Genomic DNA, 110,913 nt, shown 5'->3' on the forward strand with positions numbered 1-110,913 from the left:
GAGCTTGTGCGTCCTGGCCTACAATCTGAAGCGTATGATCTCGATCATGGGCGTGCGTCCACTCGTGGCGGCGATCCGCGCGTGAATCGTGCGTCATTTACGGCCTCGCGCCCCAAAGCGTTTTCACACAGCCACTCCCAAGAAGAGACGCTCCGTCTGGGCCGGCCGATAGCGGACAATCCAGCATGGCCCGCTCGGCGATTCGGGCCGCGGTGCGAATCGCGTATCCTTAGTTCATGTCAACAGAGAAAATGCCTTCAAATCTGATCCTCCTCCACCAGGGTGAGGAAGAACTCCGCGGAAAGTCGATTGAACTGGTGGAAACCAGCCCTAAGCTGCTGCTGCATTTCCAGATCACCGAGCGGGCCATGGATGCGCTCGACGTGTTCCGTCAGTACCGCACCGCCGATGAAGACTTCAAAGTCGTGCAGATGCTCAGCTTGCGCGTGTTCAATGCGCTGGCGGCCGCCACCAAGCTCATGCTGTCCGGCTACTACCTTTTCAGCGCGCAGATTTTGCGCGACATCCTGGAAACCGTGTTCTTGCTCGATTTCTTCCGCACGAACAGCGCGGCCATCACCACATGGCGAAACGCAACGCGGGAGGAAAGGCTGCGGGACTTCAAACCGGTGAAAGTTCGTGAAGAGCTTGATGCCCGCGACGGATACACCACGAAGAAGCGCGCCCTTCTCTATCAGCAGTTCTCCGAACTCGCGGGGCACGCCAGCATGGTCTCAGTCGCCATGCTGAGACCCAAGGGTCTTGAGGCGACCAACACGCCGTTCGTGGACCCGAATGCACTCGAAGCGGTCAGTTCAGAAATGGGACGGCTCGCCGTCCAAGCCGGCGAGATCATCGTCGCCATGGTGAGGACGGATGACAAAGCGTTCGTGATCAAATTCGCAGATGTCGCGAGTGCTTTCGTCGATATGAAGACCAAATGGATCGAGACGTTCTACGGAAAGACCCCGGACGCAGCGTGAAAACCGCCCACTCCGTCGGATATGGCGCGGCCTTTGCCCGCCGTGCGGATGCCCGGCATGGCTAGTCCAACGCCGATCAAGCGGCGCCTGTCCCTCATAAAGGCTCCGGGCGAGCGAACCCAATCCAGCGACATCGAGGACTTTCTCAAACACAAAGCCGTGGTCATCCTTGCCGAGCCCGGGATGGGCAAGACCGTCCTGCTTCGGTCGTTGGAGGCATCCGGCCGTCGTTACTTCCGCGCTAGGCGCTTTCTCGCACAGGAGGTGAATCCAAACGCGGCAACAATCCTCATCGATGGGTTGGACGAAGCCCGCGCCGGGGACCGGCACGGCTCCACGTTGGAGCGCATCCTCGGCAAACTTGAAGCTTTCGGGCTCCCGAACTTCGCCATGACCTGCCGCTCGGGCGATTGGTTCGGCGAAATCGACAAGACCCGCATTGTTGAGAATGTGGGCTATGACGACCTCGCCATCGTGCAGCTGCTGCCATTGTCCCGTGAGGACGCTATCGCAGTCGCTTCGGCCTTCACATCCAAGCCTGAGGAGCTGATCGCCGAGGCCGAACGCCGCGGTCTGCAAGAACTGTTGCTCAATCCCGAGCTTGTCCGGCTCCTCGCCGACGCCGTCAAATCCGGGTGGCCCGCGACAAAGTCCGATCTCTTTCGGCAGGCGATCGCGGTACAGGCGGCTGAGTCCAACGACGTTCACGCACAGGCCGCCGAAGACATCACCGTTACGGAAGTCTCCGAGGCGGCCAGCGCAATTTGCGCGACTTATCTGATCTCCGATTGCCTGGGCATAGCGCGCACGGAGACCCCAGACGAGGACGTCCTGGACGCGCGCGCCGTGCCGGCGGCGCCGAAGGCGGCCAATGCTGCGCTCGGAAGACGCCTCTTCGCCACTCTCGACCAGGATGTGTTCGCGCCTAACCACCGCACCACGGCAGAATATCTGGCTGGGCGCTGGATCGCCGAGCGCGTCGGCAACGGAATTCCAAGCCGGCGCGCTCTTTCGTTGATCACCGGCCACGATGGCGGCACGCTCGCTTCGCTGCGGGGACTCTTCTCATGGGTGTGCTCACTCGCAGACGAGCAAACGGCGGCGGCGCTCGTCGCAACCGACCCCGTCGCTGTTGTGATGCAGGGCGATCCCACGCTCTTCTCCGATGTTGTTCTGGGCGCGCTCATCGATGCGCTGGGCGAGCGCGCGCGCCATAGAGATCCCTGGATTCTCGCCGAATACCGTTCCGACGAACCATGGGGCGCAATATCGCGTCCGAGCATGTGGGCGAGGTTTCGGACGGAGCTCTCCGATCCAACCGCGCCGGCGCATTTCAAGGCGGCGCTTCTAAATGCGCTAACCTACGGCAAGGAGACGCCGTCGGGTTTCACTGAGGTCCTGACCGCCTTAGCGCTCAACGCCGCAGAACCGAATCTCGTGCGCACCGACGCGGTTGACGCCTTGGCGCGCTGCGGCGACGTGGACGACGCAATCGGCGCGGAATTGTTTTCCCAGGTCAATGCAGCCGGCAACGATCACGACCTGCAGGTTCGATTGGCGATCCTGCAATCGCGCTTCTCAGCAGCGATCGACGTGTCCGAGTTGGCGAACCTGGTTTTGGCCGCCGTTCGGCGCGACAGCGCCGATGTCGGCATCATGGCCGGTGGTCAAATTGGTCGGCTAACCCCCATCGATCGGCTGGAGGAGTTTCTTGACGCACTGGCGGCGACCAATCCGCCCGAGCACCACGGCGCCGACGAACTCTCACACGCGGCCTTCGCCACGCTGCGCCGTTTGCTCGCCGCTCGCCCGCAAGCGATCACACCGGTCCGCCTCCATCGATGGCTGCCGGCGCTTGGTCATTCATTGTTCGATGAGGAGCGTGAAGTCGCGTCCGCGCTGCGAAAGCACATTGTAAGCACAGAAGGCTTCCAACTCGACTATTTGCGCCTCTTCGTGGATGGCACGCCGATGAACCGGCTTTGGCATCGCCTGAGCGACGCTGTTCATGACGCCCCGATCGGAATGGACCTCACCGTCCAACTCGTTCGCGACATAGCCTCGCTTGCCGAAGATGATCCCGAGCGTGGCCCAGAAGTGCTTTGGTTCGTCGCCCGTCTCGCGCGATCGGTCATGCCGTTGCCCGAGCCGGACTTCGCCGCGCTACTCGCACTCACAAGCCGCGCCGGCGACTACAACAAAGCCCGCAATTTCCTTACACAATCCTCGCTCGGACACCTAGAAAAGCAACGCGCCCATGAAACAGACCGCAAGCGCCGCGAGCTTCGTCAAAAGGCCGATCGTATCGCGTACATCCGCGAGAACCTCACTGGGATCGGCTCTGGCGCTGCGCCTCATCCCCTCCACCTTCTGTCGGGACTCCTGTTTGCTCGAAGCAACGGCAACAAGGAGCCCAAGCCGCTCATAGAGCGCCTCCAAGAGGCGCTCGGAGATGAACTCGCCGCCGAGGCCGCGATAGCGCTTCAACGCTTTCTGTTTAAAGGCGCTCTTCCCACGCCAGAGGAAACAGCGGAGCACGCCGCAAACAATCAGACTCTCTATCTCACAACGGCGGTCGCCGCGGCCGTGGAATTATTTTGGCGCAGCCCGGAGATCAACCATAGCGCCGACAAGCTCGTCGCTGCATTTCCGCGAGAACGCCTGGCGAGCATCTTCATTGGCCACATGCACGGCGGCAGCATTACCGACGACCTGGAAAAGGACGACGAACGCGAATCCCTGGACGAAAGCGTCGCCCGCGCCGCGCCAGACGCCGTTGCCGACGCGCTGACGCGCTACATGACCCCGCTGCTCGAAGCGGGCGCCAATCACATTCAAGGTTCCTACGCACTTGCAAACTATGCCGGGTACAGCCGCGTCGCCGCCTTGATTGCGCCGCGCTTGCTGCGGGCCAAGCTCAATCCGCCCCTTCAGATCTTGACCGATTTGGTTTTGGCGGCGTTCCATGGCGGCGCAGGCGGCGATCTCATGCCGCTAGTGGAACTCGCCCTGGACATTCCCGATCTTGAGCCGGCTCAACGAACGACCTGGATCACTGTCGGCTATCTGCTGAATCCGGACGTCTACACGGCTCATCTCGAAACGCAATTGCGCGACCCCGAGCATGGAGCCAACAACGCGCGATCATCGATCTCAGTGATATTTCCTGATCGGCGGCGGAAGACGCCGACCTCGTCGTTGGACTTGGCGTCATTAGAACGCGCCGTTCGGCTGTTCGGTCACATTTTCCCAAATCCCCGCAATTCAAGTCTTTCGCGGCGAGGACGGACCGGCTCCGAGGTCGATGATTTTGTGAAGGGCTGCGTATCCCGCATAGCGTCGGACTATAGCGATGACGCCGCTGCGGCGCTGAGCCGACTGATCAATGATCCAGACCTTTCGACCTATCGGGATGACATGCTCCATGCCGCCGAGGGGCGCAGCAAGATTGTTCGCGAACGCGGCTTTAAGCATTCCTCACCCGCCGCGGTCGCTGCCGCTCTGCGCAATGGCCCGCCAGCGAACATTGACGATCTCGCGGCGCTGACGATCGGCCACCTCGAAGAACTTTCAGGGGAATATCAGGGCGGCGATACGGATGGCTGGCGCAAGTTCTGGAACACAGACAGCCATGGCCGCGCAACCATGGGCGGTCACAAGGGCGAAGAAGAATGTCGAGATCGACTGCTCGACGATCTACGCGCTCGGCTGAAATCCTTTGGCGTCCGGCTCCTGCCCGAGCTCCATCTCGCCGACGACAAGGAAGTCGATATCGCCGCACTGTCCGACGCAATGAAGCTTCCAATCGAGATCAAACTCGAAACGCACCCAAAGCTTTGGAGCGCTCCGAGTGCGCAGCTTGAGCGCCTGTATTCAATAGACCCGGAGGCCCAAGGTCGTGGACTCTACGTCGTACTTTGGCTTGGCGGTCAAACCATGAGCCGATCGATTCCGACAGCGCCCGACGGGCTTCCCAAGCCGATGTCCGCAGCTGAGCTGCTCGTTGCGCTGCAGAGCCTCCACGCAAACGCCGGCTTGCTTCAATTTGTCGTGCTGGACGCAACACCCAAGAAGATCGCGACGGTCAGCTAACTCCAAATCATTGGAAAACTGATACCAAGCAATACGAAGCGCATCGAGCCGTGCTGGGCGTGCGATCAAACAAATTCGGAAGCAGATGAGGCGGAGCCAAATTCGAAAACGACGTAATAGACATCCTCGCCTGATTTCGCGACTTCAGTCTTTCCCGGGGCGCGCTCGACCGATGTCCGCTTCGCCGCGCGTACGCTAAGCTGCTGGCGACCGCTTCTGCCCCGCAGCCGACCTCGGAGCCCTGCCGATCACTCCCATCGGACAGGGCCAGCCTGAGGCAGCCGCGCCTTCCACGCTTCGATATCTTTGAGCCGCCAAGCGACCGCACGCCGGCCAATTCGTACAGGCGGCGGAAAGCGGCCTTCGCTGATTGCGGCGTAGATTGAGGAGCGACACAGCGCCGTTTCTTGCATCACCTTTGGCAAGCGCAAAAGCATGGTGGCCTCGTGACCACACGATAATCAGCGCACGCGACGGTCGTCATCCCGCACCGCTATGCCTCAAGCTTCCGCATCATTCCGCCACGTCCCAGTGACTGCTCTCTGGACGTTCAATTTGCCCAACTGCGCGCTACCTATTGGCGACACATTGACGGACCCGTGCTCCTTCAAATAGAAAAGTTGCTTGGAATATCTGGATGTTAGCGGTCCCGTTCGATTCCGGCCCCAGCACCATTTTTTCCCGGCGACGCATCGGCTATCCGAGGACTGGTCAAAGCGCCGCCATGCTGGCCGCCACGGCGGACGCGCGAGGTCCGATCAAAACGTGCAGAATATGCTGCTCGGGCCGAACCAGCCCGCGCAGCTTCAGAGCCTCGAGCGCGCTCATGCTAATGCGCTCCGCGTTCAGCACGTCCAAACGGATGCGCGTGGAGCAGGTCTGCACGGTGCGGACATTGGCGGCGCCCCCGAGCGCGGCGACGATCGCCGAGGCCAATTGCGCGTCTTCCAAGACCGGCGCTCCGGCCTCCGCCGAATTTGACATCGCGCCCGCTGTCATGGCGGCGCGAATCTCGCTTGCGACCTGGTCCGCGATCGGGCCGAGCACGACTTGCAACGTCGCCGAATCCGGCCGCACCAGACCGCGCGCGCCGAGCGCCTTCAACGCAGCTTCATCGACGCGTTGCTGCTCGGCGAGGCGCAGCCGCAAGCGCGTGGTGCAGGCGTCGACCAGCTGCAAATTCGCTGAGCCGCCCAGCGCCCTGACGAAAGCCTCGCCGCGCGCGCCTGCGCCAACGGGCGCAATTGCAGCGCGCGGCTCGGCCTCCCGCCCTGGCGTCGGCAGATTGAAAGCGACGATGACGACGCGGAAAAGCCCATAATATAACGCGAAGAACACGGCGCCGACCGGGAGCAGCATCCAGGGCCGCGTGCCGAGATTGTAACTGAGCACATAATCGATGGCGCCGGCGGAAAAGGTGAAGCCGAGCTTCACGCCCAGGAGGTCCATGAGCACCATGGCCACGCCGGTCAACACCGCGTGGACCACATAAAGCAAGGGCGCCAAGAACATGAAGGTGAACTCGATTGGCTCGGTGACGCCGGTGAGAAACGACGTCAGCGCCATCGACAATAAGAGGCCGGCGACCGCCTTGCGGCGCTCCGGTGCGGCCGCGTGATACATGGCAAGGCACGCGGCCGGCAGCCCGAACATCATCACGGGGAAGAACCCGGTCATGAATGCGCCCGCATGCGGATCGCCGGCGAAGAAGCGGTTGAGATCGCCGGTGGCGCCGCCGTAGTCGCCGATCAAGAACCAGGCGATGTTGTTGAGGATGTGATGAAGGCCGGTGACGATGAGCACGCGGTTGAGCGCGCCATAGAAGAAAAGCCCGGCCTCACCCGACGCCACAACCGCGCGGCTGGCCTCGTCCATGCCGCGTTCGAGCGCCGGCCAGCCAAGCCCGAACACCCCGGCGAGAATGACGCCCGCGAGCCCGGCGACAATCGGCACGAAACGCCTTCCCGCGAAAAAGGCGAGATAGTCGGGCAGCTTGATGTCGTGAAAGCGATTGTAGAGCGCGCCCGCGATCAAGCCCGAGAGAATGCCGACCGGCATGCCGAACTTGTTCGCCGCCGCCTGGCGATACGCGGCGATCGCGAGATCGTGCGCCTGCTGCGGCAGCTGCGCCGTGACTTCGGCAGGCGCCTGGATCAGCGCCTTGGCCCCTTCTGTGGTCACGAGATAGGCCACCAGCGCGGCAAGTCCTGCGGCGCCGTGGTTCTCCCGCGCAAGGCCGATAGCGATGCCCACCGCGAACACCACGCCGATGCTGCCGAACACCGCGGCCCCGCTCGCGGCGATGAACGGAATGTCGAGCAAGTCCGGTTGACCGAGGCGCAACAGCAGCCCCGCCACCGGCAGCACTGCGATCGGCAGCATCAAGGCGCGGCCGAGCCGCTGCAGAGCCGGAAGAAACGTCATGGCGCACGTCCCAGTGACGCGGCAAGCCGGCGCACAGCTTGCGCATCACCCAGTGCAAGCGCCCCCTCGCCGGCGCGCCTGCAATCCGCATGGCGGATTTCGCGCAGCCGCGCCTTCACAGCCGGGATCGCGCTCGGCGCCGCAGATAGTGTGTCGATCCCAAGGCCCACCAGCAACGGCGCCGCAAGCGGATCGGACGCCGCCGCCCCGCACACGCTGATCGAGCGTCCGTGCTTCCGCGCCGCTTCCGCAGCGTGCGCGATCAGCCGCAACACCGCCGGATGCAGCGGATCGATCAAACCGGCGAGCTCCGCGTTGCACCGATCCATCGCCAGCACGTATTGGGCGAGATCGTTGGTCCCGATCGACAAGAACTGCGCCTCCGCGGCCAATTGATCGGCCAGCATCGCCGCTGCCGGCGTTTCGACCATGACGCCCAGTTCGATCTCGTGGCCAGAATCGAGCTCCGCCAGCATCGCCCGCACACGCCGCAGCTCAGCGATATCGGTGACCATCGGCAACAGTATTTTCGGCAGCGGCCGCACCCGCAAAATTGCGCGCAGCTGCGCGCGCAACAGCTCCGGATACTTCAGGCTTGCGCGCACGCCACGTAGACCCAGCGCCGGGTTCTCTTCGTCGGCCAAGGCCAGATACGGCATCGGCTTGTCGCCGCCCGCGTCGAGCGTGCGGACCACGAGCGGCCGTCCCGCCAGGGCGTCGGCTATGGCCTGATACTGCGCATGCTGCTCCTGTTCGCTCGGCGGGGTATCGCGGTCGAGAAAGAGGAACTCCGTCCGCAGCAAGCCGCAGCCTTCGGCGCCGCGCTCGATCGCGCCCGTCGCCTCGTTCGCCGCAGCGAGATTGGCGAGCACGAGAATGCGCGTCCCATCCGAGGTGCGGGCCTCATCGCCTGCCCCGCCTTGCGCCGCAGCGGCGCGGGCCCGCTGCGTCAAGATTAGCGCTTGCGCCTCGCGTAGCTCCTTGGCGCTCGGCGCCAGCTGTAGCGCGCCCGCCTCGGCATCTAGGATGACCGTGGCTCCTTCCACGACCTCCATGACGCGCGCGCCTGCCGCCGCAAGCGCGGGGACCCCCGCCGCCTGCGCCAACAGCGCCACATGGGACGTCGGCCCGCCGCCCGCCATGCAGAGCCCGGCCAGGCGCGTCTTGTCCAACGCCGCGAACTCAGACGGCAGTAATTCATCGGCGGTGACGATGGCACGCTCCGGCAGCTTCGAAAGATCGCTGTGGGACGCCACGCCCAGCGCGGTGAGCACCTGCATCTCGACGTCTTTCAGGTCGGCCGTCCGCTCCGCCATGTAACCGTCGCCAAGCTTGGAAAAAGTCTCGATTTGCGTTGCGATAGCGGCGCGCCATGCGAAGGCCGCGCTCTTGCCGTCTGCGATCAGCCGATCCGCCGCGGATGCGAGCTCGGCGTCATCGATCAGCGCCGCGTGGGCCGTCAAAACCGCGCGTTGGCTCGCTTGCCCACTCTGAGCGGCCTGCTCGATCTTGTTCTTTGCTCTATCGCGGGCGCGCGCGAGCGCGGCGCGTTCGAACTCGAGCCCGCGGCCCTTTTCAGCCACGGACGCCTCGCTTCGAACGATTTTCACGATGACGCCGACGGCAAGCCCCGGTGAGGCGCAAAGGCCGCGCAGTTCGTCGGCTTTCGGCGGCTGCTCCGGGGCAATGGGGGCGAGCGCGGGCGCTGGCGTTACGCGCGCTTCGCGCTGGGCGGCGGCCTCCGCGACGGCCCTGGCCGCCGCGGCTGCATCCGCGCCGACGGCTTCGATCGCCAGAACGTCACCCTTGCGCGCGCCCAAAGTCATCAAGCTCACCGCGCTCTTTGCGTTCGCGCGTTTGTCATTGGCGAAAACGGCGATCTCGGCTGCGAAGCGCTGCGCGGCACGCGCGATGGTCGCCGCCGGACGCGCATGGAGGCCGTGTTCGAACTGCAGCACGATCTCGCGCCTCGCTTCGCCGCCGCCGGCCGCTCCCGCTTCGGACGCTGCACGGAGCCGCAGCTCCATAAGCGCCTCGCCGACCTCGATCCGCCTCCCTTCGATGCGCCGCACGATCTCGAAGCGCTCGCCATTGGTGAGGATGACCGGCGTGACGAGGCTCTTGGCGCGCTGGGCCAAGTGGTCGAGGTCGAAGCTGAGCAGCCGGTCGCCCACGCGCACGCGCTGACCTTCGCAGACGTGCGCGATGAAGCCGTCGCCCGCCAACGCCACGGTCTCGAGCCCCACATGAATCAGCATCTCGACGCCCGCATCGGAGCGCACGCCCAGCGCATGGCCCGTCTGCGGCAGAGAAATCACCTCGCCGTCGAATGGCGCATAGAGCACCGCGCCGACGGGATCGATGGCGACGCCGTCCCCCATCATCCGCTCGGCGAACACCGCATCCGGCACTTCGCTCAAGGGCGCGGCCCAACCTTCCAGCGGCGAGGAAATGACGAGTGTGCTCATGGCGCGCCGCTCACAGGATCGAGCGCGATCCAGTCGATGGCGTACATCGGATCGACGCCCCGCTGGGTGAACGTGAAGCAAAGGTCTGCAACGCCTTCGCTCTGCGCCAGTTGAACCGGCGCCAAAGCGGCGACGCCCGGCGCGCGCGCCGCCGGCGCGAGGGGCAGGACGGCGATCCGCTCGCCCTCGCAGCCAAGCCGCACTTCGAGTTCGCCAGCCCGAGTGGCGGGGCGACGAAAGCGGATTGCGTTCACCTCCTCCCCGATCTGAAAGTTGAACGGGACTTGGCCCACGCCGGCGCGCAACGTCTCGACCTGCGAGAGATCAACGCCGCGCCAAAGCCAGCACGGCTGCATGATGTCGATGAGAAACACCGCGCGCTCACCGCGCACCGGTGCGTCGTCTTCGAGCGAGAGGACCAGCTTGTCGGCGCATGTTTCCAACTCCTGGCTGCGCCGCACGTTCGCCGCTGGCGCAGAGAGCGGCGGCGGTTCGGGCAGACCGAGCATGTCGTAACGCGCCATCTGCGCCGGCAGCCGGCGCGAGAAGTCCGCCCAACCAATGCGCTCCGCCGGCGACCAGCCAAGTTCGGCGATCGCCGCCGCGCGCGGGAGCGCCATGCGCCACATGCGCGGCTCGGTCCGAATGTGCTCGCTCCACAGATTGCCCTGCAGGCCCAATATGTGCGCCTGCTCGGCAGGCGTGAGCGAATCCGGCGCCGGATCGAAGGCATATACGCTCTCGACGCTGACGATGCGGCCGCGGCCAGGCGGTTCGTTGACGGAGGCGCTCTGGCGATTGTCGAAATAGAGCGTCGGCCAAGCCGCCAGCACAGCATCGTGTCCGGCGCGCGCGGCGGTCACCGCTCCGTCGACGCCGCGCCAGGACATCACCGTCGCGTTCGGCGCCAATCCGCCCTCGAGAATTTCGTCCCATCCAATCAGACGCCGCCCGTGTCCGGCGAGGAAGCGCTCCATCCGCTGGATGAAATAGCTCTGCAGCGCATGCTCGTCCGCCACGCCCAACGCGCGCATGCGCGCCTGCACGCGGGGCGAACGCTCCCATTGCGTCTTCACCGCCTCATCGCCGCCCACATGGATGTACTGGCCAGGAAACAGCTCCATCACTTCGACGAGCACGTTTTCGAGAAACTGGAACGTCGGCTCCTCGACGTTGTAAAGGTTGGGGTAGACGCCCCAGTCGGCCGGCGTCTCGCGCGGAGGATCGTCGAGCACGCCTAACTCGGGATAAGCCGCTATCGCCGCCGACGCATGACCCGGCATCTCGATCTCAGGAACGATCGTCACGTTGCGCGCGGCTGCGTAGGCGACAATCTCGCGGACTTCGTCTTGCGAGTAATAGCCGCCATAGAGCCGCGGCCGGCCGGTCGCCGGATCGATGTCGTTGCGGCCCGCGCCGGCCGGCACGCGCCAAGCGCCGATTTCCGTCAACCGCGGATAGCGTCTGATCTCTAAGCGCCAAGCCTGATCGTCGGTCAAATGCCAGTGCAGCACGTTGAGCTTGTGCAGCGCCATCACGTCGATGAAGGCGCGGATGAACTGCGGCGACTGATAGTGACGCGCCGAGTCCAACATCATGCCGCGCCAGCGGAAACGGGGGCGATCCTCGATCCGCAACGCCGGAATGAGCGCCGGCCCTTCGGCAGTGGCCGTCATCAGCTGCCACAGCGTCGCTACGCCATAATAGAGCCCGGCCCGCTCGCGCGCCTCGATCACCACGCCGTGCGGCGTGACATTGAGCCGGTACGCTTCCGCGGCGAGGCTTTGATCGTCGACGAGGCGGATGACGATGCCACGGCCTGAGCCACGCACCGGCAAGGTGAGCCCCCGTGTCCGCGCCGTCAGGTCGGACAAATATTCGCCTATCCAGCGCGCGTCCGGATCCGACGGCGCCGCGACGATCGGCGTGCCGGCGCGAACCACGAAACCGCCGGCGCCCTGCGTCAACTCAGCCGGCGCCGGGATCAACGAAGACGGCGGTCCAGGCTCGGGCGCAGCGGCGCACGCCGCCAGCGCCATCGCGGCGAGGATGGTGCGCCGGATCGGTCGTGCTGCGCGTGCCTGTCCCATGATCGTCCTGATGCGGAAGAAGCTGCGGAGCGGTCTGGGCCGCTCCGCCAGTGTGCCGGAGGATCTTTGTCGACGAAAGCGGCCGGGACTTGAAGGGCGCGCGTTCGCCCGCCCTTCAATGGCCTCAATAACGCACCCGGGCGCCGAGATAGAGCTGGCGACCATTGTCGTAGATGCCGCGCGGACGCACCCCGCTGCCCGAGTACTGCTCGATCACTTCGTCGGTCAGATTGATGGCGTCGAGCGTTAGGGCGACGTTCGGCGTGACATTGAGGCTGATTGAAGTGTCGAGGGACGAGAGCTCGGTCTGGTTGAGCGGCGAGGCCCGGTCGAAGGCGACAAAGAACTCGGACCGGTACGTGTATGAGAGGCGCGCACTCAAGCGATCAGTCTCGTAAAAGCCGGTGAGATTGAACGTGTGCTCCGAATTGCCCGGCAGCGGATCGCCCTCGTCGGTCTCGCCGTCGGAATAGGTGTAATTGGTCAGCAGGCCGAAATCGCCCCAGAGCGGCGTCTGGATGTTCACCTCGAAGCCCTGCACGCGGCCGCCGCTGCCGTTGGCGCGTTGATCGATGTCGAACACGCAATCGTAGAGGTTGGGGTTGGGACCACCCGACGGCGTGCAGCGCGTCAAGTTCGGCGTCAGCGTTTCGACACCGAACGTGCCTTGCACGATGTCGCTCGTGATGAAGGACTGGATATCCTTGTAGAACAGCCCCAACGCGAACACCGAATCCCGTGTCGGGTAGTATTCGAACGAAAGATCGAACTGGTTGGCGCGATACGGGTCCAAATCGGGATTTCCGCCGGTCCCCGTCAGCGAGCCGGGATTGAGCGAAACCCGCGGCACGATGTCGGTGAAGTCGGGCCGGCCCATCGTGCGGGCGGCCGCCATGCGCAGCACGAAATCGTCTGTGAGATCGAACGCAAAATTCGCGCTCGGCAGCACGTCCGTGTACGAGCGCTGGAACGTGACCGGCAGGAAGTTGCCGAAGGCGTTGGAGATCACGCCAGGACCGGCTGCGCCGGAGACGGCGCCGCTCGAGGTCTGATCGGTGGTGATGACGCGAACGCCGATATTGCCGCGCCAATCGTCGCCTTCGAACCGGCCGAGCACATAGCCGCCGTAAGCGATCTCTTCGATCGAGAAATTCTCCGGCGGATTGGGGATGCGGCCCGCCTCGACGCCCGGCCAGTTGAGCAGATAATCCCGCAACAGCCCACGATCGACTTGCCAGTACGACGTCAGCGTGCCGGGCGAGGCGATGTCGTCGAGGAAATCCGACGGTGTGAGGCCGCCGAAGAAGCTCCCGGGGGTGCAGGGTCCGCCGCAACCGGCGGCCGCGAACGGCAGGAAGAAGCCGCCGAACGTAGTCGCCATGAACGTCGTCTCACGCTCATGGTCGGAATATTTGAGCCCGCCCTGGATCGCCGTCAGCGCGCCCAGGTCGACGTCGCGCGTGATGTCGACATAGGTGTAGAATTCGCTGTCGTCGTTGGTGATCTGATGCATCGACGCGAAATCGAAGATCATGTCGTCCGGATCGGTCGGATCGAGGCTGAAATCGACCTCGGGCGCGCCGTTACGGAGATCGTAGTCGAAAGCGCCGGGAGCGCCGAACTCGACGAAAGGCTGCGCTTCGGTGTCGCCCTGCGCATCGGTGTAGCCGATCTGAAAATGCAGCCGCCAAAGATCGTTCGGCTGATAGACCGTGTCGAGATTGATGTTGCGCGTTTCGGCGAAAGCGGAGCGGTCGATCGCATCAAATACAGCGGCGCGCCCGGTCGTGCCGCCGCCCGAGGACGTGATCGTGCCGGCGACGACAGTGCCGTCGACAATCGTCGCGTTCGTAAGCGCGCCGCCGCCGCCCAGCGCGTTGCTGCCCCAGGCGAGATAGTTCTGATTGTAGTTGTCAGCGTCGAAGTGCGAGTAGAGGCCGGTGAGATTGATGTCCCAGGCGCTGTTCGGGCGGTACTGTATCGCGAAATTGCCGCCGGCGCGCACACGCTCTTGCTGGAACAGGGCCGAGCCGATCAGCGATGGCACGAGAACGTCAGCGGTGCCCGCATTGGCGTCGTGGTCGTACCCGAAATAGCCGAGCACTTCGACGCCGTCGCGGCGGATGTTGCGCTCCTGATAGACGCCCGCCACGAGAATGCCGAGCGTGCCGGCCTGGTTGCTCCAGCTGAGTAGCCCCGACACCTGCGGATCGGTGGAATCCGACATTTCCGTGTAAGCGCCCTGCGCGGAGCCGGTGAACGTAAGCGACTCGAGGTCGAGCGGATTGCGGGTGATGACGTTTACGGTACCGCCGACGCCGCCTTCGTCGAGATCAGCGGTCGGGCTTTTGAACACTTGCACTTGGCCGATGATGTCGGCCGGCAGCATCAGGTAGTTGAAGCTGCGTGTGGCGGCGAGCTGCTCTAGGATGAACCAATCAGCGGTCGCCAGAGCGTGGCCGTTGAGCAGAGTGCGCGTGAGGTTGGGCGCAAGGCCGCGCACGCTGACGCGTTCGCCTTCGCCGAATTCACGATTGATCTGCACACCGGGCACGCGCTGCAACGCTTCAGCGACGTTGCGGTCCGGGAACTTGCCGACGTCCTCGGCCGTGATCGCGTCGACCACGGCGTCGCTCTCGCGCTTCACGTCGATCGATTCGGCGACCGACGCGCGGAATCCTGTGACGACGATCTCTTCGTCATCCTGCGCCGCGTCTTGCGCCATCGCGGGCATGGCCAAACCCCAAACCGCCAAGGCGCTTGCGGTGGCGATCAGAACCGATTTCTGGGACCCCATGTTTCCCCTCCTCCCTGTTGAGACTGGCCGCCTCTGATTGTTTGAACTGGGCGAACTCCGGCCTTGATAGGACCACTATAAGTCCACTTAATAACCATTCACTCGTCCAAATCCCTCTGTCAAGCGAGAATCTTTCGATGTATTCAGCTATTGACGGGAACACAGGGTTCATTGGTATTAGAGTGGCTATGTCCACCCACGAGAGGTCCCATGAGGCCGTGGAGCGCGCGATTTGACCCCGCTATCGAAGCTGATCGGCCCATTGGACGGAGAGGACCGCCAGCCGCTCTATCAGCAGCTGCAGCGCGCCCTGCGTGCGGCGATCGACAAGAACATCCTGGCCCCGGATGACGCGCTGCCCGCCGAACGCGACCTCGCCGAGGACTTCGAGGTCTCGCGCATCACCGTGCGCAAGGCGCTCGACGGGCTCGTCGGCGAAGGGCTGCTCACCCGCCGCCATGGCGCCGGCACCTTCGTCGCAGGACGGGTCGAGAAGAACTTCTCCATGCTGACCTCCTTCTCCGAGGACATGACCGCGCGCGGGCGCACGCCGCACAGCGAATGGCTGCGCCGCGCCGAAGGCGCCGTGACGCCGGAGGAATCGCTGACGCTGGGCCTTAGCCCAGGCACTCGCGTCTACCGGTTTCACCGCATCCGCTTCGCCGACGGTGCGCCAATGTCGCTCGAATATGCGACCGTTCCCGCCTTTGCGTTGCCCGGCGTCAGCGCGGTCGAAGATTCGCTCTACGCCGCGCTCGAGCGCAGCGGCCATCGTCCCAAGCGCGCGCTGCAACGCTTGCGCGCCGTGCTCTTCACCAAGCAGCAGGCCGAACTGCTGCAAGCGCAGGAGAAGGACGCCGGGCTCCTCGTCGAGCGGCGCGGCTTTCTCGCCGACGGCCGCCCCGTCGAGTTTTCCCAATCCTTCTATCGCGGCGACACCTATGATTTCGTCGCCGAACTCGGCGAGTCGAACTGATGCAGGCGCCCGCCGCTCGCCCGGGCGCGTTGATGTTCGCCGAAGCGGCGGCGGCGCCAGAGGCCGTGACGGCGCAATTGGCAGCCGGCGGCTTCTCTGCTCTCGGCGAACGCCTGCGCCGGCTTGCGCCGCGCCTAGTCGCCACCTGCGCGCGCGGCAGCTCCGATCATGCCGCAACGTTCGCCAAATACCTGATTGAAACGCGGGTGGGCGTGATGACTGCATCGCTCGCGCCTTCCGTCGCCTCGCTCTACCGCGCTGACACGATGTTGCGTGATGCCGTCGTGCTGCTGATCTCGCAATCAGGCGCAAGCCCCGACCTCATTGCCACGGCGGAAAACGCCAAATGCGCCGGCGCATTCGTGCTGGCGTTGGTCAACACCGAAGGCTCTCCACTGGCGCAGGTCGCCGACGAGACCTTTTCGCTCGCCGCGGGTCCCGAACGCAGCGTGGCGGCGACCAAATCCTACATCGCCTCGCTCTCGGCGCTGATCGGCATCGTCTCGCACTGGAGCGGAGACACGACGCTACAGCGGGCGCACCGCGAGGCGCCGGCAGTGCTGCGTGAAGCGTGGATCCAAGACTGGAGCGGCGCGGCGCCCGTGCTCGCAGAGGCGGCGAGCCTCTATGTCATCGCTCGCGGCCTCGGCCTCGGCGCAGCCGGCGAAGCGGCGCTCAAACTCAAGGAGAGTTGCGGCCTGCACGCCGAGGCGATCAGCGCCGCCGAAGCGCGCCATGGGCCGATGGCATTGGTGCGCCCCGGTTTTCCGGTGCTGTGCTTGGCGCAGCACGATGAAGCCAGCTCCAGCGTCGCCGACTTCGCCCGTGATGCCGCCGCCCGCGGGGCGAATGTTTTCATCGCCGGCGCCAACGCGCCAGGCGCGACGCGCTTGCCTACGCTCGAGGCGCATCCGGCGCTCCAGCCGATGCTGCTCATTCAGAGCTTCTACCGCTTGGCGCACGATGTCGCCGTCCAGCGCGGCCGCGACGCCGACAAGCCGCCGCACCTCAGCAAAGTTACCAAGACGCTATGAGCACGGCGCTCATCAACGCCCGGGTGCTGACGCCGGCGGGATTGAAGGACGATCTCGCCGTCGTACTCGAGGCCGGCCGGATCGCCGACGTGCGCGCCGCCGAGGCGCTGCCGGCGCGGGCGCGCATCGAAGATTTGGGCGGCGGCGTTCTCGCGCCCGGCTTCGTCGACGTGCAAGTGAACGGCGGCGGCGGCGTCCTTTTCAACGACGATCCGAGTGTCGAAGCGATCGAGGCCATCGGCGCCGCGCATCGTCGCTTCGGCACGACCGGGTTCATGCCGACGCTGATCAGCGACGAACTCGACATCATAGCGCGCGCGATCGACGCCACCCGGCAAGCGATGGAACGCAAGATTCCCGGCGTCCTCGGGGTGCACATCGAAGGCCCGTTCCTCAGCGCAGCCCGCAAAGGCGCGCACGATCCACGCAAATTCCGCCAGCTCGACGATGACGCGCTGAACCTGCTGACGTCGCTCGGCGCCGGCCGCACGCTGATCACCTTGGCGCCCGAAGAGACGACGCCCGACATGATCCGGCGCCTCGTCGAAGCCGGCGCCATTGTCTCTGCCGGCCACACCAACGCCACCTACGAGGAGATGCAAGCCGCGATCGGCGCCGGGCTTTCAGGCTTCACTCACATCTTCAATGCGATGTCCCCGCTCAGCAGCCGCGCGCCCGGCGCAGTCGGCGCGGCGCTCGAAGATCAAACCACATGGTGCGGCATGATCGTCGACGGCCGCCACGTCGATCCGGTCGTGCTGCGGATCGCGCTCCGCTGTAAACCCCTCGACAGGTTCATGCTGGTGACCGACGCCATGCCGACGGTCGGCGACGCCAAGCCTTCGTTCCAATTGCAGGGCCGGACCATCGAGGTGCGCGACGGCGTCTGCGTCGCGCCGGACGGGGCGCTCGCGGGCTCCAATCTCGACATGGCGCAAGCCTTCCGCAACAGCATGACCATGCTCGGTCTCAACCTCGAACAGGCCTCGACGCTCGCCTCGTCGAACGCCGCACGCTTCCTTCGGCTGACCGACCTCGGCGCCATCCGTGCCGGCGCCCGCGCCTCGCTTGTACTGTTGGATGAGGCGCTCCAAGTGAAGCGGGTTTGGATCGACGGAGCGTAGGCCCGCCGGTCTCTGGGGGACGCCGCTCGACCCGCCGCCCCACGTTTGTCATACTCGATCGTCAAAGGAGCGGGCATGATCATTGATCGGCGGGGCCTTCTGGTCGGCGCGGCGGCGCTCGCGGCAAGCCCGGCGCATGCCCAGTCCGCCCCGGCGGAGATGACCATCGGCGCGGCCCAAGCCCCGCTCCATCTCGTCGAGTACGCCTCATCCACCTGCGGTCACTGCGCGCATTTCCACGAGACCAACTGGGCGCGCCTCAAGTCCGGCTACATCGACGCCGGACGCGTGCGCTTCACCATGCGCGAGATGGCGACGCCGCCGCCGCAGGTGGCCTTCGGCATGTTCCAGCTGGCGCGCTGCGGCAACGCTGCTTCCGACGAGTACTTCCGCCGCTTGGGCGTTCTTTTTCAGCGCCAGCGGACGATCCTGCAGTCCGGCTCTATGGCGGCGGTCCGCGATGCGCTCGTCGCCATTGGCGCCGAATGGGGTCTTTCGGCCGCGCAGGTGATCGCCAGTTTGCAGGATGGCGACGGCGCCGCGCGACTAAGTCGCTCGATCGACGAGGCGAACCGGCGCGGCGTCCACAGCACGCCCACCTTTTTCTTGAACGGCGCGGCGGTCGATCCGAGCTTCCAGTCGCTCGCCGGGATGACCGCCATTCTCGACGCCGCTGTCTAATCTCCGCTCCGCGCCGCTTCCACCGCGCGCACACGGCCCAAGATTTCGCGTTGCGCCCGATCGCGGATGTCGCTCGCGTACTCGAACCGGCCGAACGGCCCGCGCACCGAGAACGGCACCACGACGCCCCCGCGCGGCGAGCGCGGCGCAAGGCGCATATCCAGCCGCCTGTTCGGCACGTCGATCAGGCCGATGCCAGGAATGCGCAGGTCCGTGGTGTTGAAACTCAGGTCATCCGTCGCCAGCACGCCGTTCGAGATGGCGAACGTCGCAGAGAAGCCCTGGAACGGCGTGCGCGCTTCGGGCGCGATCAGCTCGCCGCGCAGCGCGTTGCGGATCGTCGTCGACACGCCGCCGAGATCGACGCCGTGCAGCGTGCCGCTGACGACCTCGACATGCGTGCGCCCATCGAGCGCCTCGATGAAATCGCTCTGCGTGCGGCCGACCGTGCGGATGTTGAGGCTGAGTTCTGCGCGGCCTTCGATGTTGCCGTAGTTCACCGTATCGGTCAGGAAGCGCCGCGCATCGAGGCCGCTGAACGCCATGTCCTGGACGATCCGGGTTTGCTCTTCTCGCGCGTCGATCTCGAAGCGGCCGCGGCCGGAACCGCCGTAAAGCGCGATATTGTGCAGTGTGGCCGCGAGATAGCCGTTGTTCAGCACCAGATTCGCGTGCGCGGAATCGATTTGCGTGCGCTGCACCAGCACAGCGTGAGTAGCGAGTTCCAGATCGGCGTCGAAGGCCTTCAGGCCCGAGAAGTCGATCGGCGTATCGCTCGCCGCTACGCGCACGTCGACAGCGCGTGGCGCTTCGGGCGCTGTCGCGGCCTCGGCGGTCAACGTGCGCTCGCCTGGCGCCTCCGCCGCAGCCGCTATCTGTGCGGCAGGCGCCTGCGCGGGCGCGACGCCGGTGAGGTAGGGGTTGAGATCGAAGTCGAACAACTCGAGCCGGCCGCTCAGATATGGCCTGTTTTGCCGCTCGGACAGGACAAAGTCGCCGCGCCCGCGCACGAGGTCGAGCACAAAGCCGGCATTGCTGAACGTGTAGGCGCCTCCGCCGATCTGCAACCGGCCGGACACGGCAAACTGTTCGAACCCGACGCCGCCTTGGATCGGCGATCCCATCCATGCGGCGAGCTGACGCAAGCTCGGTCCGCTTGCGCGCACGTTGCCGGCGATCTCGCCCGAGCCGGCGATGGTCTGACCCTGGAATTCGGCCTCGAGCAGCTCCGTCTCGATCGAGAGCGAAAGTGGGGTGAGTTCACCCCGCATCGCCGCGCCGGGCCGCCCCAGCGTTAGATCGAGCCGAATGGGCTTGTCGGCGTAACGCAAGCCGCCCTGGACCCGCATCGGCTGATCTAGGCCGTCGAAGCCGGTGCGCAGATCGACATCGCCGATCACCCAGCCCGAGGCCGTGCGCGCGTCGAAAAAGCTGACTTCGCCATTGCTGATGCGCACTTCGCGCAGACGCGTGCGCGCCACGTCGACGGCCGGCTCGGACGGCTGCGGCGCGGGCTGGCCTTCGGGGCGGCGCGCCTGCAGCGCCCAGTTCGGACGGCCCTGCTGGTCCACTTCGAGCGCGATCTGCGGACGCTGGAGCACCAGGCGCCGCACCACCACGCGCCGGTCGAACAGCGGCCGGATCTCGACGCCAATATCGATCTCGCCAGCGGTAATGAAGGACGCCGCGCGCCCGCCCGGCACGTTGGCGAGCGTCACATCGTGCGCACGCAGGCCGAGCACCGGCCAGTAGCTCACGCCCACATCGCCAGAAATAACGGCGTCCCGGCCGGTGCCGGCTTCCACAGCGCGCTCGACCTCGCCGCGCACGTCGAGCCGAAGTACGAGCCAAGCCAGCACCCCGGCGCCAATCAGCGCCGCCGCCAGCAGAGCGCCTCCGACCAGCAGCACCCAGCGCAACCACGGCTTCATACCGTACTCCCCGCCTGTTCCCGTCACCCTAGCCGCTAGCGCCGTGGCCCGGAATAGCTATCTAGGAGCCCATGACCGAACCCGTACCCGTAACCGTGCTCACAGGCTTCCTGGGCGCGGGCAAGACCACGCTGCTCAACCGCATCCTCACCGAACAACACGGCAAGAAGTACGCTGTCATCGTCAACGAATTTGGCGAGATCGGGATCGACAACGATCTGATTGTCGACGCTGACGAAGAAGTGTTCGAAATGAACAATGGCTGCGTCTGCTGCACCGTGCGCGGCGACCTCATCCGCATCATCGAAGGACTGATGAAGCGGCAGAGCCAATCCGGCAAAGGTCGCTTCGACGCAATCCTGGTGGAGACCACCGGCCTCGCCAAACCCGCTCCGGTGGCGCAAACATTCTTCGTGGACGCCGACGTGCGCGCGAAGACCAAGCTCGACGCCATCGTCACGGTGGTCGACGCCAAGCATGTGCTTCAACAGCTGGAGACATCGGAGGAAGCGGCTGAACAGATCGCCTTCGCTGACGTGATCCTGCTGAACAAGACCGATCTCGTCTCGAAGGATGAACTCGCAGCGATAGAGCGCAAGATTCGCGAAGTGAACGCCACCGCGCGCCTCCACCGCATGACTCGCGGCGACATCCCGCTCGACGCCATCATGGGGCTGCACGCCTTCGATCTCGATCGCGTCACCGAGATCGATGCGCACTTCCTGCCTGATCACGACTGCGACGACGCGTGCGCCCACCATCACGACCACGATTATCACAGCCACGATCACCATGATCACGCCCACGATCACGTCGGCGCCGCCGGTATCTCCAGCGTGGCGCTCTCCACGGAGAAGCTGATCGATCCGCAGAAGCTCCTGCCATGGCTCAACGATCTCACCCAAGCGCGCGGGCCGGATATTCTGCGCCTCAAGGGCATCTTCGCCTTCCCGGACGAGCCGAAACGTTTCGTCGTGCAAGGCGTCCACATGATCGTGGAAGGGGACACCCAGCGCGACTGGCGTGAAGAGGAGAAGCGCGTCTCGCGCCTCGTCTTCATCGGCCGCAATCTCGACCGCGCCGAGCTGGAATCCGCATTCGCGGCGTGCGCGGCGTGAACGCGCAAGTCTATGAGAACGGCCGCCGTCTGGCCCTCGGCGCCAGCGCCACATCGGTCCATTGGATCGGCGAAAACGGGCTGTTCACACTGGGCGACGGCCAAGTGCTCGTCGCTCAGCGCGAGGGCGAAACCCGCCGCATCGAAGCGCACGACGGCGCGATCCTCAGCGCAGCTTTGCACCCGGACGGCAAGCGCATCGTCACCGGCGGCGATGACGGCCGTCTGAAAGTCGTCGCGCCCGACGGTGACGTCTCCACGCTCGCCGAGCTGCGCAAGTGGATCGTTCACGTCGTCGCCAGTCCGGTTTCCGGCGTTATCGTCGCCGGCGTCGGCAAGGAGGCGGTCGTTTTAAAGGGCGACAAGGAAGCGCATCGCTTCACGCACGCTTCCAGCATTGGCGGCCTTGCGCTCGACGGCAAAGGCCGCCGGCTTGCGGCGACGCACTATGGCGGCGCCACTCTGCGCTACGTGCTGACCGCCGAGGACAAGGGCGTTGCGCTGAACTGGGCCGGCTCGCACCTGGCCTGCACGATCTCGCCCGACGGCGATTACGTCATAAGCGGCATGCAGGAAAACGCGCTGCATGGCTGGCGGCTGCCGGAAAAAACCGATCTTCGCATGGACGGTTATCCGGCCAAGACCAAAAGCTTCTCCTGGGACAAGCGAGGCCGCTGGCTCGCCACCTCCGGCGCCAACGCCGCCATCGTCTGGCCGTTCGCCGGCAAGCTCGGCCCGCAGGGCAAAGCGCCGCTGCAGCCGGGTGAACGCCAAGCGCTCGTCACCGCGGTCGCGTTTCATCCCACCGATGAAGTGCTAGCGATCGGTTATTCCGACGGCGCCGCAATCGTCGTGCGGTTCGCCGACAGCCTGGGCATCGAACTGGACGAGCCGAGCGAAGGCGCGGTCACCGCGCTGGCGTGGAGCGCCGACGGCAAACGCATCGCCATCGGCGACGACGCCGGCCGCGGCGCGATCGTCGACGTCAGCTGATCATTCCGCCGCCACGCGGTGAGAGGCGACGCCGGCGTGATCGGTGGCCGTGATGTAGTCGCGCGTCAGTGGCACGACGGCGCGATCCTTGGCCATCTGCAGCTGAAACACGACGAGCTGTCCCTCGCGGAATCCAGCCTCTGCGCCGGCCAGATAGAATTCCCACATACGGCAGAAGCGCTCGTCATAGAGCCGCTTCGCTTCCTCGCGATGCGCCGCGAAACGCTTGCTCCACTCGCGCAACGTGTCGGCATAGTGCAGGCGCAACACTTCGACGTCGGTAAGAATGAGCCCGGCCTGCTCGATCGCCGCGGCCATCTGCGACAACGACGGAAGCACGCCGCCCGGGAAAATGTATTTCTCGATCCAGGCATTGCCGCGCCGCGGCCCGTCGGTTCGGCCGATGGTGTGCAGGACGGCGACGCCGTCAGCGGCCAGCCGCGCCGCGATCATCTCGAAGAACTTGCGATAATCGCGGGGCCCGACATGCTCGAACATGCCAACCGAGACGATGCGGTCGAAAACGCCGCCGACTTCGCGGTAGTCGCGCAGTTCGTACCGGGCGCGCCGCTCCAGCCCGACCCGCTCGGCGCGGGCGCGCGCCTCAGCGAGTTGCTCGGTCGATAGCGTCACGCCCAGCACCTGCGCGCCGTGCTCGCGCGCCAAGGTCAGCGCCAAGCCGCCCCAGCCTGAGCCGATATCGAGCACGCGATGACCCGGGCGCAGGAGCAGCTTGGCGGCAAGGTGCCGCTTCTTCGCCGCCTGCGCTTCTTCAAGGCTCATGTCGGGGCGGGCGAAGTAGGCGCACGAATACTGCAGGTCTTCATCCAGGAAGAGGCGAAACAGCTCGCGAGAGAGATCGTAGTGATGAGCCACGTTGCGCCGCGCTCGCGGTTTCGGATTGCCGTGCTTTGCGCTGCGCACTATCCAGCGCCGCTTCTGCGCAGCTATGTGCTGCAAGTTGCGCGTGGCGACGGCGAGAAAATCATAGAGCGTGCCCCGTTCGATGGTGAGTCGCCCGTCCATGTACGCCTCGCCCGCTTCCAGTCCGGGATTGCGGGCGAGCCGCCAGAGCGTCGCGCGATCGTGGATGCGGACGATGAGGGGAGAGTCCGCCTCGCTGACGCCGCCGACCGCGTGCGTCCGGTCGTCCGGCCCACGCACGACTAGAGCGCCATCGAGGATGAATGAGCGCAGCAAAGTATCGAGCATTGCAGGAGCCTCCACAGGCCCCGCCCGCTACCTCCATTTAGGCGCCCGGTTCCCGCTCGGCCAGAGCCGAGATCAGGCTTGGCGCAGCGCCTGCATCCCGTCTTCCACCGAGATCACCGGCGCATAGCCCAGCTCCCGCCGCGCCTTGTCGTCCTTCAGCACGCTGTCGCGGCTCATGATCATCGCGCCGAAGCGCGTCAGCGGCGGCTCGCCCTTCAGCGCCAGCGTGCGCCAGGCGGCTTCACACACTGCGCCGAGCGCATCGGCCGCCCAGCCCGGCACGGATTTTTCCGGCAGGGTGATCCCGCGCGCCGCGGCAATGCCGGCGATCATCTCGCGCATGGGCCGAACGCCATCGTCGAGGACGAAGTACGCCTCGCCGCCGCGGCCGTTCGTCAGCGCAAGCTCGATCGCGCGGACGAGATTGGCGATGTGCGTCGTCGAGGTCATCGCCCGGCCGCTGTCGACCCACGCGAATTTGCCCGCCCGCGCCATCGCCTCGATCGTCGGCGCCAGCGTCGTGTCGCCCGGCCCCCAGATGAAACGCGGGCGAAGGATGATTGTCTCGAGGCCCGGCGCGTTCGCCTCCCGCACCAGCATTTCCGCCTGCGCCTTCGTCGCCGCGTATGGATAGGGCGAGCGCGGCGCGAGCGGATAGGTCTCGTCCGCGCCGCGCAAATGCTTCCCGCGCCAGAGCACGCTTTCGGTGCTGATATGGATGAAGCGCTTTGCCCCCGCTTCGCGCGCGGCTTTGAGCATCCGCGCCGTACCGTCGACATTGAAGCGCTTCCAGGCGTCCGGCGGACCCCACTGCTCGACGAAAGCGGCGCAATGCAAAACCGCCTCCGCGTTGCCGATGTGCTCGGCCGTCACGTTCTCCAGATCGCAGCGCACCGGCGTCGCGCCACGCGCTGCGATCATCGGATCGCTCGCCGGCGCGCGCGACATCGCCCGCACCTCATGGCCAGCTAGACCGAACGCCTCCGTCGCCGCACCGCCGACGAAGCCTGACCCGCCGGTGACGAAAATGCGCATCAGGCGCCCCTGATCTGCTCGAGCGCGTGCTTGAGCTTCGCTGCGGAGGCGCTGGCATCCTCGCGCCGCTCACGCAACTCTTCGACCACTTCTTCCGGCGCCTTGGCGATGAAATCGCGGTTGTTGAGCTTCGCGTCCATCTTGGCGATTTCGCCGTCGAGTTTGCCGATCTCTTTCGCAAGCCGCGCGGCCTCGGCGGGCAGATCGACCACGCCCTGCAGCGGCAGCGCTACTGTAGCGCCGGCGAGCACGAACGTCACCGACCCCGCCGGCGCGTCGGCGGCGCTGGTGGAGTATTCGAGGCGCGCCATGCGGTCGATCAGATCCTGATAGCGTTCGAGCCGTGCTTCGGTCGCCGCATCGGCGCCGATCAGCAGCAGCGGAATCTTCGCCCCGGCCGGCACGTTGAGCTCCGAGCGGGTCGAGCGGGTTTCGGCGATGAGATCGATCATCCACTGGATCTCCGCTTCGGCCTCGGCGTCGATCAGATCGTCGCTCAAATCGGGCCACGCTTCGACGATCAGCATGCCGTCGCGCCTGTGGCCATACTCGCCCATGCGGGTCCAGATTTCCTCGGTGATGAAAGGCATGAACGGGTGCAGCAGAATGAGGATCTGATCCAGCACCCATGCGGCGGTGCGGCGAGTCTCCTGCTTGGCGGCTTCGTCGTCGCCGTTGAGCAGCGGCTTGATGAATTCGAGATACCAGTCGCAATAAACGTTCCAGACGAACCGATAGGCCGCGCCCGCCGCTTCGTTGAAGCGCCGCGCTTCCAGCTCGCGCGTCACCGCGGCCGCCGCTTTGGCAGCTTCGCCCACGATCCATTTGTTGACCGTCTGCTCCGGCGAGCGCGGATCGTACTCGTCCCACACCGCGCATTCGTTCATCTGCGCGAAACGGGCGGCGTTCCAGAGCTTAGTGCCGAAATTGCGATAACCTTCGATGCGCTGTTCGCTGAGCTTGATGTCGCGGCCCTGCGCCGCCATCGCCGCCAGCGTGAAGCGCAGCGCATCGGCGCCGTATTTGTCGATTAGGCCCAGCGGATCCATCGTGTTGCCCTTGGACTTCGACATCTTCTGACCTTTGGCGTCGCGAACCAAGGCGTGGATGTAAACCTCGTGAAAGGGCACTTCCTTCATGAAGTGCGTGCCCATCATCATCATCCGCGCGACCCAGAAGAAAATGATGTCGTGCGCGGTGACGAGCGTGGAGGTTGGATAGAATTTCTTCAGCTCCGGCGTCTTCTCCGGCCAGCCGAGCGTCGAGAACGGCCACAGCGCCGAGCTGAACCAGGTGTCGAGCACGTCCTCGTCCTGGTGCAGCGCCGTCTCCTTGCCGTAGTGCTTGCGCGCCGCGACCTTCGCGAGATCGACGTTCTCTTCGACGAACACATGCCCATCCGGCCCGTACCAAGCCGGAATGCGGTGGCCCCACCAGAGCTGGCGCGAGACGCACCACGGCTCGATGTTGCGCATCCATTGGAAGTAGGTCTTGGTCCAGGATTCCGGAACGAACTTGGTCTTGCCGGTCTCGACCGCTGCGACCGCCTTCTTCGCCAGTTCGCCGGCATTGACGTACCATTGGTCGGTCAGCATCGGTTCGATGACGACGTTCGATCGATCGCCGAACGGCTGCATGATCTTCTTGTCTTCGACGCGCTCGAGTAGGCCCTGCGCTTCGATGTCGGCCACCACCTGCTTTCGCGCTTCGAAGCGATCGAGCCCGCGATACTTCGCCGGCACGTGCTCGACATCGGCCATACGGCCCTTCGAATCCATCAGAACGTAGAGCGGAATGTCGTGGGCGCGAGCGACCTTATAATCATTGAAATCGTGCGCGCCGGTGATCTTCACCGCGCCTGAGCCGAAATCCGGATCCGGATACTCGTCGGTGATGATCGGAATGTAGCGATTGGCGAGCGGCAACAGCACCTTCTTGCCGACGATCGGCGCGTAACGCTTGTCGCTCGGATGCACGGCGACGGCGCCGTCGCCCAGCATCGTCTCCGGACGTGTGGTCGCAATCGAGATGTAGTCGCGCGTTTCCCAGTCGGCCGGATTGCCGTCGGCGTCGTACGCGATCGGGAATTGATAGGTCTCGCCGTTTTCGAGCGGATACTTGAAGTGCCAGAAGTGTCCGGCGATTTCGCGGTTCTCCACCTCGAGGTCCGAGATCGCCGTCTCGAAATGCGGGTCCCAGTTCACCAGTCGCTTGTCTTTGTAGATCAGCCCTTCCTTGTAGAGCTGAACGAACACTTTCAGCACGGCAGCCGAGTGGCCTTCGTCCATGGTGAAGCGCTCTCGCGACCAATCGCACGAGGCGCCGAGGCGGCGAAGCTGATTGAAGATCATCCCGCCGGACTCTTCCTTCCAAGCCCAGACGCGCTTGACGAATTCTTCGCGCCCCAGCGAGCGGCGGTCTTCGTTGTCGCCGCCCTGCGCGAGTTGGCGCTCGACCACCATCTGCGTGGCGATGCCGGCGTGATCCATGCCCGGCTGCCACAGCACGCTTTTGCCGCGCAGCCGTTCGAACCGGACCAGCACATCCTGCAGCGTGTTGTTGAGCGCATGCCCGATGTGGAGCGAACCGGTGACGTTGGGCGGCGGGATGACAATGCAGAAGGGGTCCGCCTTGGGGTCCGCCTTCGGCTTGAACACGCCGGACTCCTCCCACGCCTTCGACCAGCGGGGCTCAACTTCCTTCGGATTGAACGTCGTCTCGATCATGCTGACGCCTATAGCAGGCCGTTTCGCACGTGCGAACCGTCGCCCAAACGAAAACGCCCCGGCCGCAGCCGGGGCGTTGGTGTTTATCGGCGATCCAGCGCTTACCGCGCCAGGCGCGAAATCCGTTCCAACTCGGCCTCGACCCGCGCATCGACGATCGCCGGCAAGTTCTTGTCGAGCCATTCCTTCAGCATCGGCTTCAATAGTTCGCGCACGACACCTTCGATCGTCTGGTTCGGCGTGTCGGCGATGCGCAGCGTGCCGGAAAGGCGCGCGAGCGCACTCGCGGCCGCGCTAGCCGACGGCGGCGAGACGATGCCGTCGCCCAGGGCGCCGGACTCGATCTGCGGCGCAGGAGTGGCCGGCTGCGGCGCAGGCGACGCCTGTTGGGTGACGACCTGCTCGACCGCTTCGAACACGATGTCGTCCTCGGCGGCGGTCTGCTGCGGCTGCGGCGCTGGCGCCGCGGCGACCGGTTCATCCGTTTGCGTCAGATCGAGCACGGGCTCCGGTGCCTGCTCTTCCTCGGAGATGATCCGGCGGATCGACGCCAGAATCTCTTCCATGGAAGGTTCGGCTTGCGGGTCTTGCAGCGCCATCTTGAGCCTCACGAATTCCGATGCGAGTCGCTTCGACTCGAAGGTTATTGATCACGGCGATTCCCGTCCACTTCCGCTGTGCATCGCACACGACGTGACTCGCCCTCTTCCGCTCATGCTCGGCGGCATCGGATAAAGGAACGTTAATAAAGACGAATGGCGCATCGTTCCGTATGCGCAATGCCGCTTCAGAACGAGAATCCGCGCGGCTTCGCCAGGCCGGGCGCCAGCGGCGGGAACGCGTCGAACGCAATCCGGAACGCGATCGTGTCTTCCGATCGCGTATAGATGCGGGCCGCGCCCACCGGACCTTGGCGAAGGATGACGCCGAGACGTCCGCCCGGCGCGAGCTGCTTCAGCCAAGCGTCCGGCACAAACTCCGCCGAGCCGTTCAGCAGGATGACATCGTAAGGGGCCTCGTCTTTCCAACCGTCGACGACGGCCGTTGACACGGTTTTCACATTGACGACGCCGGCGGACTCGAGCGCCGCGTGCGCGGCGAACGAGAGGTCGCCGTCCGGCTCCTGCGAAATCACTTCCCTGCAGCAGGCCGCGAGCACCGCCGCGCCGTAGCCAGTTGCGCCCGCAATCTCCAAGCCGCGCTCGCCCGGTTGCGGCCCGATCGCTTGGATCAGCTTGGCCAGATCGCGCGGCCGCATAAGGAAGCGGCCGTCGCCGACTTCGATCTCAAGATCGGCGTAGGCGATCGCCCGCTTTTGCGCCGGCGCGAAACGCTCGCGCGGCAGGTGGCGCATGGCGCGCAGGATGCGGGTGTCGGTCACGTCCGCGGTGCGGACTTGGCTCTCCACCATGATTTCGCGCGATTGAGCCAGATCCATGCCTCGGCGCTCCCAACTTTCCGCGCTCCGGTTAAGCCGCCCCGCCGCCCGCTGCAAGCGGGCCGCTTTGACGCGGCGCGGCAAGCGCTTGACCGTGAGCTGCGCTCACGCTTAGGACAACGGCCCCGGCGCACCCATATGCGGCGGCTAAGGCCTCGTGGCGGAGTGGTGACGCAGCGGACTGCAAATCCGTGCACCCCGGTTCGATTCCGGGCGAGGCCTCCACACTTCCGAAATTTCACTCCCTGCTACCGTAGCCGCCCTGGAACGGCGTCTTAACCCTCGCGTTCCGCTCAGAGAGGCGGGAGGTCTTTTCGCGAGGAGATGAACGATGGCGGAACGATATTCCGGGCAAGAATCCTATGGTCGCAACGGCGGACGGCAGGGGCGCGGCCGCTGGCGCGACATCGATATGGGCGAACGCGGGCGCGGCGGCATGGCCCGCGGGCGTGAAGACTACGATGAAGACGACTATCGCTTCTCGCGTGACGAAGACGAGCGTCGCGGCTTCGGCGGGTATGGCGGCGGCTACGGCCAAGGCATGAGCGGCCAAACCTATGGCGGCGGCTATCGCGATCGCGACGAATGGGAGCGTGACTTCGGCCGCGGCGGACGCGATCAGATGCGCTACGGCCAAGGCGGCCAAGGCTTCGAGCAAGGCGGCGCGTCCTACGGTCAGGGCAGCTACGGCCGCGAGCAGTTCGGCGGCGGCTACGGCGGCACGACCGGCGGGCAATATGGTCAGGGCGGCTATGGCCAGAGCGGTTACGGTCAAGGCGGTTACGGCCAAACCGGCGGCTACGGCTCGACCAGCCAGTACGATCAGAATCGCGGTCAGTACGGCAGCCAGTACGGCGGCCAAGGCGGCCAGTACGGACAGTCCGGCAGCCAATACGGCTTGAGTGGCCAGTATGGCCAATCGGGCGGCCAGTTCGGCCAGTCCGGCAGCGGCCAATCATACGGTTCGTCCGATGAGTGGGGCCAGCGCTACGGCCAAGGCGGCGGTCAAGGCTGGGGCGCGCAGGGCGGCCAGAACTACGGTCGCAGCAGCCAGTCGCCGACAGGCACGGGCGGCCAGTGGGGCTCGGGCCAATACGGCCAAGGCGGCTACGGCCAATCGAGCTTCAGCGGCGGCCAGTACGGCCAAGGCTACGGCCAGACCGGCCAAGGCTATGGCCAAGGCGGCTTGAGCTCGTCGGGTCAGTCCGGCATGACCGGCTCGTACAGCCAGGGCGGCATGTCCGGTCAGTATGGCCAAGGCGGCTACGGCCAGTCGGCGTTCGGCCAAGGCAGCCTGCAGGGCCGCTTCCGCGGCCGCGGCCCGAAAAACTACACCCGCTCCGATGACCGCATCCGCGACGACATCAACGATCGGCTGACGGATGACAACGAACTCGACGCGAGCGAGATCGAAGTGAAGGTCGCAAATGGCGAAGTGACCCTCACCGGCGCCGTCGACTCACGCGACGAAAAGCGCCGCGCCGAAGATCTGGTCGAATCCTGCTCCGGTGTGAAGCACGTGCAGAACAATCTGCGTGTGCAGTCGAGCGAAGAGACCACCCGCACCGGCGGCGGCAAGCAAGGCAAAGGCGGCCAAAGCGGCGCGGAGAAAATGCAATAGCGCTAGATTTCAAGGGTTTGGCAACTTCGGTGAAGCCAATCTTGCGCGTTAACCCGGCATTTACCGGTTAGTGCGATCTTCACCTTGTCTTCCCTTGGAGACACCCCACCATACCCAACGCCTTCGAGGGCCCCGCAAGGGGCCCTCGTTTTCGTTGGGGCGCCGCACACATCGCCCCACACTTGAACAACATCCAGGGCTTTTCCCCTGGCGCCGAACTTGATAGGAAGCCCGCCGCTGGCGCTTCGGTGTCCGCGAATTGTTCCTCGGTAGCTCAGTGGTAGAGCAACCGGCTGTTAACCGGTTGGTCGTAGGTTCGAATCCTACCCGAGGAGCCATTCTCTTTCGCGCTAAGTGCGTGTGATCGCTTGCCTTTTCTTGGCGCAACACCTACCGAAATTCGCCACTCCTACCGTTGCACATACCAACGGCGTGTCACCCTGCCCGAGACTGGTATACCCGGGGTCACACCTCGGCTCTATGTGCGAGCACCGTGTCAGCTCGCCGAGCCGGCGCACAGCTGCAGTGCTTCCACACTCAATGCGGGCGCCGCTGCGCCGAGCGCGAATAGCGCCACTGAAAGTGTGTAGAAGCCATATGCCGCAAGCGCGTATGGGCGTGCGCCGGCGAGCTTCGACTGAAGCTCGCCGGCCTTCCGCATCGCGTCGTCGATGCCGGTCTGAAGTACATTGCCTTCGGGCTGGGGACCCATGCGAGCCTCCAGCGACACAAGATTGATCTCGTTCATCTCAGCAAGGCTCAAAAGGTTCGCAGTCTGGCCTAAGAGCCCGCTGATGTGCATGCTCGTGAGGAACGCGACAACAGCCCCCACAAATCCTGCTGCGAGTCCACCCCCGAAGTAACGCAGTGCCTGCATTAGATCTCCTGCATCGCACTGCGTCCCCGCAAGAATCGCGTTGAACGCCGCCAGCAGCGCCAATCCGTTGCCGACAACAACCCAGCCGCCTAACTGCGTGCCGGTTGCCGCGAGCTGCGGGATTGTCGCCAAATACAGGTCGCGCGTGAACCGGACGAGGCCTGAGCTTGCCACACTGGACATGACATCAGGCTAGGCCGAGTCGGTTGAAATTCCCCCGGCCATCACGCGCCATATCTCGTTCTGTTTAGAGCCCCGCCCGCAGCAGAACGTTGAGCTGAGCCGCCGGCCCTCGCGCCGCCGCCTTCTCCATCTGCGGGGCGATAGCCAGGTCCGCCCGCGCCACCGCTGCAGCGTGCGCATCCGCCAGCCGATCGAACGTCGCGCGCTTCATGTATGGCGGGCGCCTCGTAATCGGCCCGCGCCAGTGAGCGCAGCCGAGCCGGCGCGCCAACGTCTCAGCCTTGATGATCGCCCGCTCTATCTTGCCGCCTCTCCGCGGCGCCGTAGTGATCGAACCACAGCGCGCACAGCGAACGCCCTGCTCTAGAAAAGCCAGCTTGCGCGTGCGCCGGCCGCAGCATGGCGCGCGAAAGCAAACACGCTCGCCGCCATAGCGGCAGGGATCGCGCTCGAGCTTGATCGCCTCGCGCAGCACGCGCTCGCCGTCGCAGGTGTAGAACACCCGCAGCGCATCGCTCGCCTTGTCGTGCTCCAGATCAGCCTTGCGCGGGTTGAGCCCTTCGAACGCCACCGGGCCGCGGTAGCCGTCGAACGCCCCCCATCGTGCGATATGGTCCGCATCGAGAAAGGCCACGTCCGCCCAGGTGTGCGAGTAAATGCGGTTTCTCATGACAAAAGAGTCGCTTATTTCCACCCCTCTAGCAATCAGCCCACGCGGCTAGCGCGTCGATTTGGGCGCTGAGGGCGCTTTGCGCAGAAAGTAGCGCCCCGACAAAACTGCAATAAGTGCAGAAAGTCCGCCGATGCGCGCTGAGGGCGCGAACGTGCCTCGCGCAGAAACTGCAGAAACTGCAGAAAGTACCGAAAGGGTATGGAGCGTGCTGATCGCTCGCCGCTGCACGGTGGCGCTACTTCGTGCGGCCAAGATGCAGCCGTGTTGCGTGCAGACCGCGGCGCGCAATGTCGATAGAGACGCAAAGCGCCCCGCGGCTTGGCCAGCGGGGCTGAGGGGCGCGCTGAGGAAACGCGCCCATATTGCGCGGTCTGCGTAAACAAACGATTGCGCCGCTCGTCACGCAAGGGAGACCAACTGGTGACACTGCCGTAAGTGGCGCCAGGAGCGAGACGGGCGTTCAGTCCAGCGCATGCGCGCCGCCCTGCCTCGTAACGTTCAGCACGAATTGTCTTGCCGGTGTCGCTATCCCCTGCGGATTGAGACGCCAGAGGGCCTTACCCGGTTTCGTCGATCGCGCTGGGAGCGAATGAGCGGGGGCCGGGACGGCGGTGTTGTTCGCCACCGTGAAATGGCCGGCTGGCTCTTCGACGGCGCCGAGCGGATCGCCATGCTTCAGCTCGAAGAGTTCGACCCAGATCCCGACACCTACTGGCAGGAGCTTTGGTATGAGGCTGACGGACTAAGCGGCCAGGCGGCTGATGCAGTCGAAGCGATGCGCGAGGCGTTCGGCGGCTCGTTCGCGAGCGCGGCCGACTGGGGCTCAATTGTATTGCTCAGCGGTGTTTGGATTGCGCCGGCATGTCGGACGCGGCTCGATCAAGGCGCCCTTCTCGATACGCTGCTGCAGAAGTTGACGCCGGCGTACGGGTTGGCAGTGCTTGTCGCTCACCCCGCGGGTTTTGAGCACGTAGGCGATTTGCTCAACCCGAGAGACACAACCGTTGAAGGTCTGGGCGCGTTCGAATGGCGCCAACGCGCGCAGATGCGATTTTATCAGCGCACGTTGGGCTTCACGCCTTTCGTTGTTCGCGAGGCCAGGCCGGAGGTGATGTGGCGCGCTAGGCCGGATGTGCAGCACTACGTTGAACAGCACCTCGATCAAGAACGATAGGCCGGCCCTAACTCAAGGCGTTAGGCCGAAGAAACACGTAGGCGATGGGCGCGCCGCAGTGCGCTTCCAGTGCTGCAGGGAGGTCGGCTTCTAGTTGCTGACGGGAGTCGCAGATCAGTATGAAGTCCAGGAGGTCAGGGTGAACCGGCAGACCATCTCCCGCTCGAGCGCCCGTCTTCCATCAGTATGACGATGCGGACCGGCGGTTGACTCATCGCCGCCTCCCTCAGCGCGAGTAACTGCGAGCGCCACAAATCATCCGCGCACGTCATGCCCCAGATGCCGCGAACATCGCGGCGGGCTGCGGCCTCCTCATCTGCATAGGCGCCGCCGCTGTAACGCGGCCAATCACGCGCCCAGCCCTGCGCCACCATGTGCTCCCCCAGATCAACACCGCTGACGCTGCAGCGGCCGACGCCGCGGCCGTAGCGGTCCGTGTCACTGATCGTGCAGCTGACGGTGCGCTGCGCGAGGAAATCCGAGAGCGCCAGGGCGGAGCGCTGATAGACGTTCACTTCACCGCAGCGCGCGCCACGCTCCGGGCTGTCAAATCCCGAGAGCCTAATGCGCTGGCCGTGAATCTCGATCGTGTCGCCGTCAATGACCGAGGCGACCCCCGCGACGGTCGTGCTTTGGGCCGCCGCGTTCGAATAGGCGAGCCAGGCCGCGCCGACGCACATAAGCACCGTGACAATGATGGCGATCGCCGTCAGCCATTTTGGCAAGCCGCCGCCGTACTCAGGCGCGTTATCCCAGCCGCCCATTCAGCCCTCCTTCGCACGCGCGGGAGCTTCGCATGGGCCGCCCTTAGGGGGAAGTTTGTACCGACCGCTTCGCTTCCGCGATCGCCTCCTCGAGCGTCTCGGGAGACTTCCATTCCTCGCGCTCAGACTGCGAGTAATGCTCCGGGGGCCCAAGCTTGCTCCAGTAGAGTCGAGCGCGCTCGCCCGGCTTGAGCCGGCGCCAGGTCTCGCCGCCGTCGTCGGAGCCGAGATGCCAGAGAAACGGCTGGATCGGTTCAGCGGCCGTGCTGCGGTGCTCGTTCATGGGGATAGAACCTAGCACGCGTCGTCGCCGTTCCTACATCGGCCGGCGCATGGGGTCGCTTCAGAACGGAGCGCCCGCGGTGGTAAGTCTGAAACAGGCCTACGAACAAGGCAGCCTGCGCATTGCCTTCTACTGTGTGCGCCCGGGCGTCTGCGATCACGTCGGCAAGGTGAGCATCGAGGAAGCGCTTAGGCGCTGGGGCGGCCAGATGCGCCTTGATCAAATCCGGGCGCGGTGCAGCCGCTGCGGCTCAGCGGACTTCGTGAGCGTCCGGGGCGAACCGCCTGGGCGGATGGGCAAGCGGGGACGGCACTAGACACGATGAGAGACGCTAGCGCCTCAGATCACCGAACGAACCTCGCAAAGCGCAAGACGCAGCCTTATCCATCACTCAATTCCGTAACTTGCTCAGGCGTAACTAGACCGTCGGTTACTCCCTTCATGATGATAAACGGACGCATTAGCGGGCTCTTGAAGCGATAGCGCAACTTCCGGGCGGCGCCGACCCGTTGAAGCATTTCGCCGCGGCCCGATTGGCTAAGCTCCTTCAAGTGCCGTGCGAAGTTCGGAATGTCGTAGCTGCGCCCCGTTATTTCATTGAGGGGCTGCCGCAAAGCAGCAGCCGAGAAGTAACCAAGGTCATCGACCTGAGCGAAAGCGCAGGCCAATAGTACCTCTCGGTAGATGTTGCCGGGCTGCTGGCTCTTTGTTGCCTCGTAATACGCTGTGATGATCGACTGCTGCCATTGATGGAGCGCGGCCTGGATGCCCTCCCGTACGTCGTTCCCATCGATTTCGTCTGACCGCCGTGCGAGAGCGGCTCTCGCCGTGTGCAAACAAAGCAAGTGTGTGATGTACGGAAGCCCTTGTGAAAAGCGAACCAGCTGGGTTTCTGCATCGCTTATGATGCTCATTTCCAGACGCGCGAGCCCATTCCGAATGATGAGGCGTATTTCTTCTTCAGTCATGCGTGGCATCGGAATTTGCACGAGAGCGCGTTCAATCGATCGATGCTCCACCACAAGAGCATCGACAGAGTCAGCCACCCCAACGAGCATGATGGTCGCCGAGACACCGAAGTCAGAAAGAGCCTTGATGGCGTCCGACATCAGCGTTCGAGCTGTTCCATTCTGCACGCGGTCGAATTCGTCGAATACGAAGATAACGAGCGCGCCCGCAGAGAGTTGCGCGAGAACACGCCGCACATCATCGGGTCCGATTTTCTCGCCCATTGCGTCAGCGAGAGACTTCGCCTCTGTAACGGCGTGAGAATTGAAGCCAGGGCTCGCCTTGGAGTTGGTGACAAACACATCCTTGAACGCCTTCAACCACATGGAATGGAAGGTATCGGACGCGTCACAATTCACTCGCGGCAACAACACGTTGGGCGTTTGGTCGCGAAGGAAAGACGCCAACACGTTCGCCAACGAGGTTTTTCCTACCCCTCGCTCGCCATACAGTACGACGTGGTAACCCTTCTGGGAAACCGCATCGATGATTTTGGAGAGCTGATCCAAGCGGCCGGCGAATAGGTCGCGCTCATTAATGGGGGAGCCGGGCGTAAAAACGCTGCCCACCCGAAAAGCCTTCTCTTTGAACTCGTCCACCGACGTAGCCATTTCGCTGCTCCCATGCGGCGGAAAGGTGCTAGTGAATCGTCAAACCCGTCAAATAACACGAGGAACGCTGCTCGCGCGCCAAAGAACGGGCGGGTTGACCGCTCTTGCTCCGACTCTTCACAACAGGTAGGCAAAAAGTTCCCGGTCTGGTTGAGGGCTCCATGACCATCGCCTGCTGCTACGTGTCGCCTGAAGGCGTGGTGTTTGGCGCGGACAGCACATCGTCTTATGGGCTCGCTGGCGGCCCTCACTACTTCAACCACGCTCAGAAAATCTTTGAGATCGGCCAAGATAGCAGGCTGGCGATCATGACCTGGGGGCACGGCAGCCTGGGCGCTGTGAGCTACAGAACCATCATTGCTGGGCTAGCCGATGATCTAGCGACCAACCCGCCATCCAGCGTCGCAGATGCGATGACCAGGTGGATCAAGATATTTGGCGCGCACTGGGCAAAATATGCAGCTATGCCGGCCATGAAGCCTGCATTTGACGCGTGTATTGCCTACTCAAAGCGGCCGCCGTGCACGGGCGGGGTCCCGGTGAAGGGTCAACTAACGCCGCAAGAAGACGCGCATTTTCAGCATCTTATGCGCGTCCTTACGGCGGGTTTTTGCATCGGGGGTTACGTGCTTCCGGACCGCACGCCAGCGGCATGCTTCGTGCATTTCGATCCTCTCAACATGAGCCCAACCGCATCCCCGATAGCGATGCTAGAATACGAATTCTGGGGCGCGCCTAACATGATCCGGCGTCTGCTTTACGGGGCGGACGACGAGACCCGGAACGTGATCTTACACTCCGGCCATTGGACTGGATCAGACGCCGATCTTGATGCCGTGCTGGCGCAGCAGCGGCTGGCGCACCCGATTATCCCTCTTCGGGACGTCGTGGATTTCGTCCATTCCTGTATTTTTAGCACCATCAAGGGGCTGAAATTTTCACATATGCCGCAAATTTGCGGGGGTCCCATCGAGCTGGCGGTTGTCAGCTCGGATAGGAACTTCCGTTGGGTAAGGCACAAGAACTGGGACGCGGCAGTTGTCGATGGAGTTCAGCCATGACAGAAGCACCCAAAAATAAGAGAAAGCACGAACCGGTGGGGTCGCCTGTGGCTGCAGACGTCAAAACGGAATCTTTCTGGATTCCCGTGTGGGTCGAAGACATGCATCGCTACTATTGCGACCATGGCTACTATCGCGCGACGGACCTTAACCGCGTGCTTGGGCGGCCAACCGAATCGTTCCGCGGACGGGCAACTGAAGACCTCTGCGAGCAGCTCTTATTGAAGAAGTGACGAGCCCCCGCGTAGCGCCGCTCACATAACCCAATCCATTTGCTGGGGCATATCGGCGGCTCCGCCGGCGGCTAAATGATCCGCGCCAGATCAGGACGGGACCGCCACATCCATCCGTCGCCACTCGCATTCGGTGAAGGAAACGGTTTGAAGCCAAGATGGCGGCTGCACATGCGCATCAAAGCGGCGCGCTGGAGGGCCTGCTTCCGGTCCAGGCCCAACTCCTCCATGCGCTTCGGATCACGGGGATTCAGCGGCGTTGCCTGCACGACTAGTATGCTGTGCTTAGGAAACAGTCTAGCGACCAACAGATCCACATACTGGCTGGCGTGCGGCAGATGCTCCCAGAGCCCTACGAGACGCAGCTCAACGAACGGCCATCGCGCGACACCACACACAAGGTCTCGCGCCGATAAATCGCCCCATCGCGCTCCTCGCCATCGATCGATGTGAACGGCTCGCGGCGCACCTCCACGTCGAGACCGGCGACGTGCAGCCGGCGCACTGACGGCTTGTGCAACATTCGGCGTAAGTCCTGTAAATCAGGAAGGACGCTGCGCCGGGGGCGACCGGATTTGGCCAGGCCGCCATCAATTACGGTCAGGTTCGGCATGGCGAGAGACTGCATCCCCGCGGGTCCGAGTCCAGCGCGAGCCCGCAACGCGATGACCTCACTAAGGTTTTCCGCGCGACGAGAAAGTGGGAGCCAAACTCCCGAATCGAGAAGGCTCGGAGCGCCAGACGCGTCCCTGTGCAAGTGGTCCTAGCGCGCGGGATCGAAGTCTGTCTCTGTAACCCACATCCGATGCAGGATGACCGCCATCCGGCGGGCGCACGCGACGGCCGCAAACCTGAAGCCGTGCCGTTCTCGAAGGGCAAGACCCCAGTTACGAAGGCGGCTCTCCTTCTTCGATTTCGCAAGCATGGCCGCAGCCGCGAGATATAGAGCTTGGCGAACTCTGCTGTCGCCTCGTTTGGAGATGCGGCCACCAATGTCGATCGCGCCAGACTGGTGGCGCCGCGTGGTCAGGCCGAAATGAGCGCCCACAGTGCGCGACGATTGGAAGCGTGCCGGGTCGTCGATTGCGGCTTTGAATGTCAGAGCCGTCAGCACGCCGACACCGGGCATCGTCATTAGCCTCCGGCAAACGGGATCGGACCTCGCCATCTTCGCGAGCATGGCATCAATGGCCTTCACCTCGGCGGCCAGCATGTGCTCGCTCCTTAATAGCGCATTTGCGGCATCCGATGCGGTCGCACTCCTTGCGCGCCGGCTCCATTGGATTCTCTGCACCCGCTTGCCCTTCAGGTCGGTCGTGAAGCCAAACAGCTTAGCAGCCGACAAGATCGTCAACCGAATGTCCAAGGACCGACGCACCAATGTTGCCCGCGCATTCAAGAGGAAGCGAACAGCGAGAGCCTCGTCACTTTTTACATGCGCCTCTCTATACATGCCGCGGCAGAGCAGCAGCGCCAGTCCTTTGGCATCTGCACGGTCTGTCTTGTTGCGCTGGGCTCTTAAAGCGCTGTGCGCGTGGAACGCATCCAGGCAGATCATCGGGTAACGCTGACGCCAGAGTTGCTTGTAGAGCCGAGACGCCGTGGCGCCGGTCTCTATCCCGACGCCCTGAAGCATTTTTTTGTAAGGCCTGAGGCAACTGGCGACGGTCTTGGCATCGCTCCGTAATCTCCCTTCGAAGAGCACCGTTGCTGCGGCGTCCGTCACGCACACGGCTGTCTCTGTGTCTCCCACGTCTAGGCCGGCATAGTAGCTGGTCATGGGTCCCTCCAACTCTAGACGTGACCCGGAGACCTCATGGGGCGTAGGCGCACTCGAAGTGCATCAGAAAAACCGAAGCAGCGCAAAATCGCATCCATCTTTCGACACGCCGTCGAAGCGGCACCAGGACGCTCGGTCTGCGCGCGCTGTGTCCCCGGGTCACGCTGCCTTGCGGCGGAACCGAGCTTAGCACGGCTTCCGATGCGCGCGATGCGCCAACCTACGCAACCGGTGAACGCCCTGGGGGCCGTAGTGAGGATTTCTGTGGCCGTCACGGTCGATGCGATCGGTCAGTAAGGCGGCGACGGCAGCAATGGTCTAAACTCGCCGCAAGCGGGCGTACGTCATCACACGCAGGAGAGTCCCTTCAGGCGGAACGTCATGTCTGCTAAGCACAAGGCGCGCACCGAAGGGAGGCGCACAGTGTCAGACACTATCGGTGTAGCGCTAGTTGGCATTGCTCTTATCGCTGGCGGCATCTGGGCGTGGGTCAACCAATCAAGGAACCCCGAGGCAGGGGATTCCAATAGCATAGGCTGCCTCTTGATAGTGCTCGGAGTTCTGGCCTTGACATTGCTAGACGCCTGATACGCGCGTTGCGCTAGGTGAACTCTCGCCGTTACTTTGTCGAACTACGCATGCAGAACAGGCCACAAAACCCGCTCAACATGCGCGACGAAATCGGCCCAGTCCTCCTCCCCGCTGACCGGCAGGAAATCGGCGCGGCGCAAATGCATCTGCACCAGCAAGACGGCCGGCGAGCGCGTGGGGTGACTTAGAACGCGGTCGAGCGCGAGACAGGCGGACCGCCCGGCGGTCATGCTCGCGGCGTTAAGCGCTTCAACGTCATGCCGCGCCCGCGCCGCCTCGAACCCCGCGCGCCAGTCAGCATAGGTCGCGCGGAGTCGGGCTTGTGCATCTGTGAAGGAAATGCCTAGCCGGTCCTTGTGCCAGTGCGTGAGATTCCAGAGCATGCCGGCGCCGGGCGAGCCCATAACCTTTGTGCACGCGCGCCGCGTGTAAATGGTCGTTTCGCCCGTCTCAGGATCGCGGCGGCGTTCACGCCAAGTCAGCTCACTGGGAAACGATGGCGTCTCTGCATCAACCGCATCCTCCGCGGCCGCGTGCGCGTCAGCGGCCGCGTCAGAACGTCGGCGTGCCTCAAGGGCTGCAGCACAGAGGGCGGCAAATTCCGTGTCGGCGCTCAACGTCGCCCCGTAGCGCAGCAATTCGTCAGTATCGAGCGCGGCCAAGTCGGGCGCGCCTGTGATCGGCGCTGCGATCGCGGCGCCAGCCACCGGCGCGGCGATAATCGCGCTGAGGAGCGCGCGGCGTTGTGTGTTCGTCATTGCGAGGGCTCCAGGGAAAGGCCGCACAGGCGGCGCAGATCGGCGACAAAAAGCGGCCATGTGGCGTCGTCAAAATCGTTCCAGCCGCCCTCGTCTGAGATCATGTCCAGCTTGAGCGCGAGCGCCGGCCGATCGGGCGCGGACGCGGCCAATGCGGCCCGCACGAGCCCCCTGCGTTGCGCCGCCGTTTCGCGCTGGCGTTCGTCGGCGGCCTTCACGTTGGGCGCGCCCGGCGTGTCAGCGGCCCGCTCTGCGGCCTCGAAGGCATCAAGCGCGCCCTGATCGTCAGCATGGGCGCGGCGATGCGCGCGGCCCAGCACCCGCCATGCGTGCGGCGTCGATAGATCGAGCGGGGGCGCGAACGTGTCGCGCGTCGGCTCTTGCTGCGTCATGGCTTGGCTTTCTCCTTTGTGAGGGGGTGAGCGGCGCGCGTCCGGTTGAACGGCGCGGCGTTGTCGCGCGTGGCGGCGGCTGCGGCAGACAGGAGGCGCAAGCTGGCTTCTGACGTGAGCGCAAGCGTTCCGCGAACGTCGCCGCTACGCACGTTCAGCATGAGAACGCCGCCCTGCCATTCGCTGCCGAGAACGTCAGTCAGCAGCAGCGGCGCGGCGTCCAGCTTCATCGGCTTTGCCGATTTCCATTTGCGCGAGCGCTTCGCCATCAGAGGCTCCCGTTGGTACTGATAACCGCGTTATCAGTTCGGAAAGCGCTGGTCAAGGATTTGATAACAATGTTATCATGCGACCAATGGCGAAACTCACCCCGCAAGCATGCAAAGCAGCCCGCGCCCTCCTCGGCTGGGGCGTTCGAGATTTGGCGCGCGAAGCAGACGTAGGCGTCGCTACAGTCGCTCGCTACGAAGCTGGCGATCAAATGCGTCCGGATACGATCGAGAAGCTGAAGGCGGCGTTCGAAGCCGCTGGTGTTGAGATCACGAATGGCAGGGGAACGGGGGCCCGCCTTCTCCACGGGTAGCGCCTTAGCGCTTGGGTTATCCTCAGGCGCTCGCTAGATTGTCTTCGGGGAGGCTCAATCCGATGCAGACTCGCGCTGTCATGGTCTCGTGCGCCATTCTCTTTGCGATCGCCGAGCCGGTCGCTGCACAATCGCTACCGCGTCCATTCCCTATCAGCGGCTACGACCTTCAAGAAGCATGTGTAGCCGTGGAAGCGCCGCCGAGCGACGATCCGCTTACGATCGCGACGAACGCCATACTCGCGGCGCAGTGCTGGTCGCAGATCGATGGCTTCTTCAGTGGAGTGCGCCTACAAACTCTCAGAGCTCGGGAGGAAGGATTACGCGCGCCTTTCGGCGCCTCTTGCGTCCCAGATAACTTGGATATGCCTGCGCTTCGGGAAGTTCTGCTGCAGTACATTGAACGCACCCCTAGCGCACGAACCCAAAGGGCCGGCATTGCGCTGGCGCTGGCCTTCGAAACGACGTTTCCCTGCTAGCGCCAGTCTCTTAGTTGCGGATGATTATCTGCCAACCGCCCCAAAGAGCAGCCATGATAGCGAGCAACCAAAAGCTCGCTTGCTCCCGCCAGGTTGACTCTGACTCGCCGAGCTCATCGTAGGCCAATCCCATGCCAACAAGCGGCAGGAGACCTACAAATACCCAAGCACTGGGTATGGCTTGGTCAGCTTCGAATATCGCCATGAACCTCACAAGCACGTAGGCGTGGGCCGCCAACAACGCTGTCGCCTGCGCCAAATGGCTACTCATAATCGCCGTTACCCATGTGTCACGTTGCGAGCTTTCTCCGCGCGACGCTGGTGCTGTCTTATCTGCCAATCTCTAAAAGCCCATCCCAAACGCATGCTGATTAGATAGCCGCTGACTACGGCTATCGGCCTCAGCACGTCATAGGCGAAGTTGGGATCGTCGGGCATCAGTAGCTAAAGAACTCGTTGGGCGACAAGCCGATTGCATTGACCGCGCCGGACTGGATCGCCAGCGGCCCGGCCCGCGCGCGCAGCTCGCGCTGTTGCTGCGCTCGCTGCAGCGCACGGCTCAGGAGCCCGCGGCGCTGGGCGAACGCCTGAATGTTGGAGGGCGCGTTCGGCCCCGTCAATGGCGTGCGCATCAGGTTCAGAATCTCAGTCGCCAGCTGTTCGTCATAGCGCGCCTGCTGATCACGCCCCAAAGCACGCGTCACCTTGGCGAGCGGCGAGCCGTCCGCTCCGAACATCTGCTCGGCGCCCTGCAGCTTGTCCGCCGTTGGCGAGCCGCGGCCCAGGTTTGTGTCTGCGTAATTCAGGAACAGCCGGCGCTCATAATCGAGCGTCCGCAGCACCCGGCTAAACCGCGCTTCGCCGCCGAAGATGGCCCGCAGATTGTTGCGTTTGGCTTCGTTGCCGACGATCGCCCGCAGCACGTCGGCGCGGCCCGTTCCGGTGTCCGCGCGGGCCAGCTCGCGGCGCAGCCCGGATATGGCGGCGTGTCGCGCCGCCTCGCGCTCCGCCGGGCTCATGCGCACGAGCCGCCGCGCGTAGTCCGCCAAGTCGAACTCGCCGCCGTCGAGCCTCACGCTGTCTTCGCCCAAACGCCAGGCTTCGCGCAGCCGCTCGGCCCCAGCGTATTTGCTCATGGCGCGGCCGTACGGGCTCTGAGGTCCGCCCAGCATGCGAATAACGGCTTGGTTGACCATCTGGTCATCCTGCACCATCTCGCCCACCGCGGAGCCCCGCGGCGCCCCCAGCGGCGTCATGCGGGAGGCGCGATAGACCGCGTTCACTTCCGCACTGACGTTCTCCTGCAGCCGATGCCAGAAGCGCGGCGAGCGCATCATGGCTTCGTCGGTCATATTCGGATTCTGCCCCAGCCGGCGCATCGACTCGCGCGCCGCTTCCACCGCCGCGCCGAAGCGCGAGCCGGGACGGCTGTTGAAAGCGACGAACGCCCGCAGCTCGCGCGGGACCGCATGCACAGTCTGCCGCATGGCATCCACAAACAGCGGCGCGGCCTCTTGCTGCTGTATGCCGTCCAGTTCCTCCCAGGCTTGCGCCACAGTCCGGCGCTGACCGCCGCCGAGATCGCGGACCAGCATCGTATCGACGCGCTGGCGGGCGCCCGCGTTGCGCTGCTCCAGCGCTTCCTGCATGGCGCGCCGGCCGGCGCTGGGCCGCGCGCCCGCGACCATCGTCATGTTCGTGCCGGCGTCGCCCAGCGCGTCCATAACCATGGGATTGGAGCCGGGAGAGAACTTCTCCATGCGCGCCAGATCGCGCGCACGGCGCGCCAGCTCGTTCTCGACCGGAACGCCGCGAGCCGCCGCTTGCTCGGGAATGTCGGAACGATTGATCGCCCGCCCCAGCTCCTGCGCCGCGCGTTCGGCGGGATCGAGCATCGGCGCCACTGCGGAGCGGAAGGCGTGACTTGCGCCCATGCCGAGTCCATGGAGCGCCGCGCCCGATGCTGCCCCCAGCGCGGCGCCCGACACCCCGCCCATGAGTCGATTGCGCCAGCCCTCCAAGCTGTTCAGCCGATCGTCATTGTCGGAACCCGCTCCGTAGACAGCGCCAAAGCCCGCGCCAGTGAGGCCGCCAGACAAGATGCGTTGAACCGGTGTCAAGTTGCGCAACGTGCGCGCGCCGCGGGCCGCCATCCCGATTGCGCCGCCCATCGGCAGCGAACCGACAAGCGCGCCCGCAAGCGCAGAGCCGCCGTGATAGCGCCACGCATCCTCGAGCCTCTGGCGCGAGCGCTCCGCTTGGCTGCTATAGGCAGAGCCGAAATCGCCGCCGCTGAGCGATGCGCCAATGCCGGCGCCCAGGCCCATCAGCTCGTCGCCAAAGCCCAAGCTCAGACTATCGCCAGCTGACGAAAGGAAAGAACCGAACTCGCCGCCGGCGCCCTGCAACCCGTTGAGGCGACGCTCCTGCTCAATTTCGTAGCGAGAGGCGCGTCCGTTGGCGATGCGCTCCAGCTCGCTATCGCTAAAGGTGTCCCATCTGTTTGTCATGGAATGAGGCCCCGCTGACGCATGCGAACTTCAAGCGTGCGCACGCGGTTCTGATTGTTGGCGCGCTGTGCCTCCTGATATTGGCGCACGATTGTCGCCTCATATGCGTTCGGCTCACGCAGCAGTCGCGGCGCGCCGGCGGCACCGCCAAGGTGGCCATAGCCCGCGCTGGTTGTTGCGCCCCGCGCGCGCCGCTCCGCCAGCGCTGCGGCCGCCGATTGCGCCTCGCTGTCCTGCCGTGAACGCCGGTCGCCACGCACGTCGGTAAAGCTTCCGTTGCCCGTGTAGCGGCGGAATGCATCGCTCTGATAGAAATTGCGCCCGGTCGCTGGATCGGGCTCAAACAGCGTGCGCCGGCTTCCGTCTGGCTGCTGCATGTAATTGATCGCGCCCTGAACGTAACCCTCCAGGTCCGCCCGGTCCTGATAGGCGCGGTTCAGCCAGTCGCGCGCGAAACCGGCGCCGCTCGACGGGTTGGGCGCGCTGCGAACCGCGGACAGCAAATCGATGTTTGAGACCGGCGTCTGTCCGCGCAGTTCCTCGCGCGCCATCGACGTTGCGAGCGAATAGATCGTCTGTACGTCGCGGCGCGTCTGCGGATCGCGCACGCGCGCCAGCGCCTGCTCAACGTCCGCGTCGAACAAGTTGTTGAACGCCGCCGGGTTGCGGTCCAGAATCTCCTCCAGCGCCGCCATGTCGTTATCGATCATGCTCCAGCCGCGAAGCCGCTGCATGTCGGCGCCGAGCCGTTGCGCCTCCTCACGCCCCAGCACCGACGAAGCAGAGTTCAGGATTCTGTCCTGCTCCAGCCGTTGCCGATCCATGTTCAGCGAAGCCGCGCGGAAGGCACGATTGTCGCGCATCTCCTGCAGTTGCAGGTCAAACTGCCGCTGCTGTTGAATGTAGCCGCCCAGCTCGTCGGGATCGATCATGCGCAGCTCTGCGCGCTCCGCCTCCGGCCGGCTGTTGATGTAGTCCTCAGCCAACCGGCGTCGATCGCCTGTGCGCTGGCGCTCCTGCTGCGCCCAGGTCCATTGCTCACTGTCGCGCGCATCCGCTACTTTCTGCCGGCGCTGCTCATTTTCGAATGCTTGCCGCTCACGCTGATCGCGGCCTTGCTGCGCCAAGTCCTGCGCCACCAGATCCCACCGCGAGCCCTGAGCGTGACCCATCAGTGAGAGACCGGTCTGCAACAGCCTGTTGTTCGGCAGATCGTTGAGCCCGGCTTGTAGGTTGCCCCAGAAGCCGGATGCTGTTCCGGGCTGAAACTGGCGCGCGGTCGCATCGAACGGCGCGGCCTGCTTGCCGCCGGCCGTCATCGCGGCGGCGCCTTGCGGCAGAGCGGGAGGCGTCGGCAGCGCCGCCGGCGTCTGCCATTCCGGCCCCAGCTGCGGAGCTGCGCGTGCACCCGTAAGCGCCGCCAGCGGCGTTGAAGGCATGGCGCCGCCGTTCGGCCCGGCCGATCGCAGCCCCGCGCGCATGCCGTCGAGATCGCGTGGCCCGCTCGAGTGCGAGTTCTGCTCGCGCCAACGCTGGAGCAGCGTGCCGTCCTGCTGTAGCGGCATGAGCGGCTGTTGCGGCTGTTGGCCAAAGGCGAGCGACTGCCAGGCGCTAGGCGCGTATTGCGTCGAGTAGAGCGTTTGAAGCAATCCCATGTCACGCCTCTATGTGTTCGTGATCGTAAATGCTGAGGCAATCGCCTCAGCGGATGAGGTATCGCGCACGATCACAGATGCGCTTTCATCGCTTCCGGTCAGTCGAAAGCGCAGTGTGTCGCCAGTCACGCAGTTCACAGCGTCTGCATCAATGAAGGAGACGAACGGATCGCTGTTCTTTTGATATGCGAGCGTTCCCCCGCTCTGCGAAATGATGTCCAGAGTTAGGTCACCGGGGTTAGTTGACGGCACCGTCAACACTCGCGCCGCCGTTACCTGCGGCGATGCGCCAGTCGGCGAGTCCCACTCCGCATCCACCGTGATCGCGCGGGAGCCGTTGCTGCCGATCACTGTCAGCAACACGGGTCGCCTCCTCTAACCGCTCCGAACGAAATCTTCTGTATCGCAACGCCGCGCATCTTCTTTCCCTAGGTGTTCGTGATGGTGAAGGCAGGAGCGATTGCCCCAGCGGACAGCACATCGCGCACGATCACGCTCGCGCTTTCTCCAGCGCCGGTGAGACGAAACCGCATCGTGTCGCCACTCGCGACGGACGCTCCTTCCGCATCGACAAACGAAACGAAGGGATCGCTGTTCTTCTGGTAGGCCAGCGTTCCGCCGCTGTGCAGGACAATGTCCAACGTTACATCGCCGGGGTTGGTCGCTGGCACCGTGAACGTGCGCGCGGCCGTGACTTGCGGGCTCGCGCCAGTGGGCGAATCCCAGGCTTCGCTGACAGTGATCGCGTTGCTGCTGCCGCCGAGTAAGAGCATCGCCGCGCCGAGCATCAGGCGCCCTCCGCCATGGTCGCGAGCGCGGTCTGCCAATCGCCCGGCGCAAAGCGCTCTATCCAGAGCCCGCCGCTTTCTGACGGCTCCTCAACAGCGGAATTCCAGGCCATGCGCAGAACCTCGACGCCCGGCGCCGCACGCACGCGCAAGAGCCAAATCGAGTTCGATGGCGGAAACGGCTCCAGCAGCAGCTGGCGCAGCGGCTCACAGGGATAAACGTCCTCCGCGTTCGCGCCGTCCCAGAAGGTGTCGCCATCGGGGCCGTTGGGGCGTCCGTGCGTTTGCAGCACGTGGATCGCGGCCTGCCAGATTCCGAACGCCTCCTGTGCGTCGGCTGCCGGCGCAAATGCGCCAACTTCCCACGCGTGCGGATGCGGAACGCCGTTCGGGCGCTGCATGGTCTTCGGGATGGGCGCGTTCACATCAACAACGGTCATCGTCAATCGCCTCTCAGAAGGTGCTGAGCGCAGCGCGCTTCCACTGGCCACCTCGAAACACGTAGAAATAGTCGCCGTCAGAGCAAAACTCGCCTTCGTATCCGTCTGCGTTTGACGAGACCGGCGTTTTCTCCGGCGCGCGCGGTCGATCCTCCAGCGTCGCCACCGCATCGCGCACGTCTTGCGGCGAATGCGCCGGCGGAAGCTTTGGGGAGCGCCGAGCAATTGAGGCCATGGCTATCTCCCTGAGCCGAGCGTGTGAGAATGCCGCTTTTGCGGGTAGCGTTGCTGCAGCGCCTGCACGACCCGCAGCGAGTAGAACGGATCCATTTGCAGCGCCTGCGTCAGCTGCGAATCCAGCGCCGTCGGCTGAGGCGCGACCTGAGGCGTGCTCATGCTTTGCGCGCCCACGGCGCCCAGCTGGAGCTGGCCCTTCTGCGCCATCTGTTGCGTGAACATGGGAGCGCCGATAGGCGCGCCGCGCTGCTGCGCCTGCAAAACAGCCGCGCGCTGCTCCAAGGGGGCCGTCTGCATCGACTCCGGATGGGCAGGGTCGCCCTCGGGCATGTGCGTCTTTGCCGGATGGGCGAACGCGTGGGACGCGACGCCCGGCCTCTGATTTTCCCGAGCGCGCTGCCGCAGAATGCTTAGGAGGCCCATCAAGCGGCCTCCGTCGTCAACAGTTGAAGCGTGCGAGCAAACCGCAGGCGGGTCGTTTCTGTCTGAGCCTCCAGAAGGGCGGCTGCGGTGTCGGCTTCGCCAGCCCATTGCGCGCGACAAGCGGCCGTGAACGCCTCCAGCTCCGCGTCTGACAGATGCGCAAACGGATCACGTGCGCCGGAAAGCTTCTCCAGCGCGTCCATGCGGCGGGCGAGATCGCGCGCGCTCATGCTTGCGCTCCGTCGCTGCTTTGCCAGCGAAAGAACAGGAGAGGCGCGCCAGCCGGCGGGCCGTCAGGGAACCGGCGCGCGGCCGCTCGCGCCGGCGTCTCGCCTTCGTCGAGCCATAAGCACACAGGCGCAGCTGTGCGCGCGGCGCGCTCCAGCGCCTTCAACCGCGACGAAAGGGTGCGCGCGCTCACTGCATCGCCTCGCGGGCACGCGGGGCGATAAGGACGCGATGAATGTAATTCACCTCGCCCCGGGGCTCGCCGCGCTCCGAGACATAAGCGGCGAGCGCTTCGGCCTCCAGGCGCGCGACATGCTCGGCGGGCGCGCCGTCCTCATAGACGACGCTGAGCCATGGCCCGGCGCCGACGCCAAGACCCGCGCGGCGCTCCAAAGCGCCAAGACGTGACAGCATGTCAGCGCGCATTGTCGCCACTCCGTTCTGGTTTCAAGCCGCAGAGCAGAATGCGCATAACGCGGCCAGCCGCCGGCCATGGGCGGCCATGGTTAGCCGCCCAGGCGGCCTTCGCGTTGGCCTCCAGTTGCGCCAGCTCTTCGGCCGTCGCCAGTTCAGTCGTCAGAAAAGTAACAAGCGGCTCGGTTGTCGCGACGCGCTCACCCTCCAGCGCAACAAGGCGCGCGGTCATGCTAGCGGCCGGCATTGCGTTCCTCCTCCAGCGCGCGCAGGCGCGCTTCAAACTCTGCGGTTTCGGTTTGTTTGCGGTACTGCTCCAGCACGCCCGCCAACTGCATCGCTTCGGCCGGCACAAGCTCGCCGCGCGCGGTCGCCTGCATCAGAGCCATGACGGCGCCGGGCAGATCGGCGGCAGAATTGACAGGCGGCAACGTGAAGCGAACGGGGCGCTCTTTTGGCGCGGGCGCGATGCGGTCGAGCACCAGGCGCATGGACTGCACGTCGCCGGCTGCGGCCAGCTCTGCCGCTTTCTCCGCAACGACCTTTGCCTTCTCCGCAAACAGGCGGCCGACAACATCAGCAGGCGCTTCGCTCGCGTCCGCGGCTTTGCCGCGCGTGCGGCTTGAGCCCGGCGCTGGCGGCGCTCCAGAGGGGGGCGCGGTCAATGCGGCCTCCCTCTGTTGTGCGTTGTGCGATCGCCGCCGCGTTCAAATACGATACGCTCCGGCGTCACTTCCACAATGCGCGCGTCCCGCGCCAGCCAGCATGCGCCGCGCCGATCGAGCCGCGCCCAATGCTCGCCAACGCCGAACACTTCCTCAAACGTCCAGCCGTTCGCGGCCAGCTCTGCGCCAAAAGCGTCGGCGCGCTCCCAGGCAACATTGACGAACGCGCGCCAATCGCGCTCAGAGACGCCGTGCGGCCGCGGGCCGCGCTCGATCGCCGCAAGCGCCACTGCCCAGCTTTGCGGCAAGCCGCCCTCATGCTGCGCAATCGCGGCGCGTTCCTCTTGCGCGTAATCGTCGCGATCGTCGGCGCACGCGCGCTCAGGCGCCGGCGGCGCTTCCCGCTCCCGCAGCACGCGCCGCGCCACTTCGCGCCAGCTGCTCATGCTGCGCCCCCGAAGAGACGGGGGTTAACGAGATAGTCCTTTTTCGGCCGATGAGCCGCACTGGGATCGCGCTCAGCTTCGCGGATGCAATCGCCCTCAATCAGCACCGCGCAAGCGGCCTCAACGTCCGCCGATTGCGTCAAGCCCGGCAGGCGCCAGGAGTCAGCGCCGCGGTAAACCTTCGTCAGATTGAAGCGCCGCGCGCCGCGGCGTCGAATCTCCTTAAGCAGCAGAACCGCCTTGCGCTCCGCTTCAGGCAAGCCAGCGTCGGCATAGACGCGCGCCGCCATAGGCTCGAAATAGTCAGCGAACAAACGGCAGGCCCGCTCTACGGCGCCAGCCGAGACGGCGCGTGGGCCGTCCCTGTCGCCGCCGCTCGCCGCCGCCCAGTCGAGCAATTCCAGCACCAGGGCAACGCGTGCGCACGTGCCGTCAGACTTGCCGAGGAATTCGGCCATGAAACCGGCGGACTCGGCGGCCTTCGCGCCTTGCTCCTTCCACCAAGCCGCGAAAATCTGCGCCGCCTCAGGCGCAAGCGGGATCACGCGCGGGGCAAGCTCGCCTGTGTCCTCTGTGTCCATCTCCAGCGAACGCAAGCGGCGAAAGAGCGCCACGAGGCGGCCTTCATCGACGGTGGGCACTTCCCAAACACGGCGCGCGGCGTCCGGCCAAACCATCAGGAAGCGCGAGACAAGGCCATCATTCGCACGGCCCGAAAGCAAGCCCTGAATCTTGTCGGGCTGCGTCGAGCCGACAACGCACAAATTGGCGCGCGCGGCCGTGATCGTGCCGCCCTTCACCCGGTCAACAGGAGAGAAATCCGAATTGTAAGCGCTGAGATAGAAAGGCGCATCCTCGCCGCCATACTTGCCAAAATTCCCCAGCAAGCCCGCCAGCTCGTCGCGGATCGAGATAACGCCGCGCGGATTCTCAGCGATGATGCGCGCCAACTTTTCGGTGGTCACGTCCGCAACGATCATCCGCGGAATGCGCGGCTCCTCCGGCTCCTCCGCTTCGGCCGGCATCGGCGGCGCGGCGCGCTTGTGCTTCACCGCCTCGGCAACAGAGCGCTCCCATTCCTCACGCCGCAGCCCAGCCTCAGCCTTGGCGGCCTCATGCTCGCGCCGGCGCTCCGCAACGTCGCCCGCGCTTTCGCGCTCAATGGCCGCCAGAGCACGTTTGAGCGCCAGTAGCGGCGGAGACTTGCCGCATGACGGCGCGCCGACACTCGCCACCCACAGGATTGCATGCTCTTCCCAGCCGGGACGGATCAAGACCTTGCGCGCGGCGCCCACCGCGCCGGCGGCGAACGCTAGCAACGGGGCGGCGAAATAATCGACGGGCGCGCCCTTCGATGCGGCGAAGTCAGCAGCGTAAGAACCGAGCGCCCCTAGCGTATCGATCGGGAACGCCGGCGCTGGCCGCGCACCGCCGTTCGTCAGGTTAGAATCGGGCTCCGGCCATGCCGGCGCCGGATCATAAACGCGCGGACGGACTGCGCCGCCGTTCATGTTGGCCGCGTGAACGTCCGTCATGCGGCCTCCAGCTTCGGCAGAGCGCCGACTTGCGCGGCGTCGTTCCAGTCTCCGAATCCATCCGGGGGCGGCAGCATCTCAACGCGCACCCCATCACTCCAGAGACGCTGCGCCAGCGCTTCGGCGCTCATCTCGCCGACGCCTTTAGGGTCGCGGTCGAAAGCGATCACGGCGCGCTTGACGCCGGCCGGCAGAATGAGAGCGCGAAGGTTGGGCGCGTTGATCGCCGCGAGTCCGGGAAGCGCGCACGCCTCCGAAGCCGAGAGCGTGGTTTCCCAACCTTCGCCAATCACCGCCGCGTCACGGACGCGGCCTAGCCGGATATGTCCGCCGACGTGCTCGCCACAGATCAAGCGCGAGCCGTCAAGATGCGGCAGATCGGCCTTGCCGGAGCCGTCCGGTTTAATGAACGTCATGTGAGCGCCGATAAGCGCGCCCTCAGCGTTCCGGATGCCGGCGACAATGGCCGGACAGCGCCCCGCTTTGTGCGGCTCGTAAGGCGACAACGGCGCGCGAGAATAGAAGCGCAGATCGGCCGCGCCCAACGGGGCGGCAATCGTGCGAGTGCGCTTTATGTAGAGATCGCCCAGCGTGCCGGCGACATGAAGGCCCGCGGCGCAGTAGATGCGCTCCGCCGCAGCGCGGCGCGCAGCACGTTCCGCCTCAGCTTGCGCCTCCAGCTCGCGCATGCGCTCAGCGCGCGCGGCGATCAATTCGGGGTCGGGCGCCGCGTCGAGCCGTCCGCCGACAATCTCGAAAGCCTGCAGGAAGCTGCAGCGGAACAGGCGCTGCGCCAGCGCGAACACGTCGCCGCGCTCGCCGCAGCCGTGGCAACGGAAATAGCTCTGCGCCCCGCGCTCGACGATATGGAGAGAGGCGGTCTTTTCCGCATGGAACGGGCACAGAGCCCAGTAATCGCCTGACGCGGGGCGGCTCTTGCGTGGATCCATGATGACGCCACCGCGCTCCGCCACCGCAGAGATTGAGGCCACGTCCCGCGCCACGTCGATTTGCGCTTCCGTCAGACGCTTGGCCGGGGCGCTCATTGATCGCCCCCAGCCTTGCCGGCGTCGTCAGCGGCGCGGTGTTGGGCCTGCATCATCAGGCCGAACACGAACGCGCGCGCCATGGCGTCACCTTCCGGCGTGCCAGTCTCTTGCGCGTACAACCAAGCCAGCCGCTCACGTTGCTCAGGATAGAGCGCTCCTAGCTCGCTATCGACGCGAGACACAGCCTCCAGAGCTTGCAGCCCGGCGCCAGGCGCGGCGAGATCGTCGGGAAAACCCCAGCGCTCGCAGATCGCCCTCAGGCGCGCTTCCGTCACATCAGGCGCCATGGGCGGCGCCCTCCAGCTGGAGCGCCGGCGCCGTGCCGCATTGGCCCAATCGATCGAGCCGGGCCGCGGCGTCGAAAAGCTCCGCCGTCGCGTTGCGGATCATCTGCCGCGCCAGCTTGTCGCCAGTGTGATCGCCCGCAACGCTCGCGAGCGCCGCCAGCAGGCGCGTAGTGTGCGCCGTGTTCGCCTCCGTGCCGTCAAAGCGATTGAAGAATGCCGGTGCGCGCCCAGGCTGCGACCCGGGATCATTGCCAGCGGGAACGGTTCGGATTATGCGTCTCATTGCCTTGCTCCTATCGAGGCATTCCCGCGCGTGATCGCGCGAGCGGCGGCTGACCCCTGTCCGGGCAGCCGCCGTTTTCGTTTCGGGGGTATGGTTGGCGCTCACGCAGCGGCCGCGCCGCACTGGAGCGGCTTGCCCGGCTCAAACTTCGGCAGCGAGTCGCGCCAGCGCTTCACCGACTCCGCGGTAATGAGCGTCGAGCGCCCAACCTTCACGCCATCCAGATCGCCCGCAGCGAGCGCGTCATAAACGAACGTCTTGCTGCGACCGAACGCGCGGCAAAATTCTGGGATGGGCCAAAGCTCGCGCTCTGTGCTGGCCCTCGCGTACTGCATCGCGTCTGCTCTCTCACGTTACGCCCGCGTTCGCGGGCCGCCGTGATGGCAAAGATGCGCGCCTCATCCCGGGGAATGGCAGCGGGGGCCGTTTCCCTGACGCGAAAAACGCGGGCAAACGGGGCTAGGGCCGCTCCCGATTGCGAACAAGAGCAGTCCCTGCATCGGCCGGAATCTCGATTGCATCCGTGCACTTAGCGATGTCGGCCCACCGCGTGCGGCCAGCGGTGGCACGCAACAACAACTCCTCGGAACCCAGCTTTTCCCCCAGGGCGATGAAGGCCGCCAACTCATCGGCGCGCTTCTTCAAAGCCTCAGAACGCCAAGTGTCCTTAATCTGAATGGCCGTAGCGAACGTCTCAGAGCCGCGAGCGATACCTGTCTCATCCGGCGCCATCCCGATACCGAAGTGTGCGAGCGGAACGCCGGCCTTGCGCAGGCTTTCCTCCACGCGCTTCGCGGCCATTCCCAGCGTATAGGTTTCGCGACCCGCTGCGCGCTCCTCGCCCTTGATCACGTCGAGGGCGGCCGCGCACATGATGCGCCTCGCCAGGCCGAGCTCGTTGATATTGGTTCCCCCGCCCACTTCGCTCGCGCGCGGCTTGAGACCATCAGGCAACCGCCCAGCTTTCACCTCGCTTAGGCACAACGCCAAGGCCTCAATCTCTTCGTAGCTCGATGGCAAGCAACCGAGGTCGTTAGCAAGAAGCTCGCGCATCGTACCGAGCGCCGAAATCCATCGATCAATCTGCGCGCGGTGAAAATCGTTCGTGTTTCGCGGGGGTTTACTCTTCGCTATCTCGGTAAGCCGCTCGCTTGCCTTCATTACAGCCGCGGTCGCGCGCCAAGCTTTGTCAGCGGGCAGCCCCGGTTCATCGAATAGACGAGAAGGGATTCGCACGAGACGGCCGGGTGATGCTGGCTTGTTCAATGGCTCGCCCTCCTATGGCGTTCGCTCAAATGAGCCGCTGTCCCGGCTCGCCTTCCTACTTTCTGCAGTTTCTGCAGTTTTGTCCTACGCCTCTCCGCGCCGAGTTTCGGGGCTTTTGGGAGTTTCTGCAGTTTCTACAGTTTTGTCGTTACGTCCGTCCGCGCGCATTAGGCCGCCCCGCTCTTGACGCGGAGCTGCACAACAGCGCCGCCGGCGGCTGCCCGATCGCAGTAGTCCGCCCAGGCCTGCATGAGCTTCGCGCGCTTCTCCAGCGCGTCACCGCGCCGATAAGCAGCCTCCACCTTGTCCGGCAGTTTGTGCGCCAAAGCCTGCTCAGCCAGCTCGCGCGGGAAGTCAGTCGCGTCGGCGGCCCAGTCGCGGAAGGTGCTCCGAAAGCCGTGGGTCGTGATCGTGTCCCGACCCATCCGCTCCAGAACCTTAAGCATCGCCATGCCGCTCAGATGGGAATCGGTCCCCAGCCCCGGAAAGACGAACGGGCTCTTGGGGTGAGCGGCGAACACCCGGCGCAGCAGCGCCGCCGCCTGCCAAGAGAGGGGAATCCGATGCTCGCGGCGTTCGCCGTTCCGGCCCTTCATGCGCTCCGCCGGGATAACCCAAAGCGCGGCTTCCAGATCAAACTCAGCCTTTCGGGCGCCCAGCGTCTCGGTTGTGCGCGTGGCGCAGAGAACCGTCAGCTCCAGCGCGAGCGCGCCCAGGCCGTCGAGCTTGCGCAGATCGGCCATGAACGCGCCAACCTCCGCAAACGGCAGCGCCGGCCGATGCTCTACCGCCCGCGAGCTTTTCCCTAGGATGTGCTCAACGCGCGCCAGCCGGGCGGGATTGTCGCCCTCCCGGTAACCGTGCGCCGCGGCGTACTCCAGCACACTCTCGAGCCGCTGGCGGAGACGGCGGGCCGTTTCGGGCTTCTCGCTCCAGATCGGGCTCAGCACCCGCTTGATATTGCCGACGCCGATGCGGGACGTATCGAAGGCCGCAACCGGTAGCGCGCCAATCAGCCGGAAAGCGTACTTGTCCATGGCCGCGAGCCAGAGCTTGGCGTGCTTCTCGCCCCATCCGGCGCGCTTCGTTTCCAGATACTCCAGCGCCGCCTGCTTGAACGTCCGCGCGTGCTCCGCCTCGACGGCCGCGGCCGCCTTCTCCAGCCGCCGCTGGTCGATCGGATCAAGTCCGGCCTCCAGCTGCTTACGGGCCGCGTCGGCGGCCGTGCGGGCTTGCTTGAGCGTCACAGCATCGGCGGAGCCCAAACCCATCCAGCGGCGCTTGCTGGTCGCTGGCGCCGTGTAGCGAAGCAGCCAGGAGCGTTGCGCAACGCCTTGAGGCTCCGCGCCAGGCTCGACCTTCAAGTAGAGGCCGCCGCCATCGTGAAGCATGGCCGGCGGACGCGCCGCGCTCACCTCTGCCGCCGTCAACAGATGCTTGCCCCGCGCCATCCCTCGTCCTCAAACATACCTTTGCTTATACCGATTTGGGCGCGTTCGTCGGCTGTCGCAAGCGTCCGTTAGCGGAATGAGCGTGAGCGTTGCGTTTGTCTCGCATGAGGAAAACCAACCTTCGTTCCGGCGGTGGGCTGTCGTCGGCGGAATCCAGTTTGGCTCCTACCCGAGGAGCCATTCTCTTTTCTTCATTGGTTGGATCGTCTAGCCCGCTGGCCCTCGCCCGCGGGCTTTTGTTTTGGCCGCCTCGCCGCCCCTCACTCGGCGGCTAGAACAGCTGGCTCCCGCGCCGCTGGCGGCGGCGCTATCTCGACACGCGCCGGCAGATCGTAGCAGCGCAGCAATTTCGCAAAGGCGCGCGGCCAAGCGAAGTGCTCTTCGACATGGGCGCGGGCGCGGCGAGCGATGGCAGCGTGCTCGGCGGCTGCGCGGGCGATGTTGGCGGCCATCGAGCCAGCGTCGTCGACAGGGCCGAGATAGCCCAAACCTGGCGCCACGCGCTCGCGCAGCGCGCCGGCGTCGACGCCGACGACGGGAAGACCGCACGCCTGCGCCTCGATCACGGAGAGCGCGAATGTCTCGAATGGGCCCGCAGTGACGTAGATGTCGGCGGACGCGAGGGTCGCAGCGAAGCGCGCGCGCTCGCCTTCGTACTTGAGCAGCCGGATCGCCGGCGTCTTCGCGGCTTCCGCTTCCACATCCTCGCGCAGCGGGCCGTCGCCTAGCATCCAGAGTTGCGCCTTCAACTCACGCGGCAGCTTGCGGACCGCTTCGATGAGAGTCAGCACGCGTTTCTCGGTGCTGAGCCGGCCGGCGTAGATCAGCACAAGCTCGCCAGGCCTGGCGCCATTCCCCTCGCGAACCGCCTGCGAGCGGCGGCGCGGGCTGAACAGTTTCAAGTCAACGCCCATCGGCACGACGTGGGTGCCGTCGACGCCGTATTCGCAGAGGCGGTCGGCCTGCTCGGAGCTAGCCGCCATCGTAACATCGCAGTGGTTGAAGACATAGCGGATGTAGCGTTCGGCGCCGGATGCGGCGACGTCTGCGATCCGCTCGACGCTGTTAGCGAGCGCTTCGCTTAATTCTTCGAGCCAGGTCTGCGCCGCAGTGCGGAGCGGCGCGCCAACATAGGCTTCTGCAACATCAGTGTGGAAATAGGCGGCGAGCTTGCAGTCGAGACCCGCGTCGCGCCGGCGGCGCCGATACGCGAACGCGGCCCAGGGCTCGGTGTAGTAGCTGCCGAGTTCGACAATGTCGGGCTGCTCCTGCATCAGGGCTTTGCGGATTTTCACCGGCGAAAGGAACGCGCGGTACTGATCCTGACCCGGCAGGAGCGGACCGCGGAGCGTGATCGTCGTGCTGCGGCCGGAGCGGCGGATGCGGTCGCGGCTGCCCGGAATAATCAGCAAGTGCTCGTGGTCGGTGTGATCCCGTAGGAAGCGACGCTTCTCATCGATATAGGTTTTGATGCCGCCGCTCTTGGCGTTGTAGGCCATGGTAATGTCGCAGATCTTCATGCGACGGCTCCTGTCGACGCGTGCTGCGTCGTCGTGAGTGGAATGGTTGCGCCGAACTCGGCCTCGAAGCTGCGGGCGAACGCGCCGCGCACTTCGCCGCGTGTAACGCCGCCGTGCAGGACGTGAAGATCGATCTCTAGCTTCCACATCGGCAGCGTCAGGCAGAACCGCAGGCCCTCCGCGCGAGCCGGGAAGCGCGGCCGGATCGCCGGGCCGCGCGTGGTGACATGGACGCCAATCAGCGTTTCGACGACGAGCGTGTTCACAAGACCGGTCCAGCCGACAAAGTCAGTCACCGGACTCTTGCCGAGCGTGATGGCTTTCCAGCGATTGCCGCGCTTGCGGTGGAGATGGGCGATGGTGTGAGCAGTCGGATCGTAGAATTCGTGGAAGCGGCCGGTGTGACCGTAGGTGCGATAGACGCCGTCGCAGAGGCGGAAAGCAAGATCAGAGGCCGCAGCGTGAAAGCCGTAGCGGCGTAGACCCTCGATAACGGCGTAGGCGGTGTTGATCCAGACGGGACCGCGCCACATGTCGCGCTCGAACGCGGGATCATCGAGCGCGACTGAGGGCAGCGGGGTCAGCGTGTTGAAGGCGGCGGGATTGACAATGTGGTCGACGAGACGCTTGGCCTGACGCTGATCCGGCGCGGCGGCCCAGAGCGGCAACAGTGACGTGATCGCGCGCGAGCGGATGAACGCGCCGGTCGCGATGTCGCGATCGAAGTAGAGCCCTTCCCGCTCGTCCCATAAGAATTCGTTGATACGGTCGCGCAGCCGGTGCGCTTCCTCCTGATAGGCCGCAGCCTCGTTGCGCTTTCCCAAGCGAAGCGCCATCGTCGCGAGCGCTTCGCACTGTAGCACCATATAAGAAGACAAATCGGGCGCGGCGATTGTGCGGGTGTCGCGCAGGCGCCGCTCTTCTCTATCGCCGAATCGCGGCGCATTCTCCACGCCGGATTCGTAGGCGTGAAGCCAGGCATAGAGCCCGTTCGAAAGACGACGCTCGGCGATCAGCCAGCGGTGATACGCTTGCAGCGGCAGATAGGCCTGGGCGATCCAATCGGCGTAGCGCGCCGGCTCGACGATCTCGCCGAGGCGATCGAGCGACCAAGCGATCAGCGGCGGCTGAGTGAAAGTCGAGCGCTGAAACTCGGAGACGTAGTGCTGCAGCCGCGCGCCGTCGCGGCCGTCGATCACTGCGTTCAGCACTTCCCAGGCGACCTGCGGCTCCCACCATTTCCAGACCTGGGCGATGAACGCGGAATCCCAAAGGTAGATCGCGCGAAACGCCGGCGCCGGCCGCGCATGGCGCCAAGGCGAGAGCGCGTCGGGATTGCGCAAGTTCAGGAAGAGCGCCGCGTTCACGGCGGTGAAGCCGTGAGTCCAGTCGTCGCGCTGGCCGGAGCTGTCGGCGACGAATAGCTCGGGCGAGTGGCAGTCGATGTGCTTGGTCTTCAGCAGCGCCGCCGTCAGCGACTCGGCTATCGGGCGGTGGCGCTCCAACAGACGGACGAGCACGAGCTGCTCGAAGCCGAACACGACCAGCCGCTGCAACCGCCCCAGCATCGCCGCGATGCGTCGGATGCGGTAGATAATGGGACTGACCGTCTGCTCCATCGGGTTCCGCTTGCTGCGGCGCGCCCATGGCTCCGCCTGCATCAAACTCGCCATCGCTGGATTGGTTCGGCGCGCGCCCTGCCTGGCCGCTGCTCTGGCCTTTCACCGCGGCGTGCGGCAAGGAGGCGCGGGAGGCGGAGCAAGCGTGCACGACATAATCATCATCGGCGGCGGCCATAACGGCCTGGTCTGCGCGGCTTACCTCGCGCAAGCGGGACTCAAGGTGCTGGTGCTGGAGCGGCGCGACATCGTCGGCGGCGCAGCGGTGACCGAAGAATTTCACCCGGGATTCCGCAACTCGGTGGCGAGCTACACGGTTTCGTTGCTCAATCCGAAAGTCATCCGCGATCTCGATCTGCATCGGCACGGGCTGAGGATTGTAGAGCGCAAGGTCTCGAACTTCCTACCGCTGCCAGGTGGCGATTACTTCATGTCGGCGCCGGGGATCACGCAGCAGCAGGCGGCGCGGTTCTCTAAACGCGACGCCGAACGGCTGCCGGAATACGAGCGCCGGCTCGAAGTGATCGCCGATGTCGTCCGCGATCTTTTGCTAGAGCAGCCGCCGAACCTCATCGAGCGCGGGCTGGTGCGGGCGGTTGAGGAAGCGCTGCGCGGCGCAAGACTGGGCGGGCGGCTGAACAAGCTCGATCTCACGGCGAAGCGCGACCTGTTGGACCTGTTCTCCAAGAGCGCCGGCGACTGGCTCGACGGCTGGTTCGAGAGCGATCCGGTGAAGGCGCTGTTCGGATTCGACTCCATCGTCGGCAATTTCGCCAGCCCCTATACGCCGGGCTCGGCCTACGTGCTTTTGCATCATGTGTTTGGCGAGGTGAACGGCAAGAAGGGATTGTGGGGCCACGCCATCGGCGGCATGGGCGCGATCACGCAGGCAATGGCCGCGTGCTGCCGCGCACGCGGCGTAGAGATTCGCACCGGCGTTGCGGTGAAGGCGCTCATTCTTCGAGATGACGCGGGTGGGACGGCCAATTCGCCGGCGAGAACGCCGGCGGTCCAAGGTGTGGTCACCGAGAGCGGCGAGAGATTGCTCGCGAAGGCGGTCGTTTCCAACCTCAATCCGAAATTGTTGTTCGAACGGATCGTCCCGCCGGGGGCCGTGCCGGCGGACTTCCGCGAGCGGATCAGCCGCTATCGCGTCGGCTCCGGCACGTTCCGGATGAATGTGGCGCTGAGCGAACTGCCCAGGTTCACGGCAAAGCCGGAAGCCGGCGATCACATGACCGCAGGCATCATCATCGCCCCCTCGCTCGCCTACATGGACCGCGCCTACGACGATGCGCGCGCGTTCGGCTGGTCACGCGAGCCGATCGTCGAGATGCTGATCCCATCGACGCTCGACGATACGCTGGCGCCGCCGGGCAAACATGTGGCGAGCCTGTTCTGCCAGCACGTGCAGCCGCAGCTTTCGGGCGGGCGCTCGTGGGACAATCATCGCGAAGAAGTCGCGGACCTCATGATCGCGACGGTAAACAAGCATGCGCCGGGATTCGCGAACAGCGTGCTTGGGCGGCAGATCATGTCGCCGCTCGACCTGGAGCGGACGTTTGGGCTCATCGGCGGCGACATCATGCATGGGGCGCTCTCGCTCGATCAGCTGTTCAGCGCGCGGCCCGTGCTGGGACATGGCGACTATCGTACGCCGATCGCTGGGCTTTATATGTGCGGCTCGGGCACCCATCCGGGCGGCGGAGTGACCGGCGCGCCGGGGCACAATGCGGCGAAAGTGGTGGCGCGAGACCTGGGAGCGCGGAAATGAAGGCGGTTCCGATGATCCTTGCTGCGTTCGCGCTGGCCGCGTGCGCGACCGCGGAAGGCCCGCAAGGTACGCCGTCCCTTGACATCGCTCCCGGCCAACCGGCACCGCCGCAAGCGCAGTTTTACATCGATTGCATCGATCAGGCTTCCGAGGCGCGGACATACGATCGCGAAGAACATGTCATTCGCTTTCATTGCGGCGGCGCGCCGGCGCAACGATTCTTCGACGGCCTCCGGGGGTGGAGCGCCGATGAGGCGTCGGAGATCGGAAGCGGCGGAGTGCTTTGGCGCTTTACGTCACCGATGCGCCAGAACCCTTCGTTTCTGGACTTCTGCCGGCGCACCGGCGAAGGGCATGCGGCGCGCTATGATTGCACAGTCGTGCTGAACGTCGGCGAATTTCTCGCCCAGTAGCTACTCCGCCGCCACCGCCGGATCTTCCGCCTGGCGTTTCCACAAGCTCGCGTAAAGCCCGTCGTGTGCGATGAGCGCCGGGTGCGTTCCGCGTTCGACGACGCGGCCCTCTTCCAGCACGACGATCTGGTCGGCATTGGCGATGGTGCTGAGCCGGTGGGCGACGACGATGGTGGTGCGCCCGCGCGAGGCTTGCTCTAGCGCGTCCTGCACTTCGGCTTCGGTGGCGCTGTCGAGCGAGGATGTGGCTTCATCAAGGATGAGGATGCGCGGGTTCTTCAGGACGACGCGGGCGATGCCGACGCGCTGCTTTTCGCCGCCGCTGAGTTTGAGGCCGCGTTCGCCGACGCGCGTGTCCCAACCCTGCGGCAGGCTTTCGATGAAGTGGAGCAGCTGCGCGTTGCGGGCGGCGTCTTCGAGTTCCCGCTGCGTCGCGTCGGGGCGGCCGTAGGCGATGTTGTAGCGGATCGTGTCGTTGAAGAGGACGACGTCCTGGGGCACGAGGCCGAGGGCGGTGCGCAAAGAGGATTGCGTGACTTCACGTAAATTCTGGCCATCGATGCGTACTTCCCCGCCCGCCGGATCGTAGAAGCGGAAGAGCAGCTTCAGGATTGTCGACTTGCCGGCGCCGGAGGGGCCGACGACGGCGGTGGTCTTGCCGGCGGGAGCGGTGAAGGAGACGGAGTCGAGCCCGCGGTCCCTGCCCTCGTGAGCGAAACTGACGGCATCGAACACCACTTCGCCGGGGCCAGGCTTCAAAGCTGCCGCGTTCGGCGCATCGGCGACATCGGGATCTTCATCGAGCAGGACGAACATTTTCTCCATGTCGATCGAGGTCTGTTTGATCTCCCGATAGGCGAACCCGAGAATGTTCAGCGGCGCGTAGAGGTTGGTCATGATCAGGATGACGGCGGTGATGTCGCCGGGGCCCATGCCGCCCTCAGCAACGAGGAAGCCCGCCGCCAGCACCATTCCCACAAGGCCGACATTCATGATCAAGGTCTGCGCCACGTTGAGCAGGACGAGCGAGGTGTTCGAGCGGATCGCGGCTTGGGCATAGGACGCGAGCGCGCGGTCGTAGCGTTCGCTTTCGCGCTGCTCGGCGGCGAAGCTCTTCACGGTTTCGAAGTTGAGCAGCGAATCGACCGCCCTGCCCGCGGCTTCGGTGTCGGCTTCGTTCATCTCGCGGCGGTGCTTCAGGCGCCATTCCGTTATACCGAAGGTGATCCAGGCGTAGATGACGACCGTGAGCGCGGCGATGAGCGAGAATTGCCAGCCGTACTTGAAGCCCAAGACGCCCGCCGCGAGCAGAAGCTCGATGATGGTCGGGGCGATGTTGAAGGCGAGGAAGCGCAACAGGAAGTCGATGGCGCGCACGCCGCGTTCGATGGTGCGATAGACCGATCCAGTGCGCTTGGACTGGTGGAAGCGCACCGAGAGCGCATGGACGTGGCTGAAGATGCGCGTGCCGGCGCGGCGCTGAGCTTCTTCGGTGATGGGCTGGAAGATGGCGTCGCGAATCTGGGGTCCGGCCGTGGAGGCGAACCGGAGCGCCGCCCAGAAGCCGGCGAGACCGATGAAGAGCGGCAGCGCGCCGCGCGCGTCGCCTTCGGAGAGCGCGTTGATGCCGTCAGCCAGCACCAGCGGCGAAAAGACCGCCAGCACCTTGCCGAACAGCGTGAGCACGAACGCGGCGCCGAGCCGCAGGCGATAGCCCGCGCCTTTGAGACCGCCGATCAGGCTCATCAGGCGCCCGATCGTGCGCGGGATCGGCGGCGAACCCGGATCTTCCGGCGGTTCCGCCTTCGCCACCACTCTGCCTTCGCCGCGCGCCATTTGGAACAATCCTTGAAGGGACCACTTAAGTGGCGGGGTTTTCGCCCGCAATGGCGCCGTATTAGCTATATCAGATGAGCCCCATGGCTGATTCCAGTCCGCTGCGAGACCAATTGCGATCTGTCTGCGTCTATTGCGGATCGTCGGAGACGACGAAGCCGGACTATCTCGATCTGGCGACGCGGTTCGGCCGCGCACTCGCCGGGCGCGGCTTGCGTATGGTGTACGGGGGCGGCGCGGTCGGGCTTATGGGCCGCTGCGCGCGGGCGGCGCACGAGGCGGGCGGCGACGTTCTCGGCATCATGCCGCGCTTCCTGGAGCGGCGCGAGATCACCTACGAAGCCGTGCCGCACCGCATGGTCGACACCATGCACGAGCGCAAGCATATAATGTTCGAGGAGAGCGACGCCTTCGTGGTGCTGCCGGGCGGCATCGGCACGCTGGAGGAAGCGGTGGAGACGCTGTCGTGGCGGCGGCTCGATCTGCACAAAAAGCTGGTCGTGTTCCTGTCGGAAGACGATTTCTGGGCGCCCTTCTTCGCGCTGATGCAGCACACGGTGGAGGCGAACCTGACGCCGGCGAGCTTCAGCGACGCGGTGGTTTACGCGCGCTCGATCGAAGATTGCTTCACGGCGCTGGGCGCGCCGGCGCGGGTCTGAACCGGTCATTAAGCGCGACGCGTTAGTCTCGCCCCGGTAACCGGGGATTAAGCGATGAGTTTCGGTAAACGGCCGTCAACGCCGCCGCAGATGTCTGCGCCGCCGGCTCGGGCCGCGGACCCGCACGGCCGGCGCAAGGTGTTCCCTGACGAGATCTGGCAGGGCCAAACCGGCGAATTGCTGCGCCAACTCGGCTTCAGCCCCGACGACGAAAGCAATCTCGTTCCGAATGCGGCGTCGGTCAATGCGCGCATGGAGCACGGCCGCGCGCTGATGGAAGCGCGCCACGCGCAGGCGCAGCGCAACGCACAGGCGGCCGTTGCGGGCGCGCGGCTGCGGCCGTTCTATCTGATCCCCGATCCGTGCTGGAACGGCGCCACGGGCGTGTTCCTGAAGATGACACTCGAACTCTATCCCTATGACGACTGGAACGTCATGTTCCTCGCCGCGAACGAGCGGACCGCCTACATGCTCGACATCGCGCCGCACCCTGACGGCAACGTGCCGGGCTTCGTCGCTTCGGCCGAGAAGTTCATGGCCGACGCGCTGGCGCTGATGAACGAGGCGCATGAGGAGGCCAGCCGCACGAACGACTTCGCCGCCTACGAGCACGCTCGCGACGACCTGCGCGCGCGAGTGAAGGTGCTGGCCGGCACGTTCGCACGAGAAGTCGTGCAGACGTGGGAACGCAGGCGCGAGGCGGAGCGCGTCTAGGCGGCGAATTTCGAGGCGAGCGAGCGCGCCCGACGGCCGAGCTTGCGGCGCCATGGGCAAACGTTAAGCTTCGCCGCATGGCCCACCGCAATCCGCGCGCGCATCTCGCCACGCACGACGTGACCAATCAGCCGCCGCCGCTGGAGGATGTGAACCTCTATGCAACGGATGCGATTTTGCGCTCGGCCTGCGAATGGTCCGGCGCTGTGGCGGAGGCAGAACGGCTGACGGCGTTCGGGGCGCGTGTGGGGAGCGCGGAGGCGCAAGGCTGGGCCGTGCAGGCCAATCGGGTGACGCCAGTGTTTCGGCCGTACGACCGTTATGGGCGGCGGATCGACGAAGTGGAGTTTCATCCCGCCTACCACGAAATGATGCGGATCGGGCTCGAGGCGGGTGTTTCCGGCGCGGCATGGAACGTGCCGAAGGTGGGGCACGCGACGCATGCGGCGCTGCTCTTTCTGATGGGACAGGCGGACTATGGAGTCTGCTGTCCGATGTCGATGACGTATGCGGTCGTGCCGGCTTTGCGTGTAGAGCCTTCGGTGGCTGAGCGCTGGGCCCCGCGCGTAACGGCGGAGGCCTACGACCCGCGCTTTGTTCCGGTGCACGAGAAACGGGCGGCGACGATGGGCATGGCGATGACGGAGAAGCAAGGCGGCTCCGACGTGCGCGCGAACACCACGCGCGCGCTGCCCCAGGCGGATGGCTCATACGAGCTGGTCGGGCACAAATGGTTCTGCTCGGCGCCGATGAGCGATGCTTTCCTGACGCTGGCTTACACCGAAGCGGGCGTGACGTGCTTTCTCGTCCCGCGCTGGCGGCCGGATGGGGAACGCAACGCGATTGAGATCCAGCGGCTGAAGGATAAGCTCGGCGATCGCTCGAATGCGTCGTCGGAGATCGAGTATCGCGGCGCCTGGGCCGAGCGTGTGGGCGAAGAAGGCCGTGGCGTGCGCACGATTATCGAGATGGTTGCGCTGACGCGGCTCGACTGCATCATCGGCTCGGCGACGCAGATGCGGCAGGCGTGCTCGCTGGCGGCGTGGCACGTGCAAGGGCGGAGCGCGTTCCAGAAGCAGCTGATCGATCAGCCCCTGATGCGGGCGGTGCTGTCGGATCTGGCGCTCGATGTGGAGGCGAGCGTGGCGCTGGCGTTCCGCCTGGCGATGGCGCTGGATCGCGCCGGCGATCCGCACGAAGCGGCGCTGACGCGGATCGGTCTGCCGCTGGCGAAGTATCTGGTGAGCAAGCGCGCGCCGACGGTCGTCGCCGAGGCGATGGAGTGCCATGGCGGCGCGGGCTACGTCGAAGAGAGCGCCCTGCCCAGGCTCTTCCGGCAATCGCCGCTGAATGCGATCTGGGAAGGTTCGGGCAACGTGATCGCGCTCGACATGGTGCGCGCGCTGCAGCGCGAGCCGGAGACGCGCGAGGCGCTGCTCGTTGAACTGCGCGACGGCGGCGTGGCGGAGGAAGCGGAGGCGCTGCTTGCGGCGCCAGTGGCGGAGCGCGAGGCGCGGTTCGTGATCGAGCGGCTGGCGCTGGCGTTGGCGGCGGCGACTTTGGCGAAGTTCGCGCCTGCGGCGGTGGCGGATGCGTTCGTGGCGCGCCGGCTACGCGGGAGCAGCGTGACGTTCGGGGCGTCGAATGCGCCGGTGGATGAGGATGCGTTGCTCGAACGTCTGGCGCTGCAAGTTTAGACCGCTGCATGGGGGATCGATGCGGAAGTTCTTGATCTTTGCCGTGCTATTCGCGTTGGCGTCCACGCAGGCGCACGCGCAACGGCTGCCGCCATTCGACGTCGAACGCCTGCACCCGGATGTGCGCGCCGCGGCTTTGCGGGCGCGCGAAGCGGAGGCCCGCGCAGAGGCTGCGGCCGCGGCCGCTCGCGAAGCGGCGCAGCGGGGCGAGGAAGCGGCCGAGCGCGCGCGGAGCGGCGCGACAGGCCACCGCGCGTACGATTTCGAGAACGATCAACAGCAACGACGCTACGAGGGCGGATGGTCCGAAGAAGAACGCGCCGCCGGGTTCGGCGTGCTGACGTTCGGCGCCGGCGTGTACGAGGGCGACCGCTACGCCGGCAGCTTCCGATGCGGCCGCAAGTATGGTCCGGGCGTCTATTATCACGCGCCCAATCAAGGTGACCGCGCGCCCAATCGATATGAGGGCGATTACGTCTTCGGCGAGGCGGAGCGCTACGGCGTCTTCTATGGCAGCAGCGGCTTTCGTCATGTCGGCCGCTCCGGTCGCGACGCCTTCAACGGACCGGCGGTCTACTATTTTCCGAACGGCGAGCGCTATGAAGGCGAGTTCGCGCGCAATCGGCCGAACGGATTTGGCGTGCTCTGGTCTGAGCGCGGCCGCGTTCGACGCAGCGGCATCTGGACGGACGGGCGCCTCACCACGCGTTTGCGTCGAGACGACCCGTCAGTGCACGTTGAGCCGGCTGCCGTTGCAGACGCTTCCGCACAGGGCTGGGCTCGGTGTGCATCGATTGCGCGGGAGTAGCGCGACATCGGAAGCAACCGGCTCGGTGCGACTTAAGCCGGCGGCTACGCAGGGCAGCGCGATACCTGGGTGACGGCGAACAGTTACGGCCGCGCGTGTAAACTCGGCTAGACGCCCGCCGCGCCGTGATGCGGGCCTGAAGACCCGCGCGCGAATGCCGCGCGGCCGCGCCAGAGCCAAAGTGCAAACGTGGCGACGCTCACGCAGACAAGGCCGGGCGCACTGGCTTCCAGGCCGAAGGCGCCGCCGGTGAGCCAGTCGGGGCCCGTGAGGCTTGGCGTGAGCAGGCCCTGCTCAGCGCCGCCGCTGACGCCGAAGCCGAGCACACCGCCCTGGACGAAGTTCGCCATCAGGTGAATGCCGATCGGCATGGCCAGGCTCTTGGTGCGCAAATAAGCGAAGCCGAACATCAGTGAGGCGATGAAGATGTTGAGGCCGGCGATGGACGCCAGCGAACCTGCCTCCTCAAGTGCCGCCGAGTGAGTGAGGACGAAAAAGGCGGCGATAATGATTTGTGCGGGCCACGCGCCCAGTCCATCGATGAAGCGCTGAAACACGAAGCCGCGGAACATCAGTTCCTCGGTGATCGCGACGGCGGCGAACAGCATGAGGGCGGGACCGAGGGAAGCAAGTCCCTCCGGCGCCACGCGCCACGTCACGAGCCCAAGCATTGTAAGGATCAGCGCCGGCGCGAGCATCAGAACTGCGCCGATGGCGCCGCCGAGCGCCAACTGAGCCAGCCAACGCGCATCGAAGGCGCCGAACAAGTCCGCCATCGGCCTGCGGCGTAGCGCTTGGCAAACGACAGACGCTGCAAGGAGAGCGAGCGCTTGCTGCCAGATCGGCACGCCTCCGCCGCTCTGCGCCGACAGCAGGATCAGCGGCAACAACAGCGCCGCAAGCATCGCCATGAACAGCGCGACCCACCAGCCGCTGCGCAACCGACGCGAGGCGTTCAGGAAGGGATGAGGAAAGGCGATGTTAGGCCGCCTGCCCACTGAGGCGCTTGCGGGCGCGCTCCTCGCCGATCAGCGCGAACAGCGGGGCCATTTCTGGGCCATGGTCGAGGCCCGTCAATGCTTGCCGGAGAGGCATGAAGAGCGCCTTGCCCTTTGCTCCGGTCTTTTCCTTCACAGCATTGGTGAAGGCGCTCCAGCTGCTGGCGTCGTAGGCCCCCTTCGGCAGCGCTTCGAGCGCGGCGGCGGCGAAGGTTTTATCGGAGATGAAGGGCTCGATCGGCCCGTCGACGACGTGGGCCCATTGGCGAGCCTCGGGCAGCAGCTGGATGTTGGCGCGGATGGCGAGCCAGAAGGATTCGCCCCTATCGGCTTCGAGGTTGGCGAGGCGGTCCTTCACCGATGTGTAGTCGAGCTGGTGGAGGACGGCGGCGTTGACGCGCTTCAGCTCTTCGGGATCGAAGCGCGCGGGGGCGCGGCCGATCTTGGCGAAGTCGAACTCGGCGGCGAGCTCATCGATGGCGAGGCGCGCTTCGACCGGATCGGAGGTGCCGATCTTGGCGAGATGCGAAAGCACCGCCATCGGTTCGTAACCTTCGGCGGCAAGTTCGCCGACGCCGAGCGAGCCGATGCGCTTGGACAGCGCGCCGCCGTCGGCGCCGACCAGCAGCGGGAAATGGCCGAACGCTGGAACCGAGCCGCCGAGCGCTTCGAAGATCTCGATCTGCACGCCGGAATTGGTGACGTGATCTTCGCCGCGGACGATGTGGGTGATGTTGAAGTCGATGTCGTCGACGACGCTGGGGAGCGTGTAGAGGAAAGCGCCGTCTTCGCGGATCAGCACGGGATCGGAGAGCGAGGCGGTGTCGATCGATTGCGGGCCGCGCACCAAATCAACCCAATCCTTGCGCGCGCCGGAGAGCTTGAACCGCCAGTGTGGCTTGCGACCTTCGCCTTCGAGCTTGGCCCGGTCGGTGTCGGTGAGATTCAGCGCGGCGCGGTCATAGACCGGGGGCTTGCCGGTGGCTTGGGCGATCTTGCGTTTGCGATCGAGCTCCTCCTCCGTTTCGTAAGCCGGATAGAGCAAACCGTCGGCTTTGAGTTTCGCAGCGGCTTTCTCGTAGGCGTCGAAGCGGTGCGACTGGTTGGCGCGCTCGCTCCAGGCGAGGCCGAGCCAGGCGAGGTCGTCGACGATGCTTTGCTCGTAGGCCTTCGTCGAGCGCGCGAGGTCGGTGTCGTCGATACGCAGCAGCACCTGGCCGCCTTCGCGGATGGCGAACAGCCAATTCATCAGGGCGGTGCGGACGTTGCCGACATGGATGCGTCCCGTCGGGGACGGCGCGAAACGAAGGCGGATGGACATTGGTTTAGACTCTGGCCGGAAGCGCCGGGTTATGGAGTGCGGCGCCGCATAATGTCCAGCGGCCCGGTTCAGCTTGAATAGACCGGAGTCCGGTCTAGGGTGCGGCAAACCTGCATGGGAGAGCCGCCATGGCGACGACTTCGCGCGAGATCCGTTTGAAGAGCCGGCCCGTCGGCATGCCCGAGGCGGCGAATTTCGAGGTCGCGACAGTGGCGCTCCCGGAACCTGGTGCGGGCGAGGTGTTGGTGCGCAATGCGTGGATGTCGGTCGATCCGTACATGCGTGGGCGGATGTATGACCGGCCGAGCTATGTGCCGCCGTTCCAGCTCGACGCCCCGCTGCAGGGCGGCGCCGTCGGGCAGGTGGTGAAGTCGAACGATCCGAAGTTCCAGGAGGGCGACTGGGTCGAAAGCATGTTCGGATGGCGCGAAGCGTACGTCGCGTCGGGCGCGGCGCTGAACAAGCTGCCGGTGAAGGACGCGGGCGTAACGCCGCAGGCGTTCCTCGGGGTGCTCGGGATGCCGGGGATGACGGCGTACACGAGCTTTCATCGCATCGGCGAACCTAAGCCGGGTGATGTGGTTTTCGTTTCCGGCGCAGCGGGCGCTGTGGGCTCGGCGGTGTGCCAGATCGCCAAGCTGCGCGGCTGCACGGTGGTGGCGTCGGCGGGTTCTGACGAGAAGCTTGGCTGGCTCAAGGCGGCCGGCGTCGACGCGGCAGTGAACTATAAGAAGGGCGATCTGCTGACGCAGGTGCGCGAGGCGGCGCCGAAGGGGATCGACATCTATTTCGACAATGTCGGCGGCGAGCATCTGGAAGTGGCGCTGGAAGTGGCGCGGCCGTTCGCGCGATTCATCGAGTGCGGGATGATCTCGATCTATAACAGCTCGGCGCCCACACCCGGCCCGCGCAACATGCCCTATCTCGTCGGCAAACGGATCAAGATGCAGGGCTTCATCGTCTCCGACTTCATGGACATGCGCGAGCAGTTTTACGCCGACATGGGGCCATGGGTGCGCAGCGGCCAACTCAAGTGGGAAGAGACGGTCGAGAACGGGATCGAGAACGCGCCGCAGGCGTTCCTCAATCTGTTTACGGGCGCAAATATCGGCAAGATGCTGGTGAAGCTGGGCTAGACTTTGTGACCTTGGTGCGGCGTTCGTTTCTTTGTGTTTGAACACGAAGGCGCAACGAGCGGCACAAAGAACGCGAAGTACGACATCGATATGCAGAGACTGTTTCAAGCCTACGTCATGGTTGACTGGAGCGCGGCGGCGAAGCCGACGACTGGGCCGGACTCCATCTGGATTGGCGTCTTGAAGCGCAATGTGCGCTTTCAGATGGCGTTCGAATCGCACAATCCGGCGACACGAGCGGACGCCGAACGCGTGCTGAACGGCGTGCTCGACGATCTGAAGCGCAAGAGCGAGCGAGCGCTGGTGGGATTCGATTTTCCGCTGGCGTTTCCACGCGGCACGGCGGCGGCGCTGAAGCTTCCAGGCGAGCCGTGGCGGGCGCTGATGGAGTTCGCCGCGAAGGAAGTGAAGGACAAGGCCGACAATTCCAACAACCGCTTCCAAGTTGGCGCCAAGATGAACCGGCTGATGACGGGCGAGGCGTTTCCGTTTTGGGGCGCGCCGGCGCGCGACGAGCAGTCGATGCTCTCGGCCAAGCGCCCGCGCGAGCATGGGCCGAACGATCTGCCCGAATACCGCCTCGCCGAACAGCTGGTGAAGGGCCCCTCCTCGATCTGGAAGCTTTATTATCGGGGCTCGGTCGGCGGTCAGGCGCTGACGGGGCTGCCGGTGATCAAGCGGCTGCGCGATGCGCGAAGCGTCAAGCTGTGGCCGTTCGAGACCGGCTGGAAGGCGCTGGGAGCCGCGGATGTGGCCGATGCCGAGGCAGTGTTCGCGGAGATATATCCGAGCATGTTCGTCGCCAAGCCGAATGCGGGAGAGATCAAGGACCAGGCGCAAGTGCGCGGCGCGTGCGAGCGGTTTAATTCGCTCGATGAGAAGGGCCAGCTGGCGGCGCTGTTCGGGCCGGCGAAAGAGGACGCGCGCCGGGAGGTGGTGGAGCGCGAGGAAGGCTGGATACTGGGTGTCGCCGCGTAGAGCCTGGAAACCGGAAGCCATAAATCAGAAATCAGACGAGTTGGGCGCGGCGGCGCGGCGCGTCGCTGCGCTTCCGACTTCTGGCTTCTGATTTCTGACTTCCGATCGCGCCAGCGCCCACCAGCGCATGAGGAGAACGGCGGCGCTGAGGACGCTGGACCAGAAGATCGCGAACAGCAGGCCGGCGACGCCCTGCCCTTCGACTTCGGCGAGCCAATAGCCGAGCACCGGCATCACCACAGCGTAGGCGGCTATGTGGCTGAAGGTGGGAAACCAGTTGTCGCCGCGCGCGCGCAAGGCGGAGGCGGTGACCACCTGGGCGCCGTCCGGGTGTAGGACGATCGCCGTGATCCACATCAAAGACGCGATCAAACCGGCGAGCACTAAGTCGGCTGTGTAGGCGCGCGCGATCTGCTCGGAGAAGAGCAGGATCACGATCGCGGCGATGATCATGGCGATGGCGTTGAGGCCGATGCCGGTCCAGCCGGCACGGGCGGCGTCGTGCGGCGCCGTGCGGCCGACCGCTTCGGATACCAGGACCGCGGTGGCCGCGGCCAGGCCGAGCGCGAGCATAAACACGAACGCCATGAGATTGAGCAGAATCTGATAGGCGGCGACGACGTCGGCGCCGAGACGGCCGGCGATCACGGTCATAGCCGAGAAGGCGCCAGCCTCCACCGCCTGGCTGACGGCGGCGGCGATGCCGACGGCGAGCAAGGCGCGATAGCTCGGCCCCGGCGCGCCGAGCTTGCGCACGCCGTAATGAGCGCCGTCGCGCAGCAGGAAGATGCAGGCGAGCAGCGCGCCGGCGAGGAAGACGCGCGCGCCGACAGTCGCCCAGGCCGAGCCGATGGCGCCATGCTCGGGCACCCACCAGAGATTCAGCGCGAGGTTGACGACGTTGGCGCCCCACATCACGGCGGTGGACACGCCCGGCTTCTTGATCGCTTCGAGAAAGTAGGTGCCGGCGATATAGAGCAGATGCAGCGGAATCGAGAGCGCAAGGATGCGCATCACCGGCGTCGAGGGCGCGGCGAGATCCTGATCGATGCCGAACACGGTGAAGAGGTTGATGCCGGCGAGCCACATCGCCGCCATCGAGACGAGGCCGGCGACGAAAGCGAGCACGAGCCCGCGGCGGAGCGCGACGCCCGCGCCTTCGGGATTCTTCTCGCCCAGCGAACGCGCGGCCCACACCTGCACGCCTTGCAGGAGGCCGATCGCAGCGACCAGGAACACCGCCGTCGGGGCCCAGCCGAGCGCTTGGTGCGGCAGCTCGTCGGGCGCGAGCTGGCCGACCACGACGACGTCGACGATGGCCATGCCGATGATGCCGAGCCGCGCGAGCGCGACCGGACCGGCGAGCCGAAGCAGGTCGGCGACGTAAGGGCGTGAAGCGGCCATGGGACGCGGGGGTTTAGCCGAGCGACCCGAGTCGGTCGAGCGTCAAGCGGGGGGGCGGCGCGGATCGGTGGGCCGCAGCCCCCGGTAGAGGTAGGTCGCGAGCCCCGCTTCGAGCGCGGCGTAGAAGACGAACTGGATGAAGCCGGCCATGAGATAAAACGCGGCGAAGCGCAATGGTTCGGCGGCGATCAGGGCGCCGAACTGAACCGGATCGGTCACCGCTATGCCGATGCCGGCCGAGGCCAGGGTCTGGAGCGCGAACACCAGCGCATAAGCCGGGCCGAGCACGACGAGGCGCGCGGCGGCGATGCGCAGCATGTTGCCCTTGGTCCACCGCCAACTGTCGAACACCACGATACGCTTACAGTCGACGCTCGCCGGCGCGGCGAGATAGAAGCGCGACGTCAGTAGAAGCAGCAGCACACCGCCGAGCAACAGCATCCATGAGAGCGTCGCAGGCTGAGCCTGCACGGCCTCGCTGAAGATTCGGCCAAGCGCGGCTTGATCTTGTCCCGCAGCTTTCACCTGCGCGTCATAAGGCGCGATCAGCACGGCCATCGTGATATAGAACACCATGAAGGCGACGATGGTTATGAAAAACCCGACGGCCGCCATGGCGGTGAACACGCGCGCGCCGTCACGCAAGATCGCTGCGGGCTTACCGCTTTCACCGCCGAGCGCCCTGCCGATGAAAGCGGCGTGGGCACACGCCGAGATGAAGAACACCAGCAGCAGGAACGGCAGCGTCATGCCGAGCACCACGAACGCGGCGGTCTGCGCGAGAGCGCACACGGCGGCGATCAGCGCGATGGCGCGCCAATGCTCGCGCAGAAAGCGCACCGCATGACCCGCGCTTTCGAAGATCGGCACTTTGCCCGCCGGCGCGGCCATGGCGTCGCTCCTGTTCGGGCGCGCTTATGCCGGGGATTTTGACGCCCCGCGAGCCGCAAAACGTCGCTACCGGATGACGAACACCACGGACTGATAGATCGACACGGCGGCGCGGCATCCGGGGAGCGAGTTTTCACCGCGTTCCATGATCCAGTCGCTTTCGAGATCGTCCACGGTCTGCGCGAACGAAGCGCCGACGGCGGCGGCAACGCGGCGGGTGACGACGCGGCCGGTTTCATCGGTCCTGATGTGAAGGATCACCGAGCCGATGCCGGACTGGTTCTGCATGCGCTGCGGGTAGCGGATACGCGGCTGTTCGGCCAAACGCATATGACAGGGCGGACGCGCATCGGCGGGCGCACCGATCTCCCGCGCCGGCACACCCTCGATCTCGTCTGGAATGTCCATTTCATCCGAGCGCAACTTGGCCGACAGCGCCGCGCGCCACGCCAAGGCTTGCGCGTAGGCGCTGTGAACCGGACCTAACGTCTCGTGCGATCCTTCGCTGACGTGCGGGGCGTAGGCGCGTATCGCTGCGCTGATGGCGGTGGCGGCGCGCTCCACTTCACGTGGGCGCATGAGGCGGCCCGCCGCATCCATCACCAGCGAGGCGGTGATGCCGATATTGGCGTAGGCGCGGGCGAATTGCGGATCGGCGTTGGCGCCGTCCGACGTGTGTTCTGCGACAGTCCAGGCTTCCGCCGCATCGCCGAAGCGATCGTTGGCGAACGACCAGGCGCCGAGCGCGACGGCGGCGGGATAGGTTTCGCCGTTCAGCTCCGGGCGCTCCGCGGCGGCGGACAGCAGATCGCGTATGCGCCGCGCGCCGGCGCTCTGCAGCTGGCGCTCCTCGGCCCCAGCGCCGATCTCGGCGCGGCCGAGCACCAACGCGGCGGTGATGGGATCGACGGCGGCCTCGGGATTGGCGGCGAGTCTCAGCGCTAATGCCGCGGGCGCACGCGCGCCGTCCGGGTTCTCACGCAAGAGACGCATGGCCGCCAGATTGAGCGCGAGCACGCCGGTGCGGCCGCCTTCGCCGTCACGCTGCTGCGAGGCGGCGTAGGCGCGTTCGGCGGCGGCTTCGGCGGCGACGAGGTCGCCGGTTTCGAGCGCGACGCGGTAGGCGCGGTAATGTTCGAGCACCGGATTGGGCGCCTGCGCCGCCGCCGTCTCGGCCAGGGCCAGCGCCGCGATGATCCAGCACAGCAAACGCCGCATCGGCCCCTCCCCTTCCGCCTGTAGCCCAGCCTATAAGGCGCCGATGACAGGATCAATGAAACCCGTTCACGTGGTCGGCGGCGGCTTGGCCGGATCGGAAGCGGCGTGGGCGCTGGCGAACGCAGGCGTGCCGGTGGTGCTGCACGAGATGCGCCCCGTTCGGATGACCGACGCGCACAAGACGGAGAAGTTTGCGGAGCTGGTGTGCTCCAATTCGTTCCGTTCGGACGATTGGCGCGGGAACGCGGTCGGGCTCCTGCACGAGGAGATGCGGCGGTTGGGCTCGCTAGTGATGGCGAGCGCGGCGCCGGCGCAGGTCCCGGCGGGCAGCGCGCTGGCGGTGGATCGGGATGTATTCTCCGACGCAGTGACGGCGGCGCTCGCGGCGCATCCATTGATTGCGGTGGAGCGTGGGGAAGTACGGTCGCTAGATCAACTCCTCCATGACGCCGAACAAATGCCCGTCATCCCGGACGCGCGAAGCGCGATCCGGGACCCAGGGGAAAGCGGCAGTGCGCTTGCCCTGGGTCCCGGCTCTACGGCGCTGCGCGCCTCCGGCCGGGATGACGCCAGTATTATTTTCTGCACGGGCCCGCTGACGTCTCCGGCCCTCGCCGACTCCATCCGCAACCTCACCGGCGAAGATTCGCTCGCCTTCTTCGATGCGATTGCGCCCATCGTGCATGCGGACTCGATCGATTTCGACATTGCCTGGAAGCAGTCGCGCTACGACAAGGAAGGTCCGGGCGGCGATAAGGCCGCGTACGTGAACTGCCCGATGGATGAGGCGCAATATGTGGCGTTCATCAATGCGCTGAATGCGGGGGCGAAGACTGAGTTTCGCGAGTGGGAGAAGAACACGCCTTACTTCGAAGGTTGCTTGCCGATCGAGGTGATGGCTGAGCGCGGGCTGGACACGCTCCGGTTTGGGCCGATGAAGCCGGTCGGGCTGATGGATCCGCGCGTCGGCAAGCGGCCTTATGCGGTGGTGCAGCTGCGGCAGGACAATAAGCTTGGCACGCTGTTCAACATGGTGGGTTTCCAGACCAAGCTGAAATATGGCGCGCAGGAAGCGATTTTCCGCATGATCCCGGGCTTGCAGAACGCGCGCTTTGCGCGGCTGGGTGGGATTCATCGCAATACGTTTTTGAATTCGCCAAAGCTGTTGGACGGCACGCTGCGTTTGCGCGCCGAGCCGCGGGTGCGGTTTGCCGGGCAAGTGACGGGTGTCGAGGGCTACGTCGAAAGCGCGGCGATGGGGATGATGGCGGGGCGCTTTGCTGCGGCGGAGCGTTTGGGGCGCGCGGTCGAGCCGCCGCCGGCGACGACGGCGTTGGGCGCGCTGCTCGCGCACGTGACGGGCGGGCATATCGAAGGCGGCAAAGGCTCGTTTCAGCCGATGAATGTGAACTTCGGTCTGTTTCCGGAAATCGCCGCGCCGACGCATGGAGCGGATGGGAAGAAGCTCAAAGGCGAAGAGCGCGGGCGGGCGAAGAAGCTGGCGCTGGCGGAACGGGCGTTGGGGGATCTGGGGGCGTGGTTGGCACGATGAGCTAGCCACTCGAGGGGGCGAAAGTGGGCATCACTAAAGAGAGCATCCAGTTCTGGGAGCCGATCAACAAGGGCGACACCGTTCGCGTTTCCGAACTCCTTGATGAGCATCCCCAACAGCTGCGTGCCTTCGGCGGCATCGCGGGCGGCACTCTACTGCACTACGCAGCGGGCAACGGGTCACTTGATGTCGTTCGACTCCTCGTGGATCGCGGCTTTGATGTGAACACCCCCGGTGAAAATGATGGTGACCTTGCCATCTGCAACGCGGCCGGTCGCGGCAATGTTGAGATCGTTCAATTTCTTCTCGAGCAAGGATCAAAGCTCGATGTAAGCCAATCCGTGCGAAATCCGCTTATCGCAGCGATTACGGCGGGACGCGGCCGCAACGAGGAGACGATCATGATGCGCGCTCCTGAAGTGGCGGAAATACTCCTTCGCGCGGGCATCGACCACAAGGCGCGTTATCGGCAAGGATGGCTCAAGTTTATCGATGCAAAGGAGAAGGCCCGCCTGTGGGGCGCCCTTGAAATTCGCGCCATGCTTCTCGCGAGGGATCGCGCCGATGCGACAAAGTTCGAGATTCCATTCGAAGCCGAAGCATTCAAGGCTGTTGCGAGAAAAGACGCACAACGCGTCCGCGAGCTATTCGAAGCTTACCCGGAGCGCATCGAGAATAAGGACGGTCTGAGAGCGCGATCGAAGATGAGCACAGCGTTCGGCTCTTGGTTGCACTGTGCCGCCGTCAACTCATCGAGAGAAATTGCGGCCTTCTTTCTTGAGCGCGGTGTGGACATCGAATCAAATCAATGCCGTCACACACCGCTTTTTACCGCCGCCCAGAACGGCAACGCCGAAGTCGCGACCTTCCTGATCGAAGCTGGTGCCAAGCTCCCTGTTGAAGACCTGCGTAACCCGCTCATTGCGGCGGTAAACTCCAACTCGCCCGCGATTGCCGTCATGCTTCTCGATGCAGGAATCGATCCGACGCCGACGTATGACTTCGGTGTCGGCAAACACGATGCTGAGGGGTGGGCACGTCAGCGCCAGCACCACGAAGTTGCGGATGCCATTCAACACTGGCGCACTACGCACTAAATCAACCCGCCCAACGGTGAACTGGGATCAGCGTACTTCTTCTTCCCCATCCGCCCAGCAATATACGCTTCGCGTCCCGCGATCACCGCATGCTTCATGGCGCGCGCCATGCGCACAGGGTCCTTCGCCTCAGCAATCGCGGTGTTCATTAGGACGCCGTCTGCGCCGAGCTCCATCGCCACGGTCGCGTCGCTCGCGGTGCCGACCCCGGCGTCGACGATGACGGGGACGCGGGATTGTTCGACGATGAGGCGGATGTTGACCGGGTTTTGGATGCCGAGGCCGGAGCCGATCAAGGAGCCGAGCGGCATGATGGCGACGCAGCCGGCGTCTTCCAGTTTCTTGGCGTAGACCGGATCGTCGCTGCAATAGACCATCACTTCGAAGCCTTCGGCGACGAGGATTTTCGCGGCGCGCAGCGTCTCTTCCATGTCGGGGTAGAGCGTCTTCTGGTCGGCGAGCACTTCGAGCTTCACCAGCTTCCAATCGCCGGCTTCGCGCGCGAGACGGAGCGTGCGCAGCGCTTCGTCGGCGGTGAAGCAGCCGGCGGTGTTGGGCAGGAACGTCGTCTTCTTCGGATCGATGTGATCGGTGAGGCGCTCTTTGCTGGGATCGGAGAGATTCACGCGCCGCACCGCGACGGTGACGATCTCGGCGCCGCTGGCCTCGAGCGCGGCGGCGTTTTCGGCGTAGGATTTGTACTTGCCGGTGCCGATGATGAGGCGGGAGTTGTAGCTCTTGCCGGCGATGGTGAGGGTGTCGTTGTTCATTGTCTAATGCTCGCCGAGTAGAGCGCCTCCCCTCCCCCTTGCGGGGAGGGGCCAGGGGGTGGGGGGCGGCGGGCAGCACACGATGTTTCAAGACGCGCGGAGAAGCTCGCGCGAGATTGTGCGATCAGCGGCGCGTTTGCACGCCCCCCCTCCCCACCCCTCCCCCTCAAGGGGGGAGGGAGTCGCGGTTGCTTGCTGATTTCTGCGCGGATCGTCATTACCCGCCACCGACGAACTGAACGATCTCCAACTGATCGCCGTCATTGAGAACAATCTGAGACCACAGGCTCTTTGGCGCTATCTCTCGGTTGCGTTCCACGGCCACGCGCCGCCCGTCGATCCCCAGCGAGGCGAGAAGGTCGGCGAGGGTCGCCTTATCGGGCGCTTCGCGCGATTCTCCGTTGACGATCAGTCGCATGGGCCTTCCTATCCGCCGGACTTAAGCCCCTCCGGGACGCCTCGCAACCGACGTCCCATCCGCCCGCGCCGAGGACGATGCCGAACGCAAAGCCCATTTACGTGCTGAACGGACCCAACTTGAACCTGTTGGGAACGCGCGAGCCCCACATTTACGGCCACGTGACCCTGGCCGAAATCGAGAAAGCGTGCGCCGAACGGGCCGCCCAGCTGGGCCGGACGATCGTGTTCCGTCAGTCCAACGTCGAGGGTGAGCTGGTGAACTGGCTGCAAGAGGCCCGCGACAAGGCGACGGCTGTCGTTCTAAACGCGGGCGCCTATACCCACACATCGGTCGCCCTCCATGACGCGATCAAGGCGATCGCCGTGCCGGTGATCGAAACCCACCTTTCCAACCCCGCGGCGCGTGAGGACTTCCGTCACGTTTCGTTAGTGGGCCAGGCCGCAAAGGGCGTCATCGCCGGCTTTGGAGCGACATCCTATCTGTTGGCCATCGAGGCGGCCGCCTTGCTGGCAAGTGAGAAGAGCGCGTGAGCAGGAAACCGCAGAACATGAGCGACAAGAAACAGGCGATCGATCCCGACCTCGTGCGCGAACTGGCGAAGATCATTTCCGATAGCGGCCTCTCCGAGATCGAAGTCGAGCATGGCGAGCTGCGCTTGCGCATCGCCCGCACGCTGACGGCGGCGGCTGCGCCGGTGCATCATGTCGTGGCCGCGGCGCCGGTGGCGCATGCCCCGGTCGCGCCGCCGCCGGCCGCCGGACCCGCGCCAGCGGCTGAAGCGGCGTCGCATCCCGGCGCGGTGCCATCGCCGATGGTCGGCACCGCTTATCTTTCGCCGGAGCCCGGCGCCCCGACTTTCATCAAGGTCGGCGACACGGTCACAGCCGGCCAGACGCTGATGGTCGTCGAAGCGATGAAGACGTTCAACCCGATCCCGGCGCCGCGTGCCGGCAAGGTGACGGCGATCCTGGTGACGGACGCGCAGCCGGTGGAATACGGCGAGCCGCTCGTCATCATCGAGTGACGTCGATGGGTTCGGATTTCACCATCAGACGCACTTTGGTTTTTGGCGCAGCGGCGACGTTGGCGACAGCGTCGGCCGGCGCTCAGGAATACGTCACAGCTGTGGGCATGCTCGATGGGACCTGGGAAGGCGACCTCGGCCCCGTGGACGGCGCCGGACTCTCGCCGGCGCGCCTGCGCGGTGTGCGGCTCGTCATCTCTGGCCAGACCGTGGCCGTCTTCGTCCCGGACAATGGATCGGCGATCGAAGTCAAACCGGGCGCCTTCTCGATTCAACGCGACGGCACCAACGCCGTCATAACCTCGATTGAAGTGGATCCGGGGCGGCCGAGGAACGAGGGCTGGGTGGAGACGTGGTGCTTTGTGATCACCCTCCGCGACGCTGACACCTTGATCACCAATTTCGTACGTGTCGTGAACAACAACGACATGCCGCCTGACGAACCGAGCGCGCGTTTCTCACAAATAGCGGCTGGCGAGCTGCGCCGAGTAGCTGACGATGTTTGAAAAAGTTCTCATCGCCAATCGCGGGGAAATCGCGCTTAGGATCCACCGCGCGTGCAAGGAGATGGGCATCTCAACGGTCGCGGTGCATTCGACGGCGGACGCCGACGCGATGCACGTGCGGCTGGCGGACGAAAGCGTCTGCATCGGGCCGCCGCCGGCGGGGAAATCGTATCTGCACATACCGGCGATCATCGCCGCCGCCGAGATCACCGGCGCGCAGGCGATCCATCCGGGCTACGGGTTTTTGTCGGAGAACGCCAAGTTCGCCGACATCGTGACCCAGCACGGCATGACCTTCATCGGCCCGACGGCCGAACACATTCGGCTGATGGGCGACAAGATCGCCGCGAAGCAGGCGGCGATCGACACCGGCATGCCGGTGGTGCCGGGCTCGGAAGGCGGCGTCGCCAGTGAGGCCGAGGCGAAGAAATGGGCCAAGAAGATCGGCTATCCGGTGCTGATCAAAGCCGCCGCAGGCGGCGGCGGGCGAGGCATGAAGGTGGCGCGCACGGAAGAAGACTTGGCCGAAGCGTTCTCGACCGCGCGCGCAGAAGCGAAAGCCGCGTTCGGCAATGACGAAGTCTATATGGAGAAGTATCTGACGCATCCGCGTCACATCGAGATCCAGATCGTCGCCGACAGCCATGGCAACGTGATCCATCTCGGCGAGCGCGACTGCTCGCTGCAGCGGCGCCACCAGAAGGTGCTCGAAGAGGCGCCCTCGCCCGCGCTCAACGCCGAGGACCGCGCGCGCATCGGCAAGATCACAGCGGACGCGATCCAGAAGCTCGGCTATCTCGGCGTCGGCACGGTCGAATATCTCTATGAGGACGGTGAGTTCTATTTCATCGAAATGAACACGCGCCTGCAGGTCGAGCACCCGGTGACGGAGATGATTACCGGGCTCGATCTCGTGCGCGAGCAGATCCGCATCGCCGACGGCGCGCCGCTTTCGGTGAAGCAGAAGGACGTGAAGTTCCAAGGCCATGCGATCGAGTGCCGCGTCAATGCCGAGAACCCAGCCACCTTCCGCCCCTCGCCCGGCAGGATCACCGGCTTCCACCCTCCAGGCGGCTTGGGCGTGCGCTTGGACAGCGCGATTTATGCAGGCTACGCGATCCCGCCGAATTACGACTCGCTGATCGGCAAATTGATCGTGCACGGCCGCGACCGAGCTGAGTGCCTGATGCGGCTCCGGCGCGCGCTGAACGAGATGGTGATCACCGGCGTCGAAACCACCCTGCCGCTCTTCCGCGACCTGATGAATGAGCCGGACGTGATCAATGGCGATTACTCGATCCACTGGCTCGAGCGGAACCTGAAGGCGAAGGCGGACGCGGAAGGCGCGTAACGCGCGCAAACCTGGCTGTCGGGACTTGCGGCCCCAGTGGGTTAACGGCCCGGGCCTTGCAGAGCGCGGCCTGACCTTTGGCTTCAGGGCTCGTCTTTCATGGCACAGCAGCAATTCGCGGGCGTCGCGGTGCTCGTAGCACTCGCTTTCATGGTGCTTGCGCTCTCCTCGTGCGCCAATTCTGAACAGGTGGCGGCGCACTACAGCCCCGCCACGATCGCGCCGATCCCGACGGAAGAACACGCAGTGCCGGAATTCCACGACGCCGACATCGGCGACGACGCGCTGCGTAGCCGCCTCAACGGCTACTGAGCAGCGGAACGGCTTGCCGGGGCGGCGGTTGACGCGGCATGGCGCTGCCCCAACCGATCGATCCGGCCGTCGACCTCGCCGACATCGCGCTGCGTCTGGCGGCGTCCGTCATCGTCGGCGTCGCGATCGGGATCGATCGTGAGTGGCGCGGCAAGCCAGTGGGCATCCGGACGCTGGCGCTTGTTTCGCTGGGCTCGGCGCTGGTGTCGCTGGCGACCGTTCACCTGACAGCGCTGAACGGCGAACCGGATGCCGTGAGCCGCGTCGTGCAAGGCATCATCCAAGGCGTAATGGCGGGCATCGGCTTCCTCGGCGCCGGCGCCGTGCTGCGCTCGCACGAGGAAGGCGAAGTGCACAACCTGACCACCGCTGCGACGGTCTGGGTGGCGGCGGCGCTCGGTATCGCCTGCGGCTTGGCGGCCTGGGAAATCGTCTGGGTCGGGGTCGGGCTCACGCTGATCGTCCTGGTGCTGCTGCATCCGCTGGACGTGTGGGTGGATCGCATGCGGGCGAAGCGTGAGGGCGCGGCGGCGAAATCGGACGAGGCGCTGGATTGAACCGCCGGCGGAGGTTGGTGACGCGCGCCCACGGTTTTGGCACATTCGGCCCGCCGTGAAAGCATTTTCGACCGACGATCTGCTGGCCTGTTACCGGCGCGGCGTCTTTCCGATGGCGGAAAGCCGCGACGACGAGGGCTTCTTCATCGTCGATCCGGAATGGCGCTGCACGTTTCCGCTCGACGGCTTTCACGTGCCGAAGCGGCTGGCGCGGACGATCCGGCAGGACAAGTTCACCTTCACCATCGACCGCGACTTCACCGCCGTGATCAAAGGCTGCGCCGCGCCAGGGCCGGATCGGGAGGACACCTGGATCAACACCGACATTCTCTCGCTCTATCAATCGCTGCACGCGCAAGGGGTGGCGCACAGCGTCGAGGCGCGGCTGGATGGAACGCTCGTGGGCGGACTCTACGGCGTGGCGCTTGGCGGCGCGTTCTTTGGCGAGAGCATGTTCTCGCGCGTGACTGATGCGAGCAAGGCGGCGCTGGTGCATCTTGTGGCGCGGCTGAAGGTCGGCGGCTTCAAGCTGCTGGATGCGCAATTCATCACACCCCATCTGGAGCAGTTCGGCGCGCAGACGCTACCACGGCGGATTTTTCATTCGTTGCTCGGGGTGGCGCTGGAAGCGGAGGGAAATTGGAGTACGCTTGGTGACAATATCACTGGAGCGGAATTGTTGCGGATTGTTGGGACGTAGTGCGCGGCATCACGCATCGATAAGCTCAGCGCAACGCCCTTTCAGACGCAGAGCAACCTCATCATTACCTTGATCCCAATTGCCCAGTTGCATCTGCTTGTAGGCGGAGGCGCCGCGCCGGTGGATCAGCGTGCGATCCGCTCCAGGCCGCCCATGTACGGCTGTAGCGCTTTCGGCACGGCGATCGAACCGTCCGCTTGCTGGTAGTTTTCCAGCACCGCCACGAGCGTGCGGCCGACGGCCAGCCCAGAACCGTTCAGCGTGTGCACGAACTCGGTCTTGCCTTCCTTGTTGCGGAAGCGCGCGTTCATGCGGCGGGCTTGGAAGTCGCCGCAGTTCGAGCAAGAGCTGATCTCGCGGTACTTGCCTTGGCTGGGGAGCCAGACTTCGAGGTCGTAGGTCTTCTTCGCGCTGAAGCCCATGTCGCCCGCGCACAGCAGCATGACGCGGTACGGCAGTTCGAGTCGCTTCAGCACCTCTTCGGCGCAGCGAACCATGCGCTCGTGTTCGTCGTGGCTCTGCTCCGGCGTCGTGATCGAGACCAATTCCACCTTGCGGAACTGGTGCATGCGGATCATGCCGCGCGTGTCGCGGCCCGCAGCGCCCGCTTCGGCGCGGAAGCACGGCGTGTCCCCCGTCATGCGCAGCGGCAGCGGCGCTTCGTCGAGGATCTGCTCGCGGACGAGATTGGTGAGCGCGACCTCCGATGTGGGGATGAGCCAGAAATCCTCGCGCGTCGGCGCGACCTCCAGAAGCTCCTTCATCACTTCGGTCGGCTTGGCCTGCCCTTTGCGCTTTTCGAACTCTTCGTCGAAGCGGTCGAGCGCCTGAAACAGCAGCTCTTCGCGGCTGACGGTCCGGGCAGCGGTGAATTGGTCGTCGACGAATTTCGGCAGCTGGCCGGTGCCGAACATGACGTGGTCCTTGACCAAGAGCGGCGGCGCCACCTCCGTGTAGCCGAACTCGGCCGTGTGCAGATCGAGCATGAGCGCCGCGAGCGCGCGCTCGAGACGTGCAAGCTGACCGCGCAGCACGACGAAGCGTGCGCCGGAGAGGCGCGCGGCGGCCTCGAAGTCCATCATACCGAGCGCTTCGCCGAGCGTGACGTGGTCGGCGGTGAGATCGAGCGCGGGCGGGTCTCCGCCGTCTGTCTTGCACCAGCGGCGCACTTCGACATTGGCGTGCTCGTCGGCGCCGTCCGGAACGTCGGTGGCCGGCAAGTTGGGAAGCGACGACAAGAGGTCGTCGCGTTGCTTCTGCCACCTGGCTTCTTCGGCGCTCGATTCTTCAATGCGCTGCTTCAGCGCGGCGACCTGCGTCATCAGCCGTTCCGCTTCGGCCTCGTTCTTCTGCGCCTTGGCTTGGCCGATCGACTTGGAGGCGGCGTTGCGTTGCGCCTCGGCTTCCTGCTTGGCGGTGGAGGCGGCGCGGAGCTTGGCGTCGAGATCGATGATCTTTCGGGCCTGCGGCTCCAGACCCTTACGCGCCCAGGCGGCGTCGTAGATGTCAGGGTTTTCGCGGAGAGCGCGGATGTCGTGCATGGATTCTTCCCGTTCGCGCCCCGCTTAGCCGAACGGACGCGGAAGCGCTACGGGGCTGGCGGGACGATCGAGGCGGACGCCTCTTCCTTGGCCCGCGTCTTTTCCATCGCGGCCACGATCCAGATCGAGATTTCGTAGAGCAGGTAGACCGGCACGGCCATGACGAACATCGAGATGACGTCGTTCGGCGTCACCAACGCCGAGAACGCGGCGATGCCGACGATGGCGTAGCGGCGCCCTTTGCGCAGCAACGAACTCGAAACGATACCGACCTTGCCGAGCAGCGAGAGGACGACCGGCAGCTGGAACATGAGCCCGAACGCCAGCACCAACGTCGTGACCAAGCCCATATATTCTTCGACCTTCGGCAGATACGTCACCCGCACCGGGCCTTCGGTGACTTCCTGTGTCAGCGCGAAGTTCAGCGCGAACGGCATGGCCACATAAAAAACGAACGCGCCGCCTAGCGCGAACATGATCGGCGCGGCCAACATGAAGGGCGCCGCCGCCGCCCGTTCGCGCCTGTAAAGTCCCGGCGCGATGAACGCGTAGACCTGCCAAGCCAAGATCGGAAACGCGAGCACGATGCCGCCGAACAGCGCGATCTGCATCTTCACCGAAAAAAAGCCGAACGCGCCCGTATTGATCAGCTGGATCGCCTCGCCGGCGCGTTCGGGATGAGCCACCGCCATCGCCGTCTGGAACGGCTGGGCGAGGAACATGAAGATTGGATCGACGAAGATGAAGCAGACAACGAAGCCGATCACGATCGCGGCGATCGACTTCACCAAGCGATCACGCAGTTCGAACAAGTGATCGAGCAGCGGCGCGCGGGAGGCTTCGATCTCCTCTTCGTCTGTCAGGGGCTTCTTGTTCTGAGCCACGGAGGTCACGGCGCGCTCCGCGCGACCGGGGCGGCCTCGGCATGCCCGCGCCGATCCGCCTCGGCCTCGGGCTGGGCGTGGGCTTCGTCCGCCTCTCGCTCCGCGCTCACGTCGTCGTCAGCTTCAACCGCGGGCGCAGCTGCGGCCGGCGGCGGGATCGCGGGCGTCGGCTGGACGCCGGCATAGTCTTCGAGCGTCGGCAGAGGCTTGGCGAGTTCGTTACGGATTTCGTGCAGCGAGGTCGTACGCCGCAGGGCGTCCACCTCACGCTTCAGTTCGTCGAGTTCGGCCTGTCGGGCGAGTTCGTCGAAGCCGCTCCGGAATTCCTGGGCCATGCCGCGCAGCTTCGCCGTCCACCGTCCCAGCTTCCGAAACAAGAGCGGCAGGTCTTTCGGCCCCACCACCACGAGGGCGAGGATGCCGAGAATGATGATCTCGTTGAAGCCGAGACTGGGCAGCATGAGGCGCTAGGCTCCGGCGCTCAGTTCGGCGCGCGGTCGGTCTCACGCGTCTGAGCGGCCTGGTCCTGCACCTGACGCGGCGGCTCGGCGGCCCCATCCTGCGGCTTCTGCTCGTCGCCCAAGCCCTTGCGGAAGCCTTTGATGCCTTTGCCCAAATCCTCCATCAGCCCGGAAATGCGGCCGGGCTTGGAGAACAGCAGAAACGCGAGCACCAGAACGATCAGAAGCGGGATCAACCCGGGCATATGCATCGTCAAAACTCCATCGCGCCGGCGGCGCAGAGGTCACTCATCTTCACCAAGATGATCCACGAAAAAGCTTGCCGCGTCGTCACCTTCTGACAGCGGCTCTTCGTCCGGGGCGGCATCCTCGCTCGGGCGCGGCACGTCAAGCTGCGCCGCCGCGCGGGGATCCAGCAGCCCCAGGGCCTTCAGATCATCCTTGCCGGGCAGAGCGTCAAGCGAGGCCAAGCCGAAGTGACTGAGAAAAGCGTCGGTTGTTCCAAACGTCAGCGGCCGGCCGGGGGTGCGGCGGCGGCCGCGCGGGCGGATCCAGCCGATCTCCATCAGGAGTTCCATCGAGCCCCGGGAGAGGCTGACGCCGCGGATTTCCTCGATTTCGGCCCGAGTGACGGGCTGGTGGTAGGCAATGACGGCCAGGGTTTCCATGGCGGCCTTGGGCAGCCGCTTGGGGGCCTCCCGGGTCTCGGTGAAAAGGCCGGCGAGGTCCGGGGCGGACTGAAACCGCCACCCTGCCCCGGTCTCGACCAGCTCCACCCCGCGACCGGCGTAGTCGGCCTTAAGCTTCATCAGCACGGCAGCGACGTCGACGGCGGGGCCGAGTTTCTCGGCCAACGCCTTCGCTGTGATCGGCTCGCCGCCGGCGAACAGCAGCGCCTCGGCGGCGCGGATGGCGTCGGCGCTGGGCTTGGCGCGGGGCTGCTCGACGCCCTCGGCGAAGGCGTCCTCGATGCGGCGCATCGCGTCGGCGAGAGGCGGCTCGTCACTGCTCATTCGGCGCCTCTAGGTTGGCCCGGCCGGGCGCGCACGAACAGCGGGGCGAACGCTTCCGCTTGCCGCAGCTCCATCCGGCCTTCGCGGGTCAGCTCGAGCGCGGCGCCGAAGGTGGAGGCGAGATAGCTCTCCTGCGGCGGCGCGTCGGGACTGGCTTCAGCAGCCGGCGCAACAGCTTCAATGGCGCTCCATTCTTCGAGCTTGGTCAGCGCCTGTTCGAGCTTCTTACGCGCCGTTTCGAGAGGATAGGCGCGGCGCGCGAAGGTGGTGTAGGCGCGCTTGCGGATCTGCTTGGTGCGGTCGGCGCAATAGGCGTTCAAGAGTTCGTAGAGATCGGCTTTCCAGGTGGTGGTCTTGTTCAGCACCGTGGTTTGCGGCTGGCCGTTCAGGAAAACGTCGCGGCCAAGCTGCGGGAGCTCTTCCAGCTTCTTCGCCGCGCCGCGCGCGGCCTGCAGATTCATCAGCTTTTGGCGCAGCGCCGCTTCGAGCGTCTGCGGATCGGGCTCGTCGGCCGGCAGCTGCGGCTTCGGGATCAGCAGGCGCGATTTCAACAACGCGAGCCACGCCGCCATGACGAGATAGTCGCCGGCGATCTCCATATTCTGCGCCCGCGCTTCGGCGATGAAGGTGAGATACTGGTCGGCGATTTCGGTGACCGAGACCTTGGCGATATCGATCTTCTTGGCCCGCGCGAGTTCGAGCAAGACGTGGAGCGGTCCTTCGAAGGCGTCGAGGGCGACGCGCAGCGCCTCGCCCTCGTCCGCTTCTTCGGCGGCGTGGAGGTCGAGTTCGATCTGGTCGTCTGCTTCGGTCATTTCTGAAACATGAGGTAGCTCAATCAGCTACGCTGTTCACCAGCTGTTTGAAGCGGACCCACCCGGCTTCGGCGTCAAATTCGCGCGGCGGGCGTTTGGCGAAGGCTTCGACGGCGCGAGCGCGGACCAGGGAAAGGCCCTGCAGCGAGCGGCAGCCCTTGGCCGTCTCCTGCATCTCCTTCAAATCGCCGGAGCATTGCAGAACGACGTCGCACCCGGCGCCCAGGGCGGCTTCCGCGCGCTCTCTGAGGCCGCCGTTCAGCGCGTATTGGAGCGCCTTCATGTCGAGATCGTCGCTCATCAGCAGGCCGCTGAAGCCGAGGCGGCCGCGGATGATGTTTTCGATCACGATCGGAGAGCACGTGGCGGGGCGATCTGCGTCCCAGGCGTCGAAGACGATGTGCGCGGTCATCGCCGCCTCGGCGTCGGCGAGCGCGGCGAACGGGGCGATGTCGTTTTCGAGTTCGGCTTGACTGGCGGTGACGCGCGGCAATTGAAAATGGCTGTCGGCGGTGGCGCGGCCATGGCCAGGCATGTGCTTGATCGAACCGGCGACGCCGCCCTCGTGTAGCCCCTCGAGCGCGGCGCGCGCGAGCATCGCGACCTCGCCGGGCTCAGCCGAGAAGGCGCGGTCGCCGACGATCTTGTCGCTGCCTTCCACCGGCACATCGAGCACGGGCGCATAATCGGCGTCGACGCCGATGCTTTTCAGTTCGTGCGCAATCAGGCGATGGCCGAGGCGTGACGCTTCGAGGCCGGCTTCGAAATCGCGCTTGTAAATCTGGCCGTATTTCGCTGCGGGCGGCCAGACCGGCCATTCGGGCGCTTTCAGGCGCGCCACACGGCCGCCTTCCTGATCGATCCAGACGATCGCGTCATGGCCGGCGGCGTCTCGGAGCTGATCGCACAGCGCCCTCACCTGAACGCGCGAGACGCAGGCTTCGCGGAACAGGATGAAGCTCCACGGCCGCGCCTCGCGGAAAAATGCGCGCGTGTCGGCGTCGAGCTTGGCTTGGCGTACTCCAAAGGCGCTCGAGAGCAGCGACATCACTCACCCATTCCGGACTTGGCGCGCGGCGCCAAGTCCGGGACCCATACACTCAAGCTGCTCAAAGAGAAGCGCGGAAGTTGGACACATTCGTGTTTATGGGCGCCTGGCTCGCGGCTCACGCCGCGCCCCGGGATCGGTGGGGCCAGCGAATCCGCGGCATCAGCGCGCCGCGACGATGCAGTCCTGCCCCATTTGCCGGATGCGGTCGCAGAAGCGCGCGGCGTTGTCGCGGTCCGCGAAATAGCCGGCGCGGACGCGGTAGTAGACGCCCCGGGCTCCGAGGTCGGCGCGCTCGATATCGAGCCGCGCGGAAGCGAACAGCTGCGGCGCGCGTGACGAGAGCCGCCGCCAAGCCTGATCCACCGCCGCTTCCGATTGCAGCGCCGCGAGCTGGGCGACGTAAGGGCCGTTGCCGACGAAGCGCGGCGCAGTGGGAAGCTGCGGCGGGCCTTCGACGGCAGGCTCATCGGCTTCAGCCCGGGTGGTCGGCAAGGACGGCGCCGCCTCTTCCGTGGGCGCTGCGTAGGCGGCGCTTTCAGTCGCGTCGGGCGCATTGGCTGCGCCGCTCGGCGGCTCGACCTTGTAGGGGCCGGAGGGCGCTGGGATGCGCGGGATCTCCGGGGCGCTGTAGAGCTGCCACAGGAAAGCGCCGAACGCGACCGCGATGATGATCATCAGACCGTAGACGAAGCCGGCGTGGCGCGTCTGATGATCGTCGTACGCGTGCATGCGCGGGTCGTAACGAGTGCTCAAAGCCGGCTCCACGGAATCGCGGGGTAAGAGGCCGTTTACCATGGCTGCGCTTCACGCGCGCTTAACGCAGCGAAGAGCAGCGGGAAGGAATCCATAATTCCGCAGGCGTAACGGAGTGGTTAGCGATCCAAGCTGAACAGACGCTTATGCTCTTCGATTGCGAAATCGTCGGTCATGCCGGCGATGTAGTCGCAAACGCGGCGGGCGGTGCGCTGGCCGCGCGGGCCGTCCATGCCCTGCTGCCACGCATTCGGAAGCAGTTCCGGCTCGACGAGAAAGAGATCGAACAGCTGCTTCAGGATGCGCTTCGCCTGACTGCGCGAGCGGTTTACTTTCCAATGCCGGTACATGCGCGCCATCAGAAAACGGCGCAGCACGGCTTGGTGCTCGTTCATTTGGTCCGAGAACCCGACCAGCGGCTGTCCGGCGGCGCGTACGTCTTCCACCGACTTCGGCTTCGCCGCAGCGATGCGGTTGCTGCTTTCCCACACCAGGTCGTCGATCCAAACGCCGATTAGGCGGCGGATGGTTTCGGCAGAGGTGCGGAACTCGTCAATGCCGGGATAATCCTTCTCGACGGTCGCCAGCACGCGCTCGACCATCGGGACCTCCTCGCGCAATTCTGTCAGCGTGAAGAGGCCGGCGCGCAGGCCGTCGTCGATGTCGTGGTTGTTGTAGGCGACATCGTCGGCGTGCGCGGCGACTTGCGCTTCGAGACTGGGCCAGGACTCGAGTTCGAGGTCATGGGTGACGTTGTACTCCTGGATCGCGATCGGCAGATCTTCGAGCTTGACCCCAAAGCGGACCAGCGGGCCATTGTGCTTGACGACGCCTTCCAGCGTTTCCCAGGTGAGATTGAGACCGTCGAAAGCCGGATACTTGCGTTCGAGCTTCGTCAGCACGCGCAAGGTCTGCGCATTGTGGTCGAAGCCTCGGTAGCCTTCCATGCAGGCGTCGAGCACGTCCTCGCCTGTGTGGCCGAACGGCGGATGGCCGAGATCGTGGGCGATGCCGAGCGTTTCGGCGAGGTCGTCGTCGAGACCCATGACGCGGGCGACGCTGCGGGCGATGCCAGCGACTTCGAGCGAGTGTGTAAGCCGAGTCCGGTAGTGATCGCCCTCGTGGGCGACGAACACTTGCGTCTTGCCGCGCAGGCGCCGGAAGGCGGACGAATGGACGATACGGTCATGATCGCGCTCGAATGGGGTGCGGGTGCGGCTTTCGGGCTCTGGATAAAGCCGACCGCGCGAGCGGGTGAAATCGGTGGCGTACGGAGCCTTCGGCGGACGCTCGTAAGCGCTGCCGCTGGCGGTTTCGGCGGCTTTCACCGTACGCGCCCGCTTCGCCCCTGCTGCTTTCTGACCATCCGCCACGGAAGCGCCTTCTCCTCACGCCCAGGATGAGACCATATATGGGACGACGAGACTTGAGAAACCGCTGAAAGGTTTGCGTTAACAGATGGCTAGCATCGCCCTTTCCGCCACGGCGGCGGACCGGATCAAGACGGTGGTCGCCGGCGAACCGGCGGGCGCCGGCCTGCGCGTGGCTGTCGAAGGCGGCGGCTGCTCCGGCTTCCAGTACGAAATCAACGTCGCCCAGGCGCCGAATACGGACGATACGATCATCGAGCGCGACGGCGCGCGCCTATTCGTCGACCCGGTGTCGCTCCCCTTCCTGCTTGGCTCGGAAGTCGATTGGGTGGACGAACTGATCGGCGCCTCGTTCAAGGTGAAAAATCCCAACGCCGCCTCGAGCTGCGGCTGCGGCGTCAGCTTCTCGGTGTGATGTTCGGCGCCCGCTCCAAGCTTGACCGCGGGCTTGACGCGTTCGACCGGCGCGAATGGAAGCGCGCGCGGCGGCTGCTGCAGGATGCGATCGAAGAAGAGCCGCGCGCGGCGGGTCATTATCACCTCGGCTTGCTCTATTGGCGCGGTTTGGGCGGAGAAAGCGACAAGCGCGTTGCCGTCGAGCACTTTGCGCGCGCCGCGGAGGACGGTCACCCCGGCGCGGAAACGGCATATGGAATCGCCCTCCGTTCCGGCGCCGGTGTCTCAAAGGACAACCAATTGGCGCGGCAGCATTTCCGCTCGGCGGCCGGCGCAGGCGACGCCGAAGCTATGATCCAACTGGCGACGATGAGCGAGCCCGACGATGCGCGCCATTGGCTGACGCGCGCTTCCGAGAGCGGTTACGCGCCGGCGATGCTGCATTTGTCAGATTTCTGGATCAACCGCGACCCCGTCGAAGCGCTGGCGTGGCTTTATGCCAGCGTCACGCTCGCCGGGGATGATGCGGCGCGCAAGCGCGCGGCTGCCCTGGCCAAGGAAATGACCGCGCAGGAGATCGAAGAAGCGCAGAGGCTGGGGCGACAGTACGCGAAGGAAATCGCCGAGCGCGCACGCGGGCCACGTTGATTGCCGCCGCCAAGGACGACGATCTGCCTGCCGTTGCGTGACTCTAGCGGTTCGCGCGCCGCCGGTTCATCATTGCGCGCATGAACGTCGATGACGCGATCAGGCAGCGCATCTCCGTCCGCGCCTTCAAGCCGAACCCCGTGCCGGAGCAGACCGTGCGCGAGATTCTGGACGTCGCTCGGTTCGCGCCGTCCGGCGGCAATCTGCAGCCGTGGAAGGTGATCGCCGTCGCCGGCGCCGAACGCGACACGGTGTCCGCGCTGGCGCAGGCGAACTTGCCGGGCGCGGAAGACGACAAGCCGGTTTATCCGGCCAACCTCTGGGAGCCCTATCGCTCACGGCGCTTCAAGGTCGGCGAGGACATGTACGCGCTGCTCGGCATCGGCCGCGACAACAGGCCGGCGCGGCTGATGCATTTGGCGCAAAATTTCCAGTTCTTCGGCGCGCCCGTGGGGCTCTTCTTCGTCATCGACAAAGGCATGGGCCACGGTCAGTGGGCGCACCTTGGGATGTTCATGCAGAGCGTGGCGCTCGCGGCCATGGAGCGCGGCGTGCATTCGTGCATGCAAGAAGCGTGGGCGCGCATGCGCGCGCCGCTCGCCGCGCATTTCGCGCTGCCTGAGACCGAGATGATCTATTGCGGCATGGCGCTCGGCTACGCCGACATGGCCAAACCGGTGAACATGCTGCGGAGTGACCGCGCGAACGTGGACGAGTTCGCGACGTTCAGGGGCTTCTGATCAGGCTTTGCGCGCGTTGCCGAGAATGCCGTCCTCGGCAAAGTCGACGATGGCGAAAGCGACGCCCATCACCATCAGCCAGCCGATCGGCGCGAGGATCATGGCGAAGGCGAAAGGATGGCCCTCGTCATAGGCGCTCCAGGCCGACTTGGCCGCCACGAAGGCGGCGATCGGGTAAATCCAGACCAGAAACTCGGCCATCAGCAGCGCCAAGGGCGAACGCCAGTGCGCCCGCTCATCCGGCGTCAGCAAGCGTATAGCGGCGCCGATGCACGCCAGCCCCACCAGCAGATGGAACAAGGTGAAGGCCCACAGGATTATGGTCATGGGCGTGGTCTAACACGCCAGGACATTGCCTGTCCCGCTGGCGCGTTTCCGCGCGCGGGGCTGAACCGAGGAGGTTGACGATGAGCGGGCGCAGAGTCGGCGAACACGTCGAGATGAACGAAGACGAAGCCCGCGCCGGCGAGACCGGCAAGGGCGTGCGCTACGTGCTGGCGGCGGGGATCGTCCTCGTCGTCATCGGCTTCGCCATCGTGGCTGGGGCCTGGTTCAGTTGAACCTGAGCGCCGGGGCGGCTAAGCCCCGGCTATGGCACTGAAAATCGCCGCCTGGAACGTCAATTCCATCCTTGCGCGCCTGCCGACGGCGCTGAAGGTGTTCGAGGAGGTGAACGCCGACGTCTGGTGCCTGCAGGAGATCAAGTGCGAAGACGCGCGGTTTCCCCGCTTCGAAATTGAGGCGATGGGGTTCAACGTCGAGACGTACGGGCAGAAGAGCTATAACGGCGTCGCCATCCTCTCGAAGCACCGGATCGAGGAGTTCGTGCGCGGCGTGCCCGGGCTCGAGCACGAACAGGCGCGCTACATCGAGGCGGTGATCGCCGCGCCGGGCGGGCCGGTGCGTGTCGCTTCGATCTACGCGCCGAATGGCAATCCGATCGGGACCGAGAAATTCCAATTCAAGCTCGCCTTCATGGAAGCGCTCCAAGCGCATCTGCGCGAACTGCTGAAGCAGGAGGAGCGCTTCGTGATCGCCGGCGACTACAACGTCATTCCGCGCGAGATCGATTGCCACAACCCGGCAGTGTGGACCGGCGATGCGCTGTTTCAGCCGGAGACGCGGGGGGCGTACCGTGCATTGCAGAACCTGGGTCTTGCCGACGCCTACATGCAGACCGACGGCGCGGCGCACAAATACACGTTCTGGGATTACCAGGCCGGCGCTTGGCAGAAGGATCACGGCATCCGCATCGATCACCTACTGCTCTCGCCGCAGGCGGCGGATCGGCTGGAGAACGTCGAGATCTTCAAGAAAGCGCGTGGGATGGAAAAGGCCAGCGATCACGTGCCGATCGTGGCGACATTCGGCTGACTCTCTTGTGTCTTCTTGTCTAAACACAAAGGCACGAAGGGAAGCGCGAAGAGCACGAAGGAACTTCGTTCGTTCAACAGCGATTGAACTCGCATGGCCGGAACGGGTACCACCACCGCCGAAATCATCGAGCCGCGCCGCTGGCGTGATGCGCAGGACGTCGCTGACCTCGAACATCTCGCCCGCTTGCTCGACTCCCAGTTCGTCATCCCCGGCACCAAATGGCGTTTTGGCCTCGACAGCATCGTCGGCCTAATCCCCGGCGTCGGCGACATCATCACCACAGCGCTGGGCGGCTACATCGTCTACCGCGCGCGTGAGCTGGGCGCGCCCGGTTGGCTGATCGCGCGTATGGTGGGGAATCTGGCGATCGACGGCGTGTTCGGCGCCATCCCGCTCGTCGGCGACGTGTTCGACTTCGCCTTCCGCGCCAACCGAAAGAACGTGCTGATGCTGCTGCAGCACTTGGAAAAACAGCGCGCCGGCGGCACGCCCTAGCAGTTTGTGGCGCTCCACTCGCTCAAGCGCGCATCCATGCGCCGGAAGTGGCTGCCCGGCCAATAGACGCGCGCGCAGGTGGGGCAGACGCGGAAGGGGCCGGGGAGGTCACGCGACTGCTGCGGAATGCGGGCGAGATCGTCGTCATTCGCTTCGAACAGCGGCGCATTGTCAATCATGCAGCGCGTGAACGGCGCAAGGCGCCAATCGACGCCATGCTCACACTTGAGCTGATGCGCCTGTGCGTCGAGCGAGACGGCGTTCAGCAGAACGGCGTTTGCGGCGCGGCTCGCGAGCGAGCGGTCGCGGGTGATCAGAACCCGATCTTCATCGGCGCAGCGGGCCAGGATTACGGCGTCGGAAGCGCCCTGCTCGGCCAAGGCGGTGTCGTGACCGGCGCTACGGAGCCAGCGTGCGAGTTCGCCAAGCATCTCATCGCACAGCCATTTCACGGAAGATCAGCTCGGCTCCGGCGTCTCGTCGTCTGGCTCGTCTTCCTCCACAGCGGGAATGGCGTAACCGCCGCTGAACCAGCGATTGAGATCGACGTCGGCGCAGCGTTTGGAGCAGAACGGCTTGTATTTCTCCTCCTGCGGCTTACCGCAGATCACGCATTTCCGCTCGTGCACCGGCTTCGGGCTCACAGCGCCCTCGCATCGATGCGGTCGCGCGGGCCGGGCGCGGACTCGAGCGTCCAGCGCATGCCGATGCGGTTCGAGAGCTCAGTGCGCCAGTCGATCTCGGCAGCGTCGAGCCAAGCCTTGACGTCAGGCGAAACCGTGCAGGCGATCTGGCGCCCTGTTTGCGCGCGCGCCTCACGCTCGATCGCCCGGAACGCCATCAAGGCTACGGTTTCGGCGCTGAGACGCCCGTCGATATCGCGCAGCTGTTCGTGCAACGGCCGGCGCAGCTGCGCACGAGCGAGGTCGAACACGCCAAAGCGCGAAAGACCGCCGAACTGCACGCTCCAAGGATCGTCAGCGAACGCCGCGCGCACCGCCTCCTCCAATTGCTTCTGGTGCGATTTGGCGTGCATGGAGACGAAATCAATCGCGATGAGCCCGCCGAGATTGCGGAGCCGAATCTGACGCGCTGCTTCGTGCGCGGCGGCGATGTTGAGATCGAGCGCGAAGCGTTCGGGATCGCCCGTTCCCTGCCGTCCGCCGGCGTCCACATCGATGGCGACCAGCGCCGAGGTCGGCTCTATGCTGAGGACGCCGCCCCCCGGAAGCGGAGCGATGCGCGAGAGCGCGTCCTCGATCGTGTTGTCGAGCTTGACGCGAAGCTGCGCGTCGGCGGGCTTTGCGAGCACCAGCTCGTCGTCGACGTCGTGGCGGGCGATGCGATGCGGCGCTTCGCCGTCGTGACCAGTCTCCTGCAGCTCGACGATGGGATTCTTGCCGCGTGCAGCTTCACGCGTGACGGTGACGACGACGCCCGCGCCCTCGCTCAGCGGCACGCGCTCCTTGCCGGCGCGGCGGACGCGGCCGTCTTCGCCGAGCGGCAGGAAGCCGTGCTCGTCGCGAAGACCCAAATCTAGAAACACGCCGCGGCGGCGACGGTCGACCTCTCGCACGCGCGCGACATAGAGTTCGCCCCAGCGCGCGCGGCGACCGTCATCGCTTGCACGGGCGATGCGCAGCGCGATCGCCCGGCCATTGCGGACGAGCGCCTCCCGTGTTTCGCCGATGGCGGCGTCGACCCACGTCTCGAGCGGCTCGCTCACGTTGCTGCGCTTTCGAGCAGGTTCGCAGTTTCAAACAGCGGCAGACCGACGATGGCAGTGTACGAACCGGTGATGTTGACGACGTATCGCCCGGCCAAGCCTTGGATCGCGTAGCCGCCGGCTTTGCCCCGCCATTCGTTGCTGGCGATATAGGCTTCAATGTCCGACCGGGAGAGGCGCTTGAACGTAACCCGCGCTTCGGCGAGGCGGGTGCGCACCGACGCGCAGGCGGTCCGCACAGCCACGCCTGTCAGCACGCGATGCGTCCGTCCCGAGATCAGCGCGAGGCACTCGCGCGCCTGCTGCTCAGTTTCCGCTTTCGGCAGGATGCGGCGGCCAACAGCGACGACCGTGTCCGCCGCAAGGATGATCGCGTCCTCCGCCTGCACCGCTTCAGCTTTCTCTCGCGCGAGGCGCAGTGCGTGCAGGCGCGGCGTTTCGCCTCTCAGCGGCGTTTCGTCGATGTCAGCGGCGACGACCTCGTCCGGCGTCACGCCGATCTGCGCCAGCAGCGCAAGACGGCGCGGGCTTGCGCTCGCCAGCACGAGGCGGGTCATGATCGGTTCGGATAGCCCAGGCGCTTGGCGATGATCTTGTCGACCGTGCGCGGGTTCATGAGGCGCGGCAACGTGCGGTCCATGAACGGACGTCGCAGGATCGGGTAGCGCACCTTGGGCTTGGGATCGCTGAGGCAGCGCCAGATCAGGTCGCCCACGGCCGATGGCGGGAGGCCCTCGCGTCCCTGCTTCAACATGTAATCGGCCACGCGCTGCAACATCGGGCCGTAGGGCGTGTTGGCGAAGCGATTGAGGTCGTTCGCTTCCGCTTTGTCCCAGATCGGCGTGGCGATCGCGCCGGGGCCGATGACGATGACATCGATGCCGTAGAGCAGGAGTTCTCGGCGCAGCGACTGCGAATAGCCTTCGAGCGCGAACTTCGATGACGAGTACGGGCCAACGAACGGCGATCCGTTCTGGCCGCCGACTGACGAGATCATCACGATGCGGCCGGGCTTGCCTTGCCGCTGCGGATCGGCGCCAAGCAGGTCGGCGAAAGCGCGGGTGACGTTGTGGACGCCGAACAGGTTGATCTCGAATTGGCGGCGCAGCTCTTCGGTGTCGAGGTGCAGCAGCGGCCCCGGCACGGCGATGCCGGCGTTGTTGACCAGACCAAACAGGCGCCGGTCACCCAACGCCGCCGCCACTTGCGCCGCCCCAGCGCGCACGGCGGCCTCGTCGGCGACATCGAACAGCAGTGGCGTGACGGCTTCGCCGAACTCCGCTCTGAGGCTGTCGGCGTCGGCCTGCTTGCGGACGCTGGCGAACACGTGCGCGCCTTCGCGCCCGGCGGACGCGACAGCGGCGCGGCCGATGCCGGTCGAGGCGCCCGTGACAACGACGGCGCGATCGAGAGAATTTTTGCTCATTTGAAGCGGTACGTGACCCGTCCCTTGGTCAGATCATAAGGCGACATTTCGACCAGCACCTTATCCCCCGCCAGCACGCGGATGCGGTTTTTGCGCATCTTGCCGGCGGTGTGGCCGATGATCTCGTGCCCATTTTCGAGTTCGATCCGGAACGTGGCGTTGGGCAAAAGCTCGATGACCGTTCCGGCGAATTCCAGTAGTTCTTCCTTGGCCATTCTCTCTCCATGACTCGGCGGCGGGGGCCTTATAGGCGCTGAACCTTATCCCGTCGACGGGCGGGGAAACCGCTGGGATATCCGTCTGGCGAGGCCGTCGCGGACCTGCCGGTACTCCATGAGAACCTGCTCGCGCGACCCTTCCGCCAGGGACGGATCGAAGGTGGGCCAGTATTCGGCCTCCGCCCCCAAAGCGGGGATCAGGTCCAGCATCGTGTGGTGGGCCTCGGGGCTTAGGGAGACGATGAGGTCAAAGGGACCTTCCTCGTAGTACTCCCCGAAGGCGTCGAGACCCTTGGGCCGGCGTTTGGCGATGTCGCCGCCTTTTTCGTCCAAGACGAAGGCGGCCATGGCCGAGACCTCCTCGGCCGGGCGGATGCCGACGCTGTCGACGCGGACCAGCGAACCAAACTGGAGGCGCATCAGTTCCGCCGCCATCGGCGAGCGGATGGCGTTATGGGTGCAGGCGAACAGCACCGAGCGCGGCAGCCCCTGGCCCTCCACGCCTCAGCCCCGCACGTGCAGGGCGCAGACCAGGGTGAACAGACGCCTCGCGGTTTCGAGATCGACTTCGACGTGCTGAGCGAGCGCTTCCTGCAGCACCTCGCCCGCTTCATTGTGAAGCCCGCGCCGGCCCATATCGATGGCTTCGATCTGGCTGGGCGAAGCGTTGCGGATAGCGTTGTGATAGCTGTCGCAGATCAGCGCGTAGTCCTTGATCAGCTTACGTAGCGCCGACATGGCGACGTGATGCAGCACGATGCGCTCGCCCCGCTGATCGGCGATGTCGAGCGCGAGTCGGCCTTCCAGCATCGAAAGCGTCAGCACATAAGGGCCGCGGTCCTCGCCGCGCACCGTGAAAGTATTGGCCTCCTTCAGGTCGAATAAAGCGATGCGGCGCTCGTGTTCGGCGTTCGGAGAGGCGGGCGCGAGCGAAGTTTCGTCCAGCACCACATCGATGAGCCTATTGACGCCCACTTAAAGCTTCTCGTGGTCCGGCCGACGCGGCGTGCGCCAGGCTTGGCCCATGTCCATCAGCAGCGCGTCCAGGCACTCGACTTCGAGGGCGATTTCGCCGCCGCCGGCGAGCATCAGCCGGACGATGCCGCCCGGCGGCTCCTCATCGGGGATGAAACCGATCGAGAGCAGAGACGCGACAGACTCCGGCGCGTCCGGCCGCACCCGCCGGCTTTTCACGCTGAGCACGCCTTCGAACGAGAGCGCCGAACGCACGCGCTCGAACGGCCGCTTGCCGTCGGCGGCTTCCCAGCGGAAACGGTTGACCAGGATGGCGACGCGCCGCTGGCGCTTGTCGATCGAGATGTCGCCCATGCGGACGAGCGCGTCCTGAACCGCCGCCGAAATGATTTCGAGGTCGGCGGCGTCCTCAGCCATCAATTTCAGGGGCGCAGTCACGTTATTGCTCTACCTTCAAGCGTTGGATCTGCGCGCCGCAGGCGGCAAGCTTCGGCTCCAGTTTCTCGAAGCCGCGATCGAGATGATAGACCCGGTTCACCACCGTCTCGCCCTCGGCTGCGAGGCCGGCGATGACGAGGCTGACGGACGCGCGCAGATCCGTCGCCATCACCGGCGCACCTTTCAGCGCCTCGACGCCGGTCACCACGGCTTCGTTGCCGTGCACGGCGATCTGGGCGCCGAGACGAGCAAGCTCCGGCGCGTGCATGAAGCGGTTTTCGAAGATGGTTTCGCGAATACGCGACTGGCCTTCGGCGAGGCAGAGCAGCGCCATGGCTTGAGCCTGCAGGTCGGTCGGAAACCCGGGGAACGGTTCGGTTTCGAAGCTGACCGGCTGGATCCGGCCGCCATTGCGCTTGACGCGCAGGCCGCGCGCCTCGGCGTCGACTTCAACGCCCGCTCCGCGCAGCACTTTGATCAGCGCTTGCAGGTGATCAAAGCGCGCGCCCTGCAGCAGAACGTTGCCGCCAGCCGCCGCAGCGGCGAGCGCAAAGGTGCCCGCCTCGATCCGATCAGCGACGACGCTGTGCGTCGCCCCCTTTAGCGACGTCACGCCCCTTATGTGAATCTCGCCTGTGCCCGCGCCTTCGATGCGCGCGCCCATCGCGTTCAAGCAGTCGGCGAGGTCGATGATCTCGGGCTCCCGGGCGACATTCTTGAGGACCGTCTCGCCGTGCGCCAGAGTGGCGGCAAGCATGGCGTGTTCGGTGGCGCCGACGGAGACGAACGGGAACTCGATTTCGGCGCCCTTCAAACCGCGCAGCGCCGCCGCCTTTACATAACCCTGCTCGATGACGATGTCGGCGCCCATCGCTTCGAACGCCTTCAGGTGCAGATCCACCGGGCGCGCGCCGATGGCGCAGCCGCCCGGCAGCGAGACCGTGGCGTGCCCGACCCGCGCCAGCAGCGGGCCAAGCACGTTGAACGAGGCGCGCATCTTCCGCACCTGATCGTACGGGGCGATGGTCGAGCTGATCTCGGCCGCGTGCATGCGCAGCGTGCGCGTTTCCTTGATCCAGGTGATCTCGACCCCAAGCGAGGCGAGCAACTGCGCCATGAAGCGCGTGTCGGCGAGATCTGGCATGTTTTCGAGGATCAGCGGGTCAGCCGACAGCAAGGCCGCCGCCTGCAGCTTCAGCGCCGAATTCTTGGCGCCGTAGATCGGGATGGTTCCTCTAAGCGGTGCGCCGCCCGTGATGGCGATACGGTCCATGTGAATCTTTCGTCGGGTCCCCGGCCGACGCGGTTTATGGGGTTCCGGATGGGCCTAAGCAAGGCGAGCCGCGCCCAGACGTCACCCATCGCCGCATGGGCGGGCGACTGTTTCGGATGGTTATTTTTTTTGCGGGTCGGCTTTGGCGGCCGCCTTCCGGCGGCTGATATTGCGCTTCAGCGCCTCGGCCAGCCGGGCATCTCGGGGTTTTTGCTTGGGCGGCGGCTTCTGGCTCATCTCTCGAATCGACCCTGAGGACGAGTTTTGCTTAGATCGGCGCGAGGGGGACTACCATGACGGTCGAGGCGCCGGCGCAATCTTTCGTCCACTCGGGCAAATTCTTCAACGTGCTCGGGCTGGCGCTCAAGAACGCCGGGCTGACGATCCTGACGCTCACGCTTTACCGGTTCTGGGCCCGCACCTCGATGCGCCGGCGGCTCTGGTCGCGAGCGTCGGTGCTGGGCGATCCCCTTGAATATACCGGCACCGCGGGCGAACTCTTCCGCGGCTTCCTGATCGCGTTGCCGACCTTCTTTCTGCCGGCGATGTTCATCTTCTACATCGCCCCGCTGATGATGGATCCGGTGACTGCAGGTTGGCTGGCCGTTGGATTCTACCTGATCGCGGTGCCGCTGATGGCCGCCGCGCGCTATTTGATGCGGCGCTATCAGCTCGCCCGCACGCGCTGGCGCGGCATTCGTCTGGCGCTCGCCGGCTCGGCCGCGAGCTTCGCTTGGGCGTCGTTCGGCTGGAGCATTCTGCAGATTCTCTCGCTCGGCTGGTACACGCCGGTCGCGCGCATGAACCGCGCCAAGCTGATGTGGGACAATGCGCGCTTCGGTGATCAGCCGTTCGAGTTCATCGATGACGGGCATCCACCCCAGCGCGGGCTGTGGTGGGCGTTCACGTTCGGTTGGGTCAGTTACACAATTGTGTTCGTCGGCGGCTTCATCGGCCTGTCCTATTATATCGGCGTGACCACGAACGAGGCCGTGGACGACACCTCGACGATCATCCTTATCGCCTCGTTCCTTTGGATGGCGGCCACGCTGTTTGCATGGCTCGTCTGCTGGGCCCCTTACAACGCCGCTGCGATGAACCGAATCGCCTCGCTGATTTCGATCGATGGGGCGCGCTTCAAGCTGCGCGCGAAGACGATGAGCCTTTTCCTCATCACGCTCGCGGGATGGCTGATCACGATCCTCTCGCTCGGCTTGCTCGCGCCGATGGCTGGCTTTCTGCAGGTGCGCTACGTGCTTTGCCGGCTGGAAATCATTGGCGCCCCGAAATTCGCCGAGATCGGCCAGAGCATCGTCGAGGAGGGCAAAGCGGGCGAGAGCCTCGGCGATGCGTTCGATCTCGATATGGGCGTGGGGGTGGTCTGATGTGGGAGACGCGCTACGCTGATGGCCGCGCCGCGGTTACGCACCAAGCCAGCGTCGAGTTCGGCGCCGATGCGCTGACGCTGCGCGTCAGCGAAACCCAGCACACCTGGAGCTACGCCGATCTGCTCCGCGCCGACGACGGCTCAGGCCGCGTGATCCTGAAGCGCAAGCCGGACACCGGCGAACGGCTTTACCTCAGCGAACAAGACGGCGAGCGGCTGCAGCTGGCGGAGCCGGCGCTGTTCGGCAGAGGCGCGTTCGGCATCGAAGGCCGGGCCACGCTAACCGGCCTTGCCGTGGCGGCGTGGTCGCTGGCCGCCGTCTTCCTGCTCGCGGTGCCGATGGGCGCGGGTCCGATCGCTGACTACGTGCCGCCGCGCTATCGCGATCAGATCGCGGAAATCTCCTGGTCACAGATGAACGCGTTCACCTCCTATTGCGACGACAGCGATCAGGCCTCGCAGATCCTGAACGATCTCGCCTACCGGATGATGACGGTTTCCGGCGTGCCGATGCGAGACGATGTTTGGATCACCATCGTCGACGCGCCGTTTCCGAACGCGTTCGCGCTGCCGGACAATTCCATTGTCGTGACCGACGACCTGATCGCGCTGGCGGAGCATCCGGACGAGCTGACCGGCGTGATCGCGCATGAGATCGCGCACATCGAGCACAACCACATCATGAAGAACATCATTCGCTCGGTCGGCGCGGGCATCTTCTTCGATGTCGTGTTCGGCGGCGCTGGCGCGGGGCAGATGGTGGCGATCGCGTCGGTTAACCTCGCCAGCCTGCGCTACAGCCGCGGCGACGAAACTGACGCCGATCTGCGCGGGCTCGACTATCTCGACGCCGCCGCCATCGATGCGGGCGGACTGGCGCGGTTCTTCGAGCGGATCGAAAACGAAGTAGAGCCGGCCGAAGGCGCCGAGGCGATCCCGACCATGCTTTCGAGCCACCCCGCCACGGCCGAGCGCGCCGCCGCCGCGCGCGCCCGCGCGCGCCAAGGCTTGCAGCCGTCGATGAGCGACGCGGACTGGCAAATCGTCCGCGCGGCGTGCGCCGGCGGATTGGACATCCAAACCGAACAGGCGCCGGCCACGCCCACGACTCCGGCCGACGCGCCGGCGCCAACACAGCCCGCACCGGCCCCGAATCCGGATGTCGCCACCAAACCTGAGTGAGCAGCGCCCGCTGGCGCGATCCTCCGGGCATCCTGCGCGCGCCAAGCGAGCGTCAGATGGTGCCACGGGAGAGGATTGAACTCTCGACCTCACCCTTACCAAGGGTGCGCTCTACCACTGAGCTACCGCGGCGACCTGGAAAGACGGGGCTTCTAGCCCGCGTCGCGCGGAGAGGGAAGCCCGGCGCGACGCCGCGCCTCAGCCGCCGGTGAGCCGGGCGAGCGCGGCCTGATAATTGGCCAAGCGGGCGGTGTAGTATTCGGGGGCTGCGCCTGCGTTCTGGCGGCGCTCCTGGAGCTTTTTCTCCTCCTCGGTCAATTCCTTCGCGTTTGGATTGAGGAGCGCCTCGTAAGCTTGGCGGACGATCGATACGGCGGCAGAGAGCTCGGCCTTGGCGCGGCCAACATTGGCCTTGCTGTCCAACCTCAGATCAGCCGCGACGATGCCCAGACCGTAGGTCCTTACCGAGCCGCGGGCCTGGGTGTTGGAGGCGATGACGCCCGGATTGAGGCCGAGCCCGCCAAGCGCGTCGCGCCCTTCACGTCCGGCCTCCAGCCGGATCGCCCTGCCGTCCTGCGGCGTGATCTTGATGCGCTCGCGGCCATCCTCTTTGACGATCTCCGCCCGGCCGGCGCCGGCGATGGCGCGATTGACCTGGGTGACGAGGGTCGAGAGCGTGTCCTTCGCGCCGACGCGTATGGTTGTGAGGCGGCGGCCATCGATGCCGATTTTCAGCTCGTCGCCGAGGCGGAGCGCGCTGCGATCGACCAGGGCGCCAGAGTCGGCGGCGGCGATCGCGCCGCGCGGCAAGCCGAGTGCGTCCAGAGCCGAAGCCCCTGACAGGTCTGCCGCCAAGCCGGCCAGCGTGAACTGACCGCCCACCGAGTTGAAGGTGCGCACCCATTCGGCGCCGCCGTCGGCCCCCAGCCGGGTGAGGAAGCTCGATTGCGCGCCGTTCGCGCCCTGGCCCAGCAACACGCCCTGAGTGACGCCGGCGGCGTAGACTTCCCCGCCGACGATCGCGAGGCTCTTCACGGAATCGTCTCGCGAAGAACCGAGATAACTCGCGCGATCGAGCGCGGTTGAAACAAGACCGGAGTCGAGCCGGGCGACGAAGCCCTCTTGACCCGCAACCGCGGCGGACGCGGTCGCGCCGACGCTGAGCCGATCCGCGCCGATCTCGCCGCCGACATAAAGCGCGGCGCCGTCAGCGGCGATGGCGTTGATCGCGCCCTTGTAGAAGTAGCCGATATCGCGCGTCGCGCCAGCGCTGAACCCGGCGCTGCTGGAATAGCTGAAACTGCGCAACACGCCGCGATTATTCTCGACGCCGCCGGTGACGATCTCGACGCCGCCTGAACCGTTGTCGCGCACCATCAGCGCCGTCGCCGCATCGGCGCCGCCGCCGCCGAACTGGCGCGTGAACAATTCGCCTCCCGTGGCGGAATAGCCGCGCACGTAACCGTCAGCGCCGCCGAGTGCGACCTGACCGGCGAGCGCGGAATCGGTCTGGCCGGCTACGACCAGACTGCCGTCCGGCGCGAATGCGATGGCGTTGACCTGGTCGGCGCCGGCCGCGCCGCGCCGCGCGGTCCAGAGTTCCTTGCCTGCGGAGTCGAACACGGTGACGAAACTGTCGGCGCCGCCCTTAGCGCTCGTGGCTGAAAGCACGCCCTCCACGGCGCCGGCAACGGCGACCCTGCCATCGGCTGCCACGGCAAGCGCGAACCCGCTCGCCGACTCGGACGCGCCAAGCATTTGCGAAAAGGCGAGCTTGCCGGCGGAATCGTACTTCAGCAACGCCACGTCGCGTGCGCCCTTGATGGCGCTCGAGGCGCTGTCGCCGCCGAGATCAGCAAGGACGTAGACCGAGCCGTCGGCGCCAGCGGCGACGGCGCGCGCGGTGGCGACCTGCAGACCGCCGCCTACGCTGACGTCGAACGCGCGGCCCGGAAACCAGCCGGATGCGTTCGCGCTCGGGGCAGTGAAGGCGGAATCCGCCGGGATCGTGAGCGTGACCGCGGCGCCGCGCGAGGCGCGCTCGGCGACGCTGAGCGCGCCGGGCGGATCGTCCGCGTGGCTGACAGAATCGATCGGATCGAGCGTGAAGCTTTCCGCCGTACCACCGAGATTGAGCGCGGACACGCCAATGATCGTGTGCGAGACGCCGGAGACCGCGCGCAAGCTCGCGCCGCCTCCTGAGAGCGCAGTGGCGACGACGCCGACGTCGTAGCCTTGCGCAGCGAGAGCTTCGTTCAAGCGCAGCGCCGCGCTCTCGAGCGTGCGCGGATCGCCAGGGTCGAGGGCGGCGGTGACGGTGCGTTGACCCCAAACGGTATCGAGGGTGATCGATACGGTCTGATCGACAAGCAGCGCGGCGACGTCATCCGAGGCGCCAGTGGCGGCCTGACTGCCGGTGAAACTGCGTTCGGCCGAAAAGGCGCCGCCGAGCGCAAAAGCAGGCGCCGCAGCGTCGAGCGAGAGCGTGTCGCCGTTCACAGCAATTGACTTGATGCGTTGGCCCGCGCCCTCGGCGACGGACCATTGCGTGAGGTCGCTGCTCGCAGGAGCAACATAGACGCCGGCGGCATTCAGCGCAGCATTGAGCCGATCCTGGAACAGCGCATTCCACTCCCCGGGCGCAGCGTCCGGATTGGCGGCGCGTTCCAGGTCGCTGACGGCGATGGAGATGGTCTTGTCGCCCGTGGCCGTCGAAACGACGATCTCGACGTCCAGAGCGCCAGTGTGCGTGAGCAGCGGCGAACCAGCCGCGGTGTAGCTGCGGATGGCGTCGCCGAACGGCTGACCGGGGGTTGCGATCGGGAGGCCGCCCGTGGCCCAGGAGCCGGGCGTTTGCAGGGTGGCGTCGTGCACAGCGCCGTTCAGCGTCGCACTCACGCTTTGGACATCGTGCAGCGCATCGATCTGCAGCGCCAGCGAGCCGCCGCTGTCGACCAGCGCTGCGGCGGCCGAAACGCCGTTCGCGCGCAGTTTCTCGTTCAGCTGATCGACGAGCTGGGCGGCGCTGATGCCGCCCTCGCCGCCGTCGATCGTGATGCTCTGCGTTGTCGACGCAGTGGTGAAGAAGAAGGACTGCGTACCGGTGAAAAGCTCGGCTGCGCCGGCGACTGCGGCGGCTTCGAATCTGCGCGCGAACACGCCGTCCCGCAGGCCGCCGACCATGCCGGGCTGCTCCACCGTCGTCAGGGCCGCGTTGCTCCCGCCGATGCTGAGACTGGAGGCGCGGATCTGATCGCCGCTGAATATGGAGAAGCCGAGCTGGCCATTGTCTTCCCAGACGTCGACGCCGACGGTGAGGCCTTGCTCGTGCAGGAGCTGCGTCAAGCGTTCGGCCAAGTCATCCATGATGGCGCGATCACTGCTTTCGCCGTCGCGGGTGCGCCAGGCTTCGAGATCGTCGCTGCGCCAGCCGGCGCTCACCGTGAACATGCGGCCGTCCGCGGCCTCGAGCTTCAGCACCGCTTCGCCGGCGGCGCGCAACGCGTCTTCGAACTTACCGTCGCTGGCAGACATCAGGGTCGACGTGCGCTGCTCCCATGCGCCGGCGGGGGCGGAACTGTAGGGGAAGCCTGCGCCGAGCCAACCGGTGGCGACGTTGGCGCCGATTGGATCGGTCGTGGAGGCTGGACGGTCGAGCCAAACAGGCTGGCCGGCTTGCCCACCAACGTCCTCGATCTTGATCAGGCGCGCGCCGTTCGGCACTGCGCCTACCGCATAGAACGCCGGCGATGCGGAAGACGGCGCGAACGAAACCTTCTCACCGCCGCGAACGTCGACCTTCAGCGCGTATTGCTTCGGACCCGTGTAGCGCGAGGTGACCGTTCGGCCCGCGATAACGACGTTGTTCTCCTTCGGCGTGATATCGGCCGCCTCAAGCCGCGTCGCGACGCCCGCGCTTCCGAGTTTACCATTGATGAAACTGATCACGTTGCCGAAGCTGCGCGTGATCGAACCCATCTCAGAGAGATCGATCGCCACGTTGCGCGCAACACCGGCCGCCGAGGTCGCACTGATCGTGAACTTCGCATCGGCGGCGAGTCCGGCGAGCTTCTCATAGAGCCCGCCGCGATGGATGTACCCGGTTTGATAGTCTTCGGATTTGGACGGCATCGCCAGCGTGGTTTGAGCGCTGTCGACGCGATCGCCCTGCGCAAGTCGGATGTCTTCGAATTGCTGGCTGGCGAAGAACGCCTCGAGTTCGGTGAGGCCGCGCGCGAAATGGGCCAGCGTGTTGGACTTCTCGGCCGCCGCGAGCTTCTCGTTGTCCATGTTGCCGGCGAGCGCCTGCAGCGTCGTCAGGCCCGAATAGAGCGCGAACAGACGCTTGTAATCGCCGGTGGCGCCAAGGTCGCTGTAGAGCTTGGCGTCAGTATCGAAGAACGCCTTGTCGTCGAACGCGCGCTGGATCAGCGCTTCCCCACTGGGCGACACGCCAGGCGTCCAGACCGGCGCCAGCGGCGCGTTGGAATCCTGCGCGGCGGCGACATCGACGCCGATGCCGGCCTTGGCGCGCGCCCACGAGGTCAGCAACGTCGAATCGACGCCGAAGCCCGAGGACGTCGTCCCCCCGAGCAAAGCATTGGCGATGTTGATGTTGTTGACCAAAGCCGCAGGCTCCCGCGAAGCGGTCAAGCCTCGCGCAGCACTCGTAAACAGGGCGTTTGCAGCAAACCCTTAATGGAGCCCGGCGCTCTGAGCCATTTCGTTGAAGATCGGGTACTCCAGCAGCCGCGGCCACAGTTGGATGCCCTGCCAGATCGAGAGGCCCATCACCAGCACAGCCGCGGCCCCGAGCAGGACGCGCGCCGGAGCGATCTTAGTAACGTAGCCGGCAAGCGGCGCCGCGACGACGCCGCCAAGAATGAGGCCGCTCAAGGACGCGGCACCGAGCGCAATTCCGCCCTCGAGTTCGAAGCGTCCAGTCAGTAGCGTCCAAAGGAAAGTGAGCGAGATCGCCATTGTGATGACGAACTCGGCCGAGTTAACGCTGCCGATGACATAGCGCGGCGTGTGGCCGCGGCCGAGAAGGGTCGAGGACACGACCGGCCCCCAGCCGCCGCCGCCGCTCGCATCAAGGAAGCCGCCGACGATTCCCAGCGGGATCACGTGCTTCAAGTGCGGCGGCTCTTCCTTGGGCTCGCGCAGCGCGCGCCTCAGCATTACGATGCCGAGCACACCCAGGTATGCGACCACGACCGCCTTGATGAAGGTGGCGTCGAAGCCGGTGAGCAGATAAGCGCCAATGACACCGCCGATCACCCCGGCCGGCGCCAAGCGGAAAAACAGCTTCCAATCGACGTTGCGATGCACCAAGTGCGAGGCGCCGGATGCGCCGGTGGTGAAGCACTCAGCGGCGTGGATCGTGGCTGAGGCCTGCGCCGGCGGCACGCCGAACGCCAGCAGCACGCTGGTTGAGATCACGCCGTAGGCCATGCCCACGGCCCCGTCGACCAGTTGCGCGAAGAACCCGACCAGCAAGAACAGGCCGAATGTAGACCACAACACGGGCCAAAGGTCCGGTGCGATTTCCATTTACCCTCTTCGCCCAGGTCGGATGACAGTCCGTCGCAACACAATGCGGCGGGACGGCGGCGGTTCCACTTACTGCCCTACCGGCGGCAGCGGTTCCAGCCCAAGCTCACGCTCGACCCGGCCCACCCATGCCTTCACGGCGGGATACGATTCCAGATCGAATCCGCCGCGAGGAGCGGCGCGGGTGTAGGCGACGAGCGCGATGTCAGCAAGAGTGAGCGCGCCGTTAACCAAGAAAGGCGCGCCTTGCAGCTGCAGTTCGAGGCGCGCCAGCGCGGCGGCGCCCTTGGTCAGCAAAACCGGATCGAGGTCCTCCTCGCGCTGGTTCAGGAAATACTTCCGCGCGATTCGCACGGCGATGTAGGGCTCGTGGCTGTACTGCTCCCAGAACAGCCACTCGAGCATCTTGGCGCGCTCGTAGGCGTCCTTCGGCACGAGATCGGAGTTCTCGGCGAAGTACAGCATGATGGCGTTCGATTGAGCGAGCATGCGGCCATCGGCAAGAATGGCGACGGGCACCTGACCAGCTGGGTTGATGGCCAGGAATTCCGGAGTGCGGGTCGCCCCTGAGAAGCTGCTGGTCTCGATCCACTCGAATCGAATGCCGAGCCGCTCGGCGACCCACTTCGTTTTCAGGCAGTTGCCGCTGTCCGAGCTGCCGTAAAGCCTGATCGCCGTCATTTCCCGCTCCTGAACCGGCAAATGCGCTCTGGCCCGCACGGGAACAAGGGGCGCCCGCTAAAGTGCGCCTATAGCGGGACGCCTGCGGGCGCGGCGCCAAGATATCGCCGCCGCCCGCTTCACCTCAGCGTCGGGACGCTTCGCGTGCGGCGCGAAACTCGGCGTTTTCACGCCACTCCGGCCACATGCCGCTATCGGCGAGACGACGACCGACCGCGTACAGCGCTTCAAGGTCCTGGGCCCCTCCGCTCATGTCCCACGCCTCCGTCACCTCGTCCGAAGGCTTGTGATAGTTGTGCGCGACGTAGGCCTCATTGATCGCGCGGCCGCGCTCGACGCCGCCATCGACCATGTCGATGCCATTCGAGGTGTAAAGCACCGGAATGCCGAGTTGCGCGAAGTGGAGGTGGTCCGAGCGGTAGAAATATCCGGCCTCGGGCGACGAATCCGGCGCAACGCGTCGGCCCTGCGCCTGCACGGCCTCCGCAATCAGATCGTCCATCTGGCTCTTGCCGAAGCCAACGACTTCAATGTCGTGCGTCGGGCCTGCGTTGTTGATGCCGTCCATATTGATCGCCGCAACCGTGTTGCGCGGCTCGAACAGCGGATGCTGCTGGTAGTAGAGTGCGCCGAGCAGGCCTTGCTCCTCCGCGGTCAACGCTATGAAGGCAACCGAACGCTGCGGCGCGCCTTCGGCGCTGAAGCGGCGCGCCAGCTCGATCAGCGCCGCCGTGCCGGTGGCGTTGTCGAGCGCCCCGTTGCAGATGTCGTCGCCGTCGATCGCAGGGCAGCGGCCGAGATGGTCCCAGTGCGCGCTGTAGATGATCGTCTCCTGCGGACGTTGCGTCCCTGGCAACACGCCGACGACATTGTTCGTCGTGCGCGTTTCGGTGCGGGTCTGCAGCTCGATCGAACCGCGGAGGCTCCCCATCGGCACGGCGCGGAAGCCGCGCGTCTGCGCGCGGGCCTTCAGGCGGTTGAAGTCGAGCCCGGCGCGGCGGAAGGTCTCCATCGCGACATCGTTGTTGATCCAACCTTCGAAGCCGGCGCGATTGGCGCCGCGGTCCGCGCGCACGACGTCCCAGCGCGCGCTGCCGGTCGACGATTGGATCACTTGCCAGGGATAAGACGCTGGCGCTGTTTCGTGGATGATGATCGCGCCCGCCGCGCCCTGCCGGCCGGCTTCTTCGAACTTGTAGGTCCAGCGACCGTAATAAGTCATGGCGCGGCCGCCGAAGCCGCGGTCGTCGCCAGTTTCAAAATCCGGATCGTTGATCAAGATCACGGCAATCTTGCCGCGCATGTCGACGCCTTCGTAGTCGTTCCAACCCAGCTCCGGCGCGTTGACGCCGTAGCCGACGAACA

At 65.4% G+C, this 110,913-nt stretch carries 113 protein-coding genes and 3 tRNA genes (1 of these 116 only partly in view); 41 read left to right on the forward strand and 75 right to left on the reverse strand.

All coding sequences use genetic code 11. The features are described from left to right. Positions 1 to 251 precede the first annotated feature (251 nt). Both VEA80_RS04650 and VEA80_RS04655 read left to right on the forward strand, forming a co-directional pair. Positions 252 to 983 (forward strand): hypothetical protein, encoded by a 732-nt coding sequence (locus VEA80_RS04650; protein ID WP_325059532.1) that lies wholly within the window; start codon positions 252 to 254, stop codon positions 981 to 983. Between the two features lie 57 nt (positions 984 to 1,040). Further along, entirely contained in the window at positions 1,041 to 5,075 is a 4,035-nt protein-coding gene (locus VEA80_RS04655) for a hypothetical protein (protein WP_325059533.1), read from the forward strand. Between the two features lie 248 nt (positions 5,076 to 5,323). On the opposite strand, the gene VEA80_RS20395 is transcribed toward VEA80_RS04655, so the two are convergent. The 5 genes from VEA80_RS20395 to VEA80_RS04675 form a co-directional block, all read right to left on the reverse strand. Next, the gene (locus tag VEA80_RS20395; RefSeq protein WP_349257208.1) at positions 5,324 to 5,512 is read right to left on the reverse strand and encodes a helix-turn-helix transcriptional regulator; all 189 of its coding nucleotides are present in this window, start codon (positions 5,510 to 5,512) and stop codon (positions 5,324 to 5,326) included. A 274-nt stretch (positions 5,513 to 5,786) separates the two neighbouring features. Then, positions 5,787 to 7,499, reverse strand: coding sequence for an N-acetylglucosamine-specific PTS transporter subunit IIBC (gene nagE, locus VEA80_RS04660; RefSeq protein WP_325059534.1), 1,713 nt, complete (start codon positions 7,497 to 7,499; stop codon positions 5,787 to 5,789). After that, complete coding sequence (gene ptsP, locus VEA80_RS04665) at positions 7,496 to 9,967, reverse strand: phosphoenolpyruvate--protein phosphotransferase (RefSeq protein ID WP_325059535.1); 2,472 nt, start codon at positions 9,965 to 9,967, stop codon at positions 7,496 to 7,498. The genes nagE and ptsP overlap by 4 nt, the downstream gene beginning before the upstream one ends. After that, positions 9,964 to 12,057, reverse strand: coding sequence for a family 20 glycosylhydrolase (locus VEA80_RS04670; RefSeq protein ID WP_325059536.1), 2,094 nt, complete (start codon positions 12,055 to 12,057; stop codon positions 9,964 to 9,966). The genes ptsP and VEA80_RS04670 overlap by 4 nt, the downstream gene beginning before the upstream one ends. Positions 12,058 to 12,181: 124 nt before the next feature. After that, on the reverse strand, positions 12,182 to 14,854 hold the full coding sequence (locus VEA80_RS04675) for a TonB-dependent receptor (protein ID WP_325059537.1): 2,673 nt from the start codon (positions 14,852 to 14,854) through the stop codon (positions 12,182 to 12,184). 232 nt (positions 14,855 to 15,086) lie between these two features. Here VEA80_RS04675 and VEA80_RS04680 point away from each other — a divergent pair, with 232 nt between their 5' ends. From VEA80_RS04680 to VEA80_RS04695, 4 genes are all read left to right on the forward strand, one after another. Beyond that, positions 15,087 to 15,830 carry a GntR family transcriptional regulator gene (locus VEA80_RS04680; RefSeq protein WP_325059538.1) on the forward strand — a complete coding sequence of 248 codons (744 nt, stop codon included), beginning with the start codon at positions 15,087 to 15,089 and terminating at the stop codon, positions 15,828 to 15,830. After that, positions 15,830 to 16,864, forward strand: a complete 1,035-nt coding sequence (locus VEA80_RS04685; protein WP_325059539.1) for an SIS domain-containing protein — start codon at positions 15,830 to 15,832, stop codon at positions 16,862 to 16,864. Before VEA80_RS04680 ends, VEA80_RS04685 begins: the two co-directional genes overlap by 1 nt. Continuing rightward, positions 16,861 to 17,988, forward strand: coding sequence for an N-acetylglucosamine-6-phosphate deacetylase (nagA, locus tag VEA80_RS04690; protein WP_325059540.1), 1,128 nt, complete (start codon positions 16,861 to 16,863; stop codon positions 17,986 to 17,988). Before VEA80_RS04685 ends, nagA begins: the two co-directional genes overlap by 4 nt. A gap of 75 nt (positions 17,989 to 18,063) precedes the next feature. Continuing rightward, complete coding sequence (locus VEA80_RS04695) at positions 18,064 to 18,669, forward strand: thioredoxin domain-containing protein (protein WP_325059541.1); 606 nt, start codon at positions 18,064 to 18,066, stop codon at positions 18,667 to 18,669. On the opposite strand, the gene VEA80_RS04700 is transcribed toward VEA80_RS04695, so the two are convergent. After that, on the reverse strand, positions 18,666 to 20,600 hold the full coding sequence (locus VEA80_RS04700; protein WP_325059542.1) for an AsmA family protein: 1,935 nt from the start codon (positions 20,598 to 20,600) through the stop codon (positions 18,666 to 18,668). The genes VEA80_RS04695 and VEA80_RS04700 overlap by 4 nt on opposite strands. Positions 20,601 to 20,671: 71 nt before the next feature. Between VEA80_RS04700 and VEA80_RS04705 the strand changes: the two genes are divergently transcribed. Continuing rightward, complete coding sequence (locus VEA80_RS04705) at positions 20,672 to 21,718, forward strand: GTP-binding protein (RefSeq protein WP_325059543.1); 1,047 nt, start codon at positions 20,672 to 20,674, stop codon at positions 21,716 to 21,718. Further along, positions 21,715 to 22,710 carry a hypothetical protein gene (locus VEA80_RS04710; protein WP_325059544.1) on the forward strand — a complete coding sequence of 332 codons (996 nt, stop codon included), beginning with the start codon at positions 21,715 to 21,717 and terminating at the stop codon, positions 22,708 to 22,710. The genes VEA80_RS04705 and VEA80_RS04710 overlap by 4 nt, the downstream gene beginning before the upstream one ends. Here the strand turns inward: VEA80_RS04710 and VEA80_RS04715 are convergent, their stop codons facing one another. The 5 genes from VEA80_RS04715 to VEA80_RS04735 form a co-directional block, all read right to left on the reverse strand. Next, positions 22,711 to 23,922 carry a cyclopropane-fatty-acyl-phospholipid synthase family protein gene (locus tag VEA80_RS04715; protein WP_325059545.1) on the reverse strand — a complete coding sequence of 404 codons (1,212 nt, stop codon included), beginning with the start codon at positions 23,920 to 23,922 and terminating at the stop codon, positions 22,711 to 22,713. A 72-nt stretch (positions 23,923 to 23,994) separates the two neighbouring features. Then, complete coding sequence (locus VEA80_RS04720) at positions 23,995 to 24,957, reverse strand: NAD-dependent epimerase/dehydratase family protein (RefSeq protein WP_325059546.1); 963 nt, start codon at positions 24,955 to 24,957, stop codon at positions 23,995 to 23,997. Continuing rightward, the gene (locus VEA80_RS04725; RefSeq protein WP_325059547.1) at positions 24,957 to 27,683 is read right to left on the reverse strand and encodes a valine--tRNA ligase; all 2,727 of its coding nucleotides are present in this window, start codon (positions 27,681 to 27,683) and stop codon (positions 24,957 to 24,959) included. The genes VEA80_RS04720 and VEA80_RS04725 overlap by 1 nt, the downstream gene beginning before the upstream one ends. Positions 27,684 to 27,784: 101 nt before the next feature. Beyond that, entirely contained in the window at positions 27,785 to 28,282 is a 498-nt protein-coding gene (locus tag VEA80_RS04730) for a DUF2497 domain-containing protein (protein WP_325059548.1), read from the reverse strand. 188 nt (positions 28,283 to 28,470) lie between these two features. Next, positions 28,471 to 29,121 carry a protein-L-isoaspartate O-methyltransferase gene (locus tag VEA80_RS04735; RefSeq protein ID WP_325059549.1) on the reverse strand — a complete coding sequence of 217 codons (651 nt, stop codon included), beginning with the start codon at positions 29,119 to 29,121 and terminating at the stop codon, positions 28,471 to 28,473. A gap of 151 nt (positions 29,122 to 29,272) precedes the next feature. Here VEA80_RS04735 and VEA80_RS04740 point away from each other — a divergent pair. From VEA80_RS04740 to VEA80_RS04750, 3 genes are all read left to right on the forward strand, one after another. Further along, positions 29,273 to 29,346 (forward strand) — tRNA-Cys (locus VEA80_RS04740). Positions 29,347 to 29,452: 106 nt separating this feature from the next. Beyond that, positions 29,453 to 30,742, forward strand: a complete 1,290-nt coding sequence (locus VEA80_RS04745) for a BON domain-containing protein (protein ID WP_325059550.1) — start codon at positions 29,453 to 29,455, stop codon at positions 30,740 to 30,742. A gap of 263 nt (positions 30,743 to 31,005) precedes the next feature. Next, positions 31,006 to 31,080 (forward strand) — tRNA-Asn (locus tag VEA80_RS04750). A gap of 158 nt (positions 31,081 to 31,238) precedes the next feature. Here the strand turns inward: VEA80_RS04750 and VEA80_RS04755 are convergent. Together VEA80_RS04755 and VEA80_RS04760 are read right to left on the reverse strand one after the other, a co-directional pair. Continuing rightward, positions 31,239 to 31,802: a hypothetical protein gene (locus tag VEA80_RS04755; RefSeq protein ID WP_325059551.1), complete on the reverse strand. Its 564-nt coding sequence runs from the start codon at positions 31,800 to 31,802 to the stop codon at positions 31,239 to 31,241. 64 nt (positions 31,803 to 31,866) lie between these two features. Beyond that, on the reverse strand, positions 31,867 to 32,472 hold the full coding sequence (locus VEA80_RS04760) for a hypothetical protein (protein WP_325059552.1): 606 nt from the start codon (positions 32,470 to 32,472) through the stop codon (positions 31,867 to 31,869). Between the two features lie 475 nt (positions 32,473 to 32,947). Between VEA80_RS04760 and VEA80_RS04765 the strand changes: the two genes are divergently transcribed. Further along, on the forward strand, positions 32,948 to 33,649 hold the full coding sequence (locus VEA80_RS04765) for a hypothetical protein (RefSeq protein ID WP_325059553.1): 702 nt from the start codon (positions 32,948 to 32,950) through the stop codon (positions 33,647 to 33,649). A gap of 134 nt (positions 33,650 to 33,783) precedes the next feature. Here VEA80_RS04765 and VEA80_RS04770 read toward each other — a convergent pair whose 3' ends face one another. The 3 genes from VEA80_RS04770 to VEA80_RS04780 form a co-directional block, all read right to left on the reverse strand. After that, positions 33,784 to 34,413, reverse strand: a complete 630-nt coding sequence (locus tag VEA80_RS04770; RefSeq protein ID WP_325059554.1) for a thermonuclease family protein — start codon at positions 34,411 to 34,413, stop codon at positions 33,784 to 33,786. Positions 34,414 to 34,456: 43 nt separating this feature from the next. After that, the gene (locus VEA80_RS04775) at positions 34,457 to 34,696 is read right to left on the reverse strand and encodes a hypothetical protein (protein ID WP_325059555.1); all 240 of its coding nucleotides are present in this window, start codon (positions 34,694 to 34,696) and stop codon (positions 34,457 to 34,459) included. Positions 34,697 to 35,076: 380 nt separating this feature from the next. Then, positions 35,077 to 36,315: an ATP-binding protein gene (locus VEA80_RS04780; protein WP_325059556.1), complete on the reverse strand. Its 1,239-nt coding sequence runs from the start codon at positions 36,313 to 36,315 to the stop codon at positions 35,077 to 35,079. Between the two features lie 161 nt (positions 36,316 to 36,476). Between VEA80_RS04780 and VEA80_RS04785 the strand changes: the two genes are divergently transcribed. Then, complete coding sequence (locus tag VEA80_RS04785) at positions 36,477 to 37,376, forward strand: hypothetical protein (RefSeq protein ID WP_325059557.1); 900 nt, start codon at positions 36,477 to 36,479, stop codon at positions 37,374 to 37,376. After that, positions 37,373 to 37,609 (forward strand): hypothetical protein, encoded by a 237-nt coding sequence (locus VEA80_RS04790; protein WP_325059558.1) that lies wholly within the window; start codon positions 37,373 to 37,375, stop codon positions 37,607 to 37,609. Before VEA80_RS04785 ends, VEA80_RS04790 begins: the two co-directional genes overlap by 4 nt. Before the next feature lie 352 nt (positions 37,610 to 37,961). Here VEA80_RS04790 and VEA80_RS04795 read toward each other — a convergent pair whose 3' ends face one another. From VEA80_RS04795 to VEA80_RS04815, 5 genes are all read right to left on the reverse strand, one after another. Beyond that, positions 37,962 to 38,132, reverse strand: coding sequence for a hypothetical protein (locus tag VEA80_RS04795; RefSeq protein ID WP_325059559.1), 171 nt, complete (start codon positions 38,130 to 38,132; stop codon positions 37,962 to 37,964). Positions 38,133 to 38,372: 240 nt separating this feature from the next. Next, on the reverse strand, positions 38,373 to 39,389 hold the full coding sequence (locus VEA80_RS04800; protein ID WP_325059560.1) for an IS110 family transposase: 1,017 nt from the start codon (positions 39,387 to 39,389) through the stop codon (positions 38,373 to 38,375). A 632-nt stretch (positions 39,390 to 40,021) separates the two neighbouring features. Further along, on the reverse strand, positions 40,022 to 40,642 hold the full coding sequence (locus VEA80_RS04805) for a hypothetical protein (protein ID WP_325059561.1): 621 nt from the start codon (positions 40,640 to 40,642) through the stop codon (positions 40,022 to 40,024). Positions 40,643 to 40,734: 92 nt separating this feature from the next. Continuing rightward, on the reverse strand, positions 40,735 to 41,130 hold the full coding sequence (locus VEA80_RS04810) for a hypothetical protein (protein WP_325059562.1): 396 nt from the start codon (positions 41,128 to 41,130) through the stop codon (positions 40,735 to 40,737). Then, the gene (locus VEA80_RS04815; protein ID WP_325059563.1) at positions 41,127 to 41,399 is read right to left on the reverse strand and encodes a hypothetical protein; all 273 of its coding nucleotides are present in this window, start codon (positions 41,397 to 41,399) and stop codon (positions 41,127 to 41,129) included. The genes VEA80_RS04810 and VEA80_RS04815 overlap by 4 nt, the downstream gene beginning before the upstream one ends. A gap of 86 nt (positions 41,400 to 41,485) precedes the next feature. On the opposite strand from VEA80_RS04815, the gene VEA80_RS20400 reads away from it, so the two are divergent. Together VEA80_RS20400 and VEA80_RS20535 are read left to right on the forward strand one after the other, a co-directional pair. Beyond that, entirely contained in the window at positions 41,486 to 41,713 is a 228-nt protein-coding gene (locus VEA80_RS20400) for a helix-turn-helix transcriptional regulator (RefSeq protein ID WP_349257209.1), read from the forward strand. Positions 41,714 to 41,793: 80 nt separating this feature from the next. Further along, positions 41,794 to 42,192 carry a Rap1a/Tai family immunity protein gene (locus VEA80_RS20535; RefSeq protein ID WP_414731493.1) on the forward strand — a complete coding sequence of 133 codons (399 nt, stop codon included), beginning with the start codon at positions 41,794 to 41,796 and terminating at the stop codon, positions 42,190 to 42,192. A 437-nt stretch (positions 42,193 to 42,629) separates the two neighbouring features. On the opposite strand, the gene VEA80_RS04820 is transcribed toward VEA80_RS20535, so the two are convergent. The 21 genes from VEA80_RS04820 to VEA80_RS04920 all read right to left on the reverse strand — a co-directional run bounded on the left by VEA80_RS04820 (position 42,630) and on the right by VEA80_RS04920 (position 59,050). Then, positions 42,630 to 44,702 (reverse strand): hypothetical protein, encoded by a 2,073-nt coding sequence (locus VEA80_RS04820; RefSeq protein WP_325059564.1) that lies wholly within the window; start codon positions 44,700 to 44,702, stop codon positions 42,630 to 42,632. Then, positions 44,699 to 46,357, reverse strand: coding sequence for a hypothetical protein (locus VEA80_RS04825; protein ID WP_325059565.1), 1,659 nt, complete (start codon positions 46,355 to 46,357; stop codon positions 44,699 to 44,701). The genes VEA80_RS04820 and VEA80_RS04825 overlap by 4 nt, the downstream gene beginning before the upstream one ends. Positions 46,358 to 46,366: 9 nt before the next feature. Further along, positions 46,367 to 46,720, reverse strand: coding sequence for a hypothetical protein (locus VEA80_RS04830; RefSeq protein ID WP_325059566.1), 354 nt, complete (start codon positions 46,718 to 46,720; stop codon positions 46,367 to 46,369). A gap of 65 nt (positions 46,721 to 46,785) precedes the next feature. After that, on the reverse strand, positions 46,786 to 47,145 hold the full coding sequence (locus tag VEA80_RS04835; protein WP_325059567.1) for a hypothetical protein: 360 nt from the start codon (positions 47,143 to 47,145) through the stop codon (positions 46,786 to 46,788). Continuing rightward, on the reverse strand, positions 47,145 to 47,585 hold the full coding sequence (locus VEA80_RS04840; RefSeq protein WP_325059568.1) for a hypothetical protein: 441 nt from the start codon (positions 47,583 to 47,585) through the stop codon (positions 47,145 to 47,147). The genes VEA80_RS04835 and VEA80_RS04840 overlap by 1 nt, the downstream gene beginning before the upstream one ends. Before the next feature lie 13 nt (positions 47,586 to 47,598). After that, entirely contained in the window at positions 47,599 to 47,820 is a 222-nt protein-coding gene (locus VEA80_RS04845; protein ID WP_325059569.1) for a hypothetical protein, read from the reverse strand. Positions 47,821 to 47,822: 2 nt separating this feature from the next. Continuing rightward, on the reverse strand, positions 47,823 to 48,152 hold the full coding sequence (locus tag VEA80_RS04850) for a hypothetical protein (RefSeq protein WP_325059570.1): 330 nt from the start codon (positions 48,150 to 48,152) through the stop codon (positions 47,823 to 47,825). Between the two features lie 92 nt (positions 48,153 to 48,244). Beyond that, complete coding sequence (locus VEA80_RS04855) at positions 48,245 to 48,475, reverse strand: hypothetical protein (RefSeq protein ID WP_325059571.1); 231 nt, start codon at positions 48,473 to 48,475, stop codon at positions 48,245 to 48,247. A 187-nt stretch (positions 48,476 to 48,662) separates the two neighbouring features. Further along, the gene (locus VEA80_RS04860; RefSeq protein WP_325059572.1) at positions 48,663 to 48,887 is read right to left on the reverse strand and encodes a hypothetical protein; all 225 of its coding nucleotides are present in this window, start codon (positions 48,885 to 48,887) and stop codon (positions 48,663 to 48,665) included. 1 nt (position 48,888) lies between these two features. Next, on the reverse strand, positions 48,889 to 49,134 hold the full coding sequence (locus VEA80_RS04865; RefSeq protein WP_325059573.1) for a hypothetical protein: 246 nt from the start codon (positions 49,132 to 49,134) through the stop codon (positions 48,889 to 48,891). Continuing rightward, on the reverse strand, positions 49,121 to 49,552 hold the full coding sequence (locus VEA80_RS04870) for a hypothetical protein (protein ID WP_325059574.1): 432 nt from the start codon (positions 49,550 to 49,552) through the stop codon (positions 49,121 to 49,123). The genes VEA80_RS04865 and VEA80_RS04870 overlap by 14 nt, the downstream gene beginning before the upstream one ends. After that, on the reverse strand, positions 49,549 to 49,998 hold the full coding sequence (locus VEA80_RS04875; protein ID WP_325059575.1) for a hypothetical protein: 450 nt from the start codon (positions 49,996 to 49,998) through the stop codon (positions 49,549 to 49,551). Before VEA80_RS04875 ends, VEA80_RS04870 begins: the two co-directional genes overlap by 4 nt. Then, positions 49,995 to 51,533: a DUF3987 domain-containing protein gene (locus VEA80_RS04880; protein ID WP_325059576.1), complete on the reverse strand. Its 1,539-nt coding sequence runs from the start codon at positions 51,531 to 51,533 to the stop codon at positions 49,995 to 49,997. The genes VEA80_RS04875 and VEA80_RS04880 overlap by 4 nt, the downstream gene beginning before the upstream one ends. Further along, on the reverse strand, positions 51,530 to 52,579 hold the full coding sequence (locus tag VEA80_RS04885) for a toprim domain-containing protein (RefSeq protein WP_325059577.1): 1,050 nt from the start codon (positions 52,577 to 52,579) through the stop codon (positions 51,530 to 51,532). The genes VEA80_RS04880 and VEA80_RS04885 overlap by 4 nt, the downstream gene beginning before the upstream one ends. Continuing rightward, on the reverse strand, positions 52,576 to 52,869 hold the full coding sequence (locus VEA80_RS04890; protein WP_325059578.1) for a hypothetical protein: 294 nt from the start codon (positions 52,867 to 52,869) through the stop codon (positions 52,576 to 52,578). The genes VEA80_RS04885 and VEA80_RS04890 overlap by 4 nt, the downstream gene beginning before the upstream one ends. Next, on the reverse strand, positions 52,859 to 53,152 hold the full coding sequence (locus VEA80_RS04895) for a hypothetical protein (protein ID WP_325059579.1): 294 nt from the start codon (positions 53,150 to 53,152) through the stop codon (positions 52,859 to 52,861). The genes VEA80_RS04890 and VEA80_RS04895 overlap by 11 nt, the downstream gene beginning before the upstream one ends. A 101-nt stretch (positions 53,153 to 53,253) precedes the next feature. Then, positions 53,254 to 53,487 carry a helix-turn-helix domain-containing protein gene (locus tag VEA80_RS04900; RefSeq protein WP_325059580.1) on the reverse strand — a complete coding sequence of 78 codons (234 nt, stop codon included), beginning with the start codon at positions 53,485 to 53,487 and terminating at the stop codon, positions 53,254 to 53,256. Between the two features lie 124 nt (positions 53,488 to 53,611). Beyond that, positions 53,612 to 54,418 (reverse strand): hypothetical protein, encoded by an 807-nt coding sequence (locus tag VEA80_RS04905; protein ID WP_325059581.1) that lies wholly within the window; start codon positions 54,416 to 54,418, stop codon positions 53,612 to 53,614. Between the two features lie 167 nt (positions 54,419 to 54,585). After that, the gene (locus VEA80_RS04910) at positions 54,586 to 55,869 is read right to left on the reverse strand and encodes a tyrosine-type recombinase/integrase (protein ID WP_325059582.1); all 1,284 of its coding nucleotides are present in this window, start codon (positions 55,867 to 55,869) and stop codon (positions 54,586 to 54,588) included. A gap of 260 nt (positions 55,870 to 56,129) precedes the next feature. Beyond that, positions 56,130 to 57,389, reverse strand: coding sequence for a glycosyltransferase (locus VEA80_RS04915; protein ID WP_325059583.1), 1,260 nt, complete (start codon positions 57,387 to 57,389; stop codon positions 56,130 to 56,132). Beyond that, complete coding sequence (locus tag VEA80_RS04920; protein WP_325059584.1) at positions 57,386 to 59,050, reverse strand: MGH1-like glycoside hydrolase domain-containing protein; 1,665 nt, start codon at positions 59,048 to 59,050, stop codon at positions 57,386 to 57,388. The genes VEA80_RS04915 and VEA80_RS04920 overlap by 4 nt, the downstream gene beginning before the upstream one ends. 103 nt (positions 59,051 to 59,153) lie before the next feature. On the opposite strand from VEA80_RS04920, the gene VEA80_RS04925 reads away from it, so the two are divergent. Together VEA80_RS04925 and VEA80_RS04930 are read left to right on the forward strand one after the other, a co-directional pair. Further along, the gene (locus VEA80_RS04925; RefSeq protein WP_325059585.1) at positions 59,154 to 60,782 is read left to right on the forward strand and encodes an NAD(P)/FAD-dependent oxidoreductase; all 1,629 of its coding nucleotides are present in this window, start codon (positions 59,154 to 59,156) and stop codon (positions 60,780 to 60,782) included. Beyond that, complete coding sequence (locus tag VEA80_RS04930) at positions 60,779 to 61,195, forward strand: hypothetical protein (RefSeq protein ID WP_325059586.1); 417 nt, start codon at positions 60,779 to 60,781, stop codon at positions 61,193 to 61,195. Before VEA80_RS04925 ends, VEA80_RS04930 begins: the two co-directional genes overlap by 4 nt. Here VEA80_RS04930 and VEA80_RS04935 read toward each other — a convergent pair whose 3' ends face one another. After that, positions 61,196 to 63,031 carry an ABC transporter ATP-binding protein/permease gene (locus VEA80_RS04935; protein ID WP_325059587.1) on the reverse strand — a complete coding sequence of 612 codons (1,836 nt, stop codon included), beginning with the start codon at positions 63,029 to 63,031 and terminating at the stop codon, positions 61,196 to 61,198. 83 nt (positions 63,032 to 63,114) lie between these two features. Here VEA80_RS04935 and VEA80_RS04940 point away from each other — a divergent pair, with 83 nt between their 5' ends. From VEA80_RS04940 to VEA80_RS04955, 4 genes are all read left to right on the forward strand, one after another. After that, on the forward strand, positions 63,115 to 63,690 hold the full coding sequence (locus tag VEA80_RS04940; RefSeq protein WP_325059588.1) for a TIGR00730 family Rossman fold protein: 576 nt from the start codon (positions 63,115 to 63,117) through the stop codon (positions 63,688 to 63,690). A gap of 54 nt (positions 63,691 to 63,744) precedes the next feature. Next, positions 63,745 to 64,404, forward strand: a complete 660-nt coding sequence (locus tag VEA80_RS04945) for a hypothetical protein (protein WP_325059589.1) — start codon at positions 63,745 to 63,747, stop codon at positions 64,402 to 64,404. A gap of 77 nt (positions 64,405 to 64,481) precedes the next feature. After that, positions 64,482 to 66,101 (forward strand): acyl-CoA dehydrogenase family protein, encoded by a 1,620-nt coding sequence (locus VEA80_RS04950; protein WP_325059590.1) that lies wholly within the window; start codon positions 64,482 to 64,484, stop codon positions 66,099 to 66,101. 19 nt (positions 66,102 to 66,120) lie between these two features. Then, positions 66,121 to 66,909 carry a hypothetical protein gene (locus VEA80_RS04955; protein ID WP_325059591.1) on the forward strand — a complete coding sequence of 263 codons (789 nt, stop codon included), beginning with the start codon at positions 66,121 to 66,123 and terminating at the stop codon, positions 66,907 to 66,909. 107 nt (positions 66,910 to 67,016) lie between these two features. Here the strand turns inward: VEA80_RS04955 and VEA80_RS04960 are convergent, their stop codons facing one another. Both VEA80_RS04960 and gltX read right to left on the reverse strand, forming a co-directional pair. After that, positions 67,017 to 67,907: a CPBP family intramembrane glutamic endopeptidase gene (locus VEA80_RS04960; RefSeq protein WP_325059592.1), complete on the reverse strand. Its 891-nt coding sequence runs from the start codon at positions 67,905 to 67,907 to the stop codon at positions 67,017 to 67,019. Continuing rightward, positions 67,891 to 69,228 carry a glutamate--tRNA ligase gene (gltX, locus tag VEA80_RS04965; protein WP_325059593.1) on the reverse strand — a complete coding sequence of 446 codons (1,338 nt, stop codon included), beginning with the start codon at positions 69,226 to 69,228 and terminating at the stop codon, positions 67,891 to 67,893. Before gltX ends, VEA80_RS04960 begins: the two co-directional genes overlap by 17 nt. Before the next feature lie 128 nt (positions 69,229 to 69,356). Here gltX and VEA80_RS04970 point away from each other — a divergent pair, with 128 nt between their 5' ends. Next, a complete protein-coding gene (locus VEA80_RS04970; RefSeq protein WP_325059594.1) occupies positions 69,357 to 70,364 on the forward strand; it encodes an NADP-dependent oxidoreductase in 1,008 nt (335 codons plus the stop codon). Between the two features lie 90 nt (positions 70,365 to 70,454). Then, on the forward strand, positions 70,455 to 71,342 hold the full coding sequence (locus VEA80_RS04975) for a cobalamin biosynthesis protein CbiG (RefSeq protein WP_325059595.1): 888 nt from the start codon (positions 70,455 to 70,457) through the stop codon (positions 71,340 to 71,342). 24 nt (positions 71,343 to 71,366) lie between these two features. On the opposite strand, the gene VEA80_RS04980 is transcribed toward VEA80_RS04975, so the two are convergent. The 3 genes from VEA80_RS04980 to VEA80_RS04990 all read right to left on the reverse strand — a co-directional run bounded on the left by VEA80_RS04980 (position 71,367) and on the right by VEA80_RS04990 (position 74,855). Next, on the reverse strand, positions 71,367 to 72,746 hold the full coding sequence (locus tag VEA80_RS04980; RefSeq protein ID WP_325059596.1) for an MATE family efflux transporter: 1,380 nt from the start codon (positions 72,744 to 72,746) through the stop codon (positions 71,367 to 71,369). A gap of 42 nt (positions 72,747 to 72,788) precedes the next feature. Further along, entirely contained in the window at positions 72,789 to 73,637 is an 849-nt protein-coding gene (locus tag VEA80_RS04985) for a hypothetical protein (protein WP_325059597.1), read from the reverse strand. A gap of 66 nt (positions 73,638 to 73,703) precedes the next feature. Then, positions 73,704 to 74,855 (reverse strand): hypothetical protein, encoded by a 1,152-nt coding sequence (locus VEA80_RS04990; RefSeq protein WP_325059598.1) that lies wholly within the window; start codon positions 74,853 to 74,855, stop codon positions 73,704 to 73,706. A gap of 55 nt (positions 74,856 to 74,910) precedes the next feature. Between VEA80_RS04990 and trmFO the strand changes: the two genes are divergently transcribed. Further along, entirely contained in the window at positions 74,911 to 76,407 is a 1,497-nt protein-coding gene (trmFO, locus tag VEA80_RS04995; protein WP_325059599.1) for a methylenetetrahydrofolate--tRNA-(uracil(54)-C(5))-methyltransferase (FADH(2)-oxidizing) TrmFO, read from the forward strand. Between the two features lie 23 nt (positions 76,408 to 76,430). After that, on the forward strand, positions 76,431 to 77,504 hold the full coding sequence (locus tag VEA80_RS05000) for an ankyrin repeat domain-containing protein (protein ID WP_325059600.1): 1,074 nt from the start codon (positions 76,431 to 76,433) through the stop codon (positions 77,502 to 77,504). On the opposite strand, the gene VEA80_RS05005 is transcribed toward VEA80_RS05000, so the two are convergent. After that, positions 77,501 to 78,274: a thiazole synthase gene (locus tag VEA80_RS05005; protein WP_325059601.1), complete on the reverse strand. Its 774-nt coding sequence runs from the start codon at positions 78,272 to 78,274 to the stop codon at positions 77,501 to 77,503. The genes VEA80_RS05000 and VEA80_RS05005 overlap by 4 nt on opposite strands. A gap of 217 nt (positions 78,275 to 78,491) precedes the next feature. Next, complete coding sequence (gene thiS, locus VEA80_RS05010) at positions 78,492 to 78,692, reverse strand: sulfur carrier protein ThiS (RefSeq protein WP_325059602.1); 201 nt, start codon at positions 78,690 to 78,692, stop codon at positions 78,492 to 78,494. A gap of 77 nt (positions 78,693 to 78,769) precedes the next feature. Between thiS and aroQ the strand changes: the two genes are divergently transcribed. From aroQ to aat, 7 genes are all read left to right on the forward strand, one after another. Next, the gene (aroQ, locus tag VEA80_RS05015; RefSeq protein WP_325059603.1) at positions 78,770 to 79,225 is read left to right on the forward strand and encodes a type II 3-dehydroquinate dehydratase; all 456 of its coding nucleotides are present in this window, start codon (positions 78,770 to 78,772) and stop codon (positions 79,223 to 79,225) included. Between the two features lie 17 nt (positions 79,226 to 79,242). Beyond that, the gene (gene accB, locus VEA80_RS05020; RefSeq protein WP_349257210.1) at positions 79,243 to 79,719 is read left to right on the forward strand and encodes an acetyl-CoA carboxylase biotin carboxyl carrier protein; all 477 of its coding nucleotides are present in this window, start codon (positions 79,243 to 79,245) and stop codon (positions 79,717 to 79,719) included. Positions 79,720 to 79,724: 5 nt separating this feature from the next. Next, positions 79,725 to 80,225 (forward strand): hypothetical protein, encoded by a 501-nt coding sequence (locus tag VEA80_RS05025; protein ID WP_325059605.1) that lies wholly within the window; start codon positions 79,725 to 79,727, stop codon positions 80,223 to 80,225. After that, complete coding sequence (gene accC / locus VEA80_RS05030) at positions 80,218 to 81,576, forward strand: acetyl-CoA carboxylase biotin carboxylase subunit (RefSeq protein WP_325059606.1); 1,359 nt, start codon at positions 80,218 to 80,220, stop codon at positions 81,574 to 81,576. Before VEA80_RS05025 ends, accC begins: the two co-directional genes overlap by 8 nt. Positions 81,577 to 81,675: 99 nt before the next feature. Then, complete coding sequence (locus VEA80_RS05035; protein ID WP_325059607.1) at positions 81,676 to 81,888, forward strand: hypothetical protein; 213 nt, start codon at positions 81,676 to 81,678, stop codon at positions 81,886 to 81,888. A gap of 38 nt (positions 81,889 to 81,926) precedes the next feature. Next, a complete protein-coding gene (locus VEA80_RS05040) occupies positions 81,927 to 82,445 on the forward strand; it encodes an MgtC/SapB family protein (protein WP_325059608.1) in 519 nt (172 codons plus the stop codon). A gap of 55 nt (positions 82,446 to 82,500) precedes the next feature. Further along, positions 82,501 to 83,145, forward strand: coding sequence for a leucyl/phenylalanyl-tRNA--protein transferase (aat, locus tag VEA80_RS05045; RefSeq protein WP_325059609.1), 645 nt, complete (start codon positions 82,501 to 82,503; stop codon positions 83,143 to 83,145). 125 nt (positions 83,146 to 83,270) lie between these two features. Here aat and serS read toward each other — a convergent pair whose 3' ends face one another. From serS to VEA80_RS05090, 9 genes are all read right to left on the reverse strand, one after another. Beyond that, positions 83,271 to 84,686: a serine--tRNA ligase gene (gene serS / locus VEA80_RS05050; protein ID WP_325059610.1), complete on the reverse strand. Its 1,416-nt coding sequence runs from the start codon at positions 84,684 to 84,686 to the stop codon at positions 83,271 to 83,273. A gap of 47 nt (positions 84,687 to 84,733) precedes the next feature. Next, on the reverse strand, positions 84,734 to 85,579 hold the full coding sequence (tatC, locus tag VEA80_RS05055) for a twin-arginine translocase subunit TatC (protein ID WP_325059611.1): 846 nt from the start codon (positions 85,577 to 85,579) through the stop codon (positions 84,734 to 84,736). After that, a complete protein-coding gene (gene tatB, locus VEA80_RS05060) occupies positions 85,576 to 86,031 on the reverse strand; it encodes a Sec-independent protein translocase protein TatB (protein WP_325059612.1) in 456 nt (151 codons plus the stop codon). The genes tatC and tatB overlap by 4 nt, the downstream gene beginning before the upstream one ends. Before the next feature lie 20 nt (positions 86,032 to 86,051). Beyond that, the gene (locus VEA80_RS05065; RefSeq protein WP_325059613.1) at positions 86,052 to 86,276 is read right to left on the reverse strand and encodes a twin-arginine translocase TatA/TatE family subunit; all 225 of its coding nucleotides are present in this window, start codon (positions 86,274 to 86,276) and stop codon (positions 86,052 to 86,054) included. Between the two features lie 39 nt (positions 86,277 to 86,315). Next, positions 86,316 to 87,044, reverse strand: coding sequence for an SMC-Scp complex subunit ScpB (gene scpB, locus VEA80_RS05070; RefSeq protein WP_325059614.1), 729 nt, complete (start codon positions 87,042 to 87,044; stop codon positions 86,316 to 86,318). Beyond that, positions 87,041 to 87,859, reverse strand: a complete 819-nt coding sequence (locus tag VEA80_RS05075) for a ScpA family protein (protein ID WP_325059615.1) — start codon at positions 87,857 to 87,859, stop codon at positions 87,041 to 87,043. The genes scpB and VEA80_RS05075 overlap by 4 nt, the downstream gene beginning before the upstream one ends. 19 nt (positions 87,860 to 87,878) lie before the next feature. Next, positions 87,879 to 88,907 (reverse strand): beta-N-acetylhexosaminidase, encoded by a 1,029-nt coding sequence (gene nagZ / locus VEA80_RS05080; RefSeq protein WP_325059616.1) that lies wholly within the window; start codon positions 88,905 to 88,907, stop codon positions 87,879 to 87,881. A gap of 162 nt (positions 88,908 to 89,069) precedes the next feature. Continuing rightward, a complete protein-coding gene (locus tag VEA80_RS05085; RefSeq protein WP_325059617.1) occupies positions 89,070 to 89,663 on the reverse strand; it encodes an SPOR domain-containing protein in 594 nt (197 codons plus the stop codon). Between the two features lie 119 nt (positions 89,664 to 89,782). Continuing rightward, positions 89,783 to 90,991, reverse strand: a complete 1,209-nt coding sequence (locus VEA80_RS05090; RefSeq protein WP_349257211.1) for a deoxyguanosinetriphosphate triphosphohydrolase — start codon at positions 90,989 to 90,991, stop codon at positions 89,783 to 89,785. A 130-nt stretch (positions 90,992 to 91,121) separates the two neighbouring features. Here VEA80_RS05090 and VEA80_RS05095 point away from each other — a divergent pair, with 130 nt between their 5' ends. From VEA80_RS05095 to VEA80_RS05105, 3 genes are all read left to right on the forward strand, one after another. Next, entirely contained in the window at positions 91,122 to 91,448 is a 327-nt protein-coding gene (locus tag VEA80_RS05095) for an iron-sulfur cluster assembly accessory protein (protein ID WP_325059619.1), read from the forward strand. Beyond that, positions 91,448 to 92,077, forward strand: coding sequence for a tetratricopeptide repeat protein (locus VEA80_RS05100; RefSeq protein WP_325059620.1), 630 nt, complete (start codon positions 91,448 to 91,450; stop codon positions 92,075 to 92,077). Before VEA80_RS05095 ends, VEA80_RS05100 begins: the two co-directional genes overlap by 1 nt. Positions 92,078 to 92,157: 80 nt before the next feature. Then, positions 92,158 to 92,817 (forward strand): nitroreductase, encoded by a 660-nt coding sequence (locus VEA80_RS05105; RefSeq protein WP_325059621.1) that lies wholly within the window; start codon positions 92,158 to 92,160, stop codon positions 92,815 to 92,817. On the opposite strand, the gene VEA80_RS05110 is transcribed toward VEA80_RS05105, so the two are convergent. After that, complete coding sequence (locus VEA80_RS05110; protein ID WP_325059622.1) at positions 92,818 to 93,144, reverse strand: hypothetical protein; 327 nt, start codon at positions 93,142 to 93,144, stop codon at positions 92,818 to 92,820. A gap of 80 nt (positions 93,145 to 93,224) precedes the next feature. Between VEA80_RS05110 and VEA80_RS05115 the strand changes: the two genes are divergently transcribed. The 3 genes from VEA80_RS05115 (at position 93,225) to VEA80_RS05125 (ending at position 94,689) form a co-directional block, all read left to right on the forward strand. Next, the gene (locus VEA80_RS05115) at positions 93,225 to 93,377 is read left to right on the forward strand and encodes a hypothetical protein (RefSeq protein WP_325059623.1); all 153 of its coding nucleotides are present in this window, start codon (positions 93,225 to 93,227) and stop codon (positions 93,375 to 93,377) included. A gap of 37 nt (positions 93,378 to 93,414) precedes the next feature. Further along, positions 93,415 to 94,191 carry an exodeoxyribonuclease III gene (gene xth / locus VEA80_RS05120; RefSeq protein ID WP_349257212.1) on the forward strand — a complete coding sequence of 259 codons (777 nt, stop codon included), beginning with the start codon at positions 93,415 to 93,417 and terminating at the stop codon, positions 94,189 to 94,191. Between the two features lie 93 nt (positions 94,192 to 94,284). Further along, positions 94,285 to 94,689 carry a DUF4112 domain-containing protein gene (locus VEA80_RS05125; protein ID WP_325059625.1) on the forward strand — a complete coding sequence of 135 codons (405 nt, stop codon included), beginning with the start codon at positions 94,285 to 94,287 and terminating at the stop codon, positions 94,687 to 94,689. Here the strand turns inward: VEA80_RS05125 and VEA80_RS05130 are convergent. Genes VEA80_RS05130 through murA form a run of 10 tightly spaced genes read right to left on the reverse strand, consistent with a single transcriptional unit; the run spans position 94,686 to position 100,745 of the window. Next, entirely contained in the window at positions 94,686 to 95,141 is a 456-nt protein-coding gene (locus VEA80_RS05130; RefSeq protein ID WP_325059626.1) for a DUF5615 family PIN-like protein, read from the reverse strand. The two genes, VEA80_RS05125 and VEA80_RS05130, sit on opposite strands and share 4 nt — an antisense overlap. Before the next feature lie 6 nt (positions 95,142 to 95,147). Beyond that, positions 95,148 to 95,333 (reverse strand): DNA gyrase inhibitor YacG, encoded by a 186-nt coding sequence (locus VEA80_RS05135; RefSeq protein ID WP_325059627.1) that lies wholly within the window; start codon positions 95,331 to 95,333, stop codon positions 95,148 to 95,150. After that, the gene (locus tag VEA80_RS05140; RefSeq protein ID WP_325059628.1) at positions 95,330 to 96,415 is read right to left on the reverse strand and encodes a ribonuclease E/G; all 1,086 of its coding nucleotides are present in this window, start codon (positions 96,413 to 96,415) and stop codon (positions 95,330 to 95,332) included. Before VEA80_RS05140 ends, VEA80_RS05135 begins: the two co-directional genes overlap by 4 nt. Continuing rightward, a complete protein-coding gene (locus VEA80_RS05145) occupies positions 96,412 to 96,972 on the reverse strand; it encodes a Maf family protein (RefSeq protein WP_325059629.1) in 561 nt (186 codons plus the stop codon). Before VEA80_RS05145 ends, VEA80_RS05140 begins: the two co-directional genes overlap by 4 nt. Next, positions 96,969 to 97,841, reverse strand: a complete 873-nt coding sequence (locus VEA80_RS05150) for an SDR family oxidoreductase (RefSeq protein ID WP_325059630.1) — start codon at positions 97,839 to 97,841, stop codon at positions 96,969 to 96,971. Before VEA80_RS05150 ends, VEA80_RS05145 begins: the two co-directional genes overlap by 4 nt. Further along, complete coding sequence (gene infA / locus VEA80_RS05155; RefSeq protein WP_066774079.1) at positions 97,838 to 98,056, reverse strand: translation initiation factor IF-1; 219 nt, start codon at positions 98,054 to 98,056, stop codon at positions 97,838 to 97,840. The genes VEA80_RS05150 and infA overlap by 4 nt, the downstream gene beginning before the upstream one ends. Positions 98,057 to 98,101: 45 nt before the next feature. Beyond that, a complete protein-coding gene (locus tag VEA80_RS05160) occupies positions 98,102 to 98,560 on the reverse strand; it encodes a hypothetical protein (protein WP_325059631.1) in 459 nt (152 codons plus the stop codon). Positions 98,561 to 98,563: 3 nt separating this feature from the next. Continuing rightward, positions 98,564 to 99,034 carry a UPF0262 family protein gene (locus tag VEA80_RS05165; RefSeq protein ID WP_325059632.1) on the reverse strand — a complete coding sequence of 157 codons (471 nt, stop codon included), beginning with the start codon at positions 99,032 to 99,034 and terminating at the stop codon, positions 98,564 to 98,566. Continuing rightward, positions 99,035 to 99,472, reverse strand: coding sequence for a DUF2948 family protein (locus VEA80_RS05170; protein ID WP_325059633.1), 438 nt, complete (start codon positions 99,470 to 99,472; stop codon positions 99,035 to 99,037). 1 nt (position 99,473) lies between these two features. Further along, positions 99,474 to 100,745: a UDP-N-acetylglucosamine 1-carboxyvinyltransferase gene (gene murA / locus VEA80_RS05175; RefSeq protein ID WP_325059634.1), complete on the reverse strand. Its 1,272-nt coding sequence runs from the start codon at positions 100,743 to 100,745 to the stop codon at positions 99,474 to 99,476. Between the two features lie 293 nt (positions 100,746 to 101,038). On the opposite strand from murA, the gene VEA80_RS05180 reads away from it, so the two are divergent. Together VEA80_RS05180 and VEA80_RS05185 are read left to right on the forward strand one after the other, a co-directional pair. Next, on the forward strand, positions 101,039 to 102,130 hold the full coding sequence (locus tag VEA80_RS05180) for a YjgN family protein (RefSeq protein ID WP_325059635.1): 1,092 nt from the start codon (positions 101,039 to 101,041) through the stop codon (positions 102,128 to 102,130). Next, positions 102,130 to 103,314: a M48 family metallopeptidase gene (locus VEA80_RS05185; protein WP_325059636.1), complete on the forward strand. Its 1,185-nt coding sequence runs from the start codon at positions 102,130 to 102,132 to the stop codon at positions 103,312 to 103,314. Before VEA80_RS05180 ends, VEA80_RS05185 begins: the two co-directional genes overlap by 1 nt. A 57-nt stretch (positions 103,315 to 103,371) precedes the next feature. Here the strand turns inward: VEA80_RS05185 and VEA80_RS05190 are convergent. The 5 genes from VEA80_RS05190 to VEA80_RS05210 all read right to left on the reverse strand — a co-directional run. Further along, a tRNA-Thr gene (locus VEA80_RS05190) sits at positions 103,372 to 103,446 on the reverse strand. 66 nt (positions 103,447 to 103,512) lie between these two features. Continuing rightward, a complete protein-coding gene (locus VEA80_RS05195) occupies positions 103,513 to 107,967 on the reverse strand; it encodes a hypothetical protein (RefSeq protein WP_325059637.1) in 4,455 nt (1,484 codons plus the stop codon). 42 nt (positions 107,968 to 108,009) lie between these two features. Then, positions 108,010 to 108,867 carry a sulfite exporter TauE/SafE family protein gene (locus VEA80_RS05200; RefSeq protein WP_325059638.1) on the reverse strand — a complete coding sequence of 286 codons (858 nt, stop codon included), beginning with the start codon at positions 108,865 to 108,867 and terminating at the stop codon, positions 108,010 to 108,012. Between the two features lie 69 nt (positions 108,868 to 108,936). Then, a complete protein-coding gene (locus VEA80_RS05205) occupies positions 108,937 to 109,548 on the reverse strand; it encodes a glutathione S-transferase family protein (RefSeq protein ID WP_325059639.1) in 612 nt (203 codons plus the stop codon). 124 nt (positions 109,549 to 109,672) lie between these two features. After that, on the reverse strand, positions 109,673 to 110,913 hold the 3' portion of the coding sequence (locus VEA80_RS05210; RefSeq protein ID WP_325059640.1) for a M28 family metallopeptidase. The gene runs 442 nt beyond the window's last position; the window shows 1,241 of its 1,683 coding nt (coding positions 443-1,683); the start codon falls outside the window, past its right edge; it ends in the stop codon at positions 109,673 to 109,675.

Origin of the sequence: Vitreimonas sp. (genome assembly GCF_035627415.1) — a bacterium.
GTDB lineage: Bacteria > Pseudomonadota > Alphaproteobacteria > Caulobacterales > Aquidulcibacteraceae > Vitreimonas.

Bases quoted from the DNA above. Each gene is read 5' to 3' on its own strand.
- VEA80_RS20400 (WP_349257209.1), top strand. From the start codon at position 41,486: ATGGCGAAACTCACCCCGCAAGCATGCAAAGCAGCCCGCGCCCTCCTC.
- VEA80_RS04670 (WP_325059536.1), bottom strand. From the start codon at position 12,057: ATGGGACAGGCACGCGCAGCACGACCGATCCGGCGCACCATCCTCGCC.
- VEA80_RS04875 (WP_325059575.1), bottom strand. From the start codon at position 49,998: ATGAGCAGCTGGCGCGAAGTGGCGCGGCGCGTGCTGCGGGAGCGGGAA.
- VEA80_RS04980 (WP_325059596.1), bottom strand. From the start codon at position 72,746: ATGGCCGCTTCACGCCCTTACGTCGCCGACCTGCTTCGGCTCGCCGGT.
- VEA80_RS04950 (WP_325059590.1), top strand. From the start codon at position 64,482: ATGGCCCACCGCAATCCGCGCGCGCATCTCGCCACGCACGACGTGACC.
- VEA80_RS04820 (WP_325059564.1), bottom strand. From the start codon at position 44,702: ATGACAAACAGATGGGACACCTTTAGCGATAGCGAGCTGGAGCGCATC.
- VEA80_RS04725 (WP_325059547.1), bottom strand. From the start codon at position 27,683: ATGATCGAGACGACGTTCAATCCGAAGGAAGTTGAGCCCCGCTGGTCG.
- VEA80_RS04730 (WP_325059548.1), bottom strand. From the start codon at position 28,282: ATGGCGCTGCAAGACCCGCAAGCCGAACCTTCCATGGAAGAGATTCTG.
- VEA80_RS04885 (WP_325059577.1), bottom strand. From the start codon at position 52,579: ATGAGCGCCCCGGCCAAGCGTCTGACGGAAGCGCAAATCGACGTGGCG.
- VEA80_RS05180 (WP_325059635.1), top strand. From the start codon at position 101,039: ATGACGGTCGAGGCGCCGGCGCAATCTTTCGTCCACTCGGGCAAATTC.
- VEA80_RS04915 (WP_325059583.1), bottom strand. From the start codon at position 57,389: ATGAAGATCTGCGACATTACCATGGCCTACAACGCCAAGAGCGGCGGC.
- VEA80_RS05205 (WP_325059639.1), bottom strand. From the start codon at position 109,548: ATGACGGCGATCAGGCTTTACGGCAGCTCGGACAGCGGCAACTGCCTG.
- VEA80_RS05145 (WP_325059629.1), bottom strand. From the start codon at position 96,972: ATGACCCGCCTCGTGCTGGCGAGCGCAAGCCCGCGCCGTCTTGCGCTG.
- infA (WP_066774079.1), bottom strand. From the start codon at position 98,056: ATGGCCAAGGAAGAACTACTGGAATTCGCCGGAACGGTCATCGAGCTT.
- VEA80_RS20535 (WP_414731493.1), top strand. From the start codon at position 41,794: ATGGTCTCGTGCGCCATTCTCTTTGCGATCGCCGAGCCGGTCGCTGCA.
- VEA80_RS04850 (WP_325059570.1), bottom strand. From the start codon at position 48,152: ATGCCCGAGGGCGACCCTGCCCATCCGGAGTCGATGCAGACGGCCCCC.
- scpB (WP_325059614.1), bottom strand. From the start codon at position 87,044: ATGAGCAGTGACGAGCCGCCTCTCGCCGACGCGATGCGCCGCATCGAG.
- VEA80_RS04735 (WP_325059549.1), bottom strand. From the start codon at position 29,121: ATGGATCTGGCTCAATCGCGCGAAATCATGGTGGAGAGCCAAGTCCGC.
- VEA80_RS05125 (WP_325059625.1), top strand. From the start codon at position 94,285: ATGGCCGGAACGGGTACCACCACCGCCGAAATCATCGAGCCGCGCCGC.
- VEA80_RS04770 (WP_325059554.1), bottom strand. From the start codon at position 34,413: ATGGGCGGCTGGGATAACGCGCCTGAGTACGGCGGCGGCTTGCCAAAA.
- VEA80_RS04655 (WP_325059533.1), top strand. From the start codon at position 1,041: ATGGCTAGTCCAACGCCGATCAAGCGGCGCCTGTCCCTCATAAAGGCT.
- serS (WP_325059610.1), bottom strand. From the start codon at position 84,686: ATGCACGACATCCGCGCTCTCCGCGAAAACCCTGACATCTACGACGCC.
- VEA80_RS04835 (WP_325059567.1), bottom strand. From the start codon at position 47,145: ATGCTCGGCGCGGCGATGCTCTTACTCGGCGGCAGCAGCAACGCGATC.
- VEA80_RS05005 (WP_325059601.1), bottom strand. From the start codon at position 78,274: ATGAACAACGACACCCTCACCATCGCCGGCAAGAGCTACAACTCCCGC.
- VEA80_RS05100 (WP_325059620.1), top strand. From the start codon at position 91,448: ATGTTCGGCGCCCGCTCCAAGCTTGACCGCGGGCTTGACGCGTTCGAC.
- VEA80_RS20395 (WP_349257208.1), bottom strand. From the start codon at position 5,512: ATGCTTTTGCGCTTGCCAAAGGTGATGCAAGAAACGGCGCTGTGTCGC.
- VEA80_RS04840 (WP_325059568.1), bottom strand. From the start codon at position 47,585: ATGACCGTTGTTGATGTGAACGCGCCCATCCCGAAGACCATGCAGCGC.
- aroQ (WP_325059603.1), top strand. From the start codon at position 78,770: ATGCCGAACGCAAAGCCCATTTACGTGCTGAACGGACCCAACTTGAAC.
- VEA80_RS04695 (WP_325059541.1), top strand. From the start codon at position 18,064: ATGATCATTGATCGGCGGGGCCTTCTGGTCGGCGCGGCGGCGCTCGCG.
- nagA (WP_325059540.1), top strand. From the start codon at position 16,861: ATGAGCACGGCGCTCATCAACGCCCGGGTGCTGACGCCGGCGGGATTG.
- VEA80_RS04810 (WP_325059562.1), bottom strand. From the start codon at position 41,130: ATGACGCAGCAAGAGCCGACGCGCGACACGTTCGCGCCCCCGCTCGAT.
- VEA80_RS04755 (WP_325059551.1), bottom strand. From the start codon at position 31,802: ATGTCCAGTGTGGCAAGCTCAGGCCTCGTCCGGTTCACGCGCGACCTG.
- trmFO (WP_325059599.1), top strand. From the start codon at position 74,911: ATGAAACCCGTTCACGTGGTCGGCGGCGGCTTGGCCGGATCGGAAGCG.
- VEA80_RS04780 (WP_325059556.1), bottom strand. From the start codon at position 36,315: ATGGCTACGTCGGTGGACGAGTTCAAAGAGAAGGCTTTTCGGGTGGGC.
- VEA80_RS04945 (WP_325059589.1), top strand. From the start codon at position 63,745: ATGAGTTTCGGTAAACGGCCGTCAACGCCGCCGCAGATGTCTGCGCCG.
- VEA80_RS04825 (WP_325059565.1), bottom strand. From the start codon at position 46,357: ATGGGATTGCTTCAAACGCTCTACTCGACGCAATACGCGCCTAGCGCC.
- tatB (WP_325059612.1), bottom strand. From the start codon at position 86,031: ATGCTGCCCAGTCTCGGCTTCAACGAGATCATCATTCTCGGCATCCTC.
- VEA80_RS04685 (WP_325059539.1), top strand. From the start codon at position 15,830: ATGCAGGCGCCCGCCGCTCGCCCGGGCGCGTTGATGTTCGCCGAAGCG.
- VEA80_RS04815 (WP_325059563.1), bottom strand. From the start codon at position 41,399: ATGGCGAAGCGCTCGCGCAAATGGAAATCGGCAAAGCCGATGAAGCTG.
- VEA80_RS04715 (WP_325059545.1), bottom strand. From the start codon at position 23,922: ATGCTCGATACTTTGCTGCGCTCATTCATCCTCGATGGCGCTCTAGTC.
- VEA80_RS04880 (WP_325059576.1), bottom strand. From the start codon at position 51,533: ATGACGGACGTTCACGCGGCCAACATGAACGGCGGCGCAGTCCGTCCG.
- VEA80_RS04720 (WP_325059546.1), bottom strand. From the start codon at position 24,957: ATGCGCATTTTCGTCACCGGCGGGTCAGGCTTCGTCGGCGGTGCGGCG.
- VEA80_RS04795 (WP_325059559.1), bottom strand. From the start codon at position 38,132: ATGTTGCACAAGCCGTCAGTGCGCCGGCTGCACGTCGCCGGTCTCGAC.
- VEA80_RS04775 (WP_325059555.1), bottom strand. From the start codon at position 34,696: ATGAACGAGCACCGCAGCACGGCCGCTGAACCGATCCAGCCGTTTCTC.
- nagE (WP_325059534.1), bottom strand. From the start codon at position 7,499: ATGACGTTTCTTCCGGCTCTGCAGCGGCTCGGCCGCGCCTTGATGCTG.
- VEA80_RS05025 (WP_325059605.1), top strand. From the start codon at position 79,725: ATGGGTTCGGATTTCACCATCAGACGCACTTTGGTTTTTGGCGCAGCG.
- VEA80_RS04800 (WP_325059560.1), bottom strand. From the start codon at position 39,389: ATGACCAGCTACTATGCCGGCCTAGACGTGGGAGACACAGAGACAGCC.
- VEA80_RS04900 (WP_325059580.1), bottom strand. From the start codon at position 53,487: ATGCAGTACGCGAGGGCCAGCACAGAGCGCGAGCTTTGGCCCATCCCA.
- VEA80_RS04930 (WP_325059586.1), top strand. From the start codon at position 60,779: ATGAAGGCGGTTCCGATGATCCTTGCTGCGTTCGCGCTGGCCGCGTGC.
- VEA80_RS04855 (WP_325059571.1), bottom strand. From the start codon at position 48,475: ATGAGCGCGCGCGATCTCGCCCGCCGCATGGACGCGCTGGAGAAGCTT.
- VEA80_RS05110 (WP_325059622.1), bottom strand. From the start codon at position 93,144: ATGACCATAATCCTGTGGGCCTTCACCTTGTTCCATCTGCTGGTGGGG.
- VEA80_RS05075 (WP_325059615.1), bottom strand. From the start codon at position 87,859: ATGACCGAAGCAGACGACCAGATCGAACTCGACCTCCACGCCGCCGAA.
- VEA80_RS05095 (WP_325059619.1), top strand. From the start codon at position 91,122: ATGGCTAGCATCGCCCTTTCCGCCACGGCGGCGGACCGGATCAAGACG.
- VEA80_RS04860 (WP_325059572.1), bottom strand. From the start codon at position 48,887: ATGCTGTCACGTCTTGGCGCTTTGGAGCGCCGCGCGGGTCTTGGCGTC.
- VEA80_RS04890 (WP_325059578.1), bottom strand. From the start codon at position 52,869: ATGGCGCCTGATGTGACGGAAGCGCGCCTGAGGGCGATCTGCGAGCGC.
- VEA80_RS04650 (WP_325059532.1), top strand. From the start codon at position 252: ATGCCTTCAAATCTGATCCTCCTCCACCAGGGTGAGGAAGAACTCCGC.
- VEA80_RS05035 (WP_325059607.1), top strand. From the start codon at position 81,676: ATGGCACAGCAGCAATTCGCGGGCGTCGCGGTGCTCGTAGCACTCGCT.
- VEA80_RS04990 (WP_325059598.1), bottom strand. From the start codon at position 74,855: ATGCGGCGTTTGCTGTGCTGGATCATCGCGGCGCTGGCCCTGGCCGAG.
- VEA80_RS05040 (WP_325059608.1), top strand. From the start codon at position 81,927: ATGGCGCTGCCCCAACCGATCGATCCGGCCGTCGACCTCGCCGACATC.
- VEA80_RS05115 (WP_325059623.1), top strand. From the start codon at position 93,225: ATGAGCGGGCGCAGAGTCGGCGAACACGTCGAGATGAACGAAGACGAA.
- VEA80_RS04675 (WP_325059537.1), bottom strand. From the start codon at position 14,854: ATGGGGTCCCAGAAATCGGTTCTGATCGCCACCGCAAGCGCCTTGGCG.
- VEA80_RS05150 (WP_325059630.1), bottom strand. From the start codon at position 97,841: ATGAGCAAAAATTCTCTCGATCGCGCCGTCGTTGTCACGGGCGCCTCG.
- thiS (WP_325059602.1), bottom strand. From the start codon at position 78,692: ATGCGACTGATCGTCAACGGAGAATCGCGCGAAGCGCCCGATAAGGCG.
- VEA80_RS04935 (WP_325059587.1), bottom strand. From the start codon at position 63,031: ATGGCGCGCGGCGAAGGCAGAGTGGTGGCGAAGGCGGAACCGCCGGAA.
- VEA80_RS05105 (WP_325059621.1), top strand. From the start codon at position 92,158: ATGAACGTCGATGACGCGATCAGGCAGCGCATCTCCGTCCGCGCCTTC.
- VEA80_RS04790 (WP_325059558.1), top strand. From the start codon at position 37,373: ATGACAGAAGCACCCAAAAATAAGAGAAAGCACGAACCGGTGGGGTCG.
- VEA80_RS04910 (WP_325059582.1), bottom strand. From the start codon at position 55,869: ATGGCGCGGGGCAAGCATCTGTTGACGGCGGCAGAGGTGAGCGCGGCG.
- VEA80_RS04970 (WP_325059594.1), top strand. From the start codon at position 69,357: ATGGCGACGACTTCGCGCGAGATCCGTTTGAAGAGCCGGCCCGTCGGC.
- accC (WP_325059606.1), top strand. From the start codon at position 80,218: ATGTTTGAAAAAGTTCTCATCGCCAATCGCGGGGAAATCGCGCTTAGG.
- gltX (WP_325059593.1), bottom strand. From the start codon at position 69,228: ATGTCCATCCGCCTTCGTTTCGCGCCGTCCCCGACGGGACGCATCCAT.
- VEA80_RS05185 (WP_325059636.1), top strand. From the start codon at position 102,130: ATGTGGGAGACGCGCTACGCTGATGGCCGCGCCGCGGTTACGCACCAA.
- murA (WP_325059634.1), bottom strand. From the start codon at position 100,745: ATGGACCGTATCGCCATCACGGGCGGCGCACCGCTTAGAGGAACCATC.
- VEA80_RS04865 (WP_325059573.1), bottom strand. From the start codon at position 49,134: ATGCCGGCCGCTAGCATGACCGCGCGCCTTGTTGCGCTGGAGGGTGAG.
- nagZ (WP_325059616.1), bottom strand. From the start codon at position 88,907: ATGTCGCTGCTCTCGAGCGCCTTTGGAGTACGCCAAGCCAAGCTCGAC.
- VEA80_RS04700 (WP_325059542.1), bottom strand. From the start codon at position 20,600: ATGAAGCCGTGGTTGCGCTGGGTGCTGCTGGTCGGAGGCGCTCTGCTG.
- VEA80_RS04765 (WP_325059553.1), top strand. From the start codon at position 32,948: ATGCGCGCCGCCCTGCCTCGTAACGTTCAGCACGAATTGTCTTGCCGG.
- accB (WP_349257210.1), top strand. From the start codon at position 79,243: ATGAGCGACAAGAAACAGGCGATCGATCCCGACCTCGTGCGCGAACTG.
- VEA80_RS04955 (WP_325059591.1), top strand. From the start codon at position 66,121: ATGCGGAAGTTCTTGATCTTTGCCGTGCTATTCGCGTTGGCGTCCACG.
- VEA80_RS04760 (WP_325059552.1), bottom strand. From the start codon at position 32,472: ATGAGAAACCGCATTTACTCGCACACCTGGGCGGACGTGGCCTTTCTC.
- VEA80_RS04705 (WP_325059543.1), top strand. From the start codon at position 20,672: ATGACCGAACCCGTACCCGTAACCGTGCTCACAGGCTTCCTGGGCGCG.
- VEA80_RS04845 (WP_325059569.1), bottom strand. From the start codon at position 47,820: ATGGCCTCAATTGCTCGGCGCTCCCCAAAGCTTCCGCCGGCGCATTCG.
- VEA80_RS04895 (WP_325059579.1), bottom strand. From the start codon at position 53,152: ATGAGACGCATAATCCGAACCGTTCCCGCTGGCAATGATCCCGGGTCG.
- VEA80_RS04940 (WP_325059588.1), top strand. From the start codon at position 63,115: ATGGCTGATTCCAGTCCGCTGCGAGACCAATTGCGATCTGTCTGCGTC.
- ptsP (WP_325059535.1), bottom strand. From the start codon at position 9,967: ATGAGCACACTCGTCATTTCCTCGCCGCTGGAAGGTTGGGCCGCGCCC.
- VEA80_RS04985 (WP_325059597.1), bottom strand. From the start codon at position 73,637: ATGGCCGCGCCGGCGGGCAAAGTGCCGATCTTCGAAAGCGCGGGTCAT.
- VEA80_RS04975 (WP_325059595.1), top strand. From the start codon at position 70,455: ATGCAGAGACTGTTTCAAGCCTACGTCATGGTTGACTGGAGCGCGGCG.
- VEA80_RS04785 (WP_325059557.1), top strand. From the start codon at position 36,477: ATGACCATCGCCTGCTGCTACGTGTCGCCTGAAGGCGTGGTGTTTGGC.
- VEA80_RS04745 (WP_325059550.1), top strand. From the start codon at position 29,453: ATGGCGGAACGATATTCCGGGCAAGAATCCTATGGTCGCAACGGCGGA.
- VEA80_RS04920 (WP_325059584.1), bottom strand. From the start codon at position 59,050: ATGCAGGCGGAGCCATGGGCGCGCCGCAGCAAGCGGAACCCGATGGAG.
- VEA80_RS05065 (WP_325059613.1), bottom strand. From the start codon at position 86,276: ATGCCCGGGTTGATCCCGCTTCTGATCGTTCTGGTGCTCGCGTTTCTG.
- VEA80_RS05200 (WP_325059638.1), bottom strand. From the start codon at position 108,867: ATGGAAATCGCACCGGACCTTTGGCCCGTGTTGTGGTCTACATTCGGC.